The sequence below is a fragment of the Pseudarthrobacter arbutini genome (assembly GCF_054510915.1).
The window spans coordinates 55,310-167,044 of record NZ_JBTNDQ010000011.1 but is presented as its reverse complement, the minus strand read 5'-3'; the positions used below and the strand labels follow the sequence as shown (position 1 = coordinate 167,044).

Here is a 111,735-nt window from a genome sequence, read left to right as displayed (position 1 = left end):
GAGGTCGTTGAAGGTGTAGACATGGAACCCGGCAAAGAGGGGATCGCCCGCCAACTCCTGGTGGACTTCGCGGATCAGGCGTCCGCTGTCGTAGCTCAGGAAGTCGTCCCGCCGCCAGAGGGCCCCCGCCATTCCTGTCCCGCGGGCGAGCTTGAGGGAGCGGCCGACTCCGAGGCGTGCTCCCAGGGAGACCAGTTTCCTGATGGAGACCGGGCCGGGGACTCCAATCCACACGGGTAGCTGTATGTCGCCCTTGCGGATTGTCCGGAGGTACCGGCTGATCGCCTCGCCGGAAAAGCACATCTGGGTGACCATGGAGGACGCCAGTGGCGCTTTGATCTCGAGGCTGCTGCTGAGTTGTTCCTGGCTGAGCTGCGGGTGGCCTTCCGGGTAGCCGGCGATGCCTATGGAGAAGTCGGGTGAGTACGCAGTGACCGCCTCAAGGAGTTGTCCGCTCCAGGCGTAGGGACCTGCAGGCGTGCGCCGGTCACCGGCAACGAGAAACAGCTCCGAGACGCCGGCCTCCTGCAGCTGCAGCAGCAGCGAATGGAGTTCTGCCTCACCCGTGATGCTGCGGGCTGCGAGATGGGGAACGGTGTGGTAACCCAGGCGCGCCAGGTTTACGGACGCCTCCACGGTCCGTGCAGGCCCGTGGTGCGGGAGGCACGTCACGCTGACGGATCCCGTGGTGTCAAAGGCCGCTGGGAGTTGCGTGAGCAGATCGGCAGACGGAACCACTTCCAGCCGTATCCTTGCAACAGCCTCTGTGCTCATTGCTCTCCGTTAGGGTTGACATTTTTTTGATGGGATATTGATATATCAGTTCTAGGAATACTATGTACAGGAGGCCTTCGCGTCAAGGCTCAGCCGTGCATCGGGAGGAGACTTGAAAATGGTAAGCGGTGGAGAACTACGTTCGGATGTTGGGGGGTCCTTAATGCCAACGAGGCAGGTGGACGAGTCCTTCGCCGACTTCGCCTACAGGGTGCTCTGTGATGAACTGATCGTTTTGGACATCAAGCCTGGTGAACCATTGAATGACGAAGTGATTTCCAGGCGGCTCGGGGTGGGGAGGACACCCATCCGGGAGGCCATGAAGCGCCTTGAGGGCGACCATCTGGTGGTGGCGTATCCCCGCCGGGGAACATTCGCCGCAGGGGTGGACATCACGGATCTGGCTGAAATCTCCGAAATCCGGCAGCTTTTGGAGCCTGCGGCCGCAGCACGGGCTGCCCGGATGGCATCGCCGCAGCTCCGGCAAGAGATCAAGGAATTTGCCAGGGAAGTCGGGGAGCTCCTGCCGGTAATGCACTCCCAGCGGGACCTGATGCGCCTGGACATGCGGGTACACCGGATGATCTACCGGGCCACAGGGAGCCGGCATCTTGAGGATGTCCTGATCCGGTACGACAACCTGGCGACGCGGATCTGGAGCCTGGTGCTGGAGAAACTTCCTCCGGTATCCGAGCACATTGCCCAGCACATTGAGCTGCTCGAGTGCATCGCGGAAGGGGATTCCGAAGCTGCTGCGCGGCTGACCACCAAGCATGTGACGGACTTTGAGAACCTCATCAAGGCCGTCCTGTAGCCCGGTGGCAGGACACGGCCTTTGCGCCCGTGAAGATCGCATGGATCTGCACGGGCGCGGAGACAACAACTGGGCCTAATCGAAGCAGGGGTACCTGCCGTGGGTCATACGGCTGTTCCCCGGACCAAGGCATGCGACTGTTCCCGCGCGGCCTCGGTGGTGTGAAGGAGCAGCAGGGACGTGGTGACTGAGCCGACGCCACCCGGAACGGGTGTCAGCGCCCCGGCGATGCCCCGGACGCTGGCTTCGTCCACATCCCCCACGAGGGATCCGTCGGATAGGACGTTGGTGCCGACGTCGATCACAACAGCCCCGGAGGAAATGTGGCCGCCGTTCAGCAGGCCGGTACGCCCGGCGGCGACCACCACGACGTCGGCCGCCTTGGTGTATTTCTCCAGCGCCCCTGACCTGGAGTGGCAGACGGTGACGGTGGCGTCGCGTTCCAGCAGCAGCAGGGACAGCGGTTTTCCGACGACGGCTGAGCGTCCAATCACGACGACGTTCCGGCCCGCAACAGGGATGTCGAAGTGGTCCAGGATCTCGGTGACGGCCCGTGCAGTGGCAGGGGCGAACGAGGGCTGGCCCACGGCCAGCCGGCCAAGGCTCAGAGGGTTCGCGCCGTCGATGTCCTTCTCGGGGGCGATGTGCCCAACCAGCGCATCTGCGTCAACGCCGGGAGGCAATGGCGTCTGCAGGATGATGCCGTTGACGGACGGCTCGGCGCTGAGGTCCTTCAGGACTGAGGCCAGAACCTGTCCTGTTGCGTCGTGGCCCAGGTCCACGATCCGGCAATTGATGCCCGCGCTTTCTGCAGCCCGTTCGATGGACCGCACATACCAGAGCGTGGAGCCGTCGTCGGTGGCCACAACCACTGCAAGGGTGGGGCGCAGGCCGTCAGTTTCGAGGTTCCGGGCTTCGTCGTGGGCCTTCTGCTGAATGAGCTTTGCCAGGTTTCGTCCAGAGAGGAGTGTGGTGCTCAACCGAGAATCCTTTCGCGCACGCGCTTCACTAGCGAGTCGGCTGCCAGGACGACCTTTTCCTCAAGGCCGTCCGTCTGTTCAGCCAGCCGGGAACGCGCTTCGGTGTCCTTGATGGCCACCACATTGATGTCGATGTTCACCCGTGCAGTGGTGGCGGCTGCCCGGGCTGCGTCGACGGCGGCGGCGACGTCACTGATCACGTTGACGTTGGCCACCTCGAACAGTTCCGTGGCAAGATCCACGATGGCGCCGGCAAGCAGGATCAGTTGTGCCGGTGTTTTCGCCGCCTGGACGAGCGCGTCCTGGATGGATGCTGTCCGTTCGGCCTTGAGGTCGTCAGTACCGGCGGGGAGCTTGTAGGCATCGATGACGCCTTGGAACGCGTGCTGGTCGGCGTCCGCGAGGCGCAGGGCCTGGGCCACCAGTCCGTCGGCGCTGCTGATGATCCTGGTGACGAGTTCGGCGTGCTGTTCGTATTTCGTGCCGGTGGTGTACCTGGCCACCATGGCGACAAGTGCCGCCCCCTGGGCGGCGTGGAGTGCCGCGGCTGCGCCGCCGCCTGGGGTGGGTTCGCGCGAGGCAAGCCTGGCGAGGTAGTCGTTTATTGTTTCTGAACTGATCATGTGTCTTCCTGGGCTGAGGCTCTAGTCGACTGGCCTGGGCATGGGACGGGCCATGGAAAAGCAGCGGCCCGGACTCTGGTTGCGAGGAAATGAGTCCGGGCCGCGTGCCCTTGAATGGCCCTGCGGCTGTTAGCCGCGGAGCCGGGTCATCGTGGGGTCGTACAGCGGATCCGCCGTGACCGTGGCCTGGATGCGCCGGCCAAAGTACTCGATTTCAACCGAGTCACCCACGGAGACGGCGGCGGGCAGGTACGCGTAGGCAATTGGCTTGGCCACGGTATAGCCATAAGCGGCGCTCGTGACGTAGCCAACTGCCTGGTCCTTGTAGAAGACAGGTTCCTTGCCCAGCACGATGCTGCGGCCGTCGTCGACCGTCAGGCAGCGAAGGCGGCGGGCGGAGTTTTCCTCGGTCCGGCCTTCCAGTGCTGCCTTGCCGACGAAGTTTTCCTTGGTCATCTTCACGGCGAAACCGAGTCCCGCTTCCAGTGGGTCGTGCTCGGTGGTCATGTCGGTGCCCCACGAGCGGTAGCCCTTTTCCAGGCGCAGCGAGCTGAACGCGGCGCGGCCGGCAGCGATCACGCCGAACGGCTGCCCTGCCTTCCACAGGGCGTCCCACAGGCGCTGCCCGTTGTCCGCGCTGGTGTACAGTTCCCAGCCCAGCTCGCCGACGTAGGACAGCCGCATTGCGGTGACGGTGACGCCGCCGATGACAACCTTCTTCGCCCGGAAGTAGCGCAGGCCGTCGTTGGAGAAGTCGTCGCTGCTGACGGTGGTGATCAGGTCCCGGGCGAGGGGTCCCCACAAGCCGATGCAGCAGGTCCCGCCGGTGGTATCGCGCACCTGGACCCAGTCGCTGGCGGTTCCGTTTTCCGTCTGGTGGCGTGCGGCCCGCTCAAAGTAAGCGGTGTCGATGTTTCCATTGGCGCCGAGCTGGAAGGTGTCTTCGCTCAGGCGGGCCACGGTGATGTCGCTGCGGATCCCGCCGGCGTGGTCCAGCAGGAGCGTGTAGGTGACCGCCCCCGGCTTCTTGGTCATGTCGGCGGTAGTCAGCTGCTGCAGCAGCTTCAGGGCTCCGGGGCCGGAGACCTCAAGGCGCTTGAGCGGGGTCATGTCGTACATGGCCACCGCGGTGCGGGTCTTCCAGGCTTCGGCGGCGGCGATGGGCGAGCTGAACATCCCGGCCCAGGCGTCACGTGCGGGCGGCTGCCATTCGTCAGGCATCTCCTTGAGTAGTTCGGCGTTGGCTTCGAACCAGTAGGGGCGCTCCCATCCGCCGCCCTCCAGGAAGAAGCCGCCCAGCTGCTTGTGGCGGGCGTGGAACGGGCTGACGCGCAGGTTCCGCGGAGAGAGCTTTGGCTGCAGCGGGTGCAGGACGTCGTAGATTTCCACGAAGTTCTGCTGGGACGTTTCGCTGACGTATTCGGGAGTCAGCTGGACCTCTTCGAAGCGGTGGATGTCGCATTCTCCAAGGTCGATCTGCGACTTTCCGGTGGTCAGGAGCTCCGCGACAGCGCGGGCGATGCCGGCCGAGTGGGTGACCCACACGGCTTCGGCGACGAAGAAACCATCGAGCTCCTTGGACTCACCCACCAGGGGTCCGCCGTCCGGGGTGAAGGAGAAGATGCCGTTGAAGCCGTCCTCGATTTCACTTTCGCGCAGGGCCGGCAGCAGCTGCTTGGTGGCTTCCCATGCCGGGAGGAAGTCCTCCAGGGTGAAGTCGAGCCGGGAGGGCATGTTGTGTTCACTGATGCTGTTGGGGTCGTAGGAGCCCAGCTCATCAACATCCACGGGCATGGGACGGTGCGCGTAGGAACCGATGCCGTAACGGTCACCGTGCTCGCGGTAGTAGAGGTCCTGGTCCTGGTGCCGCAGGATCGGCAGGGAGGCGCCGTTGGGCAGTTCGTTGCGGCCCTTCTGCGCCGGGACCGGAGTGGTCTTCACGTACTGGTGGGCCAACGGCAGGAGCGGGACTGACATCCCGATCATCTCGCCGATCTTGGCGCCCCAGAAACCGGCGCAGGAGACCACTATATCGGCAGGGATGGTGCCTTCGGAGGTCTGGACACCGGTGACCCGGCGGCCGGACTGTTCGATGCCCGTCACCGTGGTGTTGCCCAGGTACTTGACGCCTGCGGCTTCCGTCCGCTTGATCAGCAGCTGGACTGCACGGGCAGCACGGGCGAGGCCGTCGCTGGGAACGTGGAGACCGCCGAGGATGTCTTCCTCGTTCAGGAGCGGGTAAAGCTCCTTGCACTCGGCGCGGGTAAGGATCTTGCCGTCGATACCCCACGCGGCGGCATAGCCGAGCTTCCGCTTCAGGTCCGCGAGGCGGGTCTCGGTGGTGGCAACTTCCAAACCGCCGACCTGGTTGAAGCAGCTGACGCCGTCTTCGCTCAGGGACAGGAGCTTCTCAACCGTGTACTTGGCGAAGGCAGCCATGGTCTTTGACGGGTTCGTCTGGAAAACGAGGCCCGGGGCGTGGGACGTGGAGCCTCCAGGCATATTCAGGGGTCCCTGGTCCAGGACGGTGATGTTGTTCCAACCCCGCGCGACCAGTTCGTCGGCCAGGTTCGTGCCGACGATTCCCGCTCCAATAATGACAATGCTTGGCGTCGAAGCCATGTGGTTTCTCCTGCTGATTTTCGTGTGTTGTCTTTGCTGATGTGGTGGTCGTGCTTACCGGAACACGACAGTGCTGGTTTGGTCCAGCAACACACGGTGCTCGCAGTGCCACCGCACGGCGCGGGACAGTGCAAGCGCTTCCGCATCCTGCCCGACTGTTGACAGTGCGGTGGGACCGTAGCTGTGGTCCACCCGGATGACTTCCTGTTCGATGATTGGCCCTTCATCGAGTTCAGCCGTCACGTAGTGGGCAGTGGCACCTACCAGTTTGACGCCACGGTCGTACGCCTGGTGGTACGGGCGCGCACCCTTGAAGCCAGGAAGGAAGGAGTGGTGGATGTTGATGGCCCGGCCCTCAAGGGAGCGGCAGAGGTCATCGGAGAGCACCTGCATGTACCGGGCGAGCACAACGAGGTCGATGTTGTGCTCGTCGACGAGGTCCAGCAGTCGCTGTTCGGCGACTGCCTTCGTCTCCGGGGTCACGGGGAGGTAGATAAAGGGCAGGCCGGCGGCTTCGGCCATGGCCCGGTGGGTTTCATGATTGGACACCACGAGGACGATGTCGCCGCCGAGGCTGCCGCCGCGCCAGCGGAAGATCAGGTCATTCAGGCAGTGGCCGAACTTGGACACCATGACCAGAACGCGCTGTTTGGTCTGGTCATGGAAGCTGAACTTCATCTCGAAGCGGTCCGCGATGGCATTGAACTCCTCCTGGAGCCGCTCCGGCGTGTACTCGGGGGAACCCGAGAATGCGGTGCGCAGGTGCAGCGTCTCGCGGAGCCCGTCGTCGAACTGTTGGTGCTCGTCGATGTTGAAGCCACGTTCGAAGAGAAAAGTGGTGACTGCTTGGACAATGCCGGCACGTTCGACGCACGACAGTGTGAGTACGAATTTGTGGGCCTTGTCCTTCACGCGGGGGTCGTTCTGAGTCAGCGTGCTGGTTGATGAGTCTGTTGCCACTAGGGTCATGTCTCCTCCTTTTAGGTATCTTCCCGCTAGATATATTCTCAAAACATAAACTGATATATTAGGGTTGGGAATCAGCGTATACTGGTCAGTGGGCGAGGTCAATAGCCTGTTTGGCTTGAATGGAAAAGGGGTCCAGGTTATGGCAGTTGAAGCGTCGGCGATCGCGGCAGATGCGGTCAAGAAGTCGTTGGCGGACGTGGCGTACGAGCGTATCCGCGACCGGCTGCTGATGCTTGACATCAAACCCGGCGATCTTCTTAACGACGACCACCTCGCCAGGGACCTCGGCATGGGGCGGACTCCAGTGCGGGAAGCTTTGAAGCGGCTTGAGCTCGACCGTCTGGTGGTGTCGTATCCGCGCAGGGGCACCTTTGCCACCCGTGTAGAGGTGACAGACCTTGCTTTCATTTCAGAAATCCGGACGCAGCTTGAACCGCTCGCAGCGTCCCGTGCCGCCCGGGTGGCCACGGAACTGCAGCGGGAGCGGTTGCGGGCTGTGATGCGGGCTGTTGAATCCTTCGATACCCATGCGGCCTCCGTCGTCGAAACCCTTCGCCTTGATGCCCGCGTCCATCAAGGCATCTACGCGGCTGCGGCCAACCCCCACCTCGAGGACGTCCTGATCCGGTACGACAATCTCGCCACCCGCATCTGGTGCATGGTTCTGGATCGCCTTCCCGATCTTTCCCGCCACGTGCATGAGCACCTGGACCTGCTCGGCGCAGTGATTGACGGCGATGAGGCACGGGCCGCTGACCTGGCGAGGAGCCACGTCAGTGGCTTCGAGGATGCCGTCCGCAAGGCGCTCTTCACCTGATCCAGGCCCCACCTCTCAAACGTTCTACCAGAAGCGCGGCCCTTCCAGCCGCGCTTCTGGCGCCTCTGGGACGGCTAGAAAAATCTGTTGACACCCACCTGGCTGAATAGCATACTTGAGTCACGAAACTAATATATCAACAGGATATTAGATAGCAGAGGAGAAAAGATGGTCGACGTTCTGACCCGTACGCTCGCAGAGACCGATCCTGCGATCCACGCAGCCGTTCAGCAGGAGCTTCTGCGCCAGCAGGGCACGCTGGAGATGATCGCCTCTGAAAACTTTGCGCCGACTGCCGTCATGGAGGCGCAGGGATCCGTCCTGACCAACAAGTACGCCGAAGGCTACCCTGGCAAGCGCTACTACGGCGGCTGCGAACACGTTGACGTGGTCGAGCAGCTGGCCATCGACCGTCTTAAGTCATTGTTCGGCTCCGAATTCGCCAATGTGCAGCCCCACTCAGGCGCCCAGGCCAACGCGGCGGCGATGTTCGCCCTGATCCAGCCCGGCGACACCATCCTGGGGTTGAACCTCGCACACGGTGGCCACTTGACGCATGGGATGCGAATCAACTTCTCCGGCAAGCTCTACAAAGTGGTCCCGTACGGAGTCGGCGAAGACACCATGCTGATTGACATGGCTGAAGTCGAGCGCCTGGCGGTTGAGAACAAGCCGAAGCTGATCGTGGCCGGCTGGTCCGCCTACTCCCGGCAGCTGGACTTCGCCGAATTCCGACGTATCGCGGACCTGATAGGCGCCTACCTGATGGTGGACATGGCCCACTTCGCAGGCCTGGTGGCCGCGGGGCTTCACCCCAGCCCCGTGCCTCACGCCCACATCGTCACGAGCACCACCCACAAGACCCTTGGCGGCCCGCGCGGTGGTGTGATCCTGACCAATGACGCCGACATTGCCAAGAAGGTCAACTCCGCGGTGTTCCCCGGACAGCAGGGTGGCCCGCTGGAGCACGTCATTGCCGCGAAGGCTGTGGCGTTCAAGCTCGCTGCTGAGCCGGCGTTCCGCGACCGCCAGGAACGCACCCTGGAAGGCGCCCGCATCATCGCAGAACGCATGCTGTCTGCCGACGTTGCAGAGTCCGGCGTGACCGTCGTCAGCGGTGGCACCGACGTGCACCTGGTCCTGGTGGATCTGCGCAATTCGGAACTGGACGGCCAGCAGGGCGAAGACCGCCTGCACCGGATCGGCATCACGGTCAACCGCAACGCCGTGCCGTTCGACCCGCGACCGCCCATGATCTCTTCCGGTCTTCGTATCGGCACGCCGGCACTGGCCACGCGTGGGTTCGGGAAGACGGAGTTCACCGAGGTCGCGGACATTATCGCCGCAGCACTCAAGCGCGAGTTCAGCGACGAGACCGTGGCGGAACTGCGGCAGCGGGTTGAAATCCTGGCCGGAAAGTTCCCGCTCTACCCCAACCTCTCCTCTGACGCGAACGAGGTGGCATAATGGCCGATCTGCTTCCGGAGCACCCGGAATTCCTTTGGCACAACCCGGACCCGAAGCCTTCCTACGACGCAGTCATCGTTGGTGGCGGCGGGCACGGCCTGGCCACCGCCTACTTCCTGGCCAAAAACCACGGCATGACCAACATCGCCGTCCTCGAAAAGGGCTGGCTGGCTGGCGGCAACATGGCCCGGAACACCACCATCATCCGGTCCAACTACCTCTGGGACGAGAGCGCGGCTATCTACGAGCACGCCCTCAAGCTCTGGGAAGTCCTGCCGGAGGAGCTTGAATACGACTTCCTCTTCAGTCAGCGCGGTGTGATGAACCTCGCCCACACCCTGGGTGATGTGCGTGAAAGCATGCGGCGCGTGGGCGCGAACAAACTCAACGGAGTTGACGCCGAGTGGCTGGACCCGCAGCAGGTCAAGGAACTCTGCCCCATCCTGAACATCAACGACAACATCCGCTACCCCGTCATGGGCGCCACGTACCAGCCGCGCGCCGGCATCGCCAAGCATGACCACGTGGCCTGGGCCTTCGCCCGCAAGTGCGACGAACTGGGCGTGGACATCATCCAGAACTGCGAAGTCACCGGCTTCGTCAAGGACGGCAACCGCGTGGTGGGCGTCAAGACCAACCGCGGAACCATCAACACCGAAAAGGTGGGCCTGTGCGCCGCCGGGCACAGCTCGGTCCTGGCCGAAATGGCTGGCTTCCGGCTCCCCATCCAGTCCCACCCGCTGCAGGCTCTGGTTTCCGAACTGCACGAACCGGTCCACCCCACAGTGGTCATGTCCAACCACGTGCACGTCTACGTTTCCCAGGCCCACAAGGGCGAGCTGGTCATGGGCGCCGGAGTGGACTCCTACAACGGTTACGGCCAGCGCGGCTCGTTCCATGTGATCGAGCACCAGATGGCGGCCGCCGTCGAACTCTTCCCGATCTTTGCCCGTGCGCACGTACTCAGGACCTGGGGCGGCATCGTTGATACGACGCTGGACGCCTCCCCGATCGTGGGCACCACTCCGGTGGACAACATGTTCGTGAACTGTGGCTGGGGCACGGGCGGCTTCAAGGGCACGCCGGCCGCCGGCCTCACCTTTGCCCACACCATCGCCACGGGAACGCCGCACGAACTGAACAAGCCGTTTGCGCTGGAGCGGTTCGAAACCGGCGCCCTGATCGACGAACACGGCGCAGCCGCCGTGGCCCACTAGAAGAGAGTCCGGACATGCTCCTCATTTCATGCCCCAACTGCGGCTCCCGCGACGAGACCGAGTTCCACTACGGCGGCCAGGCCCACGTGGCCTATCCGGAGAACCCGAACGAACTGAACGACCGCGAATGGGCCGAGTTCCTGTTCTACCGTGACAACACCAAGGGCGCCTTCGCCGAACGCTGGCTCCACAGCACCGGCTGCCGCCAGTGGTTCAACATGCTCCGCGACACGGTCACCTACGAGATTCAGGCGATCTACCCCATGGGCGCGCCCCGGCCTGACGCAGCCGCCCCGGCACGTGAGTCCGGCACTGCCAGCCTCGCCGCTGACAGCACCACCACCGGCACCGCTGCGCCGAGCACCGCCGCGACAAGCATCGCCGCCAGCACCTCACCCGCCAGCACCACCGCCCCGGAAGGAGCAACCAAGTGACTTCCCAGAACGCCCGCCTCGCCGCCGGCGGACGCATCGACCGCACCATCTCCTGGCGATTCACCGTGGACGGCGAGGAATTCACCGGCCACCCCGGCGACACACTCGCTTCGGCACTGCTCGCCAACGGCCGGATCGCCGCCGGCAACTCGCTGTACGAGGACCGCCCCCGGGGCATCATGTCCGCCGGCGTGGAGGAATCCAACGCACTGGTTCGCGTTGAAGCCCGGTTCCCGGGCCACGTGGCCGAGTCCATGCTTCCCGCCACCACCGTCACCCTGGTGGACGGCCTCGCGGCCAGCATGCTGAACGGTTTGGGCAAGCTGGACCCGGAAGATGACCGTGCGGAGTACGACAAGAAGTACGTCCACGCCGACGTCCTGATCATCGGCGGTGGCCCTGCCGGCCTGGCCGCGGCCCGTGAAGCGGTCCGCACCGGCGCCCGGGTGATCCTGATGGACGACCAGCCCGAACTGGGCGGCTCCCTCCTGTCCGGGTCTACGGCCCCCGGCCTCGCCGAGACCATCGAAGGCAAGCCGGCCCTGGAGTGGGTGGCGGACGTGGAAGCTGAACTGGTTTCCGGGGCCGAAAGCACGGTCCTGAACCGCACCACGGCCTTCGGCGCCTACGATGCCAACTACGTCATCGCGGTTCAGAACCGCACCGACCACCTGTCCAGCCCGGCAGCGCCGGGCGTCTCCCGGCAGCGGATTTGGCACGTGCGTGCTAATCAGGTGGTGCTGGCCCCCGGCGCCCACGAGCGCCCCCTGGTCTTCGAGAACAACGACCGCCCCGGCATTATGCTGGCCTCCGCCGCCCGCAGCTACCTTAACCGTTACGCCGTCGCCGCCGGCCAGCGCGTTGTCATCAGCACCACCAACGACAGCGCCTACGCCCTCGCCGCGGACCTGCGGGCCGCCGGCGTCAAGTTGGCAGCCGTCGTCGACGCCCGCCCCGCCCTCACCCAGGTGGCAGCCGCCGCCGTCGAAGCCGGCACCCGGGTGCTGATCGGCGGCGCCGTGGCCAACACGGCAGCCGGCGACGACGGCCGGCTGTTCGCAGTCACCGTCCGCAGCATCAACGACGACGGCGAGCTCACCTCCGGCGTCGAAGAGATCGCCTGCGACCTGCTGGCAGTCTCCGGCGGCTGGAGCCCGCTGGTGCACCTCCACTCCCAGCGGCAGGGCAAGCTGCGCTGGGACGATGACCTGGCAGCGTTCGTGCCGAGCACCGTGGTCCCCAACCAGCAGACTATCGGCTCCGGCCGCGGCAGCTTCGAACTCGCCGACGTGCTTGCCGAGGGCATTTCCGCCGGCGCCGTCGCGGCCATCGCCGCAGGGTTCACTTCAGAAACCAAGCCAGCAGTCCTCGGCGAGCCGAAGGCGTCCGCCCCCACCCGCCAGCTCTGGCTGGTACCTGGCCAGGCCGGCACCCCGGATGGCTGGCACCACCACTTCGTGGACTTCCAGCGCGACCAGTCAGTGGCTGACGTGCTGCGGTCCACCGGTGCCGGCATGCGGTCCGTGGAGCACATCAAGCGGTACACCTCCATCAGCACCGCCAACGACCAGGGCAAGACCTCCGGCGTCAACGCGATCGGCGTCATCGCCGCCGCGCTCCGGACCGCGGGCGAAGCGTCCCGCGGCATCGGCGACATCGGCACCACCACGTACCGCGCACCGTTCACTCCAGTGGCGTTCGCAGCACTGGCCGGACGCCAGCGCGGCGAGCTGTTCGACCCCGCCCGCGTCACGTCGATCAACCCGTGGCACGTTGCCCAGGGCGCACTGTTCGAGGACGTAGGGCAGTGGAAACGCCCCTGGTACTACCCGCAGGCCGGGGAAGACATGGACGCAGCCGTGCTGCGCGAATGCGCTGCAGTCCGCGAATCTGCCGGGTTCATGGACGCCACCACCCTCGGCAAGATCGAAATCCGAGGCAAGGACGCCGGTGAATTCCTCAACCGGATCTACACCAACGCGTTCAAGAAACTCGCCCCGGGTTCCGCCCGCTACGGCGTGATGTGCCTGGCGGACGGCATGATCTTCGACGACGGTGTGACCCTGCGCCTGGACGAGGACCGGTACTTCATGACCACCACCACCGGCGGCGCCGCGAAGGTGCTGGACTGGCTGGAGGAATGGCTGCAGACCGAATGGCCCGAACTCGACGTGCACTGCACATCGGTGACCGAACAGTGGAGCACCATTGCCGTCGTCGGGCCCAAATCCCGCGCGATCCTGGCAAAGGTGGCCCCCGAACTCGCCAAGGACGGCGGGCTGGAAGCCGAAGCCTTCCCGTTCATGACCTTCCGCGAAACCACCCTCGCCTCAGGCGTGCAGGCCAGGGTCTGCCGGATCTCCTTCTCCGGCGAACTGGCCTACGAGATCAACGTACCGTCCTGGTACGGGCTGAACACCTGGGAAGCCGTGGCCGCGGCAGGCGCCGAATTCAACATCACCCCCTACGGCACCGAAACCATGCACGTGCTCCGCGCCGAAAAGGGCTACCCGATCGTCGGGCAGGACACCGACGGCACCGTCACCCCGCAGGATGCGGGCATGGAATGGGTGGTGTCCAAGGCCAAGGACTTCATCGGCAAGCGCTCCTACGCCCGGGCCGATGCCCGGCGCGAGGACCGCAAGCACCTGGTCAGCGTGCTGCCCGTGGACGGCACCATCCGGCTGCCGGAAGGCACCCAGCTCGTGGAAAAGGGCATCACCACCAGCCCCGCCTACGGCCCGGTCCCCATGCAGGGCTTCGTGACCTCGAGCTACCACAGCGCCGCCCTGGGCCGCTCGTTTGGGCTGGCACTGATCAAGAATGGCCGCAACCGCATCGGCGAGACCCTGCTGGCCGCAGCCGGCGACCAGCTAGTTGAGGTTGTTGTCGCAGAAACCGTACTTTTTGACCCCGAAGGGACCCGCAAAGATGGCTAATTCAGCAGCACTCGAAGGCATCAATGGACTCCGGGACATCCGCCGCAGCCCCGCCTCCCACCTGGCCCCGGCACTGGTGGCAGGCTCCATCCAGGGCAAGGTTGTCCTGGCCGAGGGCCCCTTCCAGACCATGGCAGGAATCCGCGTAGACCCCAAGTCTGAAGAGGGTGCACGGATCGCTGCGGCCACCGGCGGCCTGCCGGCACGCTGCGGCGACGTGGGCGGCGCTGACGGCGTCAGCGTCCTCTGGCTGGGACCGGCGGAGTTCCTGGTGGTTGCACCTGAAGAGGCCCACGACTCCCTGGGCGGCGACCTCATCAGTTCCCTCACCGAAGCGCTGGGCGACGCCCCCGGCCAGGTGGTGGACCTGTCCGCCAACCGCACCACGTTTGAACTGTCCGGTCCCCGTGCCCGCGCCGTCCTGGAAAAAGGCTGCGCCCTTGACCTGCACCCGCGCAGCTTCACCCCGGGAGCCGCATTGAACACCGAGGTGGGCAACATCCCGGTGGTCCTGCAGAAGACCGGGGAGGAAAGCTTCCGGCTTTTCCCCCGCGCCTCCTTCGCGGACTTCCTGGGCCGCTGGCTCCTCGATGCCATGCGGGAATACGCCTCGCCAGAGGTCCCCTAAATGGCACTCAGCGTCCTGGACCTGTTCTCCGTTGGCATCGGGCCCTCGTCGTCACACACGGTGGGCCCGATGCGGGCGGCGAAGCTATTCGCCGACGGACTCAAGGGCGACGGCCACCTGAGCGCCACCAGGCGCGTGCAGGCTGAGCTGTTCGGTTCGCTGGGTGCCACCGGGCGGGGCCACGGCTCGGATAAGGCCGTGGTCCTCGGCTTCAAAGGACTGGACCCGGAAACCGTGGACACGGCCACGGCGGACGACCAAGTGGCTGCCGCGGCCCTCGACGCCGAACTCCTGGTCGGTGGCCACCACCGGGTGGACTTCAACTGGGACGAGGACGTGGTGCTGCACCGGCGCAAGTCCCTCCCGGCCCACCCCAACGGCATGACCTTCCGCGCCCTGGACCACGCCGGGGCGGTGCTGAGCGAACGGAGTTTCTACTCGATCGGCGGCGGCTTTGTAGTGGACGGCGATGCCGGCGCCGAAGACAGGGTGGTGGCGGACTCCACTGTCCTCCCCTACCCCTTCGCCACCGCCGACGAACTCCTGGAGATCTGCAAGCGCGAGGGCATGTCCATCTCCGACGTGATGCTCGCCAATGAACTCACATGGCGCAGCGAAGCGGAACTCCGGGAAAAACTGCTTGCACTCTGGGCGGTCATGCGCGAATGCGTGGACAACGGCTGCGCCGCGGAAGGGATTCTTCCAGGCGGCCTTAACGTCAGGCGACGGGCGCCGTCGTTATTCCAGACCCTGACGGCAGACACCGGAGTGACCGACCCGCTCCGGGCGATGGAGTGGGTGAACCTGTTCGCTCTGGCCGTCAACGAGGAAAATGCCGCTGGCGGCCGGATCGTCACCGCACCCACGAACGGCGCGGCCGGCATCGTCCCCGCGGTGTTGCATTACTACGTGAAGTTCGTGCCCGGCGCCAACGACGACGGTGTGGTCCGTTTCCTGCTGGCTGCGGCCGCCGTCGGAATTCTGTTCAAGATCAACGCCTCCATCTCCGGAGCGGAGGTGGGGTGCCAGGGCGAGGTGGGCTCGGCCTGCTCCATGGCGGCCGCGGGCTTGTGCGAGGTCCTCGGCGGAACGCCCGAGCAGGTGGAGAACGCCGCCGAAGTTGGGATCGAACACAACCTCGGCCTGACCTGCGACCCCGTGGGCGGCCTGGTGCAGATCCCCTGCATCGAACGCAACGCCATCGCCAGTGTCAAAGCCATCAACGCCGCGCGACTATCCCTCCACGGGGACGGCAGCCACAAAGTATCCCTGGACAAAGCGATCAAGACCATGCGGGAAACCGGCGCCGACATGAAAAGCAAATATAAGGAGACGTCCCGGGGCGGCCTCGCGGTAAACGTCATCGAATGCTGACTCGGTGAAGTACGTGTAGCCCCGGGTGTGCACATACACCCGGGGCCAGTCCCTTAACTCGAATGCCTGGCTTCGCAGGCGCCCCGTCCCCTTGGAGCAAGAAGTGACCCTAAAACGACTCCCCTACGAACATATCGCTGTCACGGGCAGCAGCCGCGTCAAGCGCGGCATGGCCGAGATGCTCAAGGGCGGCGTCATCATGGACGTCGTCAACGTTGAACAGGCCCGCATCGCCGAAGACGCCGGTGCCGTTGCAGTCATGGCGCTGGAACGTGTTCCGGCCGATATCCGTGCCCAGGGCGGCGTGTCGCGCATGTCCGATCCGGACATGATCGACCAGATCATCGACGCCGTCTCCGTCCCGGTCATGGCCAAGGCCCGGATCGGCCACTTCGTAGAGGCCCAGGTCCTGCAGTCCCTCGGCGTGGACTACATTGACGAGTCCGAGGTCCTGACCCCCGCGGACTACGTCCACCACATCGACAAGTGGAACTTCACCGTTCCCTTCGTCTGTGGCGCCACCAACCTTGGTGAGGCCCTGCGCCGCATCAACGAGGGCGCGGCCATGATCCGTTCCAAGGGTGAAGCCGGCACCGGCGACGTCTCCAACGCCACCGGGCACATGCGCCAGATCCGCGCCGAGATCGCCAAGCTGGCCGCGCTGCCCGAAGACGAGCTCTACGTCGCGGCCAAGGAACTGCAGGCCCCGTACGAACTGGTCAAGGAAATCGCAACCACCGGCAAGCTCCCCGTGGTGCTGTTCACCGCCGGCGGCATCGCCACCCCTGCAGACGCCGCCATGATGATGCAGCTCGGCGCCGACGGGGTGTTTGTCGGTTCCGGCATCTTCAAGGCCGGCAATCCGGCCCAGCGTGCCGCCGCCGTCGTCAGGGCTACTGCCTATTACGACGACCCAGACGTCATCGCCCAGGTCTCGCGCGGCCTCGGCGAAGCCATGGTTGGCATCAACGTGGACGAGATCCCGCAGCCCCACCGCCTCGCCGAGCGCGGTTGGTAAAAAGGGGCGGCTGTGACGGGAAACCAACTAGAAAAGGCTGCCAGCGGACGTGGGTTGCGCACAGACTGGGCACGCCTCACGGGCCATACGGTTGAGGTCTGGTGCATGGACGAATACATTGTGACGGGCGTTGTTGACCAGGCCTCAGCAGACGACTCCGTGCTCTGGATTGCCGCAGCCGGAAACGACAGGCGACGGCTTTTCGACAAGCGGAGTGGATTTCAGGTCCGGGCCTAGGCCGCAGTGCCTTGGGAGTTGTTTCCTCGGCTCTTTGGCCGTACCCATGGTTGCCGCGGGCCGGAACGGGTACAACTGAGTGATGACGACTTCCCTGGTGCTTGGTCCCATGATGCGGTATGTGGACGAGACTTCTGCCAGCATCTGGGTGGAGACCCGAGGCGATTCCCGCGTCTCCGTCCGGGCCGGTGACCGCAGCTGGGAGGCCCGAACCTTTGCCGTGCACGGCCACCACTATGCCCTGGTGGAGGCGGACGGGATGGAGCCGGGATCTGTGCTGCCCTACACGCTGGACATCGATGGCGAACAGGTCTGGCCGGCTCCGGATTCCGGGTTTCCGCCGCCGGTGATCGCGACGCTGAAGCCCGGCAAGCCGCTGCGCCTGGCCTACGGCTCCTGCCGGACCAGTGTCCCGCACGACGCGACCGGCAATCGGACCCACGGCGTCGATTCGCTCCGCGCCTACGCGCTGGCGATGGCGTCCGACGCTGACCTGCCGTGGCCGGACCTCGTGGCCTTCCTCGGAGACCAGGTCTACGCCGACCTGACCAGCGAACAGATGCAGCAATTCATCCGCGCCCGCCGCGACATCGACGAACCGCCCGGCGAGGAGCTCAAAGACTACGAAGAATATGCCCACCTCTACAATCTCGCCTGGTCCGACCCGGCGAACAGGTGGCTGCTGTCCACCCTGCCCAGCGCGATGATCTTCGACGACCACGACATCCGCGACGACTGGAACGCCTCGCTGAGCTGGAAAAGGGAGATGGAAGCCACCACTTGGTGGCACGGGCGGATTGTCTCGGGGCTTGCCTCCTACTGGGTTTACCAGCATCTGGGCAACCTCTCGCCACAGGACCGGCTTACCGATGCCATCTGGCAGCGGATCGCCCGGCACCGGAGCGAGGCTGAACTCGACCTCAGCGCGGAACTGGACAGCTTCGCTGAACGCGCAGACCGGGACCCGGAATCCTACAGGTGGAGCTTCTGCCGGGACTTCGGGGACACACGGTTGATAGTGGTTGACTCCCGAGCCGCCAGGAAGCTGGTGCCGGAAGCCCGCGCCCTGCTTGATGATGAGGAGATGGCCTGGCTCGACGGCCGGATGCGAGGCGGATTCCGGCACTTGCTCGTGGCCACATCCCTGCCTTTCCTGCTGCCGATGGGCCTGCACCACGTTGAGTCGTGGAATGAGGCCATATCGGAAGGCGCGTGGGGGAAGTTCCCCGCCCGGGCTGGCGAGAAGCTGCGCCAGGCGGTGGACCTGGAACACTGGGGCGCCTTCCAAAAAAGCTTCCAGGACGTGGCTGCCATGGCGGCCGAGGTCGCCGATGGCAAGCGTGGCCCGTCACCCGAGACAGTGACCTTCCTGTCCGGGGACGTCCATTTCTCCTACGTCGTGGAGGTGGAACGCTCCTCGGGCAGCCGGATCATCCAGGCAGTCTGTTCCCCGATCCGCAACCCCCTTCCCCGGCTGATGAGGTACTTCGGGGCCGTCATGGCCTACGGCCTGGCTTCACCGGTAGGTGCCATGGTGGCCCGCTCGGCGCGGGTGCCGGATCCGCCCTTCCGCTGGAAACGCGTCGAGGGACCCTGGTTCAACAACAACCTGGCCAGCCTGGAGGTTGTCCCGGAGGGGCTGAAGCTGTGGTGGCAGACAGGCGTGGTGGAAGACGGCGACGAACTTCACCCACGGCTCGAGACTGTGGCATCCGTTATTGTGGCGTCCCGGGAGGAAGGCGGAAGCCCACGTGTCGGGCGGGGTTTGGACAGGCTCACCCACCGGCGCGCGGAACGAACCTAGCTGGCCAGGACCTAGCCGGCCAGGTGCACAATACCTTCGAGGTACCGCACGCACGTGCCGGAGAGCAGGGTGCGCTCCCCTTCCACACGGCAGAGCACGGTCCCACCACGTTCCGAGAGCTGGCGGCCAGCCAGCACCGTGCTGCCCAACCGGCCCGCCCAGAGCGGTGCCAGCTGGGAGTGCGCCGACCCGGTCACCGGGTCCTCGTCGATGCCGGCCCGGGCACCGAAGAACCGTGAGACGAAGTCGTGGCCGGTACCGCCACCCGCAGCGGTAACAACGACGCCGCGAACCGGCAGCTTCGCAAGCGCCCCGAAATCGGGGGTCAGGGTGCGCACAGCCTCTGCATCCTTGACGACATGGATGAGGTCGGTTGCCAGGAAAGCCTCGAGTGCCGGAACGCCGAGGGCTTCGGTGACCGAGGGGTCCACGGCCACCGGTTCGGGCATCTCGGACGGGAAGTCCAGGATGAAGCCGTCACCGTCGCGCTCCACAAAAAGCCAGCCGCTGCGGCTCCAGAACTGCAGCCGGTTGGCGTCAGGATGGACGTCCGTGAAGAGGTAGGAGGCCGTTGCCAGCGTGGCGTGACCGCAGAGGTCCACTTCAATTGCCGGTGTGAACCAGCGGAGGTGGTAGGCCGGCTGTGCCAGGTCGAAGGGTGGGGCCTCGGCGGGGATATGCGCCACAACGAATGCCGTCTCGGAGAGGTTGTTCTCCCCTGCGAGCTGCTGGAGGACACTATCTTCCAGCCAGCCGTCCAGTGGCATCACGGCTGCTGGATTGCCTTCGAAAGGCTTGGTGGCGAAGGCATCGATCTGGATCAGGGGTATGTGCATGCCTCCCACCGTAGCGGCGAACTGGACTGGAAAAATAGAGCCAGTTTGAGAAAGTGGATTGCCCCGAAGAACTCGGCCGCTTTCCGGTGCGTGGCCGATTCCGGCCAGGCACAGCCCGGGCAGTCAAAACCGCCCTGCCGATTTAGCCGCAGCAGGGACTACGCCGTCCGCGTCACACCGGCCTGGGCCACGGCGGGCTCCAGGGCAACCATGACTGCTTTCACTGGATCACACGCGTGTTGGTGGGATGGTCTCACTGGGCCAGCTGTGCCAGGGTCTTCCGCTCGGCCCCGATGCTGGTGTTGTCGCCATGGCCGGTGCGGACCACGGTTTCGGCCGGCAGTGGCAGCAGCCGTTCCCTGATGGCGCTCGTAGGCTGCACTGGCCCGCAGCCCGAGTGGGGACGCGGGCGCCTGCCTCCATTGCAACATGGCTTCATCCTACGCAACTACTTGCAGGACCTCCATTGCGTCGCGTCACGGGAAAGGTGGCTATCGACCTCGAAAAAAGCGGCGTGACGTGAATCGCAAAGAGGCATTGACTGTGCTGCTTATCACGCTTAGTCTGTTGCAACAGCGTTGCGCTGAATGCAACCCCAAGCAACTTGGTGGATACATGAGTAACGAAACTTCCTCCCTGGCTCCTCACCGGACAACGGCCAGTCAGGGCGCCGCGCCTGCTGACGACGTCGTCAGCAGGGAAACCCGCCGCAGGGTCATCGCGGCCAGCTTCATCGGCAACTTCGTTGAATGGTTCGACTACGCCGTCTACGGCTACCTTGCCGTCACGATCGCCACAGTGTTCTTTCCTGAATCAGATCCCCAGACCGGGCTCCTGCTGACCTTCGCCCTGTTCGCGATTTCATTCCTGGTACGCCCGCTCGGCGGGTTCGTCTGGGGCCACATCGGTGACAGGGTGGGCCGGCGGACTGCACTTTCGCTGTCCATCCTGATCATGTCAGGAGCAACCTTCTGCATAGCCCTCATTCCGGGCTATGCCACGATCGGCATCTGGGCTCCCATCCTGCTTCTGGTCATCCGGGTAGCGCAGGGCTTCTCCGCCTCTGGTGAATACGCTGGAGCGTCGGCCTTCCTGGTCGAGTACGCTCCGGCCAACAAGCGCGGCCTATACGCCGCGGTTGTTCCCGCCAGTACCGCGGCCGGCCTGCTCCTCGGCTCCTTGATCGCAGGCCTGTTGACAGTCCTTCTGAGTTCCGATGCCATGCAAAGCTGGGGTTGGCGCCTGCCGTTCCTGCTCGCAGCCCCGATGGGCCTGATCGGACGCTACATCCGGACCAAGCTCGAAGACACCCCGGTGTTCCGCGAGCTGGCAGCGGAGGACGAGGCAATCAAGGCGCCCGTGTCCAGCCTGTTCCGGAACCACTGGCGGCAGCTGCTGCAGGCCGTCGGAGCCGTGCTGCTCAACGCCGTCGGGTTCTACGTCATCCTCAGCTACATGCCCACCTATTTGTCCTCGGAACTGGGCCTTGGCGAAACCGAATCGTTCCTTGCGACGACCATCGCGCTGGTCACGTACATCGGGTTCATCTTCCTCACGGGGATGCTCTCGGACCGCTACGGACGCAAGAAGGTGCTGATCAGTGCATCCATCGCCTTTATTGTGCTGACCGTGCCCGCCTTCGCACTGCTGGGAACCGGGAACTTCCTGGTCATCGTGCTTGTGCAGATCCTGCTGGGCGCGATGCTCAAGCTCAACGACGGAACACTTCCCAGCTTCCTGGCCGAAATGTTCCCCACGCGCGTCCGCTACAGCGGCTTCGCGGTCAGCTTCAACCTCTCCAACGCCCTCTTCGGCGGCACCGCCCCGTTCATGGCCACGCTCCTGATCGCGGCCACGGCCAACGACCTCGCGCCGGCGTGGTACCTCGTCGCTGCGGCGGCCATCTCGCTGGTCGCCGTCGCCCTTTCCAGAGAAACCTGCAAAGAGCCATTGCGCCACGACTAACCGACTTCTTCTTCCCACCTCAAGTAACTGCACCACAGAAAGGCACCACCATGACCACCACAACATCCGAGAACGCAACGTCCGTCGCCGAACTGGAGCGGCTCAAGGTACTGAAGAACGGCGAGAAAGTCAGCCTCACCTTCTCTGACGCCGAGTTCGAGCGCCGTCTCGCCGGCCTCCGACGCATCATGGCAGAGAAGGAACTGGACGCCGTCGTCCTCACCAGCTACCACTCCATCAAGTACTACTCCGACTTCCTGTTCACCACGTTCGGCCGCCCCTACGCCATGGTGGTCACCAAGGATGACAACGTCACTGTTACCGCCAATATCGACGCCGGCATGCCCTGGCGCCGCAGCTTCGGCGACAACATCATCTACACGGACTGGCGCCGGGACAACTACATCTTCGCCATCCAGGAAGTCCTGCGGACGCGCGGGATCAACCCGCGCCGGCTCGGCGTGGAAGACGACTCGCTGCCGCTGGACAACTGCAACAAGATCCAGGCCGCCTTCTCCGGCGCCACGCTCGTGGACGTGGCCCAGGCTGCGATGCGCCAGCGCATGATCAAGTCAGCGGAGGAAATCGAGGTCATCAAGCACGGTGCCCGGATCGGCGACCTCGGCGGCGAAGCCATCCGCAACGCCATCACCGCCGGCATCATGGAATACGAGGTGGCCCTGATCGGCACCGAGGCCATGGTCCACGAGATCGCCCGGACGTTCCCCAACTCCGAAATCCGGGACACCTGGGTCTGGTTCCAGTCCGGCATCAACACCGACGGCGCCCACAACTGGGCCACCACGCGCAAGATCAAGGAACACGACATCCTGTCCCTGAACTGCTTCCCCATGACCTCCGGCTACTACACGGCACTGGAACGGACGCTCTTCTACGGCGAACCAGATGCCCGCTCGCTGGAACTGTGGAACATCAACGTGGAGGTCCACAAGCGCGGCCTTGAGCTGATCAAGCCCGGCGCCGTGTGCAAGGACATCGCCGCGGAGCTCAACGAGATCTACGTGGGCCACGGGCTCCTCGCCAACCGGACGTTCGGCTACGGACACTCCTTCGGTGTCCTCAGCCACTATTACGGCCGCGAAGCCGGTCTGGAGCTTCGCGAGGACATCGACACGGTGCTGGAACCGGGCATGGTGGTCTCCATGGAACCCATGATTACCGTCCTGGATGGCCAGCCGGGCGCCGGCGGCTACCGCGAGCACGACATCCTGGTGGTGGGCGAAGACGGCGCCGAGAACATCACCAAGTTCCCGTTCGGCCCCGAGTACAACATCATCGGAGCCTAAGTCCTCCAACCAGGGAGCGGCGCCGTGTCTGACGCGGCGCCGCTTTCCGCTGACTATGCGCAATGATAGTGAGCATCATGACCACACCAGATTCCATTGATACCCACGGCAGCGACACCAACGGCAAGGGCGACACCAAGGGCGCCTCAGTCATCGTCAACGCCATCGCCGTCCTCCGATCATTCACGGCCGACGAGCCGTTACTTGGCGTGACGGAGATCGCCGGCCGGGTGGGCCTGCACAAGAGCACCGTGTCAAGGATCCTGGCAACCTTCGAACAGGAAAACCTCGTGGAACGCGATGCGGACACGCGCCGTTTCCGCCTCGGACTGGGCCTGATCGCCGTCGCCGGTCCGTTGCTGGCCGAACTGGAGGAGCGGCGGGTCGCCTATCCGGTCCTGCGCGAACTCACGGAACTGACCGGTGAAACCAGTGCCCTGATGATGTGGGAGGGCAACGAGTCGATCTGCGTGGAGCAGATTGCCAGCCGCCACCAGATCAAGCACACTGCGCCGCTGGGGGCCCGCTACAGCGACGCGTTGAGTTCCTCGGTTCAGGTTTTCCTTGGAGTCCAACCGGAGGAGAGGGTGCGTGCCCTCCTGCGCAGCGGAGCCATTACCTACCCCGGGCTGGACGAGGCCTCCCTTGAGGACTATCTGCTCCGCCTTAAAGACGACTCCCGCCGCGGGTGGGCCATCAACTACGGCGAGTCCTCCTTGGATGAAGTCGGCGTCGCCGCCCCCGTCTACGATCACCGCGGCGACCTTGTGGCAGCAGTCCTCATCCCGGCCCCGCGTTTCCGCGTCTCCAAGGAGCGCCTGGAGAGCCTCGGCGAATCCTGCAAGGCAGCGGCGGACAAAGTCACCGCACGGCTGGGCGGCAACGCACCCGGCGCCATCAAACGCTCTCTCACTTAACGCAGGAAAGTCACCAACGCTCTCTCACTTGCCTCACTTCATACTCACCCACAGATCCGGCGATGCCGAAGTAGTAAAGCCACAGGTCACCCGTGCTGACTTGTGCTGCTGCCAATGCTGCTTGGAGCCTGCGGCGATGCTCCGGTTCGTTGTTATCGAAGCCCATCACTACTGCCTCTGCGCGGGTCGGAGGCCACGCCAGCCAGGACAATGGTGCTGACTTCCTTAAGCGTGCTGCGTGTCGCACGGGCCTGCCGCATCAGCTGCTGCAGGGCGGCGTCCTCGGTGACGGTGTGGCGCTCCATGAGTATTCCGCAGCCCCGGTTAATCAGGAGGCAAAAAGCTCCATGAGGGCGGCGGTGGCATCTTCGAAAGCGCCGGGGGAGGCCGCGTAGATCTTCATTGCACCTATAGCCTGCCCGTCGGCGATCAGCGGGGTGCTGATCACTGAGCGGATTGGCATGTCAACGACGGCGGCGCTCCAGTTTGGCCAGCGGGCTTCAGTTGCAACGTCATGGATGAGGATGCTCTGTTGGGTGGCCCAGGCTGTCAGGCAGGGCCCCTGGACCAGTTCATACTGAAGGGCGTCGGCGCGTTCAACGATGCTGTCGGTAGACCCGGAACTGACCGGGCGGGCATGGGGGGATGGAATCCCTAACGGCGCGGGAGAGGTGCTGGACGGCGTGGTCCACTTTTTCTTCCGTGAGGAGCAGCCCCATGATCCTGCCCAAGGCAGTGGATAGTTCATCCAGGGGAAACTTCTTGATCATGGTTTTGCCTCCGGCCATTCTGCGTGACCGGCCTGCGGCGGGCCGGATGAGCCTGTTTGTGACCGTTCAGCGCTTCAGGTAAATCCTAGCGTGCGTGGTGGGCTGCGGGCCCGGACCTGCACGGATTCAGGCTGTTTGGCTATTCATCGTAGGTGGTGGGAAAGTCCCGTTCGCCGCCAATTCCGGAAATGATGCCGGCGGCCACCTCCTTTAGCTTGATATTGCGGTAACTGGAGGCCTTGACCAATATCTGGAATGCCGCATCGCGGTTGCACCGGTTCTGCGCCATGATGGCCCCAATGGCCGTGTCAATGACAGTGCGGGATTTCAGGGCGGCGGCGAGGTCGTCACGCGCGTCGCGCAACTGTGCGATGTTCAGGGCAAGGTCCAGCGCCTTGGCGGCGATGCCCGCCAGGCCAACAGCCGCATCAATCCCGTACTGCGGGAAGCCATCCGTGTTGGGGGAGTAGAGGTTGATCACCGCCTGCGCAGGAGCCTGCAGATGCATTGGTACTGCCAGGATGGAGCCGATGCCCGTCTGGCGGGCAGCCTCGTTGTATTTCGGCCAACGGGCATCGGCGTCCAGATCCGGGACGTGGACCATCGACTCTGTCCGAAGGGCTGTCAGGCAGGGTCCATGGCCGATGCTGTTTTGCAGTTCGTCCAGATTCCACGCACGCATGTCACTGCTGGCAGCAGCGACCGGCCGCTTCTGCCGGACTACCGTGATCCCGCAGGACAAGTGGTTCCCTGGCTGCGACAGCTGGGTGGCAAAAATCGCGGCGGTGTCCGTCAGGAATTCACGGACGTCGGAGCTTGCCAGGACGAGGTCCTGCAGGTGGAGCACAAACTCGTGCAGGTGGGCGCCGGCGCGTCCAACGTTGCCGGATTCGGGTTCTCGGATATCAAAGTCCTGGGACATGTGCACTTCCCGGTCCGTCCGCCGTGATCTCCTTGATGGCGGCCTGGATGAGATCCATCTGCAGTGGGGCCAACTCCACCAGCTCGTGCAGATAGGCGTCCACCCCGAGCTGATCGACGTTTCCGCCGATCCCGTAGTAGTAGGTCCATAGCCCGGGGAGACTGATGTTCCCGCTCTGGAACTGGGCGGCCGCAAGCTTGCGCTGGTCCGCCTCGAAGGCAGGCTGGGGGGTGCCCAATCCGCCGTCGTCCATCATTTCTCTCCGCCTCCGGTGATGACGGGGATATCCGAGGCGTGGTGCAGGATGTCCTCGGCGATGTCATGCAGCCGGCGGTTGCTGCTGCGGGAAGCCAGGTGCAGGAGCTTGACGGCGGTTTCATGGCTGCAGCGGTTCTGCACCATGATCAGGGCAACGGCCGAGTCCACAACGGCCCGGGACCGCAGCGCCGACCTCAAATGCTCCGGGTAGGGGTCCGAAGGGTGCACACGGATTGCCAGCCGCAGAATCCGGGAAAGCGATGCAGCGTGCTCCTCAATGGCGGTCACCGTGTCCGGGGCAAACGTATTCAGCTGGGTTGAGTAGCAGTTAAGGGCGGAGCGGGAACCGTTGTCGGTGGGGATGGGGACGGCCAGGATTGTCCGGATGCCTTCGTCTGCGACCGCCCCGGCATACCAGGCCCAACTCTCGTCCGCCTGAAGATCACGGATGAGGACTGTGCGCTGCTCCCGCAGCGCCGTCAGGCAGGGGCCGTCGTCGAAGGCGTACTGGCGTTCGTCCAGGCTCCGGGCCGTCTCCGTGCTGCTGGCTACCGTCGCTGGCCCGGTCTCCCGTTCCACCGTGATGGCACAGAGCAGGGGCGTGTCCCCGCCCAGCAAGGACGCGGAGATCGCGGTCAGTCCCAGGAGGAATTCGGTGAAACCCGGACTCTCAAGAAGCAGGTCCTGTAATTGCTTCGCCGTCGGCAGGGCGTCATTCTCGGCCATGCGGCCTCAATTCCAAGCATCGCCGGGGTCACACGACCCGGCTGGCGGCTGTGCGCTCTCTTCGCGCGCGGCCCGTATATTCAACCCCGGACCTACATATGCCACCCCGAAATCTCCTACTACCGACACTACGCCCTTCCAGGGCAGCCGCCGGTGGGCCCGGTGAAGTATTAGCAGCCGGGAGTGGCACGGCGCCAATGTATTCAGTGCGCGTCCGCCACGGCGGCGAGCTGCGGACCCAGCCGTGCAGCCATCAGCCGGTAGCCCGTATTGTCGGGGTGGAGCGTATCCGGCATCAGTTCGGCGGCTTCGCCGGGAGTGAAGACGGCGGCGCCGTCCAGGCAGTGGAACCCGTGGTCGCCGCGTTCCCGCAGGACACGCACGACGGCGGCTGTTGCGTTCCGGTAGTCCCTTAAGGTCATCCCGACGGCGTTGGGCAGTTCCTCCCGGGGCAGCGACGGCATGGGGGTGATGACGGCAACCGGCGCCAGGGGATGGGCTTTGCGGATGTTTGCCAGGAATCCCAGGACCTGGCTGGCGTAGCTGCGTTCGGAGAAAACGGCTGCGTTGTAGGAGTTGATGGAATCCACGGCACAGATTTACCGGTTTCCTGCTCGGCGACTTTGCCGGGAGGCACCACGCTGTAGGCTCGGCACATGGCTGATCTGCGGCGTCGGACGTTTGTCTTTCGCGCGCTGGTTGGTGCGGCGGCCGCGGCGGCCGTTGGCACTCTCGGCGCCGCGTGTTCGCCCGGCGCCGAGCGGGACGGTACCGCCGGTGGCGGTGCCAAGGGGGATGCAGTGAAGCGGCACAAGTACCAGTACGGCGAGGACGCCAGCCAGTGGGGCGAGCTTTTCCTGCCGGAGCTGCCGGCCGGCGCCGAGCACCGCGGCGTGGTGGTGGTGATCCATGGCGGCTACTGGCGCTCGCAGTACGGCGCAGAGCTGGGGGAGCCCATCGCCAAGGACCTGGCCGCCCATGGCATGGCCGCCTGGAACCTTGAATACCGCCGGGCCGGAAACGGCGGCGGCTGGCCAAACACCTTCATTGACGTGCTGGCCGGTATCGACAAGCTGGGTGACCTCGCGGCAAAGCATGCCCTGAACCTGGGTCCGGTGGTGGCGCTGGGCCATTCAGCCGGCGGGCATCTGGCCGCCTGGGCTGCCGGCCGGGGCAAGCTTGCCCAGCTGGGAATGCCGGATGCTGACCGCCAGGTGCCCCGCACCTCAGATGCCTCCGCGGTGCACCTCACCGGAGTGGTCAGCCAGTCTGGCCTGCTCAACCTGGCCGAGGCGGAGAAGCTGAACCTCAGCAACGGTGCGGTGAGCAACCTCCTGGGCGGGTCGTCGTCGAAATATCCGCACCGCTACAAATACGCCGACCCCATGACCGCCCTTCCGCTGGCCGTGCCGGTGATCGCTGTCCATGGATCCGGGGACACCACGGTTCCCCTGGGTCAGTCCGAGTCCTATGTGAACGCCGGAACCACAGCAAACATGGAGACGCGGCTGGTGAGGGTTCCCGGGGACCATTACGCCCTGATCGACCCCAAAACGCCTGGTTACCGGGCGTGCCGCGAGCTTGTTCGGTCCCTTTTGGGTTAGATTCGGCGCTCCTGGGTTAGATTCGGTCCCTCAGGGTTGGAACTGCTCAAAAAATACGTTCCCAATATCTAGACATTGGACGTCCCATCTCCTGTACCCTTGAGATGTAGGACAAGTCGCGACCCTTAAGCGCGGCAAGGAGGAGACCCACGTGGCCATCGCATCGCAAGAAGTATCGCCCGCCCGTTTCAGTGCGCAGCTCCGTTCGCATGCCCTGCAGACGCGGATCATGGACCTCATTCTGGACCGCGGCCTTGACGTCGGTGACGCGCTGCCCACCGAAAGTGAGCTCTCCGCCGAGCTCGGCGTGGGCCGCAACACCGTCCGCGAGTCCCTGAAAGTACTGCAGGCACTGGGCGTCATCGAGATCCGGCATGGCTTTGGCATGTTCGTTGCACCCAACAACTTCAGCGCCCTGGTGTCCGGCCTGACGTTCCGCGGCCGGCTGTCCCTCCGCCACAAGGGCGAGGAAGCCATGGAGCTCATCGATGTGCGCCAGGCCCTTGAGTCCGGGCTGATCGGACCGGCCATTGACCTGCTCACCGACGAGCACGTGGCTGACCTGCGCTCCACCATGGAAGCCATGGAGGACGCGGCCATGAAGGGGGAGCCGCTGCATGAGCACGACGCCGAATTCCACCGCCGCCTGTACGCCCCCCTGAACAATGAGCTGCTCATCAACCTCATGGATGTGTTCTGGCAGGTTTACCGCAAGATCCACCTGGCCATCGGTACCGGTCCGGTCAACCTCGAGCAGCAGACGCAGGACCACTGGGACATCTTCGAGGCCGTGTCCAACAAGGACAAGGCACTTGCGTCCGAACGCCTGCAGCGCCACTTTGACGGCATCCGCCTGAAACTCAAGGACGTCGCGGCCGCCTAGCCTCTTTTCCCTCCGCCGCCCGCGCCCCGGGCGGACTTAACCCTGCCCTTTTCGTAGAGAGTGCCCTTGTTGTGGAAATTTTCGTTGTGCCTACCGCCTCAGCCACCGGTTCCGTAGCCGCCGGGATCCTCGCTGCCGTCATTCGCAGCAAGCCCGACGCCGTCCTGGGCGTGGCCACGGGCGGATCGCCGCTGCCCATCTACGCGGCGCTCGCCAACCACCGGCTCGACATGTCCTCCGTCCGTGCCTTCGCCCTCGACGAGTACGTGGGCCTGCCCGCCGGACATCCCGAAAGCTACGCCGAAGTTGTCCGGCGCGAAGTGACTGGGCGGCTGCATCTGGATCCTGCCAACGTTGCCGTGCCGGACGGAAGCGCCGCGGACCCCGAGGCCGCAGCCGCTGACTACGACGCCGCCATTGCCGGCGTTGGCGGCGTCGACGTGCAGATCCTCGGCATCGGCCACAACGGCCACCTGGCCTTCAACGAGCCCGGCTCCGCCCTGGACTCCCGGACCCGCGTGGAAGTCCTCACGGAACGCACCCGCGAGGCGAACGCCCGCTACTTCAGCACCCCGGAAGAAGTGCCGCTCCGCTGCATCACGCAGGGTCTGGGCACCATCTTGGAAGCCCGCCACCTCCTGCTGGTGGTCAACGGCGCGGACAAGGCCGGCATCCTGGCCGCCGCCCTCAACGGGCCCGTCACCGCTGACTGCCCGGGGTCGGTCCTGCAGCTGCACCCGCACGTGACGGTGGTGGCTGACGAAGCCGCAGCGTCGCAGTTGGCGCCGGGGAGTGGACAGGTTGCCGTGCGCGTGTCCGGGGCGGCCGCCAGCGTCTAGGGCTTGTTGGTTTGCCCTTGCGGCTGAACCTCGTAGCTGTCCGTCTTGGCCACCATTTGCCGGCCGTGGTTGCCGTTGCACTTCAGCCACATCACTGACGAGTCCCCTGCAACGGCCTCAACTTCGCCGGTACGGACAACGCTCCCCCCAGAGCGCAGTTCCACCCAGCTGCCAATGAGCTGATCCCAGTCTCCGGTGGCTTCGTCCACGATTCCGCCAGCCTTCAGCAAACCAGTTCGCGGGTCATCCCGAAAGGAACCTGGTCTGACAGTGTTGCGGTGTAGCGGCCAGGAGCAACCCGGGTCACCAGGATGCCGTGCGTGCCTGTCAGGAGGGCGACTTCCTGAAGGCGCCGGACGGCGGCATCCAGCTCTTCGTCCAGAAGGCGCCGGCTGGCGACATCTATCTCAATGCGGTCCATGGGGGTAGACATATCGGTTCCTTGTTAATTGTTGCGGTAAGTTTCTTGGTTACTCAGGCTTGGCTGCGGAAACGGGGACCGGGCGATCCTTCGACGGGTCCGTCGTCCCTGCGGGTGCCAGGGATTCCGTGGTGGCCGGCGGGGACGTCCTGAACTTGAACCGCTTCCCGATAGTGCTGCCGCCGCCACCGCTGCGGTTCTTGTTGAAGATGTCGAAGCCGACGGCCAGCAGGAGGACCAGCCCCTTGATGAGCTGCTGGTAGTCGGTGCCCAGGCCCAGAATGGACATGCCGTTGTTCAGCACGCCCATGATCAGGCCACCGATCATGGCGCCGGCCACCGTGCCGATGCCGCCCTGGACTGCGGCGCCGCCGATGAATGCAGCGGCGATGGAGTCCAGTTCGAAGCCGGTGCCGCCGGCTGGCTGTGCCGAGTTGAGCCTTGCCGTGAACACCAGGCCTGCCAGTGCCGCCAGGACGCCCATGTTGACGAAGAGCCGGAAGGTGACGGCTTTGGTCTTGACCCCGGACAGCTCTGCTGCGTGCAGGTTGCCGCCGATCGCGTAGGTGTGGCGGCCGAAGACGCTGTTGTTCATCAGCGCCGTGTACACGATCACCAGGACTGCCAGCACGATCAGGACGATCGGGGTGCCCCGGTAGCTTGCGAGGAGGAACGTGATGATCAGCATGAGCAGGGCAACGAAGGTGGTCTTGGTCGCGAACCAGGCCATGGGTTCGTTTTCGAGGTCGAACTTTTTGCGGATCCGGCGTTCCTTGAGCGCCTGGATGAGCAGCGCAACAGTGGCGCCCACGCCCAGGATGACGGTCAGCCATTCCAGCACTGACGTGCCCCCGGAGATGTCCGGGAGGAAGCCGCCGCCCAGGGCCCGGAGTTCGGAGGGGAACGGGGTGATCTGCTGGTTCTTCAGGGTGATCAGGGTCAGGCCGCGGAAGATCAGCATGCCGGCGAGCGTGACGATGAACGCCGGGATGCCGACGTAGGCGATCCAGTATCCCTGCCACGCCCCGACGAGCGCTCCCACCAGGAGGCAGGCCGGGATGGCCAGCCACCAGGCCCAGCCCCAGTGGACCATCATGACGCCGGCAACGGCGCCGATGAAGCCGGCGATCGATCCCACCGAGAGGTCGATGTGGCCGGCAATAATCACCATGACCATGCCGATGGCGAGGATGAGGATGTAGCTGTTCTGGACCACCAGGTTGGTGACGTTCTGCGGCTCCAGGAGGATGCCGTTGGTCAGTATCTGGAACAGCAGGACGATCAGGATCAGGGCAACGAAGATGCCAACCTGCCGGAGGCGGCTTGTCAGGAAGCCGAGGGATTCTCGTAGGGCGGACATGGTCCTATTCCTTCTCTTTGGTCATGTAGTGCATGAGGGTTTCCTGGGATGCTTCGGCGATGGGCACCTCGCCGGTGATATGGCCGGCCGACAGGGTGTAGATCCTGTCGCAGATGCCGAGGAGTTCGGGCAGTTCCGAGGAGATGACAATGACAGCTTTTCCCTCCGCCGCGAGCCTGGCGATGATCGTGTAGATCTCGAATTTGGCGCCGACGTCGATCCCGCGGGTGGGCTCATCGAGGATCAGCACGTCCGGGTCCGAGAACATCCACTTGCTTAGCACCACCTTCTGCTGGTTTCCGCCGGACAGTTTGCCGGTGATGGCAGCAACTGAGGGCGCCTTGATGTTCATGCTCTTGCGGTAGCCGTTGGCCACCACCGTTTCCCGGTTCTTGTCCACCCAGCCGCCCTTGACCAGCTTGCGGAGCGCGGCCATGGAGATGTTCCGCTGGATATCCTCAATGAGGTTCAGGCCGTAGTGCTTCCGGTCTTCGGTGGCATACGCGATCCCGTGCCCGATCGCCTGAGACACCGTGGAGGTGTTGATTTCCTTGCCGTACTTGTACACCTTCCCGGACACCGCCGTGCCGTAAGTGCGTCCGAAAACGCTCATGGCCAGCTCGGTCCGGCCCGCTCCCATCAGGCCTGCGAGGCCCACCACTTCGCCCTTGCGGACGTTGAGGCTGGCGTTGTGCACCACCATGCGTGTGTGGTCCTGGGGGTGCCTGACGGACCAGTCCTCGATCCGCAGGACTTCCTCCCCGATCTTCGGGTCCCGGTCCGGGTAGAGGCTTTCCAGGTCCCGGCCCACCATGCCGCGGATAATCCGTTCCTGCGTGATCTGGCCTTCATCGAGCCGGAGCGTCTCGATGGTTTTGCCGTCGCGGATGATGGTGACGGCGTCTGCGACTCTGCGGATTTCGTTGAGTTTGTGGCTGATGATGATGCTGGTGATGCCCTGGCCCTTCAGATGCAGGATCAGGTCCAGGAGGTGGCCGGAGTCCTCGTCGTTGAGCGCGGCGGTGGGCTCGTCCAGGATGAGGAGCTTGACTTCCTTCGAGAGCGCCTTGGCGATTTCCACCAACTGCTGCTTGCCCACGCTGATGTGCTGGACCGGTGTGATGGGGTTTTCGCTCAGGCCCACCCTGGCCAGCAGTTTGGCGGCCTCCAGGTTGGTCTTCCGCCAGTCCACCCAGCCGTTCTTGGCCTGCTCGTTTCCGAGGTAGATGTTTTCGGCGATCGAGAGGTAGGGGCTCAGGGCGAGCTCCTGGTGGATGATGACGATGCCGCGTTTCTCGCTGTCGTTGATGCTGGAGAAGTTGCAGGGCTCGTTTTCGAAAAGGATGTCCCCGTCGAAGGAGTTGTGCGGGTAGACCCCGGACAGGACTTTCATCAGGGTGGACTTGCCCGCCCCGTTCTCTCCGCAAATGGCGTGGACCTCGCCACGGTTCACGTCAAGGGTGACATCCTGCAGGGCCTTCACGCCCGGAAAGGTTTTGGTGATTCCTCGCATTTGAAGAATGGGTGTGTTCATCGTCAATTCCCACTGACTGGTTGGAAAACTGGACCGGCCTGCGGCTGCAGGGGTCTACGGGAAGGGGTTGCGGCCAGGCCGTGCGGCCGGCCGCAACCCCGCAAGATGGTTACTTGACGTCGGCGTCGGTGTAGTAGCCGGAGTCGATGAGTTCCTTCTTGTAGTTTTCCGCAGTGATGATCACGGACTTGAGCAGGTAGGCCGGAACCACCTTGACCTTGTTGTTGTAGGTCTTGGTGTCGTTGACCTCCGGCTCCTGGCCCTTCAGCAGGGCGTCGACCATCTTCACGGCCTGGGAACCCAGCTGGCGGGTGTCCTTGAAGATGGTGGAGTACTGCTCACCGGCGATGATGGACTTCACGGAGCCCTTCTCAGCGTCCTGGCCCGTGACGACCGGCAGGTCACCCTTGACGTAGCCGCCGGTGCTGGTCAGGGCCGAGATGATGCCGATGGAGAGGCCGTCATAGGGGGAGAGCACACCGTCGAGCTTGGTCCCGGAGCTGTAGGCCGCGGTGAGGATGTCCTCCATCCGCTTCTGGGCAACGGGGGCCTGCCAGCGCAGGATGGCTGCCTGCTCGAACTTGGTCTGGCCGCTGGGGACCTTGAGGTTTCCGGCGTCCAGGTACGGCTTCAGCGTGTCCATGGCGCCGGTCCAGAAGAAGTTGGCGTTGTTGTCATCCGGGCTGCCGGCGAAAAGCTCAACGTTGAACGGGCCCTTGCCCTCCACCTTCTTGCCGCTGGCATCAACCAGGCCCAGCCCGGTCAGCAGCGACGTTGCCTGCTGCACACCCACCGTGTAGTTATCGAACGTGGTGTAGAAATCAACGTTCGGCGTGCCGTTGATGAGGCGGTCGTAGGCGATGACCTTGACGTTCTGCTCCTTCGCCTTGGCCAGCACATCGGTCAGGGTGGTGCCGTCGATGGCGGCGACAATGAGCGCCTTGGCACCCTTGGTCAGCATGTTCTCGATCTGCGATACCTGCGTGGGGATATCGTCGTTGGCGAACTGCAGGTCAGTCTTGTAACCAAGTCCCTTCAAGGACTTTTCCACGTTTCCGCCATCGGCGATCCAACGCTCGGACGTCTGGGTGGGCATCGAAATACCCACCAGGGATTCACTGGGATTCGCAGTGGCGTCCGGGGTGGATGCGCCACCCCGGCTTCCGCACCCCGTGGCACCCACAGTGACTGCGAGGACGACGGCGACGGCGCCCAGGAATTTCCTAATTCTCACGATTTCTCCTCCCGCGGAAGCTTGTCCGCGAAGTGGTGCTGGGTCGGCAGGCGTCTGCGCTTGCCGGTGGAGCGGTACTGCTTTGGTGTGCAGGGCCCGAGCCCTAGACACCTGAAGAGCTACCAACACAGGCGCGGAGTTCAATGTGCCGGAAGCCTTGTTCCGTCTCCTTGTTGTTAGCGCTAACAACAAGGTTATTGCAGAGTTGGATGTGAGTCAAATCACTTTTATTGGTGAGCGGAAACGCCGGGCGTCTCCACTCGGAACTCCGAGCGCCAGTGGCGGATTCCGTCGATCCGGCGCGGGCCGTCAGCGCGGAGAGAGCGTTCGCCTCGATCCCGAGCCGGGATGCGATTTCCCCCGGGCGCAGACCCATCACGACCAAAGCTAGCGCAACGCCCGTTGCGGCAGCGGCTCCAATGCACCGTATGAGGTTCCCCTTGTCAGTCACGCCATGATGAATTGCAGCAAGGTCGGTCACTCGTCTTCTGGTCGAGCTCGATCGAGCCAGTCGCCGAACAACGCTGCGAGTAGTTCGGGCCGCTCGTGCATGAGCGCATGGCCGGCGTCCTCGATGACAGCCAGGGTGGCGTGCGGGTAGCGTTCGAGCAATGCGGCCGCGTCGGCATACCCGACGACCGAATCGCATCGTCCCGCCACGACCAAGGTCGGCGCAGAGAACCCGGTCGACCCGACGTCGACCGTCCACCCGGCGAAGATGCGCCCCAGCGCAGCCTCGTCCACAAGCGCCGTACTCGGCGCAACGCGGTCGCGGTACCGGCGAGCCGTGGCCTGTGTTCGCAAGGCAAAGTAGTCCTCGAACCCCGCCCGCTGTGCAGGGTCGAGTTCGTCGTACGCGTCGGCGTCCTGGCGGACCACCTCGTGGCCAGGCACGCTACCCGACCGCTCGGCGACGGGGCACAACAACGCCAGACCGAGCACGGTGTCTGGTCGCCGTGCGGCCACTCCACGAGCCAGATAGGCGCCGTAGGAGTGCCCGAGCAGCATCACCGGTCCCGCGCCCAGGTGATCGATGAAATCGCCGAGCAGCGTCACGACATCGTCGTTGCAGGTCAGGCCGTCGGCCGTCGAGAGGCCCATCCCCGGCAGATCCGGATAGATCCGCCGGTATCGCGTGTCGGGAACGATGGCCTCGATCGCCGCCTCGATCTCGCGATGATCAACACCGGCGCCGTGCAACGCCACGAGCGGCACGCCGACGCCATGCTCGACGTAATGGACCAGGGCTTCGTTGATCCGGCACTCCATACCGACACCCTAATCGATGCCGACGACGCGAACCACGCGAGGAAAAGCCGGTTGAGGATCCCTTTCGTGCACTCGAGCTTGTCCGTTCCGGGTTCCTCTATCGGGACTCCACAGCATATCCAGCGATTGAGGCCGATTAGTTAGGGCGAACTTGGAGTCCTGCGTGTCTCCCCGTCGAGGCAACAACGGCTGCCACGGCGGCGGCTAGGGCTGGGACGTAGAACCAGCCGATGCTTGCGGAGCCGATGACTACGAAGACAACAAGAGCGACAGTAGTCGCGACCGACACAGGAGTCCGCGCACGCCCTCGTAGCAGGAGAGGAAGCGCGGTCAGTGCCACGGGGATGAGCAACGACACGAAGATAGACGGCCCTACTGTCTCAAGCAGGGTCGGATGACTAACCTGCTCCGGCCCACCAGACGCTAGTTTTACCTGGGTGTACATGGGAATCAGTAAGAGAACCAAGGACGCAACTATCGCGAGTGAGACAGCAAGGACCTGGCGAACATTCCAAGAATCCAGATGACGTTTCATATGACTCCCCAGCTGTAGCTGTGTAGGTCAACGAAAGCACCGTTGGGGTGATTCCACTAGATGACGGTTGGGATCGAACAGAACGTCCCGGAAGCCCCGACTGCGGCTCACCCGCTTCGCCCATAGTGCTTGCAATCTACTACCGCCAGCTAATACCGTCTCGAGAAGGGGTTGCAAACCACAGGCGGAAGGCAATTCATGCTGAAGGAAGTCGCTGAGGGCGTTCTGGTTCACGAGAGCGAGTTCATCCAGAGCAATTCCGTTGTCGTACAGGGCCGGGACGGTGTGTTGCTCATCGACCCGGGCATAACCGGCGACGAAATGGCGGCCCTCGCGGACGACCTTCGCGAGCTGGGGCAGCCCGTCGTGGCAGGATTCTCCACGCATCCGGATTGGGACCACGTGCTGTGGCACGCGAACTTCGGCGATGCGCCCCGTTACGGTACCGCCCGCTGCGCGGCCTCCATCCGGGATCTGCTGTCGAACGCGGACTGGAGGGACCGCGTCGCCGAGGGGCTGCCGCCGGAGTACGCCGAGGACATCCCGATGGATCTGCTCGGTCTCATTACCGGTCTGCCCGCCGATACTGCGCAGATTCCTTGGGATGGCCCCACAGTCCGGATCATTGAGCATCAGGCCCATGCCCCAGGCCATGCGGCGCTGTTGATCGAGGAGCGCGGCGTCCTCGTCGCCGGCGACATGCTTTCTGACATCCTGATGCCGTTCCTCGACCTCGAGGTCGCGGATCCGCTCGGGGACTACCTCGCCGCGTTGCGGCTGTTTGACAGCGTGGCCGACGACGTTGATGCCGTCATCCCCGGTCACGGCTCAGTCGGCGGAGCTGAGCAGCTACGAGCACGTATCAAACAGGATCGCGCGTACGTGCAGGCCCTGCGAGACGGTGGTGTTACTGACGACGCGCGGGTCGGTCCATCGGCCACGTTGGATTGGCTGCCCGACGTGCATAGATGGCAACTCCAGCGGCTCGCCCAAAGAGAACAGAACGAGACGCCCGAATAGCGGTCGCATTCCGGGCCTTGCGGGGTGTCCCGACGACGGCCCGCCACCTGAGCTGGCCTGACCGAATGTCGCCGAATCCGTCTAGGCCACAACGAAGAGTCGACTGGCTCGCTGCGCATCGATGGCGGATCCGTCAGCCATCTCGAAGAAGTAATTACACTGCCACTGCTGGGATTTTTTCGCCTGCCGATTCGTCGTAGCTGACCACGGCGGATACACGCGGAACCCTCGCTTGCCTCCGGCGCCGCCCACGGACACGACGCCATGCTTGACGAGCGCCGCCTTCGGAAAAGCGAATGCTCCGACTCGGGAATCCTCCCGCACGCAGATCACCAGCACGTCGCTGTACTCCTCCGCAGGCAGAGGTTCGGTCGACCCATCGAGAGAGCGCCGCCACACTGTCACGAACAAGCCCACCTTCGTCGGGGTCAGCTTTCCGACCCTGAAGCGAACCGGAGACCGACCGATTGCCGAGATCGCGGCACCGTACTCAGCGTTGTCGACCTCGACTTTGGCGGAGGAACAGACGAGGCCGAGGTCGCCGAGAACCCTCATCACCATGGCGACATCCGGATGGACCTGAACACCAGACATAGCACTCCCATCGAAACGAATCCCCGACAGGAGCGACGGGGCTGTGCGCGAAGAGCTCACCCCTCACTACCCCGACGATATCCTCACGTGCAAGTCTCACGTGCACGTCCTCTAAACGGGACATTCTACGGAACGCCATGATGGTCTTTGCGGCACGTTGAACGCGCTCGGAATTCGCGCTATGTGAGCTCCACCAGCCCAAGGCATTCGATCACAACGTGTTCAGGCTGCCGGGGATCGTCACCCCAAATACGAACCGGAAGTTCCCCTGTGAGGGTCCTGATGCCGGCGATGCGGTCCAAATAAACAGTCTCGATCTCAACAAGCCTGCGGCTCGTCGGAAGGATGCCATCGAAAAGCAGGATCATTTTGGACGAAGAGGGGGCTTCGTGAGTGATTCGGAGTTCAACGGCACCGTCTACGTCGTGTTGGACGGCAAGGGCGAGCATGCTCTCACTTTGCCAAATGTTGGCTATTCCGTCGATGTCCGGAACGTTGGGGTCGTCTTCGCTTATCAAGAGCATTTCCGTTGTCTCTTTGCGTATTACTCCTAGGGGTCCGCGACTTATCTAATTCGACTCCGAATAGACAATCTCGATTGTGGTTGCTTTCTCGGCCGGCTGTCCGTAAATCAGTGCGTAACGCGAGTACGGCTCCGGCCGTCCGTCTCTCGTGAAATGGTCCTCCCAGCGAAGGAAAACCCTCGAATGGGTGGCCGTCTCCGTTCTTCGCCGCCCAGCCCGGGGCACAATAAGCCTGGTCAGGCCTCGGCCTGCGGCAGCACCAGCAGGTAGCCCGCCGGCAGATCGCTGCTCCAGCGTCGCGGCTCGCGGACGACGAACTGCGTCGCCAGCTGCTCGGGGTTGAGCAGGCTGTTGGGCGCAGGCGATGGACCCCACTGCCCGCTGCCGTGCGGATAGAGCGGATCCTGGACGCGGACGCCGGTGACCGAGAACTCCGGGAACTGGCCGGGATCGCCGAGAGACTCAAACCCGCTCATCACCCACGCGTGGCGACCGCTCCACATGACCAGCCCGACCGGCCGGCCCGTTTCGGTGATGGCACGCGCCGCCGTTTGCAGTGCGTCCTCGTAGTCGGCGATGCTGACAACGGCGTATGGCCCCATCCCGACGTCGGTCAGCACCTCTGCCCAACCGAGCGGATTTGCACCGTTGAACGAGTTGGACGAACGTGCCCGGGCCCTCTCCCACAGGTCGCCCTGCTGAGCGCGATCGGCCCACGTGCCGCCCCCCGTGTCATCGATGAGGTTGTGCGCGATCTGGATGCTCGCCGCAACACACCAGTCGAAGGTGTACTGCGGCACGAAGTCCCCCTCCTGGTAGAGGTTCAGGGCAAACGCCTGGGGCACCGCCGTTGGCGTGGGAACCGGCGTCGGGGTGGGGGCCGGAGTCCGGCGTGGAGCGGGGGCGACGTCGCCAGCGGCTGGCCGGGCCGAGGACGTCGCTATCGGTCGATCAGTGGCGGTCTCGTCAAAGCCGATCGCGGGCGCGCACGCCGTGAGGAGCATCGTCAGGGCGACGAGCCTGGCCAGAAGACGGGCAGGGGCACCGGTCATAATCGAAAGTCTAGCGCGATGTGGCCACGGCCATTTTCCTCCTGGCTTGGATGGGGGTGGCCATGTCCTGCCCGGGACTATAGGCGCCGTTCGCAGGGCGACTGTTGCCCGCCGTCGTTCACCTGGGACGCCTCCTGAAGGAGAAACGCCCGACGGCGGTGGCCGGGCGGGGTGCCTTGCGCCAGGCCCGGCGGTCCAGCGCCACAGTGGCCAGAACCGCGAGGACGACGACCACGAAGTAGATCAGCTCTGCGCGGCCGGCGTCGGCGCCGGTGAAGCCGAAGGAACCCGTCGTGAAGGTGCCCTGGCTGTTGTGGAACAGGAGCGTCAGCAGGACGCTGCCGCCTGTGCGGTTGAAAAGCCACACGTAGAGGAAGGTGATGGCGAACGTCGTCGGCAGGCCGATCAGGCTTAGCCCGCCAAAGAGGACCAGCGGCAGGTGCCACAGGGCCACGAGGACGCCGAGAATGGCTGCGGACAGCAGCGGCGGACGGGATGCCTGAAGCAGCGGGAGTGCGTAGCCGCGGAACCCGGGTTCTTCGCCCAGTGGTCCGTCCATCGGATTGACCAGCCGGACGGCGAAGACGGTCAGCAGCCCGCTCCACGTCAGCTGCGCGAGGCCCGGAGCGGAGGCCCCGAGCGCCATGGTGATGAGCCCCGTGACCAGGACAAGGACGGCGGGGAGGAGAAGCGCGACGGCGTACCAGACCCACCCGACGCGCCACCGGATGAGTCGCCGTCCCCAGGCGAGGAAGCCAGGGCGGCCCTCGGCCAGGGCGATGACGATAATGGCCGCAGCCAGCGGGCCTATCGGCAGGAATTCCATGCGGGGAATCAGCCCTGACGCGTAAGCGGGCCACGAAGCCCAGGAAATCGCGTAAGTCAGGACAAAGAATGCCAAAAGCCTGTGGTGTCTTAGCCAGCCAGTGGAACGGCGCATGATGGCTCCAAACAGTCACTGCGAGGTGCTCCAATTGTCCGCCCCCTGCCCGCGTGCGCGCCAGTGCTGGAGGCCGGCCTTGACGGCGGATCCCGCAGCCCAGTGCCGGAGCTAGACCCCGACGGCGGGGCGGCCCAGGGTGCGCCCCTCGCGCAGGACCAGGACGCGGCGGAAGTTGGGGTCCACCACTACGACGTCGGCCCGCAGCCCCGCGCGGAGGCTTCCGAATTCCTGCGGCTGGCCGATGATGGCCGCCGGAACGGCGGTGGCTGACAGAACAGCGGCGGCCGGCTCCACCCCGGCGTTAATGGTCCGCCGCACAACATCCAGCAGGGTGGCCGTCCCGCCGGCGAGGGTGCCGTTGCTGAGCCGGGCCACCGCTCCGCTGACGGAGACGGCTGCGGGGCCAAGCTCGTAGTCGCCGTCGGGCAGTCCGGTGGCGGCCATGGAGTCGGTCACCAGCACCACGTTTTCGGCCCCCACCAGCTCGAAGACCATCCGGACCGTTTCGGGGTCCAGGTGCGCACCGTCGGCGATGAGTTCCACGGCAATCGTGCCGGCCCCGGCCAGCCGGAGGCACGCGGCGACGGGTCCGGGGCTGCGGTGGTGCAGCGGCGGCATGCCGTTAAAGAGGTGTGTGATGGTGGGGCGCGATACGGTCCCCAGGCCTGATGCCGCCAGCAGCTCCGCCGCTTCGGTGAGGGAGGCCGCCGTCGTCCGCGCGTCCGCGTCTGTGTGGCCCAGCGACGGCGTGACGCCGTGCTCGGCGAGCATCCGCACCACGGCGTCGGCGCCGGGAAGTTCGGGCGCGTACGTCATGGTCCGCAGGTGGCCGCCGGCCGCGGCCAGCAGTTCGCCCAGCAGGGGGAGGTCCGGTTCGCGCAGGTACCGCGGATCCTGGGCGCCGCATCGCGCGTGGGACAGGAACGGCCCCTCGGCGTGGATACCCGCGATGAGGCCTTCATCGGCGAGCAACCGCAGGGTTTCCAGGCTACGCAGCAGGTCGTCGCGGGACGCGGTCACCGTGCTTGCCAGCAGCGTGGTGGTGCCGCTGCGGTGCAGGAAGTCCACGGCGGTCCTGGCAGCCGCGCTGTCGCCGCTGGGGAAGTCGCCGCCCACGGCCCCGTGGCAGTGCAGGTCCACGAGTCCGGGCAGAATCATGCTGCCCGGCGGCAGTTCGAGTTCTTCACAATCCGTCAGCGACTCGTCCAAGCCGGCCCGCGGGCCCACATATGCGATGCGGCCGTCCGCGACGGCCACCACTGCGTCGTCCTGGATCGAACCGTCGGTCAGGACCGTGCCGGCCAGCAGGTAGTTCCCGGGCTCAGCGCCGGTGGGCTGTGTTTGTTCCGGCTGTACTCGTTCCGGCGGCGGGTTCACTTCAGGGCCTCGGCGAACCAGCCGGTGATGGTGGCCGGGTGCGTGATCGCGGTACCGACGACGACGGCGAACGCGCCGGCGTCGAGGCACTGCCGGGCCTGGGCGGGGGAGTGGAGGCGGCCTTCGGCGATGAGCGGCAGGCCGAAGCCGGCCGCGGCGATCTGCTTCAGCAGCTCCAGGTCGGGGCCGTGCGTCTTGGGGCGCTCGCCGGAATAACCGGACAAGGTGGTGCCGATCAGGTCGGCTCCGGCCTCGACCGCCGCGGCAGCGTCGTCGAACGAGCCGCAGTCTGCCATCACCAGCGCGTGGGAATCCTGGTGGATGCCCGCCACCGTCTGGGCCAGGGTCAGCCCGTCCGGACGCTCCCGGCGCGTGCCGTCGATGGCCACCACGTGGGCGCCCGCGTTGGCCACCGCCAAAGCGTGCCGGAGTGTGGGAGTGATGAAGACGCCGTCGTGACCGTCCTTCCAGAGCCCGATCACCGGAACCTCCACCGCTGCACGGGTGAACTGCACATCGGCCAGGCCCTGGACACGGACAGCAGCGGCGCCGCCGATCACTGCGGAAGCGGCCATCTGCGCCGTGGTGCGCGGGTCCCGCAGGGGCTCGCCCGGATACGCCTGGCAGGAGACGATGAGTTGCCCGCGCAGGGCTTCGAGGGCTTCGGGGGTCAGGATCACGGTCGGTTCCTCTGGAAGGTTGGCGGAGCGGGCTGAAGATCAGGGTGGGGCGTGGTGCTTGGGACGACGGTGTCAGGACGGAGTGGTGGTGAGGACCAGTCGCGCGGCGCCCACCATTGCTGCTGCGTTGCCGAGTTTAGCGGGAAGGACGGGGAGGCCGAGCAGCGCGGGCAGGAGTTCGGCGCGCAGGGCGCGTTCCATGGGACGCCACCAGGGCGCGCCAGCGTCGGAGAGCCCGCCGGAAACCACCACCACTTCGGGGTCCAGGATGTTGGCGAGTCCGCCCACGGCCTGGCCGGCGGCAGAGGCGCCCATGCCCACCGCCTGGATGGCTAGGGCATCGCTGTCGCCGGCGAGGGCAAAGACACCGCGGGCGTCCAGCGCCGGTTCCTTGCCGCCGAGCCGCACGTACGCCTCGTGGATGGCGGGCCGGAGGCGATGGCCTCAACATGCCCGGCGCCGCCGCAGACGCAGCGAATAGCCTGGCCCTCGTGGAACGCATACGGGGAAGCGAAGTGGCCCACGTGTCCGCCCGCGTAGCGGTGACCCAGGACCGGGTGCCCGGCCAGGACAAAACTGCCGCCGACGCCGGCAGGGTGCCCTGCCGCGAGACCGCGAGGGCGGGGATCCTGTATTGCCGGTAGCCGCCGGTAGCCGCCGGTGCCGCGGACCGCCAGGACGTGTTCGACGTCGGGCATGGCAGCCGTCATTGGCTGGATGACATGGGATGTCATATCTCCATGGTAGGCGACGCGTAACACGCCTGTGTAGGCGGGCGCATCTCTGGCAGAGTATGACCATGCTCACAGTTATAGGCGAGGGCCTTGTTGACGTTGTCCAGCGCGCCTCCGGAATCGAAGCCCACGTGGGCGGCAGTCCCCTTAATGTCGCGGTGGGCCTGGCCCGCCTCGACCATCCCGTGCAGTTCGTCGGCCGTTACGGCCGCGACGCCTACGGGGATTCGGTGGCGGCGCACCTGCGCTCCAGCTCCGTTATGCTGCCGCTGGGCCCCGACGAGCTGCCAACCAGCGTGGCCACCGCCGTAATTGACGACGACGGCGCCGCCACCTACACGTTCGACCTCGCCTGGGAGCTTCCCGGCCTGGCGGACCGCCTCGCCTTTATGCTGCAGGGAACCACCCTGCTGCACACCGGCTCCATCGCCACGATGCTGGCGCCGGGCGCCGCAGCGGTGCTCGCCGCCGTCGAGCACGCCCACCCCGCCGCCACGATCAGTTTCGATCCCAACTGCCGGCCCAGCATCATCACCGACGTGGATTATGCGCGGCGGCAGGCGGAGAAATTTGTCACCCTTTCGGACGTGGTCAAGGCGTCGGACGAGGACCTGGAGTGGCTGTACCCGGGCGTGGACGTGCTGGAATCAGCGCGCCGCTGGCTGTCGTTGGGCGGTTCCGAGGGGCCTGCCCTGGTGGTGGTCACGCGCGGCGCGGCCGGTCCGTGGGGGATTACGGCCGCCGGTGAAGCCGCGATTGACGCGCCTCGCGTGGAAGTGGCCGACACTGTGGGCGCCGGTGATTCCTTTATGGCCGCGCTGCTTTCGGGGATCGTGGATCGAGGCCTGGACGGTGCGCAGAACCGGAAGGACCTGCGCGAGCTTCCGGCCGAGGGCCTGGCCGAACTCCTGGCCCACGCTGCCCGCGCCGCGGCCGTCACGGTTTCCCGCCCGGGCGCCAACCCGCCCACGCGCGCCGAACTGAACGCGGTTCCGGCGGAGTAGGAGAGCCTTCCTCATCGATTGCTCCGTACACGCCGTTTTGAGGGGCCAAAAGGGCGTCTACGGAGCAACCGATGAGCGCAGATGCTCCTGGCAGCCCACCGCGTAGGCCTCGCGGAGCCAGGCGGCAAGTTCGCCGTCGACGTCGGATGCCTCGGTCACGCGCACCGTGTACAGATGTGTGTACGGAGACAGCGTTTCGATCCGTCGGAATCTGGGCGACTCAACCCGGCGCGTGAGCCAGAACTCCACATCGAGCCACTTGTTCGCGGGTTTGACCCCGGCGAACCGGACCCGAACCATAAAGGCGACACGGTCCCGGTACGGAACAAGCGTTACCGGGCCGATCGCCTCAACCGTCCGGCGAACCACCTCGAACAGCCGGTGGATGCTGGCTGGCCTGCCGCGGAACGGCTCGTCGAGGGTGTGCTGTGAGCAGGAATGGTTCATGTTCCGCGTGACAAACTGCCGTCCGCAAGAGGGGCAGGTCCACAAGGCGCGGCCAGTGCGCCGGCCCGGTGGCGGGACGTCCGCGCCCAGCACCTGGGCCACGAGCTGTTCAACCCGGCGCGCCCGCGTCGACGGGGTCCGCGCGTCCTCGAGGAAACGCATCAGCTCCCGCCGCTGCGAAACGGGCAGCTGCCCCCAGTTGCCAGCCGCTCCCACGGCCGCGTCCAGGGCGGCAGCCAAATCTCCGGGCGGGATGACCTCGTCGGAGCCGAGCGCGTGAACGTCCACTGTGACCGTTTCCCCGACGCGCACGCCCGTTGCCGTCCGCAGGCCGCCGGAAAGATACAGGACGTGCTGGCCGGACCTGCCCGGCATCACCGTGGCGTTGAACTCCGCACCCTTGAGCGTGCCGGTCACCCTGATCCGGCCATGCTCCGCAAGCGGCAGCAGCTCAGCCACAGCTGCCGCCGGGACGTCCACGAATGGGTTGGAGCCCCGCAGCTGAACGTCGGCGGTGAAGCGAACCATAGGGTCATTATCGACCCGGCCGGTCGGCTCGAAAAGGAACCCTGAGGGATCGCGAAAATTCCGCCCACTGTCTGCAATCCGGAGAAGTTGCAGGCAAGCGGGCGGGTTGAACGCGGGCTATTCCTTGCCGAGTCCGGCGGCTGACGTCTTCTGCCCGGTCACCTCGTTCAGGGCCGTCAGGTCAAAGATGCCGTTGATGTCCGCCTGCTTGGTGGTGCCGGCTTCCACACCGTCCTTGAGCAGCTTGGGGTAGGTTCCGGCGAGCGGATCCACAGTGAAGACGATGTTCTTCAGGGACCGCTCGATCACGTCGGCCTTCAGTTCGGCACCGGCCGCTTCCTTGAGGGCAGCGTTGATGACGCTGGCCTTCTCGGCGGCAGCAGCGCTGTTCAGCCAGTCAACGGACTTGGCGTGGCCCTTAAGGAGCGCCTTTACGGTGTCCGGGTGCTCGGCGGCGAACTTCTTGTTCACAATCAGGATGGTGGTGGGGAACTCGCCGGCCTTGCCGGAGAGTGAGCCGTCCCAGAGGTCCTTTTCGTCCACCAGGACCTTGGCCCCGGCGGTGAGCACGAGGCGGGAGGCCCAGGGCTCAGGCAGCCACGCGCCGTCGAGCTTTCCGTCCTGGAACAGTTTCAGCGTCTGGGCGTTTTCGGTGGGGTTGATGGCCACGTCGCCGCTGCCGTCCACGTTGGTTTTGTAGCCCTGGGCGGCGAGCCAGGCGCGGAGCGCCACGTCCTGCGTGCCGCCAAGCTGCGGCGAGGCGAGCGTCTTGCCCTTCAGGTCCGCGGCGGAGGTGATTTCCGGCTTGACCACCAGCTGTGCGCCGCCTGCAGCCGCGCCGGCAATGATGCTGATGGACTCCCCGCCGCTCTTGACGAACGAGTTGATGGCCGGGTTGGGGCCGATGTAGGTGGCGTCGATGGCGCCGGCGTTCAGTGCTTCGATCGCGGCGGGCCCGGCGTTGAAGACCTGCGTGCTGAGCTTGGTATCGCCCAGTTCTTTGGCGATGTGGCCCTGGCTGACACCCACCAATGCGGGTGCGTGCGTTACGTTGCCGAAGTAGCCGAGTTTGAGCTCTGCTGCCGGGTTGCCGGCCGGTGCGGCAGAGGTCGCTGCGGAGGTGTCGGCGTTGTTGCCGGAGACGGCCGAGGCCACGGCCACGCCGCCGCCGACCAGCGCCAGAATGCCGGCCACGATGCCGATCTTCAGGCCCAGCGGACGCTTGGGAGCGGAAGCCTGGCCGGCCACGATGCGGGTGGCGGCCGGTTGGTTTTGCGGAGTGTTATCCGGGGGAGTTGTCACGGTATTTCCTTTGCTTGCGGAGATGTTGAAGATGAGGTTACGGACGGCCCCCACGCCCCACAACGGCACCGGACACGGACGTTCACGCAACGACGTGCAGGCTCAACAGAACGTAGCGCGGCGTCAAAAAACGTCGTCGGGCGACTCCAAGAGGCCAGCCCCAGGGAGGAGGCTTCACGGCCCGGGAAGCCCGCCGCTCCACGTAGACTGGCAGGATGCGGCTGGTAGCAAGTGATATTGACGGAACGATTCTTGGGCACGACGGAAAGATCAGCGACCGCACCGTCCGGGCCTTCCACGCCTGCCGGGACGCCGGTATCGAGCTCGTTTTTGTCACCGGCCGCCCGCCGCGCTGGCTCCACCCGCTGGAGGAACAGCTTGGCCACACCGGCACGGTCATCTGCTCCAACGGCGCCGTGGTGTGGGACCTCGAAGCGGACCGGCTGGTTTCCGCCCGGACGCTGGGCATGGACGCTGTGCTGGAACTGCGGCGGATCATCAAGGAACTGCGCCCGGCCGCTCTCTTCGCCGCGGAAACGCTGAGCGGATTCCATCTCGAGCCCGGTTTCATCGAGAACGGTTCCAGCGAGCTGCTGGCCGAATTTACCCCCGCCCCGCTGGCCGAAACGCTCACCCCGGACGACGCCGTCGTGAAGTTCCTGGCGATTGTCAGGGATGGCACCGCGGACGACTTCCTGGCCGCGGTGCGGCCCGCCGTCGCCCATCTGGCGTCCGCCACGCACTCCGCGCCCACCGTGGCGATGCTGGAACTGTCCCTCCCCGGCGTCAACAAGGCCGTCACCCTGGCCGAATACGCCAACTCCCTGTCCATTGACGCGGCCGACGTCGTGGCGTTCGGGGACATGCCCAACGACGTCGAGATGCTGCGCTGGGCAGGCCACGGGTACGCCATGGCCAGCGGCCATCCGGACGCCATCAGCGCCGCCGGGCAGCAGGCACCCCACTTTGACGACGACGGCGTTGCCCAGATCCTCGAGGCCAGGCTCGCTGCGCTGGGGGTAGAGCTGTCCTGATCCCGGCGCCATAGCCGGAATTCACAGCTTCCGCTCACCTTCCGTTCACGTTTGCCACCTACCGTGGGCTACGGATACACATCCGCGGCTAAAGGGGAAGTCATGGCAAGGAACGGCAATCAACGCGCGGCCGAAGCGCCGCTGCGCCCGGCAGAGCCGGCTGCGCACTGGAAGGCACTGAAAGAGGGCGACCGCGTGCGCGTCCGCCGCGCCCCGGGATACGAAACGAGCGGGTTCGTGGACGCCATCACGTGGGACCACACCGCTGTGTGGGTGGATCTCGACGACGGCCATGGCCGCACGCTGCTGCACTGTAGTGACGGCGTGGAGATTGTGCCGCAGGACGCTTAGCCCAGGTGCTCCGGTACGCTCACAAGCGTGACTGAGCCGTTTTTTGATGCTTCCGGCGGTGCTGCCCGTCCTTCGCATCCCATCGCCATGGCCCACCGTGGATTCTCGCGGGAGGGGCTGGAGAACTCGATGGCCGCCTTCCGGGCCGCCGCCCAACTTGGCTATGAGTACCTCGAGACGGATGTGCACACGACCTCCGACGGCGTGCTGCTGCTCTTCCACGACGACACCCTGGACCGGGTCACTGACGGCCGTGGCCGGATTTCCGAGCTAACCGCCGCCGAGGTTTCCACCGCGCGGATCGGCGGGCGCGAGCCCGTGCCGCTCTTCGATGACCTGCTGATGGCCTTCCCGGCCGCCCGGCTGAACCTGGACGTCAAAGACTGGAACTCCGTGCAAAGCCTGGCCGCCGGCATCGAACGGCACGCCGCACATGACCGTGTCCTGGTGGCAAGTTTTTCGGACCGACGACGCCGGGCGGTGCTGAGGCTGCTGAGCCGTCCGGTGGCGTCGTCGGCAGGGATGGTGACGAACGCGCTGTTCGTCCTGCTGGGGCCGGTACTCCCGGCCGCGTGGCTGCGCTTTGTGCTGCGGGGTCCGTTGCGGGATGTCCAGGCCCTGCAGGTTCCGGTCCGGTACGGGGCGATCCGCGTGGTGACGCCCGCCTATGTGCGGCGGGCGCACGCCCTGGGCCTGGTGGTCCATGTGTGGACCATCAACAACCCTGCCGAGATGCACCGGTTGCTTGACCTGGGCGTGGACGGGATCGTGACGGACCGCGCGGATCTGCTGAAGCAGGTCCTGCAGGAGCGAGGCGAGTGGCAGGGCAGCTGACCCGGTTTGGAGCGTGCCGTTGTCGAGCCTGCCGTTGTCGAGGGTACCGTTTTCGAACGTGCCGGCACCCGCTGTGCCGCCGCGCGGTCCCCGTCAGTCAGCGCCGCCGGGACCGTGGGGGTGATCGGCTGCGGCGGCGAGGCGGCGGAGCCCGTCGGGGTCAAGCGGCGTATTCCATGCCGCCCAATCCTTCGGCTGCACCGAGGGCCGGCCCAGCAGGTAGCCCTGGCCGGCGCTGAAGCCCAACTCGGTGAGGACCATCAGTTCCTCGGTGGTTTCAACACCTTCGGCCACCAGAATACTGCCGATCTGCTCCGCGAAGTCCACCAGGCAAGCGGCCAGGGCGTGCTGGGACGTATCCGTGTCCACGCCGCTGATCACGTTCCTGCCCAGCTTGATGAAGTCGGGCCGCAGATGGAGCATCCGGCTGAGGGCGCCCGCGCCGGGGTGTGAATCATCGATTGCAATGCGCAGCCCGCGTTCCCGGAGCGGCGTAATTGCGGAAACGAAATGCGAGTATTCCTCGTCCGGAATTCCGTCCGTCAATTCGAGCACAATGCGGTCTATTGGCAGCTCGATGTGGTCGAACAATTCGGGCAGCCGGGGATCCAGACATGACGTGGGGGAGATGTTCAGGGCGACATAGACGTGCGGGGGGAGTTTTGCGGCTGCGGCGGCTGCGGACGCGAGTGCCGAGAATTCCAGGTTGGCGCCCAATCCAACGGCGGCCGCCTCGGCGAACCAGAGTTCCGCGCTGGCGCCGTCGTCGCTGACAAAGCGCGACAACGCCTCTACGCCCACAACGGCCTTGGACTCGAGGCCGTAGATGGGCTGGAACGCGGTCATCAGCATCTGGTTTTCCAGTAGCGCGCTGATCCGCGACAGGCTGCGCAGGGAATCCAGCTGCTCGGCCACCTGTGGCGGCATGGCGCTGGGAGGCTGCGGGAAGCGCGCGGTGTCGGGCGTATCCGCGTCTGTGGTGTCCTGTTGCCGGCGTTCCAGAAGATATTCCAGCAGGGCCCGTTCCGGCATGCCGGGGTTTTCCCCCAAGCGGTTGCTAAGGCGCTGACGTATTGCCGCGCCGGCAGGATCGGAATCCGCCAAAACCGCCGCAATAACTCCCCAAGCTTGTACGCGAACCGTCATTAGCAACGCCCCCAGTTGACGAAGTAATGGCTCCTTGGCCCCTTTATTTTCAAATTTCCAGTTGCCTTCGGAATGCGCTACTTCTGATTAATGCCGATCTTCCTGGCCTCGAAGAATCGGATACCGCAACTTGATGGTATATCGGGATGATCCAAAAGCGCAGCCCTTAATCGATCAACCTCTATTACTTTCGGAAGAAGTTTTGGCCAGCAGCGCAGGAATCCGTTCGGGCGGGACGGGTTTGCTGAAGAAATAGCCCTGTGCGCTGAGGCACCCGAGGTTCCGGAGGTGCTCGGCCTGTTCCGCCGTTTCCACGCCTTCCCACACGGCTTCGAGCCCGCAGGCGCGCACCAACTGCAGGACTGCAGCCACCAGTGCCGGCTGGCTGGGGTCTGTGCCCAGGCCCTCGATCAGGGACCGGTCCACTTTGACCCGGTCCACGGGGAGCCGGCGCAGGTAGCTGATGGAGGAGTATCCGGTACCGAAGTCGTCGATCTCGATCCCGACCCCCAGCCCGCGCAGCCCGCCCAGGGAATACCGGTCCAGGTCGTTGCCCCTGACGATGGCCGCTTCGGTCAGCTCCAGGACAACCTGCTCGGGACGGACGCCTGTCTCCTTGAGCACGGCGCGGACGTCCTCGATGAACTGCAGGCTCTGCAGATCCGTCGCGGAGATGTTGATCCGGACGGAAAACCGGCTGTCCACCAGGTCGGCATCAACCCAGGTGCGTAGCTGGCCTACAGCCGTGTTGAGCACCCACAGGCCCAGTTCGGAGATCAGGCCGGCATCTTCTGCCAGCGGGATGAACTCGTCCGGCATGATGCGGCCGCGGGTGGGGTGGTCCCAGCGGATCAGGGCTTCCACCCCTTCAATGCGCCCGGTGCCCAGTTCAACCACGGGCTGGTAGTGCAGCACCAGGCCGTTGCCCTTGATGGCGGCCCGGAGATCCTCAAGGAGTTGGCTGCGGAGCCTCCGGATGAGCAGGAGCCCGGGTTCGAAGACGTGGAGCCGGTTCTGGCCCTCGGCTTTGGAGGCGTACATGGCCACATCGGCCTCCATCAGCAGGTCCTCGGCCCTCCGCCCGGCCGCCCCGACGCTGAGTCCTACGCTCGCCCCGCAGCGGACGGTCCGGTCAGGCAGGTCAATGGGTTCTTTGATGGCGGCCAGGATGCGCTGGCCTACGACGGAGGCCTGGTCGGCGCCCGTGGCCGGCATAACGATGGCGAACTCGTCCCCGCCCAGCCGGGCAACCACGTCGCTGGTACGGACGGCGCTGCGGATGCGTTGCGCCACAGTGATCAGGACCTGATCGCCGGCAGTGTGGCCGAGGGTGTCGTTGATGGATTTGAAGGCGTCAAGGTCAAGGAGGAGGATGACGGGCTGGCTGAGGGGATCGCCGTCGTGGTCCTGGGCGGACTTCAGCGCGGACAGAAGCGCTGAGCGGTTCGCGAGGCCGGTGAGGGGATCCTGCATGGCCATCATCTGCATTTCGCGGTGGGCTTCGTGCAGCAGCTGAGTGCGGACCTCAACACGCTGCTCAAGCTCTTCGTAGATGATCTGCAGGTCCTCGGCCAGGAGGTTGGTGCCCATGATGATGGCGTCGAGCTCGTCCCGGGCCGGCGATACTTCTATCCGCGACTGGAGGTCTCCGGAGGCGAGCCTGACGATGCCATCGAGCAGCTGGGAGAGCCTGGGGTCATCGTCAGCGAACATCTGGTGCCTCCTTTCCGGGTTCAGGTTCCGTGGGACGCGTGGGCTCCAAGGCGGAGGTTCACGGTGACAGTGGTGCCAACGCCCAGCTCCGAGGTTACGTCAATGCGGCCGCCGTGGCGTTGGACGATGTCCTGCGTGATGGCGAGCCCAAGTCCGGTGCCCGGAACCGCCCCGGACATCGCGTTCGAGGCGCGGTAGAAGCGGGTGAAGATATGGGCTATCTCGTCGCTGGAGATCCCTATCCCGCTGTCCGAGACGCTGACCGTCGCCCAGCGGGTGCCGTCTGCATCTGCCCGCGTCAGGCTGACGACATCGATCTGTCCGCCGCCGGGGGTGAACTTGATGGCATTGGAGACCAGATTCGTGAAAACCTGCTGCAGCTGAACCTCATCGGCAAGGATTTCCTGATCCTCCGAGGCTTGGGCCATCACAATGGCGACGTTCTGCACTTTCGCGAGCGGCCTGAGCGCAGCGGTGACGATCTCCAGAGTCCGAGCCAGCCGGACAGGGGTCAGGTGCAGCGGGCTTTGTTCATGCCCGTTGCGGGAAACGCTCAGCATGTCTTCGATCAGCAACCGCAGCCGTTCAGTGTTCCTGACCACAATGTCCAGCATCTGGTGGACCTCGCTGGACACGGGATCGGACGTATTCTCCTGGATCATGTCCAGGTACGCCATGATCGATGTCAGCGGCGTGCGGAGCTCATGGTTGACGGTGGCCAGGAAGTCGGTTTTGGCTTTGTCCAGCTGCTGGAGCTGCTTGACCACCTGCTGCTGGCTGGTGATCAGGTGGCTTTGGATCAGGCCGTGGGCGGTATTGCCGGCCACGTGCTGGATCAGTGCCAGCTCGGCCCGCGACCATTCCCTGGGCGAGTTAAGCAGGGCGATCCAAATAATTCCCAGGGACGTGCTGCCGTCCCCCATCGGGACGGCCACGGATGCGGCGGCGCGTAGTTTCGCGAGTTCGGCCGGCAGTTGGACGTCGCCGGTGCCCAGCGGTGCGGACGCTCCGTCCGCCGTCAGTGCCTCAGCCCGCGACCACAGTACGTCGGCCGTCCTGCGCACCGGGCCTTCGTCCGTGAACAATCCTTCGGGCAGCGGAGCCAGGCCGGGCCGCTGCCACTGGGCGGTGATGGGTGGCACCCTGTCGTCGTCGAATGTGGTCAGCCAGACGCGGTCCGCGCCGAACGTCTCGCCGAACCCCCTGACCACAAAGTCGGCGATCTGTTGCGGATGGTTGGTTCCGCGGACCGCCGCGGATACCTGCCGCAGCCTTTCGCGGAGCGTCTCCGCTTCCTGCCGCGCTTCATTCCGGCGGGAGACCAGGTTGATAAGGGCTGTGGCGCGGTGGACGAGTTCCTTGGCAGCAGGCGGCTTGGCGATCGAGTCCCGTACGCCGGCATGCTCCACTGACTTGACCTCTGCCGGACTGTCGAGATCCACGAGGACCAGCACAGGGGCGGTCGCGTCGACGTCGGAGAGTGAACTGTCCAGGATCAGGACGGAGGGCTCGCGCTCGTCCAGAAGCGCCGACAGGCTGGCCGCGTCGCCGCCAGTTTTGACCGTGAAGCCCGCCGCCTCCAGGGCCGCCGTGGTGAATTCCCGGCGCCCGGCGTCGGGGTCCGCAACGACAGCCAGGTATGGCACGGTTGCGAAATGTGGTGTGACCGCTGGCAAACCTGCCCCCTTCGCTCCTGAGTGAGCACCTGCTTGCTCCTGACTGAGTACATTGTAGGGTGACGGAGCACACCTGTTCCTATAAGAATGCGCGGAGGGTAATCGTGACAAGTCAGCCTGAAGAAGCAGCCAAGGCGGACCTGACGCTGGATGAACAGGGTGTTATCCAGCTGAAGTGGCCGCGGGGTGTGTCCATCTCGGAATCCGACGCCCAGGCCGCCATGCAAAACGTGAATGACCTGTGCGGGACCCGTCGCCATCCCATGCTGGTGGATATGGCCACCACGGCCCAGGTCAGCCGGGGAGCCCGTGCCGTTTTTAGCCGCCCCTGCCAGGCCTCCCGCATTGCGCTGCTGGGGGCGTCGCCGGTTGACAAAGTACTGGCCAACTTCATCCTGGGCATCAACAAAGTGCCCTGCCCCACGCGGTTCTTTACGTCCCGCGACGACGCCATGGCCTGGCTACTGAAGGAGCCGGCGGCCACAGCCTGAACGGACCAGCCCGGCCAAACCGCCGCAGCCTGTTTGACGTCCTATATTTGTACGGTGTCCTCCCCAGCGAAACCGGTGCTCGCCGCCTTGCGGAAGTACTTGATCCTGCCCAAACTGATCAGGCTGTCCTGGTCGGCTCCGAAAAACAGGACCATGGCCTGGGACAGGTATTGGGCCGGAATCGCCAGGACGGGCGCCCGGAGTGACGTGCTGTGGGACTCCGGCACGGATCATGAGCTGCTGGGCTACCGGGACGTCCTGCAGCGGCACTTCGATCCCAGCCTTCCCGTGGTGGATGTGGGGTGCGGGCACGGCGCCTTCAGCCGCGCGCTGACAGCGTTTTCACCCCAGGTCCTGGGTGTTGACGTCTCTGCGAACGCGGTGGCCCGTGCCCGTGACGAATCGGCGGGCGTTGAGGGTGTCAGCTACCTGGCGCGTGACATGACCGAGCCAGGGGCGGCTTCCGGGCTGGTGGGATCAACGGATGCCAACGTCTTTGTCCGCGGTGTGCTGCACGTCCTGACCCCGGCCGATCAGGCCGCGCTGATGGAAAATCTGAGGCAGCTGGTGGGCGCCCGCGGCACACTCTTCCTGGCGGAGACGAACTTCCAGGGCAACCCGGTGGAGTACGTCGCGCACCTGGGTGCGTCACTGCGGAGCATCCCCGCCCCGCTGGAGCTGGCGATCCGGAAACTGCCCATGCCGGGCCGCTTCGGACCGGAGGAGCTCGCCCGTGTGATGCCCAAGGACCGGTGGACGCTGGTGGAGGACGGTGCCGCGACCATCGAGACCAACCCGCTGATGGACGCCGGGGGGAACAGCCGCATACCGGGCTACTTTGCGGTGCTCAAGGCCAAGGATCCCGACGCCGGCCGGTAGGGGGCGTCCCGTGCTGTCCGCATGCCGGATTGGGCAAGCGCTTTCCTGGACATGGCTGGCATGATGGACCGCATGCGCATTCTCATCGCTCCGGACAAGTTCAAGGGCTCGCTCACCGCCGCGGAGGCCGCCGCCGCCATCGCCGAAGGTGCGCTGCGCGTCTACCCGGACGCCGTCGCCAACCAGTTTCCAATCGCCGACGGCGGTGAAGGAACCCTGGAGGCTGCCGTTTCGGCCGGCTACGAGGAGCGGCTCAACGCCGTCGTGGGTCCCATCCTCGCCCCCGTGGGCGCCGCCTGGGCCATCCGGAAGAACGCCGGCGGCGGTGCTACCGCCGTCATCGAGACGGCGCAGGCCTCCGGCCTGGCCGAGATGGAGCCCACCCCCGCCAACGCCCTGCGGGCCCACAGCTACGGCTGCGGACAGCTGATCGCCGCGGCCCTCGACGCCGGAGCCACGGAGATTGTGCTGGGCCTGGGCGGATCGGCCATGACCGACGGCGGCAGCGGCGCCCTGCGTGCGCTGGGCCTCAAGCCGCTGGACAACACCGGCAACGTTGTTCCGCTGGGCGGCGGATCACTCGCCGACGTTGCAGCCCTCGACACCACCGGACTGGACCCGCGCCTGTCCGCCGCCTCATTCAGGATCGCCGTGGACGTCCAGAACCCTCTCTATGGCGCCACAGGCGCGGCCCACGTCTTCGGGGCCCAGAAGGGCGCCGACGACGAGGCAATGGAACGGCTCGACGCCGGTCTCCGCAACTGGGCGTCCGTACTCCGGGAGGCCACTGGCCGGGACGTCAACATCCCGGGAGCCGGGGCGGCGGGCGGCTTCCCGGCGTCGTTCCTTGCCTTCACCAATGCCCGGCTGGAAGGCGGGTTCGCGCTCGTCGCCGGGCTCACCGGCCTCGCAAGCCAGCTGGACAACGCCGACCTGGTGATCACCGGCGAGGGTTCCATGGACTCGCAGTCGCTGACCGGCAAGGCCCCCATCGCGCTCGCCGACGCAGCCCGGGAACGCGGGATCCCGGTGATCGTGGTGGCGGGGCGGATCCTGGTGACGCCCGAGGACCTCGCGGCGCACGGCGTGGTAGCCGCCGCGCAGCTGCTGGATGTCGCGGCCAGCCCGGAAGACGCCGTCGCCAACGCGGCAAAATACGTGGCCTGGGCTACCAGTCAGGTTCTGGAAGGCGCCTGAAGCGCGCCGCCGGCGGCAAGCGCCCCCGGCGGCGCTGGGCATACTGCTTGGGCTGCGGCTGCCTGGACGCGCGCCGCTCATGCCCCGGTCTCGTAATGCGGCTCGGCCACCGGCTTGGACTCGGGTGAGCCCTTTTCGCGGAGGTAGACGGAGGCGCCCACCAGGACCGCCACGGCGAGGAATTCGCTTTGCCAGTTCTGGAAGGACTCGAACCAGAACCGGCTGGTGGCCAAGTACTGGAACAGGGTGACGGTGGGCTGGCCGTGGGTTTGCTGCTCCTCGTTGTAGGCCGACGTTCCGCCGGCGGCGTGCAGGCTGAACGAGGCAACAAACAGCAGCAGCAGGAGTATGGACAGGGAGTGCTCATACAGCTTCAGCACCAGGCCGCCGCGCTTCACCGGCCACGGCGTGGCCTTGCTGATGGTGGCATCGCGCGGATCCTGGTCCTGCGGCGCAGCCTTGCCCACGGGCTTGGATTCGGAGGACCCCTTCTGGAAAAGGAACACGGTCAGGATCACGTACATGGCCATCTGCAGGAACTCGGATTCCCAGTTTTCAAACGTGGCCTCCACAAAATTGCCCGTAGACAGGTACTCCAGAACCGTGACTCCCGGCTGCCCGTGGGCCGCCTGGTCCTCGCTGTACGCGGCAGCTCCGGAGAGGATCATGCCAGCAAAAAACGCCAGGAAAAGTCCGGCGTTGGCGAGCAGAAGCCCGTGTTCCTTGGCCCACGTGCGCATGTGCCCTCCTTCGAATGGACCCCCCGCAGCTTGCTGGCCTGGCTATTGTTCGGCTGCGCGTTTATTGAGCCGCAGCGGGACGTAGACCAGCAGCACCACAAGGACCGCCAGCAGGATTCCGCCGGCGGTCAGGCCGGCGGTGCGGCCCGCTGTCACGTCAAAGACCAGGGCGGCTGTCCCGACACTGAGCATCCCCACGCCGGCCAGGGCAATTTTGGTAATGGTGTCTGCGCTGGAGACCAGGGTTTCCTTGAGCCTTTGGCGGAAGAGCCGGCGGTGGACGCTGACGGGCAGCAGGATAAAGGCGGTGGTCAGCGCCGCGATCACCACGTTGACGAGGTAGAGGCCCACCTGGAAAACGTCCAGGTCCTCGAACCGCTGCTGGAACGGCAGCGTCAGCAGAAAACCGGCCAGGATCTGGACCCCGGTCTGCAGCACCCGGAGTTCCTGCAGCAACTCAGCCCAGTTCCGGTCAAGCTGCTCCTCGCGGGTTTCATTCCGGCCGGTGCTGCTGGTGAAGTCCTCCCCATCCGACATGTTTCTCCTTGCTCCGGGGCTAGGCGTGTGCTCCAAAACTAGGCTGAAGTTGCGCCGAGGGCAACGTTTGATAAGTTTACTGATTACTTCCTCCGGCCGGTGGACTTGCTCCTCCGGGCGGGATAGTTTCGTAGAGCCGGTGCCGACCGGAGCCCTTCGAAAACCGATTCAATGAAGAGGTGGACTATGAGCGATACGCAGAAACGGACAGACCCACCCACAGACCCCCGGGACTATTACTCGGGGCCCTTCCCGAAGCAGGAACAGAAGCAGCCTGGACTCACCGCGCCCATGGATCCCAAGCCGGACCATGGCGAATTCAGCTACGAAGGGCGCGGCGCGCTGCAGGGTAAGGCCGCGCTCATCACCGGCGGCGACTCCGGGATCGGCAAGGCGGCGGCCATCGCGTTCGCCCGCGAGGGGGCCGACGTCGCAATTTCCTACCTTCCGGAAGAAGAGGAAGATGCCCAGGACACGGCCGCCTGGATCCGCAAAGCGGGCCAGCGCGCGCTGCTGCTGGCCGGGGACGGACGGGAGGAGGACTTCAGCACCCGGATCGTCGCTGATGCCGTGGCTGAATTCGGCGGTCTGGATGTCTTGGTGCTCAACGCCGCCTACCAGAAGAACCGCGAGAGTTTCGAGTCCCTTCCTACCGAGGAATTCGACCGCGGCTTCAAGACCAATCTCTATTCCTTGATCTGGACGGCCCGGGCCGCGGTTCCGCACCTGAAAGCCGGCGCCTCGATCATTACTACGGCTTCCATCCAGGCCTTTAATCCGTCGCCGGGGCTGATCGACTACGCCATGACCAAGGCGGCGCAGGTTGCCTTCACCAAGGCACTTGCCCAGGAACTCGGACCAAAGGGAATCCGCGTCAACGCCGTGGCCCCCGGTCCCATCTGGACCCCGCTGATCCCCGCCACGGAATGGCCGGACAAGCTGCCCACCTTCGGGCAGGACACGCCGTTGCAGCGCGCGGGTCAGCCGGCGGAACTCGCCGCGGCTTATGTGCTGCTCGCGTCCGATCAGGGATCCTACATCTCGGGAGCAGTGCTGCCGGTGACCGGCGGCAAGGGCCTGTAGCGAAGTTTGCACGTCAGATTCACATCCACAACAGGAGGAACCATGAGTCAGGACAACCAGCGCACGGAACCGGACGAGGAAGTGGGCGGCTACGGCACGCCGACGGCGGAACAGGAGGCGGGCGGCGCGGAGGACAAGCAGTTCGCCCAGCCCCGCGACGAAGAGGATTTCGACGCCGCCGGCCTGAACCAGAACAGCCCCGACGGTGAAACATTCGCCACGGGCACGCCCAATCTCAGCCACTTTGATGAGGAGGACAAGGACAGTGCCGGCGAGCCGGGTGCCGGCCGTTTCGGCGGGACCGATGACCAGCACCATGCCGAAAGTGACACGAACGATCCCGGGTTCGAGCCGGGCGAACCGCCCGTCCCGCGCGACGCCGACGTGCCCTCCGCCGAGGCGGAGATCAACGACGCCAACGCCGATTCGCAGGGTTCTGGACCCTTCTCGTCGGAATCCGGACAGGATGCTGCCGGCCTGCCGGACGGCAGCGGAACCGACCGCACCAAGAACAAATCACCGAACGACGACGGCGACGAAAGTTTCGACGCCGGGTAAGCACTGTTCTGTGCCCGGACTGCGGTTTTTATGTGGCTGGACCACGCCCTGGGGGCCTTCGCCGGACGTATCCTAGAAGCAGGTTTTGCAGTGGGCCACGCGTTTCGAACCTAGGCGTGGAACATGGCCGCGGAGACACCGGGGGAGCCGGGCTGGGAATCGCTTCCCGACCCCCAGGATGTGGTGTTCGACAGCACGGATGTTGAAGACTTCCTTGCTGCGGTTACCCGCGAGTTCATGCGCGACATCGATGGCGATTCCCGCGGGATCAGCTGGGCTGTCACCTTCTTCCGCCCCGGATCGGCCCGAACCGCCGCCGCCGGCACTCCCGCGGCCCGCGCTGCAGACGAAGAACAGTGCTCGTTTGCAGACGGACCCGTGCTTGAGGCCGTGCGCACGGGGGATTTTGTGCACCTGGCCGACGTCGCCCGCGACCGGCGATGGCCGGGCTATGCCAGTGCTGCCGCGGACCACGGCGTCAGGTCGCTGCTGTCAATGCCGATTGCGGCCGCCGCCGGTTGGAGCGCCGCGCTGAGCCTCTACGCTTCCACTCCCCACGCCTTCACCAGCGAGGACATCATCAGGACGCGCCGGTATGCGCGGCAGGTAGCCCGGTCGCTGTGGATGGTGGTGCGTGTGGCGGAGCGGGCCGAAGCCGGTGCGCAACTGGCGGTAGCCCAGAGTTCAATGGTGCTTATGGACCTGGCAGTGAGCACCCTCAAATCCGATTACGGGCTCGGCCATGAGGCGGCCCTGCAGTACCTCCGGACCGTCGCGCGGCACACCCGCCAGGGGCTTCGTGAGACCGCCTTGAATATTGTGGCTGCCTCGCGCCCGGACCCGGCCGGACGTGACCAGGAAAACGCCCCTTTCCGGGGACTCGCTGGAATTGAAACCTCCTCCCTCAGCGAGGGACCCTACAAAACAGGGAGCACGGCATGAACGTCTGGAAACAGGACATTGCAGCCAAGAACACCGCTGTGGAACCGGCGCCCCACCCGTGGCACCGCCTCGTGGCACTGGGCGATTCCTTTACCGAGGGCATCGGAGATCCCGAGCCGCGCAGCGAGGGTGGTTTTCGCGGCTGGGCGGACCGTGTGGCCGAGGAGCTCAGTGCGAACCAGCCTGATTTCGCCTACGCCAACCTTGCCGTCCGGGGCCTGCTGGTACAGCAGATCCTCGACCACCAACTTGCCGCGGCGGTCGCCCTGAAACCTGACCTGGTCACGCTCTCCGCCGGCGGTAACGACATTGTTTTCCGGCGCAGCGATCCTGACCGGCTCGCAGAAAAAATCGATGACGGTGTGGCACAACTGGCAAGGTCCGGCGCCACCGTGGTCCTCTTTGCCGGGCCGGACTGGGGTGCGACGCCGGTCTTCAGCCAGATCCGCGGCAAAGTGGCGATCTTCAATGAGAACCTCCACGCGGTGGCGGCCCGCCATGACGCGGTCATGGTTGACCTGTGGTTCCTGCGCGAACTGTCGAACCCGGGCATGTGGGATCCGGACCGGCTGCACTTCTCACCACTGGGGCACCACACCATCGCCGCGGCCGTGCTGAAGGCCCTGGGTGTCCCGCACACGCTGGAGCCCCTGGCGCCCAAGCCGCCGTTGCCCCGCGGCTGGAAGGAAGCCAGGACCGAGGACCTCATCTGGGCACGGGAATACCTGGTTCCGTGGGTGATCCGGCAACTGAAGCACCCCGCAGCAGGGGAGCTGACCGCCAAGCGTCCCGAGCCGCGGCCGGTCTTCGGCATCGGAACCCCGCCCGGACCATTCATCAGCGGCGGTCACGCGGCCTGACGCAACAGCCGGACGCAGGTGCGGACGGGTCAGCGCTTCTTCTGCGCGCGTTTCGCTGCTGCGTTGACGGCTGCCTTGACGGCGGGAGGCAGGCCCGCCTGCTCCGCTTCCGGTTCAGCCACCGAGCCGCGGACCGTCGCGATGGCTTTCATGCCGTGGTAAATCACCAGGGCGGCGGCCGAGCCGAGGGCGATGCCCGTGAATGTCAGTTCCCCGATGGTCCACGTGTAGTCGGCAATGCCGATGATCAGGGCGACGGCGGCGGTGGTCAGGTTCACGGGGTTGGAGAAGTTCACCTTGTTCTGCACCCAGATCTTGACACCCAGGATGCCGATCATGCCGTAGAGCATGGTGGCCGCTCCGCCCAGCACGCCCGGCGGGACCGTGGCAATGAGTTCGCCGAATTTCGGCGAGAAGCTCAGCACAATGGCGAAGACGCCGGCAACCCAGTACGCCGCCGTCGAATACACCTTGGTGGCCGCCATAACGCCGATGTTCTCCGCGTACGTGGTGGTGCCGGAGCCGCCGCCGATGCCGGCGAGGACCGTGGCGGCACCGTCGGCCATCAGCGCGCGGCCGGAGACGCCGTCGAGGTTCTGGCCGGTCATGGCCGCCACGGACTTCACGTGCCCGATGTTTTCGGCCACGAGGACAAGTACCACCGGGACAAAGAGGCCAAGCACGCCCACGTGGAACTCGGGGGTCTGGAAGTGCGGGAGGCCGATCCAGGCGGCGGCTTCCATTTTTTCGTAGCTCACTTCGCCGCGCAGCATGGCCACGAGGTAGCCCACCACCACGCCCACGAGGATGCTGAGCCGGCCGACGATTCCGCGGAAGAGAACGCTGACCAGGATGATGGTGGCCAGCGTAATGACGGCGGTGACGGGGGCGGCGTCGAAGTTCATTTTCGCCGCGGGGGCCAGGTTCAGGCCGATCAGTGCCACGATGGCGCCTGTGACGATGGGCGGCATCAGCCGGTTGATCCAGCCCGCGCCGAACTTTTGCACGATCGCGCCGATCAGGGCGAGTGCGACGCCGGCGAGCACCACTCCGCCCAGCGCGCCGGGCACGCCGAACTGCTGCTGGGACGCCATGATTGGCGCGATGAACGCGAAGCTGGAGCCGAGGTAGCTGGGAACGCGGCCCTTGGTGATCACCAGGAACAGCAGCGTTCCGATGCCGGAGAAGAAGAGGGTGGTAGCCGGCGGCATGCCGGTGATGATGGGCACCAGGAAGGTAGCTCCGAACATGGCTACGACATGCTGCATGCCCACGCCGATGGTCAGGGGCCAGGCCAGCCGCTCATCCGGAGCAACCACGTGGCCGGGCTTAATCGATTTGCCGGTGCCGTGGAGCTTCCATTTCATTCCGAGCATGCTCATGGTCGGGGCCTTTCAAGGGGGCTGCCGCTGGGGCTGGGATCTTCCGGTGCAACAATACCGCGCGGCCCGGTCCTGGTTCAGCAAGTGCTGTCGAGTGCCTTCCGCGCGATCCTCAATACTTCCCAGGCCAGCTCATTGCTGGGCGCGTACGGGGTGAGGTTTAGCGGTCCAGGTGGATACGCCAGATTAATGGTCAACTGGCGCCTGGCGTCCGGGGTTGTCAGGGCCATCGTTCCGTATCCTGCCGTGTCGCCCGGGTGGCCGTAGTAGAAGCCGCCTTCGCAGGCGTCGCCCCACCGCTCGAGGCTCAGCCCGTAGCCCCCGGGCGCCAGCAGCATCTCTTTGACGGTGGCCGGCTTCAGGAGCCGCCCGTCCATGAGCGCCGCGTAGAACGTGTTCAGGTCGCCAACGGTCGAGACCAGGCCGGCCGCGGTGTCGCCGATGAGCCCGGCCAGGTACGTCGTGTCGACGCGAACGCCGTCGATGGTGATGTAGCCGTGGACCATGGTTGCGGGTGCCGGGCCGGGTCCCGTCAGGTGCGTGCCGGTCAGCTTGAGGGGATCGATAATGTCTGACCGGAAGATCTGGGCGATGGGCTGGCCGCGCAGGCGCTGCAACATGAGGCCAAGGGCAATGTAGTTCGCGTTGGCGTACAGCATGCGGTCGCCGGGCGTCAGCACCCAGGGCACGCTGGCTGTCAGGGCAAGAATTTCTTCAGCCGTGATGGGCTGCGTCAGCGCCTGCTGCAGCGTGCTCGACGTCAACTGCGGGTCGTGATAGTTGGGCATGCCGCTCGTGTGCCGCAGGAGATGCTCCACCGTGACAGGGCCTGGCGGCTTCATCAGGCTGTCGAATTCGGGGAGGTGCCTCCCCACCGGATCCTGGAGCTGGATGATGCCTTCCTCCACCAGTTTCAGGACCGAAACGGCCACCATGGATTTGGTGACGCTGGCGACGTGGACCGGGTCGGTGACCTCGGCCGGCGCCGACGTTTCAAGGCTGCGGACGCCGCCTGCCGACGAAAATGTCTCGCCGTCGATCCGCGCCTCGATCAGGACTGCCGTGGCTCCGAGGTCCAGCATCCTTTTGCTGAATTCCGCCAGGATGGTCCGGTATGTCACGGTCGCTCGGGTGACCTGCACAGGCGCCGGCGGCGCCGCTGTGCAGCCCGTCAGCACTACCGCCACGATGGCGGCCAGAACGGCGGAGAACCGGACCGGTGATGGGCGCGTCCGAGGCTCCGACATGTCTTCACGTCCCTGCTGGGGTCGGGCGGCGCAGGGAGCACGATCAGGCAGGCTGCGCCTTTACCGCCCATGTTCCTCAGGCTTTCTGGAGGGGTCAAGCCGCAATCCCGGCTCCGCTGTGCTGAACGTCACCTGCCGTATTGGGAAGAGGTCCGGCCTGCTTGAAGTTACAACTATGGAAAGCAGACCGCCGGCCCATCGTCTGCGATGGGCTGGCCCAGCGAAAGGTACGCCATGACTATTGCCCACGAAGAAGCGGTTATCGATTCGGCCGCCGTCGACGCCATTTTTGCCGAGGCCCGCACGGCCAACTCCTTCACCGGCGAGGTGACCGAGGACCAGGCCCGCGCCATCTATGAGCTCACCAAGTTCGGCCCCACGGCTTTCAACTCCCAGCCCCTCCGCGTGACCTACGTCCGATCGGACGAGGCCCGCGCCACGCTGGTCGACGCCCTGATGCCCGGCAACAAGGCCAAGACCGCCTCCGCGCCGCTGGTTGCAGTCCTCAGCTACGACACCGCCTGGGCCGAGCAGTGGGACAACTTCCTCCCCGAATACAACGCTCCGAAGGCCATGTACGACGCCGCACCGGACCTGGCAGCGTCCACCGGCAACAACAACGCCCACCTGCAGGCCGGCTACTTCATCCTGGCCGTCCGGTCCCTCGGCCTCGCCGCGGGCCCGATGACCGGAGCCGACTTCGGCGCCATTGACGCCGCGTTCTTCCCGGCCGGCGACCAGAAGAGCTTCCTGGTGGTCAACATCGGCCAGGCCGCCGCAGACGCCTGGGGCGCAGCGAAGCCCAAGTTCAGCTACGAGGACGTTGTCCGCACCGTCTAACGCTCTCCCGCACTTAATGCGGCTTTTAACACCGACGCTCTCTCACTTTCTTGAGGAAAGTGAGAGAGCGTCGGTCATTTAAGCGCATCTAGTGAGAGAGCGTTCGTGTTTCCTGGCAGGCTAGGCGATGACGCCGTCCACCAGCGCCTTGGCTTCCGCCTGGACCTGCTTGAGGTGCTCCTCGCCCTTGAAGGACTCGGCGTAGATCTTGTAGACGTCCTCAGTCCCGGACGGGCGCGCGGCGAACCAGGCGTTCTCCGTGACCACCTTGAGCCCGCCGATCGACGCGCCGTTGCCGGGCGCCTCGGTCAGCTTGGCGGTGATGGTTTCGCCGGCCAGTTCAGTTGCGGTGACGTCCGACGGCGAGAGCTTGCCGAGTGCCGCCTTCTGCTCCCGCGTGGCTGCTGCATCAATGCGCGCGTAGACGGGGGCGCCGAACTGGTCGGTCAGGCCCTTGTACAGCTGTGACGGGGACTTGCCCGTGACGGCGGTGATTTCCGAGGCCAGCAGCGCAAGCAGGATGCCGTCCTTGTCCGTGGTCCAGACGCTGCCGTCCAGCTTGTTGAAGGAGGCGCCGGCAGATTCCTCGCCGCCGAACGCGCCTTCGCCGGACAGCAGTCCCGGCACAAACCACTTGAAGCCCACAGGGACCTCAACCAGTTTGCGGCCCAGGCTTTCCGCCACACGGTCGATGATGGAGGACGAAACCAGGGTCTTGCCCACCACCGAGTCGGGGTTCCAGCCGCTGCGGTTGCGGTAGAGGTAATCGATGGCGACGGCGAGGTAATGGTTCGGGTTCATCAGGCCACCGTCGGGGGTCACTATGCCGTGCCGGTCGGCGTCGGCGTCGTTTCCGGTGGCGACGTCGAACGCGGCTGAACTGCCGCCGTCGGACATCCTGTTGATCAGGGAAGCCATAGCGAACGGTGAGGAGCAGTCCATCCGGATCTTCTCGTCCCAGTCCAGGGTCATGAACGCCCACTGGGGATCCACGGTTGGGTTCACCACGGTCAGGTCCAGGTGGTGGCGCTCGCCGATCTCGCCCCAGTAATCCACTGCAGCCCCGCCCATGGGGTCGGCGCCGATGCGGACACCGGCCTCGCGGATGGCGTTCAGGTTCAACACGGACGGGAGGTCGTCAACGTAGCTGCTGAGGAAGTCGAACTTGCCGGTGCTGTCCGCGGCGAGGGCGTCGGAGACGGGAATGCGCTTCACGCCCCGCAGGTCGTTTTCGAGGAGTTCGTTGGCGCGGTTGGCGATCCAGCCCGTGGCGTCGGAATCGGCCGGGCCGCCGTGCGGAGGGTTGTACTTGAAGCCGCCGTCTCCGGGCGGGTTGTGGCTGGGCGTGACCACAATGCCGTCCGCTTCCGGAGTGCCGGGCTGGCGGTTGTTGTTGTAGGTGAGGATGGCGTGGCTCAGTGCCGGTGTGGGGGTGTAGCCGTGCCGCGCGTCGATCAGCACGTGTACGCCGTTGGCTGCGAGAACCTCCAGGGCGGAGTTCTGCGCCGGCTCGCTGAGGGCGTGGGTGTCCTTCGCCAGGAAAAGCGGGCCGGTGATGCCCTGCCCGGCGCGGTATTCCACGATTGCCTGCGTGATCGCGACGATATGTTTTTCGTTGAACGACGCCTTGAGGCTCGAGCCGCGGTGCCCGGAAGTGCCGAACGCCACGCGCTGGCCGGGATCACCCAGATCCGGCGTGATGTCGTAATACGCGTCGAGGAGCGCAGTGATGTCAACAAGGTCCTGGGGTTGGGCAACTGTGCCCGCGCGGCTAGCCATGGCACCAGCATGCCAGACGTGGGCGGGGGTCAAAACGCGCGGTCCATAATCCGGTCCCTATGACGCGGAAAAACTTCCCGCCGGACGCTTGGCAGCAAGTAGTTAAAGCAAGTACTGGCCCCAAAAGTACCTATATACCGGCTCCCCGCGGCGCTGCTACGTTCAGAAAAACTCAGGAAAGAATGCCCGACGGCGGGGAGCGCCGCCGTCGGGCTCTGCAGTAAGTGTCTGGCACTGCAGTAAGTCGCACACTGCAGTGAGTTGGCATGCGGGAGCCAGGGGTAGGTCATGGGGGCAGGAGACGGCGCGGCCGAGCAGTCGAGGCTTGCTGCAGAACGGGTGCAGCGGCTGAAACGCCAACTCGATCAGGCCGAACGGGCCACGAAGTCGTGGGATGCCGGTGCTGTGGGCGAACAGCTCATAGCGGACAGGCTGAGCCGACTCATTCCGCACGGCTGGTACCTGCTGAACGATGTCCGCTGGCCCGGGCGGCCCAAAGCCATCCTTGACCATGTGCTGGTGGGTCCCGGCGGAGTGGTGGTGGTCGATGCCAAGAACTGGACCGGGGAGGTCCGGGTCTCCGCCGGTGTCCTGTGGCAGGGCCGTTTTGCCAGGACGCAGTCCGTGGACGGGGCACTGGCGCAGTGCGCCGCCGTTGCGTCCGTGCTGGCGCCGCCCCACCGGCGGTTCGTCCGCCCGTTGATCTGCCTCACCGGGCAGCCGGACCTCTTCGGCATCACCAATTCAGACGTCGCCGTGGCAGGGGCAGACCGCGTGGTTGCTGCCGTCCTGGCGCTGCCCCCGGTGCTGGACCAGCAGACGGTGGTGGGCCTGTATGCGCACCTCGGCGAGCAGCTCACGCAGGAATCTGCGGCGGAAAGTCCTGCGGTGAACTCGCTGTCCGTGAAGCCGCTGTCCGTGAAGCCGCTGACCGTGAAGTCACCGACCGTAGAGCCGGCGGGCGGAGGGCCGCCGGTGGCTGGGCCGCCGCGGTCCGGGCAGACCGGGGGCCGGAGCGGGCCCCGGCAGCCCGCCTATGGCACCCGCCGTGGGGCGGGCAGCGGCGGCTCGGGACGCGCCAGGAAGTCGAAGGCGCAGCACGACGCGGCCAGTGGAATGACCCGGTTGATGTTCCTGGCTGCCTTTGTGGTTTTTGCTGTCTACGTGCTGCCGTATTGGGGGCGGTAGGACTGGATGAGGGCGGCTGTAGGCCTGTAATGCAGGCGGCGGTAGGCTGGGAAGCGAAGACTTCGAATGGGGAAAATCATGACTGACCAGCCAACTCCGCGCCCTGATTCTCAAGGGTCCGGTGCGGGACCCGGCGATTCGCCGGCAGGCTACGAGCCGCCGCAGTTTGTGCCGCCCCAGGGCCCAAGCATTCCGGCGCCGCCGCCGTATGCCCAGAACCCGTACGGCCAGAATCAGTTTGGCCAGGACCAGTACAGCCAGAACCAGTACGGCCAGCCAGGCCAGTACAACCAACCGGGCGCCTACAGCCAGCCTGGCAATCCGTACGGCGCGACGTATGGCCAGCCTGCAAGCCCTTACGGCCAGGGTGCCAGCCCTTATGGCCAGCCGGCGCACGGGCAGCCCGCCTACTACGGCATGCCCGCCCAGCAGCCACAGGGCCTGAGCATCGCCAGCATGGTCCTCGGGATTTCCTCGGTCATCCTTGGCTGGCTCATGATTCCGCAGATCGCCGCAATCATCACCGGCCATCTGGCCCTCCGCCGTGAACCCTCCGGCAAAGGCATGTCCATCACCGGGCTGGTCCTGGGCTACCTTTGCCTGCTGGGTTACGGGGCGTTCTGGCTGCTCCTCATCATCGGGCTGACGTACAGCTCCACCTACGGCTACTGAGCCCCCGGTCGCAGCTGACCCCGGCTAAGAGACGCCGGGCAGCGGAAAGGCCCCCGTCAGGGGGCCTTTCTTCAGGTGAGACTGACTCGCAAAATCAGACTCTCTCGCGCCTGCGCTCAGCGGCCGGTTCCTGGGCTTCGTGGGTCCTCCGGCGACGCGGGAAGGCCCAGAAGGTGAAGTCCTGGGCCGTGTAATGCGGCTCCGGACGGTCCGGCGGTGTTTCCTGGCGCGCTTCGGGTTTCCGGTCGGCTTCCTTCTTGGCACGCCACCCGAAATCCTCCATCGATGAATAGCACATCACAGACCTCCTCATAATGACTGCCCCTTAATCGTCCTCCGGATCGGCCCCCGAGTCGACACCCTGGAGCAGTTCAAACGGCCATCAGAAGCCGAGCTGGGCCGCCACCTGGAGCAGGAGCAGTTCCGATCCCGCCGGCCCCACGAGCTGGATCCCCATCGGCAGGCCATGCGCCGGGTGCCCGCCGGTCCAGTGCACGGGAATGGTGATGGCAGGCAGGCCGCAGACATTCACCATGGAGGACCACGGGGCGAATTCGCACTGCCGGCGGTAGTCGCCGTCGGCGTCCCCGGGCCATTCTGCTGCCGGCCACGGTTCGTCGCCGTGCGTGGCGCCGGTAAACCAGCCCACGGGGCGCGGCGTCTGCGCCAGGGCCGGCATCAGCATCAGGTCCCAGCCGCCGTACTGCGTGATCGTGTCGCGTTCGAATTGCCGCAGGAACGCCAGCGATTCATTGAGTTTTGCGGCGCTGCGCTGCTGGGCCCGGCGCCTGAACGTACGGGTCAGCGGGGCCAGAAGCGCTTCGCGGTGCGGACTGATCCGGGCGGTTCCGACGGCGGCGGTCCACGCGGTGGTGAAGGCGTCCGGGTAGCGGTTGTCGTAGCGGATGGCGGCTTCGCTGACGGCGTGCCCGGCATGCTCCAGCATTTCGGTGCCCGCCTGCAGCGCGGCCAAGGCTTCGGGTTCGGGCGTGAACGGAAACGTGGCGAACCAGGGGCTGTCCAGGGTCAGGCCTATGCGCAGCGGGCGCGGTTCGTGTGCCACAGCGTCGAGATAACTGCTGTCACGGGACGGTGCCAGAGCATCCATCAGCAGGGCCGCGTCGGCTGCGCTGCGGGCCAGGGGCCCCGCAACCACCAGGCGGGCGGGGTCGCCTGAACTCTCGCCCGACGGCACCACTCCGCGGCCGGGTTTGAGTCCCACGAGGCCGCAAGCGGCGGCCGGGATGCGGACGGAACCGCCGCCGTCGGTCCCTGGCGCGAACGGAAGCAGGCCAGCGGACACCGCGGCAGCGCTGCCCCCCGAGGATCCGCCGGAACTCCGGCTCGGGGCATGCGGATTGCGCGACGGCGGTGCGATGCGGTTTTCGCTGTACGCCGTCAGTCCAAACTCCGGAACCTGCGTCTTGCCCAGTGAGACAACGCCTGCGGCCTTGAGGACTGCGGCTAACGCGCCATCGGTGGGTGCCGGTTTGTGGTCAAGTGCAGCGCTTCCGTGGGTGGTCACCACGCCGGCGACGTCGGTCAGGTCCTTGAATGCCACCGGCATGCCGTGCAGGAGCGGCAGGCCGTCCGCGCTGCCTCCGGAGTCCCGCGCGGAGTCGTTCCCGGAGTCTTTTCGGAGCTGGACGAACCGGGCATCGGCGGCGGCTGCGTCGGCCATCGCCTGATCTGCCGTGACCGTGACAAAGGCGCCCAGCAACGGGTTCTGCTCCGCGATCCGGGCCAGGAAATGGGCTGTGGCTTCCCGCGCTGAAAGCTCTCCCGCACGGAGCGCATCCCGGAGCCGAACAGCCGGCAGGTCGTGGATGTCAGCCAAGGAAGCGAGGCTCCAGGCGTCTCTCGGAAGCGGTGGTTCCATTCGCTCCACCGGCTTCCGCGGTGACGATGTAAGAGCCCTTGCCCCGTACCTCGGCAACCGCTTCCACAAGTTCCGTGCCGTGGTAGACCAGCCCCACGCCGTCGTCCGTGCAGTGCGTTTCCCCCAGTATTCCGTCAGCCACGAGCCGGTGCACCAGCGGGCGCCGCCTTTCCTCTGAGTCGTAATGGACGCCATTGGCGTACGGGAGGAAAGCCAAGCCATTGGTCACTGCACGCAGCTCCGGCCCAAACGAATCAGTGGTGCCGCCCTGGTACCAGCAGATTGATCCGGCCGAAACCCCCGCCAGCACAACTCCATGCTGCCACACGCGGTGGAGAATGCCGTCCAGCCCGTGTGCACGCCAGACGGCAAGCAGGTTCACCACGGAGCCGCCGTTCACCCACACCACGTCCTGTTCCAGCAAATGCGCCTCCGGGTCTGCGTGGTTTGGCATGGTGAAGAGGTTGAGGTGGCTGAAGTCGAAGCCCGCCAGCCGCGCGGCCTCATCCATTTCCGCATTGAACCCGCGCTGATCCCCGGCGGCCGTACCCACGTGGGTGACCCGCGGCGGCCGTCCGCTGGCTCCGGAAAGCTCGACGGCGTAGTGCAGCAGGCGGTCAAACTCCAAGCGTGTTCGAACACCTTGCCTGTAGCCTCCAGACGTGGCCAAAATGGTGGGCTGCTCAGCGGGCAAGGATCCTCCTACGGGTCTTCAACAGCGTAACTTGTCCCTGGTTTCGGGAGCGGCGCGATCGGCTGACGCTAGGCTGGAAGGAGACCCGTGATTCTCCGAAAGAGGACTCCTATGAGCGATTTTGATACCGTGCCCGTCAACGACGTCCCAGCCGACGCCGTGATTCTGGATGTCCGCGAAGACTACGAATGGGTTGCCGGACACGCTGAGGACGCTGTGCACATTCCCCTGGACCAGCTTCCGGCGCGGCTTGACGAACTGGACCCGGACCAGGACGTCTATGTCATCTGCCGCACTGGCGGACGGTCCTTCCGCGCCGCGCAATGGCTCACCGGACACGGCTATACAGCCATCAACGTGGCCGGCGGAATGGACCAGTGGCTCGAGTCCGGCAAGCCACTCGTGTCCGACAACGGCCTCAAGCCGCTCATTCTGTAGTTCAGCCCGAATCTGCGTCCCGTCACCACAGAGGAATCCATGCCCGCGACACCTGTTACGTACACCTTTCTCGGGCCTGAGGGCACGTTCACCGAGGCGGCACTTATGCAGGTTCCGGATGCCGGAGGGGCCACCCGCATCCCGGCCTCCAACGTCAACGCTGCGCTGGACATGGTCCGCGATGGCTCTGCGGACGCAGCGATGGTCCCCATTGAGAACTCGGTGGAAGGTGGGGTCACGGCCACGCTGGACGCCATTGCCGGCGGGCAGGAACTCCGAATTATCCGCGAAGTCCTGGTCCCCATCAGCTTTGTCCTGGTGGCCCGACCCGGTGTGCGAATTGATGACATCCGCCGCATTTCCACTCACGGCCATGCCTGGGCACAGTGCCGTCTCTGGGTGGATGCGAATATTCCAGGTACAGAATATGTTGCCGGCTCCTCCACGGCGGCGGCAGCGATGGGCCTCCTGGACGGCGACGCCCACTACGACGACGCCGCGATCTGTGCGCCCATTGTGGCCCAGGAGCAGCCAGGGCTGACAGTCCTGGCGGAGAACATCGGCGACAACCCGGGTGCAGTGACGCGGTTCATCCTGGTGAGCAGGCCGGGCGCACTGCCCGAACGGACCGGTGCGGACAAGACCACGGTGGTAGTCCCGCTTCCGGAAGACCGCCCGGGTGCGCTGATGGAAATTCTGGACCAGTTCGCCACGAGGGGCGTAAACCTCAGCCGGATCGAATCCCGGCCTACGGGTCAGTACCTGGGACACTATTTCTTCAGCATCGACGCGGACGGGCACATCGCGGACGCCCGTGTGGCTGATGCACTGGCTGGGCTTCACCGCATCAGCCCGGCCACCCGCTTCCTTGGCTCCTATGGACGGGCTGACGCCCAAAGCTCCAGCGTCGCGCAACACACATCTGACGAGGCATTCCGGGCGGCGCATGAATGGGTTGAGCAGATTCTGCAGGGGGAATGAACGCAGCTTGACGCCGCCCGAGGCTTCGCCCACAGCGTAGGCCAAGGTACTTCCGCGGGATAGTTACTGTGCGTATGCTTGCTTGATCCACTTGGGGGATGGCCCCTAATGAAGGGAACAGGTCATGAGTACCAGCAGCACAGACAACGACGGCCAGGGCATGATCGTCAATCCGAAGCCCACAGCCGACAACCAGGACTGGGACGGGGATGACGCTGACCGCGCCGACCGCCTGCGCTTCGAAGAGGAGCAGGCCATGATCCGTGAGCAGTCCGAGGCACGTGCCGCGAAAGCTGCTGCAGAGGCTGGAGCTGCCAAGAAGGCAACTGCCTGAGGCGGGACCGGCTCAGGCCGGTTGGCCCTTGACCCTTATCAGGAGCGAGCGCGGTTCCACGCGGACCGTGAGCTTGGTGGCCAGCCCGGACGTGTCGCCGTCGATTTGTGTGGGCATGGGCTCCGGGCACTTAATGACGATTCGGCCGGCCCGGTACATCGTCATGATGGGCAGGTTGCCCTTGTGTTTGAAGAGGATTTTCGCGTACATGGCCAGCCAGCCGATGGCGCTGCGGGGGCTCATGACAACCACATCCAGCATGCCGTCATCGATCATGGCTTCCGGGATGAAATCGATCCCGCCCGGGACCAGCCCACAGTTGGCAAAGAGGACGCTGCGGATGTTCCGGACCTGCTCAGGCTTGTCATCCAGCGCGACTGAGACCTTCCTTCGCCGGCCCGGCAGGTGACGCATTCCGGCTTCGGTATAAGCGAGCCAACCTACGGCTTTCTTTAGGCCGGCATTGGTATCAGCGAGTATTTCGGCGTCCATGCCGATCCCGGCGATCACCAGGAAAGCGTGCTCGGAAGAGTGTCCCGTGCGGGAATTCTCGATGCCCATCCGCGCGGTATCGATGTAGCGCTGGTGGCCGAAAAGCGCTGTATGCACGTTTGCGTGAAGGTCGTTGACATCCAGATCCACGTTTCGCGCCAGGAGGTTTCCCGTCCCCAGCGGAATCAGGCCCATGGCCACATCCGTGTGTGCGAGGGACTCTGCCACCACCCGCACGGTGCCGTCGCCACCGCCCACCAGAACGACGTCGGCCTTGTAGTCCAGCGCCGACCGGGCCTGGGAGTATCCCGGGTCCTCGGCGGTGGTCTCCAGGAAGAGGGGTTCGTCCCACCCAGCTGTCAAGCAGGCGCGCTGGATGGCTTCCTTCGCTTCGGGGGCACGTGCCTTGACGGGGTTGAGGATGACGACCACGCGTTGCTGGGTGAGTCCCGTTTCGTGCGCGTCTTCATGGACCGCGCTGCGGATGTGCAGGGCCTTGAGCTTCCGGACGCCCCACCAGCTGGAGACGGCGAAAGCCAGCGCCGCCGCGCTCAGGACGTAGAGAAGCCAGTCGTTCATGGTGCTTCAACAGTATCCCGGCCGCGGCGCCGCGATTCCCCCCGTCCGGCCGGGCAGTGTTGGTCCCGCCGGATTCGATACTCTTGTCTGGTGATCGACGTAAAAGACCTCAGCGAAAACCCGGACAAGTTCCGAGCCAGCCAGCGCGCCCGCGGCGCAGACGAATCAGTGGTGGACGCGATCATGGCCGCAGACTCCGCCAGGCGTGCCGCCCTGATCCGGTTTGAAAACCTCCGGGCCGAGCAGAACGTCTTCGGCAAGAAGGTGGCGCAGGCCAAGGGCGATGAGAAGAAAGCCCTGCTCGCCGAAGTCAAGGAACTGGCCAACACTGTGAAGGCCGCATCGGCCGAAGCAGACGCTGCCCAGGCCAAGCAGGACGAACTGCTGCGCAGTATCCCGAACCTTATTGAGGGCGGCGTCCCCGAGGGCGGCGAGGACGACTATGTGGTGGTCAAAACCGTTGGAACGCCTCGCGAGTTCCCCGATTTCGAGCCGAAGGACCACCTGGAAATCGGTGAGCTGATCGGCGCCATCGACATGGAGCGCGGCGCGAAAGTTTCGGGCTCACGCTTCTACTTCCTGCGCGGCGTGGGTGCACGCCTGGAGATGGCGTTGCTGCAGATGGCCATGGACCAGGCCATCGAGGCCGGCTTCGTTCCCATGATCACGCCTACCTTGGTCCGCCCCGAAACCATGCAGGGAACAGGCTTTGATGTAAAGCACGACGCCGAGATCTACCGTCTCGCCGAGGACGACCTTTACCTCGTGGGCACCTCCGAGGTTGCCTTGGCCGGCTACCACGCGGACGAGATCCTGGACCTGACGGCCGGCCCGATCCGGTTCGCCGGGCAGAGCTCCTGCTACCGCCGTGAGGCCGGCTCGCACGGCAAGGACACCCGCGGCATCATCCGTGTCCACCAGTTCAACAAGGTGGAGATGTTCGTTTACACCACGGTGGAGAAGGCCGCAGCCGAACACGAACGGCTCCTGGCGTGGGAAGAGGAGATGCTGGCCAAGTGCGAGCTCCCGTACCGCGTCATTGACACCGCCGCCGGCGACCTCGGCATGTCCGCGGCCCGCAAGTTCGACTGCGAAGCGTGGGTTCCGACGCAGGGCGCCTACCGTGAGCTGACCTCCACCTCGAACTGCACGACTTTCCAGGCCCGCCGCCTGAACATCCGCGAGCGTGTGGTCAACGACGAAGGCGTTGCCAAGGGCACCCGTGCCGTAGCCACCCTCAACGGCACGCTGGCCACCACCCGCTGGATCGTGGCCATCCTGGAGCACCATCAGAACGCCGACGGCTCGGTCAACGTCCCGGCCGCACTGCAGAAGTACCTCGGCGGCATGGAAGTTTTCCCCGTCCTCTAGATTTGGCTGATTCGCGGACAAATCCCCGTCACGTGGTCCATTCCCCCGGTAACGCGCGGGGGCATGGACCACGCGGCGGGGATTTTTGCGTACTGACTCCGGCACCTTCGAGTTTCCGCCGCAACACCTCCGGGTCGGTAACGGCTTTCCAGTCCCAACGGGCAACGGTGTAGCCGAACGCCCGCAGCCGATCCTCGCGCTTTTTCTCCGCCAGAAGCGTCTCCCGCGCGCTCCGGCGGTAGGCGCGACTCAAGCCACGGCTGCTGCCCGTGAGGGCGCGTCTGCGGCTGGCGAGGATCAGGGCTGGAGGGACGGATTCCATGGTCCGATGCTCAACTGGCAGCGAGAGCTCGGCCAGCCCCGCCTGCTCGCATGTGGATAAGTCGCAGCAGTTCCCCTCCGGGTGGGCTTTTCCCCGTGACATGCTGCCGGGGTATTGACCGCGCGGCGGGGAATCTAGGGCCAGCCAGCGGGAACGGCGTCCCGAAGGTTAACACTCACACCGGGGATAACCCTGTGAGTATTAACCGGTTGTTCATGCGCGCTGTGGCCTGCGTCCTAGCCGGTTTCAGGGGGTCTCTGGTCTACTGGATGTATGACTACATTGACTGAAACCACAGTCGCTGGCATCGATGACCAGCGGATCGCAAGCGAAAACAGCACCACCAAGTTCATGGTTGCCCTGGACGTGGACGGAACCCTGGTGGACCACGACGGCCACATGTCCGTGCCTGTCCGTGAGGCCGCCCAGGCCGTTGTCGCCGCAGGGCACGATGTCCTCATCGCCACCGGCCGCTCCCTGAACGCCACGCTGCCCATCATCGAGCAGATCGGCATCGACCGCGGCTACGCCGTCTGCTGCAACGGCGGCGTGACCCTCCGGCTGGATCCGGACCTGACCGACGGATATGAAATCATCCACAAGGCCACCTTCGATCCGGCCCCGGCGCTCCGGGCATTGCAGCAGAAGCTGCCCACTGCGAAGTATGCGCTGGAGGACGAGGATGGCAATTTCCTGTCCACGGAACGATTCCAGGACGCCAGCTTCGGCGTCGAGGCCATCGGCGTCGACTTCCAGACTCTGCTCGAAGCCACCGCCGTCCGCCTTGTGGTGTTCAGCACCGAAAACACCCCGGAAGAATTCACCGCAACCATCCAGGAGATCGGACTGGCCGGCGTCACCTATTCCGTCGGCTGGACCGCGTGGCTGGACATCGCCGCCGCCGGTGTCACAAAGGCCAGCGCGCTGGAACGGCTCCGCGGCCAGTTGGGGGCTGAACCCCACCGGACCGTGGCCATTGGCGACGGCCGGAACGACATCGAAATGCTGGGCTGGGCCGGGCGCGGAGTCGCTATGGGCCAGGCCCCGGAGGAAGTTATCGCCGCCGCGGATGAGGTCACGCTTTCGGTGCTCGACGACGGCGCCGCGCACGTGCTGCGCAGCCTCATTTAGAGCGTGGCCAGCTGCTCTGGAGCGGCAATCCTAGACTGGGACTGTGCACTTCGAGGAGTGCCCGGCGCCGCCCGGGCTGCAGCCGTTCGTCACGGGCTTCTGGTTCATCCGGGCCAGCCCCGCGGCACGCTATGAAAAGATCCTGCCCGGACCCTCGGCCCACCTGGTCCTGAACCTCTCGGATCCGTACCGGCTGATCGACCCCGCCGGTTCCGAGGGGCCGGCGCAAGAAGTCGCCGCCGGGTTTTACTCGGGACTCCAGCGCACGTACCTCATCAGTGAAAACCCCGCGCAAATTTTCAACGTGGGAGCCGTTCTCGCGCCCTTCGGCGTGGCCGCATTCACGGAGCAGCCGCCGTCGGCCCTGACCGGACGGGTACTGGATGCGGACCGGATCTTCCCTGGATTCGGCCATCTTCGTGACTCGCTGAGCCGAGGAACGGAAAGCCCGACGCCGGAGCGCGCCTTCGCGGCGCTGGAATCGTTCCTCACGGCGAGGCTCCGTCCCGGTTACCGGTGCGACGGAAGGGCGGCAGCCGCCGTCGGCCTCCTTGCCCGGGACGATATTCCGGTGGCGGACCTTTCGAGGCGACTGGGACTCAGTGCGTCCACGTTGGATCGGATCATAATGCGGGACTGCGGAACGACGCCGAAGGGGTTCTCCGACGTGTGCCGCTTCCACCGTTTCGTCACTGCGGCGGCAGCTTTGCCGCCCGGAGCGGCAGCGGGGCGGCAGCTCCTGGCCCTGGCCGATTACTACGACCAGCCCCACCTGATCCGCACTTTCCGGCGCTTCAGCGGCTTCACGCCGTCGGAATATCTGAGGATTGTCCGCGAACACGGCGCCGACTACGCCACGTTCGTGCCGGTGGAGGCACTGCCCGGCCTGAGGACCTGACACTGCGGCATTTTTACAAGACCATACGGATTTCCGCCGCTAGCATCGGGCTATCACCCCTTGAAAGGCGGATGCCCCCCATGGCCATCAACATCAACTGGCTGGCCGTGCTGCTGGCCGCCCTGGCGAGCTTCATCGTGGGAGGGCTCTGGTACTCGGTGCTCTTCGCTAAGGTATGGCAGCGCGAGGCCGGCGTGACGGATGAGCAGCTGAAGCACCGAACCGTGCGGGTATTTGTGGGATCGTTCCTGCTCGCAGCGGTGATGGCCGTGGTGCTCGCGGCGTTTATCGGCGACGGCGGTGCCGGATTCGGTGCCCTAGCCGGGTTGGCTACGGGCGCGGCCTGGGTTGCGGCTGCCCTGGGCGTCAACTACCTCTTTGAACGCCGCAGCCTCATGCTGTTCGCCATCAACGCCAGCTACAACATCGTGACGTTCACGGCGATGGGGGCGATCATCGGCGCCATGCAGTAACGGCGAGATGAAGGGATCGTTCAGCGCACCTCAAGGATGAGAGCAAGCAACCGTGCAGCAGCGGGGCGGGCAGCGTGTTCCTCGTTCCATTGGGACCGGGCCACTGCCTTGCTGACGGCCTGGGTGGTGATGTTGAGTTCCTGGGCCACCGCTTTCTGCTGTCCGCGGACGCCGGGGGTCATGAGGTCCAGCACGCGCCATTCAGCCCCGGATCTGTCCCGCACTATATGGCCCAAAAGCCGCAGCACGGCCTCGGCTTCGTGGGCGATGTCCGCCAGCGGTCCTTCCACGGCGACCGGGATGCGTTCTTTGCTGTTCCGGAGCCGGTCGACAGCGCGCCGGGCATAGATCAGGCCGTGGCCGGAGGCATCCTTGATCTGGTTGGGAAGCGGCTCGTTGACCGGCCCGACGCCCAGCCCCACGTACCAGGAGCCGCAGCGCAGGGCGATCAGGGCAGCCTCCACGGCCTGATGCGGGCAGTCCACAATGCCCTGGACTTCATCCTCCACAGACCGGTCGAAATCCAGGCGCGCGGGTATGTGCCGCAGGTCCTTCAGCAGCTGAGGGACGCGGTCGCCGTCGCGCCGGCTGTCGGTCTGGTTGATGGTCAACGTGAACATGTGAAACACAGACTACCCGCTGGCAGCTGGCTCAAGGCAAGTGGGCGACGGGTCTCCAGCACCGCCACCCCCGGGCCGGAGAGCGGGCCCTAGAAACGGATGGCGTCTATGACCTTGACGCGCACAGCCACCAGGGCCGGAATCGCTCCGGCCAGCGCTCCCACCAGCACTGCGGCACCCAGGCCAAGGAGCGCGGCCTCCACCGGGAAGGGCGGGAACTCGGTAAGCCCCGACCCAACCCTGGCCTCGATCCACGGATTCTTGACCACGGCAACGGCAATCATCACACCCACAATGCCCGCCACCGCCGTCGCCACAACAGACTCCATCATCACGCCCACAAAGATGCGTTGCGATGTTGCCCCGAAGCTGCGCCGGATGCCAATCTCCCGCACCCGGTACCTCACGGTGACCATGGAGATGTTCAGCATCCCCACGGCGCCAAGGAGCATCACCAACCCGGCAACGCCCGCCACCCCCAGCTGGACCATCGCGAAGGGATCGCCATGGCTGGCATAGTCCCTCCGCTCCACGTGGGCCTCCATGCCCGGGAATTGCTCCCGGAGGTCCGCGGAGATGGCTGCCTTGAGTGAATCGGCCTGAGTGTCCTGCACCCAGATCTCAAACTGGCTGGGGCCGCCCATGGACACCACCCCGGCACGGGCGGCGGCGTCGGTCAACATATAGGCCGACGGCGGCATCTGCGGATAGAGATCGGGAACCACCCCGATGATCACCGCAGTGGTTTTCTGCGGACCGGCCAGCGTAGCCGCCGGCTGGGTGGTGAGGTTGGGCCGTCCGGCGGCGGTGTAGAAAGCCTCGGAGACCACAAGTGCAGGGGCAAACCGTTGCTCGTCCGTGTCCGCAAACCATGATCCCTGGGACAGGTCCACACGATGGATCACGCCGTAGTCGGGGTCGACCACCTGGATCTGGGCCGACTGGACGCCTCGCGGAAACTGGAAGTCATGCTGGGTCTGCGACACGTTTGTGGAGTAGGTGATGCCGTAACGCTCGCCAATGCCGCGGTACGCCTGGCTGAGCTTTTCCGGGTCCGGCAGCGTCTGGCCGTAGACCCCGAGGGCAAGGGTCGCGGTGCGGCCGCCGCTGCGTTCCGAGGTGGCCTTGTAGCCTTCGCGGACCAGGTTGCCCATGCCCACCACCGAGGTCAGCGCAGCGACGGAGAGCGCCACACCTATCAGGGCCAGCAGGATCCGGGTCTTGTTGATGCGAAGTTCCTGCCAGGCCTCAACAATGGCCGACACGAGGCCGCTCATGACGCCACCCCGGCTGATGCTGCTGCGGAAAATCCCGCTGGAACAGTCGGGGCCATGCCCTCGGGATCCGGGTGGGCCGGGATCTCGGCGCCGGTCAGAACGCCGGATTCCAGCCGGTAGCAGGCGCTGGCAAGCGCGGCCACGTTGACGTCGTGCGTGATGGTGATCAGGGCCGAGCCGGATTCGGTCGCGACGGTATCCAGGAGCGCCATCACCGTCTGGCCGGTTTCGACGTCGAGGGCTCCGGTTGGTTCGTCCGCAAGGATAAGCCGGGGCTTCCGGACCAGGGCCCGGGCGATCGCCACGCGCTGCTGTTCGCCGCCGGAGAGCATGTTCGGCATAACGTCCGCCCGGGCACTGAGGCCCACCCGGTCCAGCATTTCCATCGCGAGCTCGCGGCGGCGCCAGAAGGCAGTACCGCGGGCATACAGCAGGGGGGTGATCACGTTGTCCAGGGCGCTGCGGCCGGGCAGCAGGTTGAACTGCTGGAACACAAATCCCACGGAAGAGCCGCGAAGCCGGGCCCTGGCGTTGCTGCTCAGGTGGGCCACAGGTTCGCCCAGGAAGCGGACCTCGCCGCTTGAGGGCAGGTCCAGCAGGCCGATCAGGTTCAGCAGGGTTGATTTTCCGCCGCCGGACCGCCCGATGATGGCGGTGTGGTCGCCGGCATGTACGGCAAGGTCCACCCCCTTGAGAATGTGCAGTTCCTGGTCGTCAGGAAGCCTGACGGTCCGGGTGACGCCCGTCAGCGAAACCAGTTCCTCCACGGTCAGCCTCCCGCAGGGTAGGCCATGCCGGGCTGGAGCCCAGGCTGTACCTGCGCCGGCGCGCCCGGGATGAATTCGAGGACAAATTCGCCCTCGGCCAGCCCGGAAACTACCTCAACCCGGGAACCGTCATTGAGGCCCAGCTGGACTTTCCGCTCTTCCGGAGGGCCCGAGGCCACTGCTCCGCCTGGAACGCCAGGGCCGGCAGGGCCTGAAGCGGCGCTACCTTCGCCCGGCGCTGACTGGCCTGGTCCGCCTACCGCTGCGCCGCCGTCGGACGGTGAACCATCGGGAGCGGGACCTCCCGGTGCCGGACCTCCGGCGGAGACCCATACAGTGCCGTCCGTAACGGTGCCCCGGACCGCGGTGAGCGGAACGGTAACAACATCCGCCGACTGGCCAGCCGTGACGGTCATGGTGGCGCCGAGCCCGGCAAAGACCTCGACTCCGCTCGGGACAGAGCAACTGATGGTGCCGGTGGGGGTGCCGCCCTCGGCCGGAGTCCCGCCGAGAGGGCCGGCGGCAGCGAACGGAACTCCCCGGCTGGCGCCGCCGGCCCCGCCGGCAGTGCCGCCCGAAGTACTTGCCAGGCTCTTCAACGTCACGGCGGGACAGGTGAAGGGAGCCGGGCCGCCCACCACCGAGATCACCGCTGAACCCGGCTTGGCCAGGAGCCGGTACTGCTGGGCGGCGTCGATTGAACCGCTGACCGTGAACGTACCGGGATTCACCGTTGCTGTCGTTTCCCCTACGCTGACCTGCTGATCGATCAGGATAGTGAGTGATTCCACCGTCCCTGAGACCGGAGCGTAAACGTCTGTATAGGTGTAAACCGGTGCGCTTCGGACAGGTGCTGCCGGTGCTCCGCCTTCGGACTCTCCGGAAACCCGGGCTGTAGCGGCCGGATCCGGCTGAACCTCGGTGCGGACCTGGTAGAGCGGGGCCTGTGTACGAACCTCCTGGCCCGGCGAAACGAACAGGAAGCTGACCGTGCCCGCCGTGGTGTTCTTCACGGCAACGGCGGCGTCACTGTCCACAGTGGCTTGCACTTCAACCGTGTTCGTCACGGTGGCCCGGGTTGCCTGGACCACCGGGATTGAGACCTCCGCTGACGGTCCCATGAGGCCTTGCTGCGGCTTCATCCCGTCCACGAAAGCGATCTTCACCAGTGCCACGGCGATGACGGCAAAAACTGCCAGCCACGCCACCGGCAACACAATGCGCCTAAAAATCCTCATTACTGCCCCCATCAGTAACTCCCCGCAGACCAGTTTCCGCGGAAAGTGTGCTGCCCACACCCTATACTGAGTACGTAGCCAATCCGCGCAACCCGGGCTCCTACATCGAGCGGTACTCGAGCGCTCCGGGAATCCCGCCCGTCTCACCCAATCCGTCGCCGCGGGCAAATCCGGCCCACAGCCGGCGCATCTCACGGCCAACGGCGTCGATCTCATCCCAGGTTGCGCCCTTGAGGAGCCCGGCAGCGGCCCAGGTCTGTTGGTTTCCGAAGAGCAGCGGCAAATCAACGGTGTGTGCGGCGCGGTAGGAGTTTCCCGGCGCGCCCCAGGACAGCAGGTAGCTGTAGGCCTTGCCCCCGGCACGGGCGTGACGGCGGGCAAACTTACGGGCGGATCTGCCGTAGACCGCCTCCGTCACCGCCCAATTAATCGCCTGCACGGCAACGCCGCCCAGCCCAGGAATCTTGCCCAACCGGCTGACCACGGGACTGCGGGGCAGGAACAGTCGGGCCTCGTCGGACGTGTGCCCGATCAGCACTTCGATGCCAGGGGCCGTGGCGTTCCAGGCGGCCGCGACGCGTGATTCCGGCGGCAGCGGCGCGTGCCCGTACTGGGTGCCGAACGGCATGGCCGCCATCAGGCCAAACTTCCGGGCCACCTGAGACACGTGGTCTTCGATGGCCACAACGTCCAGCATCGGGGTGTCCTCCGTGACGGCTTCGGCGGCGATGCCCATGGCACGGCTCATCTTGTGCCGGCCGCGGGTGATGCCCAACGGTCCACTTTGGATGATGGCCCGCTGGAACAGGGACGGCGCCTCGGGCGTCGCCATGAGGTGGGCTACGGAGTCGCCGCCTGCGGACTGCCCGAATGCGGTGACGCGCCCCGGATCCCCACCGAAGGCCGCAATGTTGCGCTGTACCCACCGGAACGCTTCCAACTGGTCCAGCAGGCCGAGGTTCGCGGGCCGGCCGGTGCCGGTGGCCAAATATCCGAACAGGCCCAGGCGGTAGGTCACCGAAACGACGATGACCCGGTTCTCGGACACCAGCGACGTGGCATCAAAGATCGCCAGGTCGCCGGAACCGGACGTGTAGGAACCGCCGTGCAGCCACACCATAACGGGGACCTGTTCGCCGTCGGCAAGCCCGGACGGAACCGTGATCGACAGGCGCTGGCAGTCCTCACTTCCGGGGAGTTCGCCGTACCGAGTACCCAGGACGTCGTCCAGGAACGGAACGGGGCCCTGCGGGCAGGCCGGCGCGAGCGTGGTGGCGGCATAGCTGGCGGTCCAGTCGGCCGCTGCCACCGGCGGCTGAAAGCGGCCCGCGGTGGCGTAGGGGATGCCGGTGGCGCGAACCACCATACCGTCCCGCCACCCTGTGATGGGCCCGCACAGCGGTTCAAAATACGGCGGCTCAAAATACGGGGGATTCGAAGGCTCGGAACTCACAGGGCAACGATTCCACAGTTTCCTGAGACTTCGCTCTCGCCGACCCCCCACGCGCGAACGGACACTTGAGGCCCCCAGATTCCAAGGGCCTCAAGTGTCCGTTCGGGCCCGGGAGCTGATTAAACAACGACGGCGGGTGCCGGGCTCTCGCGAACCCGGCACCCGCCGTCGGACTGGCGCTAGTGCGCTGCCGGCACGTAACGCTTGATGGAGGCTTCCAGCTCGGCCTCGGCGGCGGCGCGGTCGCCCCAGCCCTCAGCCTTGACCCACTTGCCCGGCTCCAGGTCCTTGTAACGGGTGAAGAAGTGCTCGATTTCCTTGATCAGGAATTCGCTGACATCGCTGATCTCCTGGATGTGGTCAAAGCGGGCGTCAACCGGGACGCACAGGACCTTGGCGTCGCCGCCGCCGTCGTCGGTCATGTTGAAAACGCCGATGGGACGGGACTCAACGATGACACCGGGGTGCAGATCGAAGTCCTGCAGGAGCACCAGTGCGTCCAGCGGGTCGCCGTCTTCGCCCAGGGTGTTCTCGAAGAAACCGTAGTGCGTGGGGTACTGCATGGAGGTGAAGAGGACGCGGTCCAGGCGGACGCGGCCGGTCTCGTGGTCAACTTCGTACTTGACGCGAGATCCCTTGGGGATCTCGATGGTCACGTCATGCTTCATGGAATGCTCCTCGGCAATTGCAGGGGGTTCGCGGCACAGGAGACGAACAACAAAAAGGAGTGTCGGTGCCGCCGACTACTATTGAGGATATAGCGAGAGGCCCAGGTTTCAGGAACTTGCGGGGAAATTTCAGGACTTGAGGACCAACAGCAGCATGAAGGAAACATCGCGTCCCGCAGGGATAAGGGCGGCATTCCGGCACACCCTCCGGCGCGGGCTGCGAGCCTGGCCCACCGCGCTGCTCCTGGCCGTGATCGTTATGCTGGCCCTCCCCGCCGCATGGCTGGTTGCCCCTGCTTTCGTCAGCCCGCCTCCTGCGGCGACACCCGAAGTGCCCGCCTGGCAGCAGGCCCCCACCGCGCTTTCCGCAAGAATGGGCCTTTCTCCGCTCACGGAGTCGGCGCCCGTGCCGCTGCCCTCCGCAGTCGCCGCTCAATTGGACGGATTGTTAAAGCCCGACGGCGACGGCAGCTTCACAGGGCTGGTCCAGGATGCGCTCACTGGCCAGGTCCTGTTTGACCGCGGCGGTTCGGAGAGCCGGATCCCCGCCTCCAATATGAAGCTGCTCACTGCCGTGGCCGCCCTCCGGGCAATCGGGCCGGACCACCGTTTCAGCACCAAGGTCCTGGCCGGGCCCGCTGCCAATCAGGTGGTGCTCACCGGCGGCGGCGACGTCCTCATGGGTGCCGGGGAATCCGCGCCCAACCAGGTGATGGGCCACGCCGGACTCGCCACCCTCGCCACCGCCACCGTGAACGCGCTCCAAACCGCAGGAACAACCGGCGAGCTGACGGTCCTGGTGGACGACTCCCTGTTCACCGGCCCAACGCTGAACCCCGCCTGGGCAGACGGGGACGTTGCCGCGGGCGAGGTTGCCCCGCTGTACCCGCTGGCGCTGAATTCGGCGCGCTTTGACCCGGCCGTGACCACCGGCCCCCGCCCGCAGGACTCGGCAATCACCGCCGCCGAGGCGTTTGCCGCGCAGCTCAAGACGGCAGGTGCCGCTGCGGGACTCACGGTAGCGGCCGGCCTCGGACGTTACACCGCGCCTTCGGGCGATGCGCCCCCGGCAGAAGAGCCGGCGGTCCTTGCCGAGGTCCGGTCCGCCACGGTCGGCCAGCAGGTGGACCTTATGCTGCAGACCTCGGACAACTACCTGGCGGAGGTCCTGGGCCGGATGGCCTCGGCGGCTGCGGGCGAGCCCGCCAGCCACGACGGCGCCACCGGAGCAGTCCGCGCACAGCTCGCGGATTTGGGCATCCCTACGGACACCATGCGGCTGGCGGACGTGTCCGGGCTGGCGCTGGCCAACCAGGTCTCTGCCCGCCAGTTCGCGGAAGTGGTGCGTGCCATCACCAGCGGGACCGACACCCGTTTGCGGGCCGCGCTGGATGGATTTCCGGTCGCGGGGCTGACCGGAACACTGGACACCCGCTACGTCGATGGCTCCACGGCCCGCGGCGCCGGCCTGGTGCGGGCCAAGACCGGGACCCTGAACTCGGTCATCGCCCTCAGCGGCTACGTGGTGGACGCAGACGGCCGGCTCCTGGTCTTCTCCTTCATCGGCAACGACCTGAAGCCTGGCGCGGCCGGGAACCGGGAAGCCCTGGACCGGGCCGCCACGGCGCTCGCCGCCTGCGGCTGCCGCTGACCTGCTCCTACCGCAACCGGGTTCCTACCGTTACCGCTGCCCTGCGCCGCAATAGCGGTGCCGGGCAACACCGTTCGTGCGGGTCCTGACCGCTGTTATGCGGGCCTGCTCTTTTGGGAGCAAGTACTTGCGGCGCCGCGGGCGGAAAAACAAGTACCGGCTACTCGTGACACCTGACGGAGGCCAGCCCTAGGCTCAACCACACGCGGACTCCGTGTGTTCGGCTACGCAAAGGACATCCGCCATGGAAACGTCATGAAGGGGGAGGCTGGTGTCCATTTCCGATCAAATTCCGTGATGCCGCCCCCACCCACTCCCGCCAGGACGCGGAACGGCATGACCTTGTGCTCGAAGCCGCGCGTTCGGCGGCTCGCCGCGCCCCATAGAAGGCGTCTTCGGATCGCCTCAGACCCGGCGCGGTTCCGACAGCGCTGCCCCTCGGTGAGCTCCAAAACGGGGCGCCCGTGGCAGTTGCTGAAAGCAATGAATTCCGACAGTGAAGGCCACAATCATGTTCCAGCCAAGTAGGCGACTATTAGCCCTCAGTTCCGCTTTCACGCTCCTCCTGACGATGTCGACTGTGGCGTCGTGCGCGGCGCCGGATGCCGGGCAGGCGCAGCCCAACTCCACCGGCACTTCGGAGCCGGCATCACCGACAGCGACAGCGACGTCGCAGGCGCCAGAGCTGTGCGGGCCAGGGTCTGCGGTCAACTTCGACAAGACCGCCTTCCAAGGCTCTCCGACGATCGACAACAAGTGGTTTCCGCTAAAGCCAGGCACAACGTACACCACCACCGGTACGGTAGCCGCTGAAGATGGCACCACCGACCGGACGGTTACACACACCGTAACCGGCCTGACCAAGGTCATTGACGGTGTGAAAACCTTGGTGATGTGGGACCGCGATTACCAGGACGGGGCTCTGGTTGAATCGGAGTTGGCCTTCTTTGCCCAGGATAACGCTGGAGCGGTTTGGCTCTTCGGTGAGTATCCCGAGGAGTTCGAAAACGATAAATTTATTGGGGCGCCGAATACTTTCATCCACGGGATTTCGGGGAGCCAAGCCGGTATTGCAATGCAAGCGCAGCCACGGACCGGCACGCCGGAATATGTTCAGGCTCACGCGGCTTCAGTGGGTTTCCTCGATTGCGCGCGTGCCTACGAGGACAACGTAGCGCTATGCGTCCCCACCGACTGCTACGGAGGCGTGCTGGTGATTGATGAGCACAATCCGCTGGAACCGGATGTAGGCCACCAGCGTAAGTTCTATTCAGCCGGCACTGGGCTGGTAAGGGTGACAGCCGAGGGTGGCGTGAAACAGGAAACCCTGGACCTCGAAAAAATCGAACTGCTCTCCGACGCCCAACTGGCCGACGTCAATAAACAAGCACTTGAGCTCGACCAGCACGGATATGAGGTCAGTAAGGACGTCTACGCCAAGACGGCTCCTGCCGAAGTTGCCACCAAGACTCCGTGACGCGAGTGAAGGACAGCGCAACCGGCCGATTTCTGAAACGGACCACAGGCGCAGCCCCGAGCCGTTCGCCGGTCAGCGAACTTAAGGACCATCCGCCGTCCGCTGTGATGTGATGGGGACTATGGAGTCCACTGCGCGTGATTCGTCAGCCCCGGCATCATCCAGCCCGGCCCAGGCCCTGATCAACTGGGACCTGGCCGCGTCCACGGCCGCCCGGCTGGCCTCGGCGGGGCCAACCCTCAACTCGGCGGAAATCGGCGAAGCCGTGGACAGCCTGCGCCGCCTCGCGGACGCCTCCGTCCCGCACGTCCACGAAATCACGGGCCTCGAAGCTGCACGGGACCTCCGCGACTCCTCTGTCCTGGTGGTGGACCGGGCCAGCTGGGCCAAGGCAAACACACAGAGCTTCGCCGTGATGCTCAAACCCGCCATGGACAAAATGCTCGAAAGCCGCCACGGCAACGTCAGCCCGGCGGCGGCCAGCGTCAGCGGCGCCATCACGGGCAGCCAGCTCGGCGCTGTCTTGGCGTTCCTGTCCAGCAAGGTCCTGGGCCAGTACGATCCCTTCGCCGCGCTCGCCGAAGGTTCCAAAGCGCCCGCCGCCGGCCGCCTGCTGCTTGTGGCGCCCAACATCGTGGCTGTGGAGCGCGAGCTCAACGTCGCGCCGGACGATTTCAGGCTCTGGGTCTGCCTGCACGAACAGACTCACCGGGTGCAGTTCGCGGCTGCGCCCTGGCTCCGCCACCACATGCTTTCCGAGATCGACAACCTCAGCGGGCACCTGCTGGGCAACGTTGATTCGCTGATGGAGCGTGCCTCCGCCGCCGCGCGTTCCCTCAAGGACCGGACCGCCACCGGCAATACTCCCGGCCGCGGCGCCATCTTGGACCTGTTGCAGAACCCCGAGGAAAAGGCGTCACTGTCCCACCTGACGGCCGTGATGAGCCTGCTGGAGGGCCACGCCAACGTTGTGATGGACGCCGTCGACGCCAGCATCGTCCCTTCCGTCAGGACCATCCGGCAGCGCTTCACCGACCGCGGCAAGGACCGCGGCGTGATGGAGAAATTCATCCGCAGCCTCCTGGGCCTGGACGCCAAGATGCGCCAGTATTCCGACGGCGCCAAGTTTGTCCGTGCCGTGGTGGACGTGGCCGGCATGGAGGGCTTTAACCGGGTGTGGGAATCCGCGGACAACCTTCCCACTGAGCCGGAAATCCACGACGCCAAGCTGTGGGTCGACCGGATGGGCTTGTAGGTGCCGCACTCCCCAAACGTGCCGGACGCCCCAAAAGTGCCGGAAGCCCGCACGGCTTCAAGCGGACGACGACGGCCTGGCCGGCTCGCGCCCGTCGTCGGCAAGGCGCGCAAAATGGTCCAGAACGCCTTGGCGGACGCCGGCTATCCGGCCCACGTGCTCGTGGCCTGCAGCGGTGGCCCGGATTCGCTGGCCCTCGCAGCGGTGGCGGCCTATTTCGGCCGCCGCGGCCACGTTGACGGGCACCCACTGACGGTCGGCGCCGTCGTGGTTGACCACCAGCTGCAGGAGGGCTCGGCCCAGGTGGCTGCCGCCGCTGTCCACGCGCTGAAGGAACTGGGTCTTTCCCCGGTGGACCTCCGGTCCGTCACCGTCGCCAGCACCGGGATGGGCCCGGAGGCCGCCGCCCGGGATGCCCGCCATGCAGCGTTGGAGGCGGCAGCCCAGGAGCACGGAGCCGCGGCGATCCTGCTCGGCCACACGCTGGACGACCAGGCCGAACAGGTCCTGCTGGGTCTTGCCCGCGGCTCCGGCACGCGCTCGCTGGCCGGCATGCGGCCTGCCCGCGGCCTCTTGCTGCGGCCGTTCCTTGGCCTGCGCCGCGCAGACACCCTGGAGATCTGCGATGTCGAAGACCTCGAGGCCTGGCACGATCCCAGCAATGCGGACCCGTCGTTTGCCCGCTCCCGGACACGGGTGGAAGTACTGCCGATGCTCGAGGAAAAACTCGGGCCCGGCGTGGCTGAATCTCTGGCCCGGACAGCGTCCATCCTGCAGCTGGATGCCGACTATCTGGAGGACGTGGCAGATCGCACATTTGCAGCCTTGGCCGAGCGTTCCGGACCGGAGGTCAGCCTCCCGGAGGAGGCTTTGGGGGAACTTTCCCCGGCCATCAGGTTCCGGGTCATCGCCAAGGCAGCGGCCGACGTCGGGGGTCAACAGCCCAGCTACCAGCGCCTTCTGGCGGCAGAAGCGCTGCTGCGCCGGCAGGGTTCCGCCGGTCCCGTGGAGCTGCCTGGCGGGGTGAGCGTGTACCGGCTGTCCCTCGCCGAGCTGGCCCAGCGGGACGCTGCGGAAACGCGGCCCGACGGTCCCGACGGCGGCGCCCCCGTTCCCCGTGAAGCGGCCCGCTGTGGGAAGCTAGTATTCCGGCCTCAAAAACCGCCCCAAGAATAGTCGCACCCCGCATCTACACAGGAGCCATTGGTGGATTCAAACGACGTCCAGGCAGACCTCAAGCACGTTCTCTACACCAAGGAACAGATCCAACAGCGGATCGCTGAGCTCGCTGCGCAGATCGACAAGGACTACGAAGGCCGCGAAATCCTTCTGGTCGGTGTACTCAAGGGCGCTGTGATGGTTATGGCCGACCTCGCCCGCGCGCTCCACAGCCACGTTTCGATGGACTGGATGGCAGTGTCCTCCTACGGCTCCGGCACCCAGTCCTCGGGTGTTGTCCGGATCCTCAAGGACCTGGACACGGACCTGATGGGCAAGGACGTCCTGATCGTCGAAGACATCATTGACTCCGGCCTGACCCTGTCCTGGCTCAAGACCAACCTGGAATCCCGCGGCACCGCTTCCGTGGAGATCTGCACCGCCTTCCGCAAGCCCACGGCCGCCAAGGTGGAGATCGACGTCAAGTACGTCGGCTACGACATCCCCAACGAGTTCGTGGTGGGCTACGGCCTGGACTACGCCGAGAAGTACCGCAACCTGGACTTCGTGGGCACGCTCGCCCCGCACGTTTACGAGTAGCCGCTCTCGCCGAGATGGCAATTCACGGCAGTCGCACCAACGGACACTGCCGTGAAATGCCATCTCGCTGCATTTAAGCGGTCGGGGGAGAGAAGTTGAGCAACAAGAACATTGGCATCAAGGACGTAGCAGTCGCCGCCGGAGTGTCCGTCACCACCGTCTCGCACGTGCTGAATGATGTCTCGTACGCGCGGATCAGCAGCGAGACCCGGGCGAGAGTGAAGTCTGCAGCGGCGCAGCTCGGCTACGGCCCCAACCGCCTGGCCCAGGCGCTCCGTACGCGGCGCACGGGGTTACTTGGACTGGTCAGTGAGGACATCGCCACCACGCCCCATGCAGGCAGGATCATTCTTGGCGCAGACGACGCGGCGCGTGCCCGCGGCTACAACCTCATGATCGTCAACACTTCCATTTCGGCCAGCCCTGGATCCCGAAATGCAGACGTTGAGGCGCTTCTGGAGCGGCGGGTGGACGGCATCCTGTACGCCACTATGTACCACCGAATTCTGGATGTTCCAGGGAACCTCGGCACGGTCCCAGCGGTCCTGGTGGACGCGGTCAGCAGCGGGCCAACCATCGCCGCCGTTGTCCCCGACGAAGAAGGCGGGGCCAAAACGGCGGTCACAGCCCTGCTGGCCGCCGGGCACACACGCATCGGCTTTCTTAACAGCACCGATGACGTGCCTTCCAGCCACGGCCGCCTCCGCGGATTCGCGGACACCTTATCGGAGGCAGGGCTCGACGGCGCTGCCGCCCCCGTTCAAACCGGACCATCCGAGGTGCAGGGCGGCTACGAGGCAGCACTACGGATGCTGCAGCTCAGCAAACCTCCCACCGGCATCTTTTGCTATAACGACCGAATGGCCATGGGCGCCTACCGGGCCGCGGCCGAGCTGGGGGCTTTCCGTCCCCGCTGACCTGTCCATTGTGGGCTTCGATGATCAGGAGCTCATCGCCGGCAACCTCCATCCGGGCCTCACTACGGTGGCCCTGCCGCACTACGAAATGGGTGCCTGGGCCACAGGCACACTGATTGACGCCATCGAAGGCAAAGTCGATCTGGCCGGACTTGCGCTGCATCCCACGGTTCTGGACTGCCCCTTGGTGACCCGGGGATCTGTGGGACCGCCGCCGGATCCCGCTACGCCCAGAGGGAACTTTTGCGCGGCACCGTGCGTGAATTACTCCGAACGGTGTATAGCTAGTAGCTGATGCAGCACCACACGCGCGTAGACTCACTCGCCGTGCAGCACTACCAGGAGGGACGGGGCCAGCCCCCGAACAGATGAAAGCTAAGAGTTTCTTCAAGGGCCCGGGCATCTGGATCGTTGTTGTGATCGCCATGCTTCTCGTGGCTTTTGCAACACTGGCTCCCGGTGGTGCGGCACGGATCGATACGGACAAGGGCCTTGAGCTCCTCGCCGACAGCGGCAAGGTTGAGCAGGCAAAGATCTTCGACGGCGAAAACCGCGTTGACCTGACCCTCAAGGACAACCTGGATGTCAACGGGCAGGACAAGGGCAAGAGTGTCCAGTTCTTCTTCGTCGACGCCCGCGCCATCGACGTGGTCAAAGCAGTCACCGCTGCCAACCCCGCGAACGGCTACACGGACCAGCCGATCGAAAGCAACTGGTTCTCCGGCCTGCTCTCGCTGCTCATCCCTGTCATCCTGCTCGGAGCACTGTTCTGGTTCCTGATGACCCGGATGCAGGGCGGCGGCTCGAAGATCATGCAGTTCGGCAAGTCCAAGGCAAAGATGGTCAACAAGGACATGCCGCAGGTGACCTTCGTTGACGTAGCCGGCGCGGACGAGGCTGTGGAGGAGCTCCAGGAAATCAAGGAGTTCCTGCAGGAACCGGCCAAGTTCCAGGCCGTAGGCGCCAAGATCCCCAAGGGCGTGCTGCTGTACGGTGCTCCGGGAACCGGCAAGACCCTCCTGGCCCGTGCCGTCGCCGGTGAGGCCGGCGTGCCGTTCTTCTCCATCTCCGGCTCGGACTTCGTGGAAATGTTTGTCGGCGTGGGCGCGTCCCGTGTCCGCGACCTTTTTGAGCAGGCCAAGGCCAACTCTCCGGCCATTATCTTTGTCGACGAGATCGACGCCGTCGGCCGGCACCGCGGTGCCGGCATCGGCGGCGGCAATGACGAACGCGAGCAGACCCTCAACCAGTTGCTGGTTGAAATGGACGGCTTCGACGTTAAAACCAACGTCATCCTTATCGCTGCCACCAACCGCCCCGACGTCCTGGACCCGGCACTGCTCCGTCCGGGCCGTTTTGACCGCCAGATCTCGGTGGACGCCCCGGACCTGATCGGCCGCGACCAGATCCTGCAGGTGCACGCCAAGGGCAAGCCGATGGCCCCGGGCGTTGACCTCAAGGCCGTGGCGAAGAAGACCCCGGGCTACACCGGTGCGGATCTCGCGAATGTCCTGAACGAGGCAGCCCTGCTGACCGCGCGCTCCAACGCCAACCTCATCGATGACCGCGCCCTGGACGAGGCCATCGACCGCGTTATGGCCGGCCCGCAGAAGCGCAGCCGCGTGATGAAAGAACACGAGCGCAAAATCACCGCGTACCATGAGGGCGGACACGCACTGGTGGCGGCCGCGCTGCGGAATTCCGCGCCGGTCACCAAGATCACCATCCTGCCCCGCGGCCGTGCCCTGGGCTACACCATGGTGGTCCCGGAGAATGACAAGTACTCCATCACCCGCAACGAACTGCTGGACCAGATGGCCTACGCGATGGGCGGCCGCGTGGCGGAGGAGATCGTCTTCCACGATCCGTCCACTGGAGCCTCCAATGACATCGAAAAGGCCACCTCCACGGCCCGCAAGATGGTCACCGAGTACGGTATGAGCGAGCGAGTCGGCGCAGTACGCCTGGGCCAGGGCGGCGGCGAACCCTTCCTGGGCCGCGACGCCGGCCACGAGCGCAACTACTCCGACCAGATCGCCTACGTGGTGGATGAGGAAGTGCGCCGCCTGATCGACCAGGCGCATGACGAGGCCTACGCCATCCTCACCGACAACCGGGACGTCCTGGACCAGCTGGCCCTGGAACTCCTGGAACGGGAAACCCTCAACCAGGCCGAAATCGCCCACATCTTCACGGACATCCGCAAGCGTGACTTCCGCGAGGTGTGGCTGTCCAAGGAGACCCGTCCGGTCCAGAAGGCCGGCCCTGTGGAATCCCGCCTTGAGAAATCTGAGCGCGAAGCCCAGGAGGAAGCCAAGCACGCCCGCCTCGAGGAACCGCTGGACGCGCAGCCGCTGCACCCGCAGGGTGTCCCGGATGACGCCGCATTCCAGGGCGGCATCCCCGACTCGGGGCCTGACGCCACGCACGGCTAAGCTTTCTCCTGTGACTCACTTCGACGACGACGACGCTCCCGCCTCCGCCGGACACCCGGCGGAGGACGGCTCCCACCACAAAAAGCACGAGAAGGTGGACCGGCCCCGAATTGAGGCGGCCGTCCGTGAAATCCTCCTGGCCATCGGCGAGGACCCGGACCGCGGCGGCCTCGTAGACACCCCCAGGCGGGTGGCCAAGGCCTACGCCGAGGTGTTCTCAGGGTTGCACCTTGACCCGGCGGACGTCCTCTCCACCAAATTCGACCTGGACCACGAAGAACTGGTCCTGGTCAAGGACATCCCGTTCTACTCCACATGTGAGCACCACCTCGTGCCGTTCCACGGGGTTGCCCACGTCGGCTACATTCCCTCCCATGACGGCAAAGTGACCGGGCTCAGCAAGCTGGCACGCCTCGTGGACATCTACGCCCGGCGCCCCCAGGTGCAGGAGCGGCTCACCACCCAGATCGTCGAAGCAATGGTCAGCCACCTCAAGCCGCGTGGCGCGATTGTCGTTGTCGAATGCGAACACATGTGCATGTCCATGCGCGGTGTCCGTAAGCCCGGAGCAAAGACCGTCACCAGCGCGGTCCGCGGGCAGCTTCATGACCCGGCCACCCGTGCCGAAGCCATGAGCCTCATCCTCGGAAGGTAAGTATCAGACCATGGACTCACTCGCTGCAGCCCCGGGAACCGGGCCCGCAACATCTCCGCTGCCCATCCTGCGCAAACCGCGCCCGGCCGCGAAATTCGCGGACCTGCCCACCGGCCGCACCCTGGTCATGGGCATCCTGAATGTCACCCCGGACTCCTTCAGCGACGGCGGAAAGCACCCGACGGCGGACACTGCCATCGCGGCGGGCCTGCGGATGTTCTACGCCGGAGCGGACATCATCGACGTCGGCGGCGAATCGACGCGCCCCGGCGCGGAGGAGGTCAGCCCGGAGGAAGAACAGCGCCGGGTGATCCCCGTCATCGAGGCCCTGGTCAAGGCGGGAGCCCTGGTCAGCATCGACACCACCCACGCCGCCACGGCCGCCGCTGCCCTGAAGGCCGGCGCCGCTATCATCAACGATGTTTCCGGGCTGACCATCGAACCTGAGATGGCCGAGCTCGTGGCCGCGTCCAAGGTCCCCTATGTGCTCACGCACCGCCGCGGCGACGCCCGCACCATGGACTCCCTGGCCCAATACCAGGACGTGGCCGGCGAAGTGGTGGCTGAACTGGCAGGCGTCCGCGACAAGCTCTACGCAGCCGGGGTGAGCAAAGAGCAGATCATCATTGACCCGGGCCTGGGGTTCGCCAAGAACGACGCCCAGAACTGGGAGCTCCTGCAGCACCTGGACCAGCTGGACAGTCTGGGGCACAAGGTTCTGGTGGCCGCTTCCCGCAAGCGTTTCCTGGGCACACTCCTCACGGTCGCCGGCAAGTCCGCCGCCCCCGAGGAGCGCGGCGCCGCCACGGCCGCCATCACCGCGATCAGCGCATTCCGGGGGGCCTGGGCCGTCCGTGTGCACGACGTCGCTCCAAGCCTTGACGCCGTCAAGGTGGCCGCGCGGATGGCCGCCGCCCCTACCACCACCTAGGCCGGGCACCCATGGACAGGATCACGCTGAGCGGTGTCACCGCCGTCGGCCATCACGGAGTCTTCGATTTCGAGCGCCGTGAGGGCCAGCCGTTTGTGGTGGACGCCGTGCTGCACCTGGACTTCGCCAAGGCCGCAGTATCTGACGACGTCCGGGACACTGCCCACTACGGCGAAGTGGCTGAGCGGATCAAGGACTGGATCACGGGGGAGCCGCTGAACCTGATCGAGGCACTGGCCGTCCGGATCGCCGATGGCCTGCTCGCCGAATTCACCATCCAGGCCGTGGACATCACCGTCCACAAGCCCAAGGCACCCATCGAGGTGCCCTTCGGGGATGTGGCTGTCAGCGTGCACCGGGAGCGGCCATGAGCGGCGGGTACACCAAAGCCGTCCTGGCCCTCGGCAGCAACCTGGGCGAGCGGAACGACACCCTGTCCGAGGCCGTTGCCGACCTGGTGGACCCGCCGGAGGTCCGGCTGCAGGCCGTTTCCCCGGTGGTGCAGACCAAAGCCGTGGGCGGCCCGGCCGGCCAGCCCGACTTCCTGAACATGATCATCACCGTGGAAACCACGCTGTCCCCGGCGGAACTGCTGAAGCACTGCCAGGCCGTGGAAAACAAGCACCTCCGCGTGCGTGAAGTGCGCTGGGGGGCGCGGACGCTCGACGTCGACATCATCACCTACGGCGACCTCACCAGTGACGACCCGGTGCTGACCCTGCCGCACCCGCGCGCGGCCGGACGCGCCTTTGTGCTGTATCCGTGGTCGCTGATCGAGCCGGCGGCCACCCTGGGCGGGGAACGCATCAGCGAGCTGGCTGCCCGTGCCCCCGACTTTGACGACCTTGCCCCGTTCGACGGTTTCGGCGATTACGACGGCGTCCCCACAGCCGGGGCGGTCGAGTAACCGGTGAAGCCCATCAACCCTGTCCGCCTGCTGCTGATCGGCCTGGTCCTGACCGTGGCCGGCTGGTCCGCCACCGTGGTGACCACACGCTACAGCATGGCCACACCGGTTCTTCCGGCTACCGCGCTGGCCACCATGGGCGTGATTGTCGCCATCACCCTGGTGCTCGGCATCCGTGTGCTCCGGTGGCGCAACAGCACCAAACGCAAAAAGGCATTGGACCCGATCCTGGCCGCAAGGACCCTGGTGCTGGCCCAGGCGTGCGCTTACGCGGGCACCGTCCTGCTGGGCTGGCATGTTGGAATCTTCCTGGACCAGCTGCGGATCTGGAACCTGCGCAGCGACCAGGGCATCACCTGGGTGGCAGTCGCGATCGCTGCCGGCGGACTAGTGATGATCGTCGTCGGCCTGCTGGTGGAGCGGTTCTGCAAGATCCCGCCCGAAGACACCGATGCAACGCCCGGTGAGGGGAAACCCGGCCGCGGGGTACGCGGCGAAGCCGCAGGGGAAGGCGAATATGCGTACAGAGGCGATTGATCCGCCGGGCATTACCTGGCAGCGGGTATCCCCGAAATACGTCACGGTGCGGCTGGTGCAGTGGGCCATCGGTAACCTGGTCACGGTGATCGTCCTGAGCCTGCCACTCATCTTGGTCCTGCTCGGCTGGTGGCGGTGGCCGCCCCTGTGGCTGGCCATCACAGTCCCGGCAGTGACTCTGGTTCTGGCCATCTGGCGGCTGCTGCTGATTCCGCGCCAGGTGCGCGCCATCGGTTACGCCGAGCGCGACGATGACCTGCTGATCCGCGGCGGCATTTTCTTCCAACGGACCATGACGGTTCCCTACGGCCGCATGCAATACGTGGACATCGGCGTGGGCCCGGTGGAACGCGGGCTGGGACTCTGCACGCTCAAACTCCACACCGCCTCGCCCGGAACCAACGCCACCATCCCCGGCCTGCCCGCTGCGGAAGGGGCACGCCTGCGCGAGCAACTCGCTGCCCGCGGTGAAGCGAGGCTGGCAGGGCTGTGACGGCAAACGTTCCGGAGGCCGGCGCACCGACTGCGGTTCCGGTGGCGCCCGACGGCGAGTGGCTGCGTGTGCACCCGGCGTCCCCATTTGTGCGCGGCTGGGTGGCCCTGGCGGCCATTGGTTTCTTCTTCGGGCGGGACTTTTTCGAACGGTTGCTGCAAGGCCGTCCTCTGTTCGAGGAGGACTTCGCCGGCCGGGCACCCTGGCTGGTGGCCGGCGGCGGCATCATCCTCGTGATGACCGTGCTGGGCTTCATCCTGACCTGGTACTTCACCAAGTACCAGGTCGCCGAAGGGTACGTCCGGGTCAACTCCGGCTTCATCTTCCGCCAGCAGCGCCAGGCCCGGCTGGACCGCGTCCAGGCCATCGATATCGTCCAGCCCCTGCTTGCCAGGATCTTCGGCCTGGCCGAACTCAAGTTCGAGGTGGCCGACGCCGGTGAATCGGCCGTCAAACTGGCCTACCTGCGGATGGACGACGCCCGCCAGCTCCGGGCCACCATCCTGGCGCGGGCCGCAGGCGTGATCCCGGACCCGGCCCGGCCGCAGGAGGCCGCGCCGGAGGCGCCCGAATATCCGGTCCTGTCCGTGCCGCCGTCGCGCCTTATCGGTTCCCTGCTGCTCAGTGAGCAGAGCTTTTTTGTGGTGGTGGGCGGCATCGCCGCCGTGATCCTGTCCGCCGTGACGGACAACCGCGGCTTCTTCTTCTACCTGATCCCGGCGGTGCTGGGCCTTGCCGCCAGCTACTGGGGCTTCTTTAACAAGGGCTACAACTTCACGGCCGCCATTTCGCCGGACGGGATCCGGCTCCGCTACGGGCTGCTGGACACGCAGGCGCAGACGCTGCCCCCGGGCAGGGTCCAGGCGCTGAAAGTGGCCCAGTCCCCGCTGTGGCGGATCTTCGGCTGGTACCGGATCCAGGTCAACGTGGCCGGGTACGGCGCGATTGGTGGCAACGGCGAGACGTCGTCCCGGACCACCTTGCTGCCCGTGGGCAAGCTGGCCGACGTGATGAGCATGCTCGCACTCGTGCTGCCGGATCCCGGTACGCCTGAACCCGGACGCATCTTCGCTGCCGGGCTCTCGGGGCTGGATTCCGACGGCGGTTTCGTCACCACGCCGCGCCGCGGCAGGTTCCTCGCGCCGCTGGGCTGGCGCCGCAACGGCTTCGCCACCACTGACACTGCCCTGCTGATCCGCTCGGGCCGGTGGTGGCGGGAACTGGTGGTGGTCCCGCACCAGCGCACCCAGTCCATGGCACTGCACCAGGGTCCGCTCGCGCGGCGGTTCCGTGTGGCGGACCTCGTACTGCACACCACGGCGGGACCGGTCTCGCCGCGGCTCACCCAGGCCGGGCTTGACGAGGCCCGGGCGCTCTTTGATGCCCAGTCTGCCCGCGCCCGGCTCGCCCGCAAGCGGCAGACCAGTGAACAATGGCTGGCAACGGTGGCGCCCGCTCCGGTGGTTGAGCCTGGGGCCACGACCGCAGGGTTCCCTGACCGAGCTCGCGAGGTTAGGGAGCGGGTGGGGAGCGAAACCGCTAGTCCGGTGGTTGAGCCCGCTCCGGTGGTTGAGCCTGTCGAAACCAGTCCCCAACAGGAAGGCACGCAACGTGGCTAAGCCCGGGCGCCTTGGCGTCGGAATCATCGGTGCCGGGAAAGTTGGCGCCGTCCTTGGCGCGGCGTTGCGCTCGGCCGAGCACGCCGTCGTCGGGGTTTCCGCGGTGTCAGAGGCCAGCCGTGAGCGGGCGGAGACGCTCCTGCCGGGCGTGCCCATCCTGGAGATCCAGGAGATTGTGGAACGGTCCGAACTGGTGCTCCTCGCTGTGCCCGACGATGCCCTCGCCGGGCTGGTGGACGGCCTCGCCAAACTCGGGGCGTGGCAGCCCGGACAGATCGTGGCGCACACCTCAGGAAGGTTCGGCGTGGGGGTGCTTCGCCCGGTGCGCGCCGCCGGAGCCATCCCTCTTGCACTGCACCCCGCCATGACGTTCACGGGCATGAGCCTGGACCTGACCCGCCTCCTGGACTGCACCTTCGGCGTGACCGCAGATGCCGCGATGCTGCCCATTGCGCAGGCGCTGGTAGTGGAGATGGGTGCCGAACCCGTGGCCATCGCCGAGGGGGACCGGACGCTTTACCACACGGCCCTCGCCCATGGCTCGAACCATATGGTCACCCTGGTGGCGCAGGCTTCGCAGCTACTCCGCGACGTTGGCGTCGACGCGCCGGAGCGGATGCTGGGGCCTTTGCTGCGGGCCACGCTGGAGAACGCGCTCGCCTCAGGCGAATCGGCGCTGACCGGGCCGGTGGCCCGCGGCGATGTGGGGACAGTGGCGGCCCACGCCGAGGCGTTAAGGGAGTACGACGCCGGTGCGCACGGCGATGTGCTGGAGGCTTACCTCGCCATGGCCCGCGCCACGGCACGGCGGGCCAGCAGCCGGGGGCTGCTCAAAGAGGATCAAGTGGGGGCCCTCCGCGCGGCCCTGGAAGAGGGAAACTGACATGGCCACGCAACTGGTGACAACTGCCGCAGAGCTCAGGGAGGCGAGTGCCCGGCTGCTCGCGCAGAAGGCGGGCAGGTCGCAGGGCCTGGTGCCCACCATGGGCGCGCTGCACGAAGGCCACGCCCGGCTGGCGCGCACCGCCGTCGAACAGAACGACGTAGTGGTGGCGTCCATCTTTGTGAACCCGCTCCAGTTCGGCGATGCGGTGGATCTGGACCGGTACCCGCGCACGCTCGACGCCGATCTTGCCCTGCTTGGGGAACAGGGCGTGGACCTCGTGTTTGCGCCTCCGGTGGAAGAGGTCTATCCCGGCGGCGAGCCGCTGGTCCGCGTGACCGCCGGCTCCCTGGGGGAAAAGTGGGAAGGCTCCTCACGGCCGGGCCATTTCGACGGCGCCCTCACCGTGGTTGCCAAGCTGCTGCACTACTGCATCCCCGGCTCAGGGCTTCCGCCGGCCGGTGCGTTTGCCTCCGGCGTCGGGGGACTGCCGGCCTACCGGGCCTATTTCGGGCAAAAGGACGCCCAGCAACTGGCGCTGGTGCGCCGCATGGTGGCGGACCTGAATTTCCCCGTCGAAATTGTCGCCGTGCCCACCGTCCGGTCCGCGGACGGGCTCGCCCTGTCCAGCCGCAACCGGTTCCTCTCCGCAGAGGAGCGCGAGGCCGCCCTGGTGTTGTCACGGGCGCTGCGGCTCCTGGCGGAGCGGGCAACTGCCCACCAGCCGCTTGATCTGGAATCGGCCCGGGCCATGGTTGAATCGCAGTCGTTGGTGGGACTGGACTACTTCGACGTCGTGGATCCGCTCACCCTTGAGCCGCTGGCCGAGAACTGCCGGAAAGTCCCGTTCCGCGGCGAAGGCCTGGCTCTCATCGCCGCCAAGGTGGGGCCTGTCCGGCTGATCGACAACGTGCCGCTCAGCAGCTGATAAGTAGGGTCCGCTTCCGGGGGCACGCAAGGCCTCGGATCCCTGTCCGTCTGTCTCGGCATCGGCTATGCTGACATTGTTGCCCCAGACCCTGGCATCGCCCTATTTGGCGTACCCCAGGAGGACAAATTTCACGCAGGGCACCCCATACTTCTTCCGCAGTCATCCTCGGCCTTTTGTGCTGCCCGGCTCCTGTCTGCCCGGCGCAGCCGCATACACGGCAAGCGGGACGCTCGCGTGCATTCCCCATCCCCGTGGCCTACCGGCCACGCTCAAGTCAGGAGCGAATCCAATGATCCGCACAATCGATGACGGGCTGTCCTATCTCGTCAAAGTGAATCACGCGTCCGTCCTGGACGACTATTTGAATTCGGCCGTTGACATGGCCCGCCAGTATGCCTCCAGCACTGGCCTGTGCGGGATTCTGGTAACCCGCCACGCGCACGACACCTATACCGTCGCGGTCAGCGAGGCCGTACCTTTCGGAGAGACCCGTGAGCGCCACGATCCCTAAGGTGGAGGAGGCGATGGCCAACCACATCGCCGCTGACGGATTCACGCCGATCGGATGGCAGGCTTACGAAATTATCTACTCGATCTTGGAGGACCCGGCACCGGATCTGGCTGACGTCAAATGGCGCCTTCGCAGGTGTGTGGCCGCCCACCCGGGCGCACCGGAACGGGCGTTGCGTGACCACCTGATGGTCACCGCAGAGATGGCCAATGCCAACGGCCAGGAAGGTCCGGACTGAGGCCCGGTCGGCGACGACGGGCGGGTTCGCCGCAATCTGTATCCTTGAAGTGACAACTCCGCCGCTCCGGTTCAGCCTGCAGCCGGATCTTTCACCGCGGGATGATTCAGGGATCAGAGGCTCACCATGGACATTGCACCCGATATGGTTGCCGGTGACCAGAACGTGTGTGCTCCATATCTGGAGAAGCTGCCCATAACGGGTGCCGCGGTGTCCCTCTTCGGCGGCTCTGCCGCGGAGACCCTGGTCTCCGCCAGCGACGAACTCGCCGCCCGCCTGGACGAACTGCAGTTCAGCCTCGGCGAAGGCCCGCGGTGGCGGGCCCACAAGACCCGCTTGCCCGTGCTGATCCCCGACGCACAGTCCACCGCCGACGACGAATGGCCCATGTTCCGGCAGGCGATCGCCGGGACGGACGCAGCCGCGCTGTTCGTTTTTCCACTCACAGTAGGCGCGATGGACCTCGGTGTTGTTGAGCTGTATCACGCCGTTCGTGGAAACCTGAACCGGTCGGACCAGTCGATGGCGGCCGTACTTGCCGGGCAGACTTCCTGGTACCTCCTGCGCAAGATCCTGAGCCTCAGCTCACCGGATACGGATCCAGCCCTGGAGCCGGCGCTTATGTCGCGCCGCGAGATTCACCAGGCCACCGGGATGGTCCTGGCGCAGTCCGGTGCTACGGCAGCGGAATCCTTGCTTTTGTTGCGTGCCTACGCTTTTGCCAATGACCTCACGTTGGGGGAGACAGCCGCCGCTGTGCTCGCAAGAAGGCTCAGCTTCAACACCGACAAGGGTGGGGCCAGCGGACCTGCCCTGCAGTAAAATAGGGCCATGGTAACCAGTACCCGCGCCGAGCGCGCCAGTGCGGCGTTCGTCAAGCTCACTGACACGCTGGTGGCCGACTACGACGTCGTGGATCTTCTGCATATCCTGGTGGAGGAATCCGTGGGTCTCCTTGACGTCGCAGCCGCGGGTCTGTTGCTTGCCGATCCCAGCGGAGAGCTGCAGGTTGTCGCATCCACCAGCGAGCAGAGCCAACTCGTCGAGGTGCTCCAGCTTCAAGCCGGAGCCGGTCCCTGCGTTGAGTGCTACATGACCGGGTCGGCAGTCTCAGTGGACGACATTGCCGGGCTTACCAAGTGGCTGGGCTTCCGCCAAGCCGCGCTGTCGCAGGGCTTCCGCTCCGTGCATGCTGTGCCCATGCGCGTTCACGGCAGGATTATCGGGGCCATGGGCCTGTTCGGCGCCCGGGAGGGTTTCCTGACTGCAGAGGATGCCGCGATCGGCCAGGCGCTTGCCGACGTCGCCACCATCAGCCTTATGCAGGAACGCACCATCCGGGAAGCGGTACTGGTCAACGAGCAGCTGCAGCTGGCCTTGAACACCCGGGTGCTGATTGAGCAGGCCAAGGGCGTCATTGCGCACACTGCCGGAGTGGATATGGACGCAGCATTCAACCTGCTCCGGACCCATGCCCGCGCCAACAGCCAGAGCCTGCATGTGACCGCCGGGCGCATCGTGGACCGCAGCCTCACGTTTTAAGGCCAGCCGTTACTGCGTTGATTCACCCTGCGGGTCGCGGTTGAGCATCAGCTGCTGAAGCAGGGCACGTTCGGGCTTGCCGGGGTTCTGGGCGACGCAGCGGCGCAACCGGGCCCGGGACAACTCCTGGCCGGGAACTGTTCCGCGGAGCACCTCATCAATGATTTCCTGCGCCTGCCACCGCAAGGATTCCCGGGCGAAGTGCCGGACCTCGGCGGACGCAGCGGCACTCTCCATCCACGGGTCAGTGTCATCGCACTGGATAAAATCGTAGGTTCGCTCTGCTGACATCGGGGCCTCCTTGCACCAAGCCGACGGGGCCTTTACGGGGTCCCATCGGCGTCATAGCACTGCGTCTGGGAAAACATTACAACGGGTAAGACCGGTCTGTCTGCACCTTGGAGTAAACTATTCCTACGATGATTTCCGATGCAGACCACACTGCAGAACCCGCGCTGTCTCCGGCGGATTTACCCGCCGAGGCGGCAGTTCTGCCTGCCGATTCCCGGAGCCGGATCCTGGCTGTGGCTTATGAACTCTTTTCCCGCCGCGGTGTGCGGGATGTGGGTGTTAACGAACTGATCGAACGTTCCGGCGTGGCCAAGGCAACTTTTTACCGGCACTTCCCGTCCAAGGACGCGCTGGTTCTGGCGTTCCTGGAGCAGCGGGACCAGGTATGGACAGTTGATGCCATCGTTGGCCAGGCCAAACTGCGCGGCACTACCCCCACTGAACAGCTCCTTGCCATCTTCGACGTCTTCGGCGACTGGTTCCTGCGCGACGACTTCGAGGCCTGCTCCTTCATCAACATCCTGCTGGAAATGGGCCCGGACCATCCCCTGGGCCAGGCCAGCATCAACTACCTGGCCAGGATCAGGGGCCATGTGCAGGACCTCGCGGAGCAGGCAGGGTTGGACCGCCCCGAGGATTTCGCCCGCTCCTGGCACATCCTGATGAAGGGGTCCATCGTCTCAGCCACCGAAGGGGACACCCAGGCGGCCAAGCGGGCCCAGCAGATGGCCGGCTGGCTGATCGAGCACCACCGCAGCTGACCACCCGGCGCGAACGGATCACTTAAGCCCCCTGCCCGCGAATGCTCCGTTCCCTCGATGCCGAGCGCCGGATTGCATGGAGTCAGCAGGAGCTCGGTTAACCCGCGGGAAAGAGCGTCGCGACGACTGCCCGCGTCAGATCGTGGATCATTTCAGTGCGTTCGGCCTCGTCGGTGCTATCGGCGCCTTCCGTGAAGATCACCAGCGCATACGTTGTCCCGCCATGTTCCAAAAGGGCTGCGTCATGGAGGTTTCCTGCAAGCTGGCCGTATTTGTGATAGACGGTAATGCCCGGCCCCGAGGCGGCGGGGATAAGTTCCTCGTTGTTGGTTTCCTGCATGTACCCCAGCAACTGCGCGGTGTCATTGGGGTTAAGCAGCTGTCCGGCATAAAGCTTCGTCAGGACTTGGGCCACTTCCGCGGGAGTCAGCCGGTTGTCTTCGGGATCGTAGGCGATGCCAATCGAGGCTGCGTACTGGATCAGCCGCTGGTAGCCGATCCTGCCCATCAACAGGAGCCAGGAATCATTGTTGCTGTTGTTGATCATGGACTTGAGCTGGAAAGCGGCAGTGTAGTTCCCCAGCGTCTCATCGAGTCGCGCTTCACCGGCCGCCACAAGCCTGAGATAGGCCGCTGCGGTCACGAGCTTGGCAGTGCTGGCCGCAGTATAGGCCGCCGTGTCGCCAAAAGTGCGGACCGGTCCGCCCGCTGTATCCGCGACGGCCACGCCAACGCGGAAGCCGGAGACCCTGCTGATAATCCTCGCGACGCTTCCGTCCTCGGCGCCTGCACCAACCGCGGCCATGGCGCCAACCTCGGCGCCCGCACCAACCGCGGCCATGGCGCCAACCGGCCCGGTCCCGGCGAAAGCCGCATTCACGGTTCCGGTGACGCCCTCAGAACGGACCACGGCCGAAGTGACGGCAGCCAGCAAAACCATCAAAGCGGCAGCCACCGAAAGAACCAGGGACAACGGGCTTCGGCCATCGCCGTGGTAGTGGCGCCCTGCCGGATATGCGGGGGAGTACGCGTCCACCTGGGGCTCCTGCCTGACCGCTTGCGCGGTCGAACATCACTAGAGGCCCCAGCCCCGACTCATACTCAGTGCGCTGATTAAACCACACCGGCCAGCCAAAACGACCGATCAGAAAAAACCCGAGCCGAAGAAAAATCCTGTTCGCCGGAATTACTCCGGCCGGTAGAGTGTTTGAAACTGCAGCGACGATGCTCGCGAGCCACTTCATTCTTACTCCCTGGGGGAACACCCATGTCTACAGAAGTCTCTTCGAACGCCTCCGGGCGGCCCGGGCCGGTTGCGGCGCCGAAGTCCTCCGTGCCGGAGAAGATGTCCCGCGAATCGGTGACCATCATCGCCACCTTGCTCGTGGCGACCTTTGTGGTGATCCTGAACGAGACCATCATGAATGTTGCCCTGCAGCGGCTGATGGTTGACCTTGGCGTGGACGCGCCCACCGTTCAGTGGCTCTCCACCGGCTTTATGCTCACCATGGCCGTGGTCATCCCCACTACCGGGTTCATCCTCCAAAGCCTGTCCACGCGGGCCGTCTTTATGCTGGCCATGGGACTTTTCGCCGGCGGCACCGCCCTGGCCGCAGTGGCTCCCGGTTTTGAGATCCTGCTCCTGGCCCGCATCGTCCAGGCCGGCGGCACGGCCATCATGCTTCCGTTGCTGATGACCACCATCCTCACCCTCGTCCCGCTGGCCAAGCGCGGCGCTGTGATGGGCAACGTCAGTATCGCCATCTCCGTGGCACCGGCCATGGGGCCGACTGTCTCCGGGCTGATCCTGGAGCACTTCACCTGGCGCTTTATGTTCGTCTTTGTCCTCCCGGTCGCCCTGGCCGCGCTGGCCATCGGCGCCAAGTACCTGACGAACGTGGGCGAAACCGAAAAGACCAAGCTCGACTTCCTCTCCGTACTGCTTACAGTTCCTGCCTTCGGTGGCCTGGTGTACGGTCTCAGCCAGATCGGCGGCGGCCAAAGCGGTCCGAGCGTCGTGGCCATCGCCGCGCTGGTTATCGGTGTCGCCAGCCTGACGGTCTTTGTGCTCCGCCAGCTCCGGCTGCAGAAGGCCGAAGCCCCGCTGCTGGACCTCCGCGCCTTCAACTTCAGGATGTTCACGGTCTCCGTCCTGCTGATGGTGGTGGCCATGATGGCGCTCTTTGGCGGCGTGATCCTGCTGCCGCTCTACCTGCAGGAAATCCGCGGCCTGGGGTCGCTGGAGACCGGGCTCGCGCTGCTTCCCGGCGGCCTGGCGATGGGCTTGCTGGGCCCGTTCATCGGCCGGCTGTTCGACAAAGTGGGCCCGCGGCCGCTCACCGTCACTGGTTCCGTGCTAATGGTGCTGGCCCTGTGGCAGTTCTCAACGCTCGACGCCGGCACTCCGGTCTGGTGGATCGTCACCCTCCACGTGGGGCTGAGTTTCGGCCTGGCGCTGCTGTTCACTCCGGCATTTACCACCGGCCTGAACCCGCTGCCGCCGCATCTTTACTCGCACGGCTCGGCGATCATGAGCACCACCCAGCAGGTAGCCGGTGCCGCCGGCACGGCGCTGCTGGTATCCATTTTCGCCGTCGTCTCGGCCGCGTCCGGGCTCGTTGCCGGCATGAGCGCAGCGTTCCTGACGGCGACCGTCATAGCCCTCGCCGCCGTCGTGCTTTCCGCGATGATGCGCAAAACAGAAGGTGCCGCCCCGGGCCACGCCGCCCACTAGCGGGCACCTCCAATCCAACGCGGGGTCACATTGCGCCCTTCCGGACCGCCGGATGGGGCGATAAGTGACCCCGCGTTGCAATGATGGAGGCTAGCCGGCGAAGAAGTCGCTCAGTTCGGTGATGAGCTTGTCCGGGGCGCGGAGGACGCCGTCGTGGCCTGCCCCCTGCAGGATGGTGTAGCTGGAGCCGGTCAGGATGTCGTGGATCTGGCCGCAGGCAACACCGAAGTACGCGGGGCTCTTCTCGCCCACAATAATCAGCGTTTCCAGGGGCAGCTCCATGAACGGCTCGGCCGGCATGTCCGCTGCGATGATGGCCTTGATTTCCCGGACGCCGGTGCGCATCAGTTCACGCATCTGCTTGCCCACGTGGGTGCCGGCGGTGAGCTTGTTGGCGATGGTGAGCATGGACAGCGGCATCCGTGAGAAGGCGCCGGTCTCCAGGCCCTTGGTGAGCACGGCCAGGGCGCGGTCGTCGTCCCCGGCAGCCGTGGCGCGTTCGTATTCAGTGGTCCAGTCGGCCTTCACGCTGTGGTTCACGGACACGGCGGGGTCATACACGGCGAGCCGCTCCACCGGAAGGGTCCGGGCCGCGTGCAGGGCCACCGCGCCGCCGAAGCTGTGGCCGAAGACGTCGGTGCTGGACGTGTGTTTCATAACGGCGTCCAGGTCCCGGATGTCCGCGTCCAGGGTGTAATCCTCGGCCTGCGGCGACGAAGAACCCCGGCCCCTGCGGTTGAACGTGTGCACCGGGCGACCCAAGGCGGCGCTGAGTTTCTGGGCGAACTTTGTGTAGTCGGCGGCGGTCACCATGGAGGCCGGGACCACAACCACGCCGGAGCCGGCGGAGGCCAGTTCAGCACCCGTGGAGTAGAGCTCCAGCGTGCCGCCGTCGGGGGTCTTGATGTTCTCGCTCGTCATGATCCGAGCCTAGCCGAGCAACCTGCGGAAAGCCTTAGCCCTTGAAGTATTCGGCGATGTCCGTGACAAGTTCCTTCACCGCGGCCGGAATGGAGCCGTGGAAGCCCTTGGGCGAGAGCTCGAACGTGCTCCCCGGGACGGCCGCATGAAGGCGCTGGGCCGTGACCTTGTAGTAGCTCGGGCTCTTGCCGCCCACCATAAAGTGCGTGTTGGCGGGCAGGACGGCGAAGTTCCTGACATTCTCGGCTTCGTCGTACGCGGCGCGCAGCTCGCCCACGCCCGTGGGCATCAGCTCCTTGAGCATCCTGTTCACCTTCGTGCGGGACACCACGGCCATCAGCCCTGCCAGGACCGGCTCGGGGACCTTTGACAGCGCGGTGCCGGGCTGCATGCCCTTTTTCATCCGGGCCATGGCATGCCCCACCTTGCCGGCGTTCACCGCCGCCTCGAAATCGTCCAGCCACGACATGTCGATGCTGCCGTCGATGTTGACCGCAGCATCGTAGACCGCCAGCTTGTCCGGTTCGTAGGGGGTGCCCGCGAACTCCTGGACGGCGTTCAGCGCCACCGACCCGCCCAGGCTGTGGCCCAGGACGTTGCGGGCGCCCGTCGCATCCATGACCGTACGGACATCGGCAATCTCCGTGGCCATGGAATAGTCGGCCGGCTGCTCGGTGGAGTTGCCCCTGCCGCGCCGGTCATAGACATCCACGGCCCACCCGTCGCCCAGCCCGTCGGCCAATGCCATCGAGAACGGCCGGTAGATCAGTGCGGTGAGGAACGCCCCGCCGATGACCATCACCCGGCGCTCGCCCGGCGCATCCTCGGTTCCGTAGCTGTACAAAGCCAGCCTGCCGCCGTCGTGCGTGGGGACTTCCTGCTCTTTCACGCTCCCCATCCTAGGCGCGCCCCCAGGCACCCCACCGGCAAAGCGACCTACCGGCGCCTCCCCAGCTTCCGGACCTGGCCGTCGCTGCCGCTGATGAACCGGGCCATCCGCACGGCCAGCCCCTTGCCCGGGCGGATGGGTCCCTCGTGCAGCTGGCCCGGGACCACCTGGAAGCTGATGGATGGCACGGCGGCCGCCAGTTGCCTCCCCGTCTCGGCAAAATACGCCGGACTCCAGCCGCCGCTGAGCATCAGGATGGGCGTGGTGAGGGCGGTGAAATTGTCCAGTTCGGCTTCGGCGTCGAGTACGGCACGCATTTCGGTGACGGCCGTGGGCAGCAGCTGACGCATCTCCGCGCCAACGTTGGTCCTGGCCGAGAGGATGCTCAGCATCCGCAGCGCGCCGAGCGGGAGGTAGGACAGCGGACCGGCCGTGGCCAGGCCCTGGACCAAGTGCGCCCAGGCGTGGTTGAGCTGGCCCGCAGCGACGGCATCCTCAAGCTCCGGACGCCAGCGGTGGCTCAGGTTTCCGGACACCGACACCGCGGCGTCATAGGTCACCAGCCGGCCGATCGGCAGGGTCCGGGCCGCCTGCAGCGCCACGAAGCCACCGTAGCTGTGGGCCACCACGTCCGTGGAACCGGTCTCGCGCATGACCGCCGCAAGGTCACTGACCTCCGTCTGCACCGAATAGTCCTCCGGCTGCGGGGCTGACCCCGCCCTGCCGCGCCGGTTGTAGCAGTGCACCGGCCGGCCCAGCAGGACGCTGAGCTTCCGGGCAAAAGGCCGGTAGAGGGCGTCGGTGACCAAAGTGCCGTGGATGAGTACGACGCCGGGAGGTCCCGCCGTCGTCGGGTCCAGTCCCGCGGGGGTGCGGAAGGAGTGCACGTCGAGGCGCCCGCCGTCCTCCGCTTCAACCTTCCACGTCTCCACAGCCCGAGTCTATGCCTGGGCGTCGGCCGGGAGCCGGTGGCGCGAACTCCCGGTAAACTTGGGGATTGTGACTTCCCAAAACACCCCCACCCCAAAAAATGCCCCAGAACCGCTCGACGCCAGCGAGCAGATGCGCATCCGCATGGACAAGCGCGCCAAGCTGATCGAGCGCGGCACCGAGGCATATCCGGTGGGTGTGGAACGCACGCATTCCCTCACGGAGATCCGCGAAAAGTACGCGCACCTTGAGGCTGACGACACCACCGGCGACGTTGTGGGCGTCACCGGCCGCGTGGTGTTTGTGCGCAACACCGGCAAGCTCTGCTTCGCCACGCTGCAGGAAGGCGGCGTTGACGGCAAGGGCACCCGGCTCCAGGCGATGCTCAGCCTGGCCAACGTGGGCGAGGAAGCGCTCGCGGACTGGAAGGCGCTGGTGGACCTCGGCGACCACGTGTTCATCAAGGGCGAAGTGATTTCCTCCCGCCGCGGCGAGCTGTCCGTGATGGCCGAGTCCTGGTCCATGGCCTCCAAAGCACTCCGTCCGTTGCCGGTGCTGCACGCGGAACTGAACGAGGAAACCCGCGTCCGCCAGCGCTACGTGGACCTGATGGTGCGCGACGAAGCCCGGGAAATGGTCTACACCCGCGCCGCGATTACCCGTTCCATCCGCGAGAGCCTGCACCGCCACAGCTACGTCGAAGTGGAAACCCCCATCCTGCAGCTGGTCCACGGCGGCGCCCTGGCCCGCCCGTTCGAGACGCACATGAACGCGTTCGACCAGAAAATGACCCTTCGCATTGCCACCGAGCTTTACCTCAAGCGTGCCGTTGTGGGCGGGATCGACCGGGTCTACGACATGGGCCGCGTCTTCCGCAACGAGGGCGTGGACTCCACCCACAGCCCTGAATTCACCACCCTTGAGTGCTACGAAGCCTGGGCGGACCAGTTCGTCATGGCCGAGCGCATCAAGGAGATCATCCTCGACGCCGCTGACGCCGTGGGGGTGGGCCGCACCCTCCAGACCGAAGCCGGCGAGATCAACCTCGACGGCGACTGGGCCTGGGTTTCGGTCTACCCCGGACTGTCCGACGCCGTTGGCCAGGACGTCACGCCGGACACTTCGCTTGAGGTGCTGCGCCAAATCGCAGAAAAGCACGAGGTCAAGGTGGACCCGAAGTGGGACACCGAGAAGCTGGCCGTGGAGCTGTTCGGTGAAATTGTGGAACCCACGCTCCTGAACCCCACGTTTGTGTACGACTACCCGCCGTCTGCCCAGCCGCTGGCCCGCCCGCACCGTGAGGACGGCCGGCTGATCGAAGCCTGGGACCTCATCATCGGCGGCATGGAACGCGGCACGGCCTTCTCCGAGCTGATCGACCCCGTCATCCAGCGTGAGCGGCTGACGGAACAGTCGCGGCACGCTGCCGCGGGCGATGTCGAGGCCATGCAGCTGGACGAGGACTTCCTGCGGGCCCTCGAATACGGCGCGCCGCCCATGGGCGGCATCGGCTTGGGTATTGACCGGCTGGTGATGTTGTTCACCGGAGCCGGAATCCGCGAAACCATCCTTTTCCCGCTTCTGAAGCCCGAAGGCCACTAATCATGGAATATGTAGCCGTACTCTTGCCCTCGCTGGTGGTTGGCCTGCTTTTTTGGTTTGCCATGAAATCCATCTTCAATGCCGATAAGTCCGAGCGTAAGGCCGAAGCCCGGGCCAAGGCCGAGGCGGAATCGCGTTCCGCAGCGCCATTGAACGAACAGAACCCGGAAACGGACAAATAGCTCGAAGGAGCTTTCTGCGGGTTCCTGTGGATTTCCACAGGAACCATCCGACGCTTTGACGCGTTGCCATTAAGAGGTTCATACTTTTAATAGGAACATCCTCATTTCTGACAACCGAACCTTTCCAAGAGGAAGACATATTTAATGGCACAGAAAGTAAACATCATCCTCGTCGATGATCTGGATGGGGGATCTGCGGACGAGAACGTCCGTTTTGGTCTCGATGGGGTCAGCTACGAAATCGATCTGTCCTCGGCCAACGCGGCCGAGCTTCGTTCTGCCCTGGAGCGCTTTGTTGCCGCCGGGCGCAAGACCTCGGCCGGCAGAGCAACCCGCACCAAAGCGGTGGTAGGCCCCCGTACCAACGACTCCGCGCAGATCCGTCAATGGGCGCGGGATAACGGCTACACGGTTAACAGCCGCGGCCGAATTCAGGCTGAAATCCAGGAAGCCTACCAAAAGGCAAATTCCTGACCTGCGCCTCTCTGACGGCGTATTAGGCCCTGTCTTCACCTTCGGGTGGGGGCAGGGTTTTTTGATGCCAATTTTGAATGCGCAAGACGGACTTGGGTATGCGCAAAATCCTTGCTGACTAACAGCCTCCGGGCGTACCGTTGGGCTAATCGTCGCGCAATTTCCTTGGGATGAGCCGGCGATTCGGTTTGAGCCTTCGGTCTGGGACGCCCGCTCGAATTCGCCCACTTGAATCTTTGCGTGGCGGGAGCCTGGAATGTCTGGAATTAGCGGGTCTCGGCGATTTACGGCAGTCCTGGCGGCACTCCTATTGTAATTGGCGGCACCGCTCGGTGCTCCGGCCTACGCGGACCCGAGCCGCGTGTCAGTCAGCGTCCTCCTGGATTCCCCGGAAGTCATGGTCCTAATCAACGACAGTTCGGCCTCTGTCACGCCAACCGGACATTGTGTATGAAGTGTTTGATGCGACCGGTGACGGCCAAGAGCCGGTGGACACCCAGACGGCTCCCCCTTGCCTACGCCTTCTTCCTCGACACTCCTGCGGCTGTGGGTCCGTTGCACGTCCTGACCCTCGCGGGTGAACCTGCCGTTGGCGCCACACTGACAGCGTCGACCGACTACGTTGAGGTTGGTTGGGGTCTTGAGGGTTGCCTGCACCGGTACAGCTGGTACGTCGGCGGCCAGCTGGTCGGAGGCGCGTTCGGACCCACGTTTGTGGTGCCTCTTGCGGCGGGCGGGAAGTCCGTGACCGCGCGCCTGGACATCGCCGGCGTCGGATGCTCCTACACTGCCTTTGCGAGCCCTCCGCTGTACTACGACATCGAAACCACCGCAGTCTTCAGCTCAGCGCTTGGGGTCCTGGTCTGCATCACGTTCGACACCTTTGGCATGTCAGATGACCAGGCCGCGGGCCAGCATCTCTACCACTACGTGGGTGGGGCGTGGGCTGACATCACTGATACCGCACTCAGCGGAACTGGCAAAGTGTGCGGCCGGACCACTTCCTTCTCACCATTCGCCGTAGGCCAGCCGCGTTGGCCGTTCCGCGGCTTCCTGCAGCCGGTGGATAACGGCGGCACCCTGAACGCCATGAAGGCCGGCGCTGCCGTGCCCATCAAGTTCGGGGTCGGCGGGAACCGGGGGCT

115 protein-coding genes and 2 pseudogenes (2 of these 117 only partly in view) are annotated in these 111,735 nt (G+C 65.5%); 65 read left to right on the top strand and 52 right to left on the bottom strand.

All coding sequences use genetic code 11. The annotated features are described in order from the left end of the window. Positions 1-774, bottom strand: the 5' portion of a protein-coding gene (locus ACX80V_RS14295; RefSeq protein WP_485843701.1) for a methylenetetrahydrofolate reductase. 102 nt of this gene lie to the left of the window's left edge; 774 of the gene's 876 nt are visible here — the first part of the coding sequence; the start codon lies at positions 772-774; its stop codon lies off the left edge, out of view. Between the two features lie 163 nt (positions 775-937). Here ACX80V_RS14295 and ACX80V_RS14290 point away from each other — a divergent pair, with 163 nt between their 5' ends. Further along, positions 938-1,588: a GntR family transcriptional regulator gene (locus ACX80V_RS14290; protein WP_485843700.1), complete on the top strand. Its 651-nt coding sequence runs from the start codon at positions 938-940 to the stop codon at positions 1,586-1,588. 104 nt (positions 1,589-1,692) lie between these two features. Here the strand turns inward: ACX80V_RS14290 and ACX80V_RS14285 are convergent, their stop codons facing one another. From ACX80V_RS14285 to purU, 4 genes are all read right to left on the bottom strand, one after another. Next, a complete protein-coding gene (locus tag ACX80V_RS14285) occupies positions 1,693-2,568 on the bottom strand; it encodes a bifunctional 5,10-methylenetetrahydrofolate dehydrogenase/5,10-methenyltetrahydrofolate cyclohydrolase (RefSeq protein ID WP_485843699.1) in 876 nt (291 codons plus the stop codon). Beyond that, entirely contained in the window at positions 2,565-3,191 is a 627-nt protein-coding gene (locus ACX80V_RS14280) for a cyclodeaminase/cyclohydrolase family protein (protein WP_485843698.1), read from the bottom strand. The genes ACX80V_RS14285 and ACX80V_RS14280 overlap by 4 nt, the downstream gene beginning before the upstream one ends. Positions 3,192-3,320: 129 nt before the next feature. Beyond that, positions 3,321-5,813 (bottom strand): GcvT family protein, encoded by a 2,493-nt coding sequence (locus ACX80V_RS14275; protein ID WP_485843697.1) that lies wholly within the window; start codon positions 5,811-5,813, stop codon positions 3,321-3,323. A gap of 54 nt (positions 5,814-5,867) precedes the next feature. Next, entirely contained in the window at positions 5,868-6,782 is a 915-nt protein-coding gene (gene purU, locus ACX80V_RS14270; protein WP_485843696.1) for a formyltetrahydrofolate deformylase, read from the bottom strand. Between the two features lie 139 nt (positions 6,783-6,921). On the opposite strand from purU, the gene ACX80V_RS14265 reads away from it, so the two are divergent. The 10 genes from ACX80V_RS14265 to ACX80V_RS14220 all read left to right on the top strand — a co-directional run bounded on the left by ACX80V_RS14265 (position 6,922) and on the right by ACX80V_RS14220 (position 18,717). After that, a complete protein-coding gene (locus tag ACX80V_RS14265) occupies positions 6,922-7,599 on the top strand; it encodes a GntR family transcriptional regulator (protein WP_485843695.1) in 678 nt (225 codons plus the stop codon). A gap of 168 nt (positions 7,600-7,767) precedes the next feature. Continuing rightward, positions 7,768-9,066: a serine hydroxymethyltransferase gene (gene glyA, locus ACX80V_RS14260; protein WP_485843694.1), complete on the top strand. Its 1,299-nt coding sequence runs from the start codon at positions 7,768-7,770 to the stop codon at positions 9,064-9,066. Continuing rightward, the gene (locus ACX80V_RS14255; RefSeq protein ID WP_058930484.1) at positions 9,066-10,283 is read left to right on the top strand and encodes a sarcosine oxidase subunit beta family protein; all 1,218 of its coding nucleotides are present in this window, start codon (positions 9,066-9,068) and stop codon (positions 10,281-10,283) included. Before glyA ends, ACX80V_RS14255 begins: the two co-directional genes overlap by 1 nt. A 14-nt stretch (positions 10,284-10,297) precedes the next feature. After that, positions 10,298-10,717, top strand: coding sequence for a sarcosine oxidase subunit delta (locus ACX80V_RS14250; protein ID WP_485843693.1), 420 nt, complete (start codon positions 10,298-10,300; stop codon positions 10,715-10,717). Beyond that, positions 10,714-13,656, top strand: coding sequence for a sarcosine oxidase subunit alpha family protein (locus ACX80V_RS14245; protein ID WP_485843692.1), 2,943 nt, complete (start codon positions 10,714-10,716; stop codon positions 13,654-13,656). Before ACX80V_RS14250 ends, ACX80V_RS14245 begins: the two co-directional genes overlap by 4 nt. Then, the gene (locus tag ACX80V_RS14240) at positions 13,649-14,284 is read left to right on the top strand and encodes a sarcosine oxidase subunit gamma (protein WP_485843691.1); all 636 of its coding nucleotides are present in this window, start codon (positions 13,649-13,651) and stop codon (positions 14,282-14,284) included. Before ACX80V_RS14245 ends, ACX80V_RS14240 begins: the two co-directional genes overlap by 8 nt. Then, the gene (locus ACX80V_RS14235; protein ID WP_485843690.1) at positions 14,285-15,658 is read left to right on the top strand and encodes an L-serine ammonia-lyase; all 1,374 of its coding nucleotides are present in this window, start codon (positions 14,285-14,287) and stop codon (positions 15,656-15,658) included. A 103-nt stretch (positions 15,659-15,761) separates the two neighbouring features. Next, positions 15,762-16,676, top strand: coding sequence for a pyridoxal 5'-phosphate synthase lyase subunit PdxS (pdxS, locus tag ACX80V_RS14230; RefSeq protein ID WP_058930479.1), 915 nt, complete (start codon positions 15,762-15,764; stop codon positions 16,674-16,676). A gap of 105 nt (positions 16,677-16,781) precedes the next feature. Beyond that, a complete protein-coding gene (locus tag ACX80V_RS14225; RefSeq protein WP_256370770.1) occupies positions 16,782-16,913 on the top strand; it encodes a hypothetical protein in 132 nt (43 codons plus the stop codon). Between the two features lie 82 nt (positions 16,914-16,995). Next, on the top strand, positions 16,996-18,717 hold the full coding sequence (locus ACX80V_RS14220; RefSeq protein WP_485843689.1) for an alkaline phosphatase D family protein: 1,722 nt from the start codon (positions 16,996-16,998) through the stop codon (positions 18,715-18,717). Between the two features lie 11 nt (positions 18,718-18,728). Here ACX80V_RS14220 and ACX80V_RS14215 read toward each other — a convergent pair whose 3' ends face one another. After that, positions 18,729-19,553 (bottom strand): PhzF family phenazine biosynthesis protein, encoded by an 825-nt coding sequence (locus ACX80V_RS14215; protein WP_485843688.1) that lies wholly within the window; start codon positions 19,551-19,553, stop codon positions 18,729-18,731. Between the two features lie 253 nt (positions 19,554-19,806). Continuing rightward, positions 19,807-19,923 (bottom strand): annotated as a pseudogene (locus ACX80V_RS14210) (MBL fold metallo-hydrolase); the annotation flags it as partial. Positions 19,924-20,168: 245 nt separating this feature from the next. Between ACX80V_RS14210 and ACX80V_RS14205 the strand changes: the two are divergent. The 3 genes from ACX80V_RS14205 (at position 20,169) to ACX80V_RS14195 (ending at position 23,742) form a co-directional block, all read left to right on the top strand. Next, entirely contained in the window at positions 20,169-21,518 is a 1,350-nt protein-coding gene (locus tag ACX80V_RS14205) for an MFS transporter (protein WP_485843687.1), read from the top strand. Between the two features lie 50 nt (positions 21,519-21,568). Continuing rightward, positions 21,569-22,825 carry an aminopeptidase P family protein gene (locus tag ACX80V_RS14200; protein WP_485843686.1) on the top strand — a complete coding sequence of 419 codons (1,257 nt, stop codon included), beginning with the start codon at positions 21,569-21,571 and terminating at the stop codon, positions 22,823-22,825. 77 nt (positions 22,826-22,902) lie between these two features. Continuing rightward, positions 22,903-23,742, top strand: coding sequence for an IclR family transcriptional regulator (locus tag ACX80V_RS14195; protein ID WP_485843685.1), 840 nt, complete (start codon positions 22,903-22,905; stop codon positions 23,740-23,742). A 152-nt stretch (positions 23,743-23,894) separates the two neighbouring features. Here the strand turns inward: ACX80V_RS14195 and ACX80V_RS14190 are convergent, their stop codons facing one another. From ACX80V_RS14190 to ACX80V_RS14165, 6 genes are all read right to left on the bottom strand, one after another. Beyond that, positions 23,895-24,047, bottom strand: a complete 153-nt coding sequence (locus ACX80V_RS14190; RefSeq protein ID WP_485843684.1) for a hypothetical protein — start codon at positions 24,045-24,047, stop codon at positions 23,895-23,897. Positions 24,048-24,070: 23 nt separating this feature from the next. Further along, positions 24,071-24,490: a GAF domain-containing protein gene (locus ACX80V_RS14185; protein ID WP_485843683.1), complete on the bottom strand. Its 420-nt coding sequence runs from the start codon at positions 24,488-24,490 to the stop codon at positions 24,071-24,073. A gap of 161 nt (positions 24,491-24,651) precedes the next feature. Beyond that, positions 24,652-25,434, bottom strand: a complete 783-nt coding sequence (locus ACX80V_RS14180; protein ID WP_485843682.1) for an ANTAR domain-containing protein — start codon at positions 25,432-25,434, stop codon at positions 24,652-24,654. Then, positions 25,418-25,690, bottom strand: coding sequence for a hypothetical protein (locus ACX80V_RS14175; RefSeq protein WP_485843681.1), 273 nt, complete (start codon positions 25,688-25,690; stop codon positions 25,418-25,420). The genes ACX80V_RS14180 and ACX80V_RS14175 overlap by 17 nt, the downstream gene beginning before the upstream one ends. Further along, positions 25,687-26,418, bottom strand: coding sequence for a GAF and ANTAR domain-containing protein (locus tag ACX80V_RS14170; protein ID WP_485843680.1), 732 nt, complete (start codon positions 26,416-26,418; stop codon positions 25,687-25,689). The genes ACX80V_RS14175 and ACX80V_RS14170 overlap by 4 nt, the downstream gene beginning before the upstream one ends. A 203-nt stretch (positions 26,419-26,621) precedes the next feature. Then, positions 26,622-27,008 carry an SGNH/GDSL hydrolase family protein gene (locus ACX80V_RS14165; protein WP_485843679.1) on the bottom strand — a complete coding sequence of 129 codons (387 nt, stop codon included), beginning with the start codon at positions 27,006-27,008 and terminating at the stop codon, positions 26,622-26,624. A 66-nt stretch (positions 27,009-27,074) separates the two neighbouring features. Here ACX80V_RS14165 and ACX80V_RS14160 point away from each other — a divergent pair, with 66 nt between their 5' ends. The 3 genes from ACX80V_RS14160 (at position 27,075) to ACX80V_RS14150 (ending at position 29,744) form a co-directional block, all read left to right on the top strand. After that, positions 27,075-28,022: an alpha/beta hydrolase gene (locus ACX80V_RS14160; RefSeq protein WP_485843678.1), complete on the top strand. Its 948-nt coding sequence runs from the start codon at positions 27,075-27,077 to the stop codon at positions 28,020-28,022. 157 nt (positions 28,023-28,179) lie between these two features. Next, on the top strand, positions 28,180-28,905 hold the full coding sequence (locus ACX80V_RS14155; RefSeq protein ID WP_485843709.1) for a FadR/GntR family transcriptional regulator: 726 nt from the start codon (positions 28,180-28,182) through the stop codon (positions 28,903-28,905). Between the two features lie 71 nt (positions 28,906-28,976). Next, positions 28,977-29,744 carry a glucosamine-6-phosphate deaminase gene (locus tag ACX80V_RS14150; RefSeq protein ID WP_485843677.1) on the top strand — a complete coding sequence of 256 codons (768 nt, stop codon included), beginning with the start codon at positions 28,977-28,979 and terminating at the stop codon, positions 29,742-29,744. Here ACX80V_RS14150 and ACX80V_RS14145 read toward each other — a convergent pair. The 6 genes from ACX80V_RS14145 to ACX80V_RS14120 form a co-directional block, all read right to left on the bottom strand. Further along, positions 29,741-29,953 carry a hypothetical protein gene (locus tag ACX80V_RS14145; protein WP_485843676.1) on the bottom strand — a complete coding sequence of 71 codons (213 nt, stop codon included), beginning with the start codon at positions 29,951-29,953 and terminating at the stop codon, positions 29,741-29,743. The two genes, ACX80V_RS14150 and ACX80V_RS14145, sit on opposite strands and share 4 nt — an antisense overlap. A gap of 14 nt (positions 29,954-29,967) precedes the next feature. Beyond that, entirely contained in the window at positions 29,968-30,177 is a 210-nt protein-coding gene (locus ACX80V_RS14140) for a hypothetical protein (RefSeq protein WP_485843675.1), read from the bottom strand. Between the two features lie 37 nt (positions 30,178-30,214). Next, positions 30,215-31,525, bottom strand: a complete 1,311-nt coding sequence (gene mmsB / locus ACX80V_RS14135) for a multiple monosaccharide ABC transporter permease (protein ID WP_485843674.1) — start codon at positions 31,523-31,525, stop codon at positions 30,215-30,217. 4 nt (positions 31,526-31,529) lie between these two features. Further along, on the bottom strand, positions 31,530-33,059 hold the full coding sequence (mmsA, locus tag ACX80V_RS14130; RefSeq protein WP_485843673.1) for a multiple monosaccharide ABC transporter ATP-binding protein: 1,530 nt from the start codon (positions 33,057-33,059) through the stop codon (positions 31,530-31,532). Between the two features lie 109 nt (positions 33,060-33,168). Beyond that, positions 33,169-34,293 (bottom strand): multiple monosaccharide ABC transporter substrate-binding protein, encoded by a 1,125-nt coding sequence (chvE, locus tag ACX80V_RS14125; RefSeq protein WP_485843672.1) that lies wholly within the window; start codon positions 34,291-34,293, stop codon positions 33,169-33,171. 477 nt (positions 34,294-34,770) lie between these two features. Beyond that, on the bottom strand, positions 34,771-35,562 hold the full coding sequence (locus ACX80V_RS14120) for an alpha/beta fold hydrolase (protein WP_485843671.1): 792 nt from the start codon (positions 35,560-35,562) through the stop codon (positions 34,771-34,773). Between the two features lie 733 nt (positions 35,563-36,295). Here ACX80V_RS14120 and ACX80V_RS14115 point away from each other — a divergent pair. Beyond that, on the top strand, positions 36,296-37,117 hold the full coding sequence (locus tag ACX80V_RS14115; RefSeq protein WP_485843670.1) for an MBL fold metallo-hydrolase: 822 nt from the start codon (positions 36,296-36,298) through the stop codon (positions 37,115-37,117). A gap of 81 nt (positions 37,118-37,198) precedes the next feature. On the opposite strand, the gene ACX80V_RS14110 is transcribed toward ACX80V_RS14115, so the two are convergent. The 8 genes from ACX80V_RS14110 to ACX80V_RS14075 form a co-directional block, all read right to left on the bottom strand. After that, positions 37,199-37,711, bottom strand: a complete 513-nt coding sequence (locus ACX80V_RS14110) for a MepB family protein (RefSeq protein WP_485843669.1) — start codon at positions 37,709-37,711, stop codon at positions 37,199-37,201. A gap of 179 nt (positions 37,712-37,890) precedes the next feature. Then, the gene (locus ACX80V_RS14105; protein WP_485843668.1) at positions 37,891-38,235 is read right to left on the bottom strand and encodes a hypothetical protein; all 345 of its coding nucleotides are present in this window, start codon (positions 38,233-38,235) and stop codon (positions 37,891-37,893) included. Between the two features lie 236 nt (positions 38,236-38,471). Continuing rightward, entirely contained in the window at positions 38,472-39,287 is an 816-nt protein-coding gene (locus tag ACX80V_RS14100; RefSeq protein ID WP_485843667.1) for a hypothetical protein, read from the bottom strand. Between the two features lie 118 nt (positions 39,288-39,405). Next, positions 39,406-40,227: a CPBP family intramembrane glutamic endopeptidase gene (locus tag ACX80V_RS14095; RefSeq protein WP_485843666.1), complete on the bottom strand. Its 822-nt coding sequence runs from the start codon at positions 40,225-40,227 to the stop codon at positions 39,406-39,408. A 111-nt stretch (positions 40,228-40,338) separates the two neighbouring features. Further along, positions 40,339-41,607, bottom strand: a complete 1,269-nt coding sequence (gene nagA / locus ACX80V_RS14090; RefSeq protein WP_485843665.1) for an N-acetylglucosamine-6-phosphate deacetylase — start codon at positions 41,605-41,607, stop codon at positions 40,339-40,341. Next, positions 41,604-42,287 carry an N-acetylmannosamine-6-phosphate 2-epimerase gene (locus ACX80V_RS14085; RefSeq protein ID WP_485843664.1) on the bottom strand — a complete coding sequence of 228 codons (684 nt, stop codon included), beginning with the start codon at positions 42,285-42,287 and terminating at the stop codon, positions 41,604-41,606. Before ACX80V_RS14085 ends, nagA begins: the two co-directional genes overlap by 4 nt. Before the next feature lie 72 nt (positions 42,288-42,359). After that, positions 42,360-42,695: an ROK family protein gene (locus tag ACX80V_RS14080; RefSeq protein WP_485843663.1), complete on the bottom strand. Its 336-nt coding sequence runs from the start codon at positions 42,693-42,695 to the stop codon at positions 42,360-42,362. Next, positions 42,620-43,021 (bottom strand): hypothetical protein, encoded by a 402-nt coding sequence (locus tag ACX80V_RS14075; RefSeq protein ID WP_485843712.1) that lies wholly within the window; start codon positions 43,019-43,021, stop codon positions 42,620-42,622. The genes ACX80V_RS14080 and ACX80V_RS14075 overlap by 76 nt, the downstream gene beginning before the upstream one ends. Before the next feature lie 65 nt (positions 43,022-43,086). On the opposite strand from ACX80V_RS14075, the gene ACX80V_RS14070 reads away from it, so the two are divergent. Next, the gene (locus ACX80V_RS14070) at positions 43,087-44,025 is read left to right on the top strand and encodes a PfkB family carbohydrate kinase (RefSeq protein ID WP_485843662.1); all 939 of its coding nucleotides are present in this window, start codon (positions 43,087-43,089) and stop codon (positions 44,023-44,025) included. A gap of 57 nt (positions 44,026-44,082) precedes the next feature. Here ACX80V_RS14070 and ACX80V_RS14065 read toward each other — a convergent pair whose 3' ends face one another. Together ACX80V_RS14065 and ACX80V_RS14060 are read right to left on the bottom strand one after the other, a co-directional pair. After that, a complete protein-coding gene (locus tag ACX80V_RS14065) occupies positions 44,083-45,000 on the bottom strand; it encodes a DUF1905 domain-containing protein (protein ID WP_485843661.1) in 918 nt (305 codons plus the stop codon). Between the two features lie 117 nt (positions 45,001-45,117). After that, positions 45,118-46,302, bottom strand: a complete 1,185-nt coding sequence (locus tag ACX80V_RS14060; protein ID WP_485843660.1) for an ABC transporter substrate-binding protein — start codon at positions 46,300-46,302, stop codon at positions 45,118-45,120. A 215-nt stretch (positions 46,303-46,517) separates the two neighbouring features. Here ACX80V_RS14060 and ACX80V_RS14055 point away from each other — a divergent pair, with 215 nt between their 5' ends. The 3 genes from ACX80V_RS14055 (at position 46,518) to ACX80V_RS14045 (ending at position 48,521) form a co-directional block, all read left to right on the top strand. After that, a complete protein-coding gene (locus ACX80V_RS14055) occupies positions 46,518-47,336 on the top strand; it encodes a Cof-type HAD-IIB family hydrolase (RefSeq protein ID WP_058930441.1) in 819 nt (272 codons plus the stop codon). Between the two features lie 102 nt (positions 47,337-47,438). Beyond that, a complete protein-coding gene (locus ACX80V_RS14050) occupies positions 47,439-47,687 on the top strand; it encodes a hypothetical protein (protein WP_056347627.1) in 249 nt (82 codons plus the stop codon). Positions 47,688-47,714: 27 nt separating this feature from the next. After that, positions 47,715-48,521, top strand: coding sequence for a glycerophosphodiester phosphodiesterase family protein (locus ACX80V_RS14045; RefSeq protein WP_485843659.1), 807 nt, complete (start codon positions 47,715-47,717; stop codon positions 48,519-48,521). 93 nt (positions 48,522-48,614) lie between these two features. On the opposite strand, the gene ACX80V_RS14040 is transcribed toward ACX80V_RS14045, so the two are convergent. The 3 genes from ACX80V_RS14040 to ACX80V_RS14030 all read right to left on the bottom strand — a co-directional run bounded on the left by ACX80V_RS14040 (position 48,615) and on the right by ACX80V_RS14030 (position 53,026). After that, positions 48,615-49,553, bottom strand: a complete 939-nt coding sequence (locus ACX80V_RS14040; protein ID WP_485843658.1) for an EAL domain-containing protein — start codon at positions 49,551-49,553, stop codon at positions 48,615-48,617. A 288-nt stretch (positions 49,554-49,841) separates the two neighbouring features. Further along, a complete protein-coding gene (locus tag ACX80V_RS14035) occupies positions 49,842-51,380 on the bottom strand; it encodes a putative bifunctional diguanylate cyclase/phosphodiesterase (protein ID WP_485843657.1) in 1,539 nt (512 codons plus the stop codon). A 20-nt stretch (positions 51,381-51,400) separates the two neighbouring features. Beyond that, positions 51,401-53,026 (bottom strand): ATP-binding protein, encoded by a 1,626-nt coding sequence (locus ACX80V_RS14030; protein ID WP_485843656.1) that lies wholly within the window; start codon positions 53,024-53,026, stop codon positions 51,401-51,403. A 134-nt stretch (positions 53,027-53,160) separates the two neighbouring features. Here ACX80V_RS14030 and ACX80V_RS14025 point away from each other — a divergent pair, with 134 nt between their 5' ends. The 3 genes from ACX80V_RS14025 (at position 53,161) to ACX80V_RS14015 (ending at position 55,623) form a co-directional block, all read left to right on the top strand. Beyond that, positions 53,161-53,547: a DUF7793 family protein gene (locus ACX80V_RS14025; RefSeq protein ID WP_485843655.1), complete on the top strand. Its 387-nt coding sequence runs from the start codon at positions 53,161-53,163 to the stop codon at positions 53,545-53,547. Positions 53,548-53,622: 75 nt separating this feature from the next. Further along, positions 53,623-54,426 (top strand): class I SAM-dependent methyltransferase, encoded by an 804-nt coding sequence (locus ACX80V_RS14020; RefSeq protein ID WP_485843708.1) that lies wholly within the window; start codon positions 53,623-53,625, stop codon positions 54,424-54,426. A gap of 72 nt (positions 54,427-54,498) precedes the next feature. After that, a complete protein-coding gene (locus ACX80V_RS14015; RefSeq protein WP_485843654.1) occupies positions 54,499-55,623 on the top strand; it encodes a glycerate kinase in 1,125 nt (374 codons plus the stop codon). A gap of 77 nt (positions 55,624-55,700) precedes the next feature. Here the strand turns inward: ACX80V_RS14015 and ACX80V_RS14010 are convergent, their stop codons facing one another. Further along, on the bottom strand, positions 55,701-56,363 hold the full coding sequence (locus ACX80V_RS14010; RefSeq protein ID WP_485843653.1) for a DUF6766 family protein: 663 nt from the start codon (positions 56,361-56,363) through the stop codon (positions 55,701-55,703). Between the two features lie 42 nt (positions 56,364-56,405). Further along, positions 56,406-56,900 carry a DUF6328 family protein gene (locus ACX80V_RS14005; RefSeq protein WP_485843652.1) on the bottom strand — a complete coding sequence of 165 codons (495 nt, stop codon included), beginning with the start codon at positions 56,898-56,900 and terminating at the stop codon, positions 56,406-56,408. A gap of 186 nt (positions 56,901-57,086) precedes the next feature. On the opposite strand from ACX80V_RS14005, the gene ACX80V_RS14000 reads away from it, so the two are divergent. The 4 genes from ACX80V_RS14000 (at position 57,087) to ACX80V_RS13985 (ending at position 60,343) form a co-directional block, all read left to right on the top strand. Beyond that, a complete protein-coding gene (locus ACX80V_RS14000) occupies positions 57,087-57,983 on the top strand; it encodes an SDR family oxidoreductase (protein WP_485843651.1) in 897 nt (298 codons plus the stop codon). Positions 57,984-58,025: 42 nt separating this feature from the next. Next, positions 58,026-58,541 carry a hypothetical protein gene (locus ACX80V_RS13995; protein ID WP_485843650.1) on the top strand — a complete coding sequence of 172 codons (516 nt, stop codon included), beginning with the start codon at positions 58,026-58,028 and terminating at the stop codon, positions 58,539-58,541. A gap of 123 nt (positions 58,542-58,664) precedes the next feature. Continuing rightward, positions 58,665-59,483: a GAF domain-containing protein gene (locus ACX80V_RS13990; RefSeq protein ID WP_485843649.1), complete on the top strand. Its 819-nt coding sequence runs from the start codon at positions 58,665-58,667 to the stop codon at positions 59,481-59,483. Next, positions 59,480-60,343, top strand: coding sequence for an SGNH/GDSL hydrolase family protein (locus tag ACX80V_RS13985; RefSeq protein ID WP_485843648.1), 864 nt, complete (start codon positions 59,480-59,482; stop codon positions 60,341-60,343). Before ACX80V_RS13990 ends, ACX80V_RS13985 begins: the two co-directional genes overlap by 4 nt. Positions 60,344-60,372: 29 nt before the next feature. On the opposite strand, the gene ACX80V_RS13980 is transcribed toward ACX80V_RS13985, so the two are convergent. After that, entirely contained in the window at positions 60,373-61,725 is a 1,353-nt protein-coding gene (locus tag ACX80V_RS13980; protein WP_485843647.1) for a uracil-xanthine permease family protein, read from the bottom strand. 77 nt (positions 61,726-61,802) lie between these two features. Then, on the bottom strand, positions 61,803-62,972 hold the full coding sequence (locus tag ACX80V_RS13975; RefSeq protein WP_485843646.1) for a serine hydrolase domain-containing protein: 1,170 nt from the start codon (positions 62,970-62,972) through the stop codon (positions 61,803-61,805). A 234-nt stretch (positions 62,973-63,206) separates the two neighbouring features. Between ACX80V_RS13975 and ACX80V_RS13970 the strand changes: the two genes are divergently transcribed. After that, positions 63,207-63,812, top strand: coding sequence for a malonic semialdehyde reductase (locus tag ACX80V_RS13970; protein ID WP_485843645.1), 606 nt, complete (start codon positions 63,207-63,209; stop codon positions 63,810-63,812). 120 nt (positions 63,813-63,932) lie between these two features. Here ACX80V_RS13970 and pgm read toward each other — a convergent pair whose 3' ends face one another. Next, the gene (gene pgm / locus ACX80V_RS13965) at positions 63,933-65,591 is read right to left on the bottom strand and encodes a phosphoglucomutase (alpha-D-glucose-1,6-bisphosphate-dependent) (protein ID WP_485843644.1); all 1,659 of its coding nucleotides are present in this window, start codon (positions 65,589-65,591) and stop codon (positions 63,933-63,935) included. Positions 65,592-65,879: 288 nt separating this feature from the next. Between pgm and ACX80V_RS13960 the strand changes: the two genes are divergently transcribed. Continuing rightward, entirely contained in the window at positions 65,880-66,779 is a 900-nt protein-coding gene (locus ACX80V_RS13960) for a nuclease-related domain-containing protein (protein ID WP_485843643.1), read from the top strand. Positions 66,780-66,857: 78 nt separating this feature from the next. Next, positions 66,858-67,451, top strand: coding sequence for a DUF4190 domain-containing protein (locus ACX80V_RS13955; protein ID WP_485843642.1), 594 nt, complete (start codon positions 66,858-66,860; stop codon positions 67,449-67,451). Positions 67,452-67,545: 94 nt separating this feature from the next. On the opposite strand, the gene ACX80V_RS13950 is transcribed toward ACX80V_RS13955, so the two are convergent. The 3 genes from ACX80V_RS13950 to ACX80V_RS13940 all read right to left on the bottom strand — a co-directional run bounded on the left by ACX80V_RS13950 (position 67,546) and on the right by ACX80V_RS13940 (position 70,024). Next, on the bottom strand, positions 67,546-67,749 hold the full coding sequence (locus ACX80V_RS13950) for a hypothetical protein (protein ID WP_485843641.1): 204 nt from the start codon (positions 67,747-67,749) through the stop codon (positions 67,546-67,548). A gap of 84 nt (positions 67,750-67,833) precedes the next feature. Continuing rightward, a complete protein-coding gene (locus ACX80V_RS13945) occupies positions 67,834-69,288 on the bottom strand; it encodes an amidase (protein WP_485843640.1) in 1,455 nt (484 codons plus the stop codon). Beyond that, positions 69,281-70,024, bottom strand: a complete 744-nt coding sequence (locus ACX80V_RS13940; protein WP_485843639.1) for a Type 1 glutamine amidotransferase-like domain-containing protein — start codon at positions 70,022-70,024, stop codon at positions 69,281-69,283. Before ACX80V_RS13940 ends, ACX80V_RS13945 begins: the two co-directional genes overlap by 8 nt. A 111-nt stretch (positions 70,025-70,135) precedes the next feature. Here ACX80V_RS13940 and ACX80V_RS13935 point away from each other — a divergent pair, with 111 nt between their 5' ends. From ACX80V_RS13935 to ACX80V_RS13925, 3 genes are all read left to right on the top strand, one after another. Further along, positions 70,136-70,462 carry a rhodanese-like domain-containing protein gene (locus ACX80V_RS13935; protein WP_485843638.1) on the top strand — a complete coding sequence of 109 codons (327 nt, stop codon included), beginning with the start codon at positions 70,136-70,138 and terminating at the stop codon, positions 70,460-70,462. A 39-nt stretch (positions 70,463-70,501) separates the two neighbouring features. Then, the gene (pheA, locus tag ACX80V_RS13930) at positions 70,502-71,443 is read left to right on the top strand and encodes a prephenate dehydratase (RefSeq protein WP_485843637.1); all 942 of its coding nucleotides are present in this window, start codon (positions 70,502-70,504) and stop codon (positions 71,441-71,443) included. A 124-nt stretch (positions 71,444-71,567) separates the two neighbouring features. Continuing rightward, positions 71,568-71,777 carry a hypothetical protein gene (locus ACX80V_RS13925; protein WP_056347667.1) on the top strand — a complete coding sequence of 70 codons (210 nt, stop codon included), beginning with the start codon at positions 71,568-71,570 and terminating at the stop codon, positions 71,775-71,777. A gap of 12 nt (positions 71,778-71,789) precedes the next feature. Here ACX80V_RS13925 and ACX80V_RS13920 read toward each other — a convergent pair whose 3' ends face one another. Further along, a complete protein-coding gene (locus ACX80V_RS13920; RefSeq protein WP_058930421.1) occupies positions 71,790-72,848 on the bottom strand; it encodes a diacylglycerol/lipid kinase family protein in 1,059 nt (352 codons plus the stop codon). 90 nt (positions 72,849-72,938) lie between these two features. On the opposite strand from ACX80V_RS13920, the gene serS reads away from it, so the two are divergent. The 4 genes from serS to ACX80V_RS13900 all read left to right on the top strand — a co-directional run bounded on the left by serS (position 72,939) and on the right by ACX80V_RS13900 (position 77,043). Beyond that, complete coding sequence (gene serS, locus ACX80V_RS13915; protein WP_485843636.1) at positions 72,939-74,219, top strand: serine--tRNA ligase; 1,281 nt, start codon at positions 72,939-72,941, stop codon at positions 74,217-74,219. A gap of 595 nt (positions 74,220-74,814) precedes the next feature. Continuing rightward, positions 74,815-75,672, top strand: coding sequence for an HAD family hydrolase (locus tag ACX80V_RS13910; RefSeq protein WP_485843635.1), 858 nt, complete (start codon positions 74,815-74,817; stop codon positions 75,670-75,672). A 43-nt stretch (positions 75,673-75,715) separates the two neighbouring features. Continuing rightward, entirely contained in the window at positions 75,716-76,570 is an 855-nt protein-coding gene (locus tag ACX80V_RS13905) for a DUF6597 domain-containing transcriptional factor (RefSeq protein ID WP_485843634.1), read from the top strand. Positions 76,571-76,650: 80 nt separating this feature from the next. After that, entirely contained in the window at positions 76,651-77,043 is a 393-nt protein-coding gene (locus ACX80V_RS13900; RefSeq protein WP_485843633.1) for a DUF1761 domain-containing protein, read from the top strand. A gap of 20 nt (positions 77,044-77,063) precedes the next feature. On the opposite strand, the gene ACX80V_RS13895 is transcribed toward ACX80V_RS13900, so the two are convergent. The 6 genes from ACX80V_RS13895 to ACX80V_RS13870 form a co-directional block, all read right to left on the bottom strand. Beyond that, positions 77,064-77,663: a hypothetical protein gene (locus ACX80V_RS13895; protein WP_485843632.1), complete on the bottom strand. Its 600-nt coding sequence runs from the start codon at positions 77,661-77,663 to the stop codon at positions 77,064-77,066. Between the two features lie 89 nt (positions 77,664-77,752). Then, on the bottom strand, positions 77,753-78,940 hold the full coding sequence (locus tag ACX80V_RS13890) for an ABC transporter permease (RefSeq protein WP_485843631.1): 1,188 nt from the start codon (positions 78,938-78,940) through the stop codon (positions 77,753-77,755). Beyond that, a complete protein-coding gene (locus tag ACX80V_RS13885; RefSeq protein ID WP_485843630.1) occupies positions 78,937-79,707 on the bottom strand; it encodes an ABC transporter ATP-binding protein in 771 nt (256 codons plus the stop codon). Before ACX80V_RS13885 ends, ACX80V_RS13890 begins: the two co-directional genes overlap by 4 nt. A 2-nt stretch (positions 79,708-79,709) precedes the next feature. Further along, positions 79,710-80,945: an efflux RND transporter periplasmic adaptor subunit gene (locus tag ACX80V_RS13880; protein ID WP_485843629.1), complete on the bottom strand. Its 1,236-nt coding sequence runs from the start codon at positions 80,943-80,945 to the stop codon at positions 79,710-79,712. Positions 80,946-81,045: 100 nt separating this feature from the next. Then, on the bottom strand, positions 81,046-82,311 hold the full coding sequence (locus ACX80V_RS13875) for a carboxylesterase family protein (protein WP_485843707.1): 1,266 nt from the start codon (positions 82,309-82,311) through the stop codon (positions 81,046-81,048). A 266-nt stretch (positions 82,312-82,577) separates the two neighbouring features. After that, positions 82,578-83,066, bottom strand: coding sequence for an inorganic diphosphatase (locus tag ACX80V_RS13870; protein WP_056347687.1), 489 nt, complete (start codon positions 83,064-83,066; stop codon positions 82,578-82,580). Positions 83,067-83,220: 154 nt separating this feature from the next. Here ACX80V_RS13870 and dacB point away from each other — a divergent pair, with 154 nt between their 5' ends. The 20 genes and pseudogenes from dacB (at position 83,221) to ACX80V_RS13770 (ending at position 101,806) form a co-directional block, all read left to right on the top strand. Then, a complete protein-coding gene (dacB, locus tag ACX80V_RS13865) occupies positions 83,221-84,717 on the top strand; it encodes a D-alanyl-D-alanine carboxypeptidase/D-alanyl-D-alanine endopeptidase (protein ID WP_485843628.1) in 1,497 nt (498 codons plus the stop codon). A gap of 496 nt (positions 84,718-85,213) precedes the next feature. After that, positions 85,214-86,194 (top strand): hypothetical protein, encoded by a 981-nt coding sequence (locus tag ACX80V_RS13860; RefSeq protein WP_485843627.1) that lies wholly within the window; start codon positions 85,214-85,216, stop codon positions 86,192-86,194. A gap of 121 nt (positions 86,195-86,315) precedes the next feature. Next, a complete protein-coding gene (locus tag ACX80V_RS13855; RefSeq protein ID WP_485843626.1) occupies positions 86,316-87,449 on the top strand; it encodes a zinc-dependent metalloprotease in 1,134 nt (377 codons plus the stop codon). 114 nt (positions 87,450-87,563) lie between these two features. Beyond that, entirely contained in the window at positions 87,564-88,625 is a 1,062-nt protein-coding gene (gene tilS / locus ACX80V_RS13850) for a tRNA lysidine(34) synthetase TilS (RefSeq protein ID WP_485843625.1), read from the top strand. Between the two features lie 30 nt (positions 88,626-88,655). Then, complete coding sequence (hpt, locus tag ACX80V_RS13845) at positions 88,656-89,207, top strand: hypoxanthine phosphoribosyltransferase (RefSeq protein ID WP_056347981.1); 552 nt, start codon at positions 88,656-88,658, stop codon at positions 89,205-89,207. Positions 89,208-89,302: 95 nt separating this feature from the next. Then, positions 89,303-90,419 (top strand): annotated as a pseudogene (locus ACX80V_RS13840) (LacI family DNA-binding transcriptional regulator). Positions 90,420-90,492: 73 nt separating this feature from the next. Continuing rightward, positions 90,493-92,559: an ATP-dependent zinc metalloprotease FtsH gene (gene ftsH / locus ACX80V_RS13835; protein ID WP_485843624.1), complete on the top strand. Its 2,067-nt coding sequence runs from the start codon at positions 90,493-90,495 to the stop codon at positions 92,557-92,559. A 10-nt stretch (positions 92,560-92,569) separates the two neighbouring features. Continuing rightward, entirely contained in the window at positions 92,570-93,214 is a 645-nt protein-coding gene (gene folE / locus ACX80V_RS13830) for a GTP cyclohydrolase I FolE (RefSeq protein WP_485843623.1), read from the top strand. 10 nt (positions 93,215-93,224) lie between these two features. Next, positions 93,225-94,145: a dihydropteroate synthase gene (gene folP / locus ACX80V_RS13825; RefSeq protein ID WP_485843622.1), complete on the top strand. Its 921-nt coding sequence runs from the start codon at positions 93,225-93,227 to the stop codon at positions 94,143-94,145. 11 nt (positions 94,146-94,156) lie between these two features. After that, entirely contained in the window at positions 94,157-94,516 is a 360-nt protein-coding gene (gene folB, locus ACX80V_RS13820) for a dihydroneopterin aldolase (RefSeq protein ID WP_058930401.1), read from the top strand. Then, positions 94,513-95,052, top strand: a complete 540-nt coding sequence (folK, locus tag ACX80V_RS13815; protein ID WP_058930400.1) for a 2-amino-4-hydroxy-6-hydroxymethyldihydropteridine diphosphokinase — start codon at positions 94,513-94,515, stop codon at positions 95,050-95,052. The genes folB and folK overlap by 4 nt, the downstream gene beginning before the upstream one ends. A 3-nt stretch (positions 95,053-95,055) precedes the next feature. Next, complete coding sequence (locus tag ACX80V_RS13810) at positions 95,056-95,589, top strand: DUF3180 domain-containing protein (RefSeq protein WP_058930399.1); 534 nt, start codon at positions 95,056-95,058, stop codon at positions 95,587-95,589. Then, positions 95,570-96,082, top strand: coding sequence for a PH domain-containing protein (locus ACX80V_RS13805; RefSeq protein ID WP_485843621.1), 513 nt, complete (start codon positions 95,570-95,572; stop codon positions 96,080-96,082). The genes ACX80V_RS13810 and ACX80V_RS13805 overlap by 20 nt, the downstream gene beginning before the upstream one ends. Then, positions 96,079-97,701, top strand: a complete 1,623-nt coding sequence (locus ACX80V_RS13800) for a PH domain-containing protein (protein ID WP_485843620.1) — start codon at positions 96,079-96,081, stop codon at positions 97,699-97,701. The genes ACX80V_RS13805 and ACX80V_RS13800 overlap by 4 nt, the downstream gene beginning before the upstream one ends. Beyond that, positions 97,694-98,584, top strand: a complete 891-nt coding sequence (locus tag ACX80V_RS13795) for a Rossmann-like and DUF2520 domain-containing protein (protein ID WP_485837899.1) — start codon at positions 97,694-97,696, stop codon at positions 98,582-98,584. Before ACX80V_RS13800 ends, ACX80V_RS13795 begins: the two co-directional genes overlap by 8 nt. Position 98,585: 1 nt before the next feature. Continuing rightward, a complete protein-coding gene (locus ACX80V_RS13790) occupies positions 98,586-99,512 on the top strand; it encodes a 4-phosphopantoate--beta-alanine ligase (protein ID WP_485843619.1) in 927 nt (308 codons plus the stop codon). 292 nt (positions 99,513-99,804) lie between these two features. After that, on the top strand, positions 99,805-100,026 hold the full coding sequence (locus tag ACX80V_RS13785) for a hypothetical protein (RefSeq protein ID WP_485843618.1): 222 nt from the start codon (positions 99,805-99,807) through the stop codon (positions 100,024-100,026). Further along, positions 100,007-100,264 (top strand): hypothetical protein, encoded by a 258-nt coding sequence (locus tag ACX80V_RS13780; RefSeq protein WP_485843617.1) that lies wholly within the window; start codon positions 100,007-100,009, stop codon positions 100,262-100,264. Before ACX80V_RS13785 ends, ACX80V_RS13780 begins: the two co-directional genes overlap by 20 nt. Positions 100,265-100,390: 126 nt before the next feature. After that, positions 100,391-101,086, top strand: coding sequence for a GAF and ANTAR domain-containing protein (locus ACX80V_RS13775; protein ID WP_485843616.1), 696 nt, complete (start codon positions 100,391-100,393; stop codon positions 101,084-101,086). 9 nt (positions 101,087-101,095) lie between these two features. Next, positions 101,096-101,806: a GAF and ANTAR domain-containing protein gene (locus ACX80V_RS13770; protein WP_485843615.1), complete on the top strand. Its 711-nt coding sequence runs from the start codon at positions 101,096-101,098 to the stop codon at positions 101,804-101,806. A gap of 9 nt (positions 101,807-101,815) precedes the next feature. Here ACX80V_RS13770 and ACX80V_RS13765 read toward each other — a convergent pair whose 3' ends face one another. Continuing rightward, complete coding sequence (locus ACX80V_RS13765) at positions 101,816-102,097, bottom strand: hypothetical protein (RefSeq protein ID WP_485843614.1); 282 nt, start codon at positions 102,095-102,097, stop codon at positions 101,816-101,818. 128 nt (positions 102,098-102,225) lie between these two features. Between ACX80V_RS13765 and ACX80V_RS13760 the strand changes: the two genes are divergently transcribed. After that, the gene (locus tag ACX80V_RS13760) at positions 102,226-102,858 is read left to right on the top strand and encodes a TetR/AcrR family transcriptional regulator (protein ID WP_485843613.1); all 633 of its coding nucleotides are present in this window, start codon (positions 102,226-102,228) and stop codon (positions 102,856-102,858) included. Between the two features lie 97 nt (positions 102,859-102,955). On the opposite strand, the gene ACX80V_RS13755 is transcribed toward ACX80V_RS13760, so the two are convergent. Further along, a complete protein-coding gene (locus tag ACX80V_RS13755; RefSeq protein ID WP_485843612.1) occupies positions 102,956-103,894 on the bottom strand; it encodes a serine hydrolase in 939 nt (312 codons plus the stop codon). Positions 103,895-104,125: 231 nt separating this feature from the next. On the opposite strand from ACX80V_RS13755, the gene ACX80V_RS13750 reads away from it, so the two are divergent. Further along, entirely contained in the window at positions 104,126-105,592 is a 1,467-nt protein-coding gene (locus ACX80V_RS13750; protein ID WP_485843611.1) for a DHA2 family efflux MFS transporter permease subunit, read from the top strand. Positions 105,593-105,682: 90 nt separating this feature from the next. On the opposite strand, the gene ACX80V_RS13745 is transcribed toward ACX80V_RS13750, so the two are convergent. The 3 genes from ACX80V_RS13745 to ACX80V_RS13735 are packed head-to-tail and all read right to left on the bottom strand — an operon-like array spanning position 105,683 to position 108,334. Then, positions 105,683-106,513: an alpha/beta fold hydrolase gene (locus tag ACX80V_RS13745; protein WP_485843610.1), complete on the bottom strand. Its 831-nt coding sequence runs from the start codon at positions 106,511-106,513 to the stop codon at positions 105,683-105,685. 34 nt (positions 106,514-106,547) lie between these two features. Beyond that, positions 106,548-107,411 carry an alpha/beta fold hydrolase gene (locus ACX80V_RS13740; protein ID WP_485843609.1) on the bottom strand — a complete coding sequence of 288 codons (864 nt, stop codon included), beginning with the start codon at positions 107,409-107,411 and terminating at the stop codon, positions 106,548-106,550. A gap of 38 nt (positions 107,412-107,449) precedes the next feature. After that, on the bottom strand, positions 107,450-108,334 hold the full coding sequence (locus ACX80V_RS13735) for an alpha/beta fold hydrolase (RefSeq protein ID WP_485843608.1): 885 nt from the start codon (positions 108,332-108,334) through the stop codon (positions 107,450-107,452). A 67-nt stretch (positions 108,335-108,401) separates the two neighbouring features. Between ACX80V_RS13735 and lysS the strand changes: the two genes are divergently transcribed. The 4 genes from lysS to ACX80V_RS13715 form a co-directional block, all read left to right on the top strand. Continuing rightward, on the top strand, positions 108,402-109,934 hold the full coding sequence (lysS, locus tag ACX80V_RS13730; protein ID WP_485843607.1) for a lysine--tRNA ligase: 1,533 nt from the start codon (positions 108,402-108,404) through the stop codon (positions 109,932-109,934). A gap of 2 nt (positions 109,935-109,936) precedes the next feature. Next, a complete protein-coding gene (locus tag ACX80V_RS13725; protein ID WP_141139155.1) occupies positions 109,937-110,116 on the top strand; it encodes a hypothetical protein in 180 nt (59 codons plus the stop codon). A gap of 144 nt (positions 110,117-110,260) precedes the next feature. Next, on the top strand, positions 110,261-110,590 hold the full coding sequence (locus ACX80V_RS13720) for a histone-like nucleoid-structuring protein Lsr2 (RefSeq protein ID WP_104060154.1): 330 nt from the start codon (positions 110,261-110,263) through the stop codon (positions 110,588-110,590). 462 nt (positions 110,591-111,052) lie between these two features. Continuing rightward, a protein-coding gene (locus ACX80V_RS13715; RefSeq protein ID WP_485843606.1) for a PxKF domain-containing protein crosses the window boundary here: on the top strand, positions 111,053-111,735 show its 5' portion. The gene runs 241 nt beyond the window's last position; only the first 683 of its 924 coding nucleotides appear in the window; it begins with the start codon at positions 111,053-111,055; the stop codon falls past the right edge of the window.

What these genes read in the sequence shown, in the direction of transcription:
- ACX80V_RS14290 (WP_485843700.1), top strand. Translation starts at nt 938, where the DNA reads ATGCCAACGAGGCAGGTGGACGAGTCCTTCGCCGACTTCGCCTACAGG.
- ACX80V_RS14280 (WP_485843698.1), bottom strand. Translation starts at nt 3,191, where the DNA reads ATGATCAGTTCAGAAACAATAAACGACTACCTCGCCAGGCTTGCCTCG.
- ACX80V_RS14275 (WP_485843697.1), bottom strand. Translation starts at nt 5,813, where the DNA reads ATGGCTTCGACGCCAAGCATTGTCATTATTGGAGCGGGAATCGTCGGC.
- purU (WP_485843696.1), bottom strand. Translation starts at nt 6,782, where the DNA reads ATGACCCTAGTGGCAACAGACTCATCAACCAGCACGCTGACTCAGAAC.
- ACX80V_RS14265 (WP_485843695.1), top strand. Translation starts at nt 6,922, where the DNA reads ATGGCAGTTGAAGCGTCGGCGATCGCGGCAGATGCGGTCAAGAAGTCG.
- glyA (WP_485843694.1), top strand. Translation starts at nt 7,768, where the DNA reads ATGGTCGACGTTCTGACCCGTACGCTCGCAGAGACCGATCCTGCGATC.
- ACX80V_RS14255 (WP_058930484.1), top strand. Translation starts at nt 9,066, where the DNA reads ATGGCCGATCTGCTTCCGGAGCACCCGGAATTCCTTTGGCACAACCCG.
- ACX80V_RS14250 (WP_485843693.1), top strand. Translation starts at nt 10,298, where the DNA reads ATGCTCCTCATTTCATGCCCCAACTGCGGCTCCCGCGACGAGACCGAG.
- ACX80V_RS14240 (WP_485843691.1), top strand. Translation starts at nt 13,649, where the DNA reads ATGGCTAATTCAGCAGCACTCGAAGGCATCAATGGACTCCGGGACATC.
- ACX80V_RS14235 (WP_485843690.1), top strand. Translation starts at nt 14,285, where the DNA reads ATGGCACTCAGCGTCCTGGACCTGTTCTCCGTTGGCATCGGGCCCTCG.
- ACX80V_RS14225 (WP_256370770.1), top strand. Translation starts at nt 16,782, where the DNA reads ATGGACGAATACATTGTGACGGGCGTTGTTGACCAGGCCTCAGCAGAC.
- ACX80V_RS14220 (WP_485843689.1), top strand. Translation starts at nt 16,996, where the DNA reads ATGACGACTTCCCTGGTGCTTGGTCCCATGATGCGGTATGTGGACGAG.
- ACX80V_RS14215 (WP_485843688.1), bottom strand. Translation starts at nt 19,553, where the DNA reads ATGCACATACCCCTGATCCAGATCGATGCCTTCGCCACCAAGCCTTTC.
- ACX80V_RS14205 (WP_485843687.1), top strand. Translation starts at nt 20,169, where the DNA reads ATGAGTAACGAAACTTCCTCCCTGGCTCCTCACCGGACAACGGCCAGT.
- ACX80V_RS14200 (WP_485843686.1), top strand. Translation starts at nt 21,569, where the DNA reads ATGACCACCACAACATCCGAGAACGCAACGTCCGTCGCCGAACTGGAG.
- ACX80V_RS14195 (WP_485843685.1), top strand. Translation starts at nt 22,903, where the DNA reads ATGACCACACCAGATTCCATTGATACCCACGGCAGCGACACCAACGGC.
- ACX80V_RS14190 (WP_485843684.1), bottom strand. Translation starts at nt 24,047, where the DNA reads ATGGAGCGCCACACCGTCACCGAGGACGCCGCCCTGCAGCAGCTGATG.
- ACX80V_RS14185 (WP_485843683.1), bottom strand. Translation starts at nt 24,490, where the DNA reads ATGAACTATCCACTGCCTTGGGCAGGATCATGGGGCTGCTCCTCACGG.
- ACX80V_RS14180 (WP_485843682.1), bottom strand. Translation starts at nt 25,434, where the DNA reads ATGTCCCAGGACTTTGATATCCGAGAACCCGAATCCGGCAACGTTGGA.
- ACX80V_RS14175 (WP_485843681.1), bottom strand. Translation starts at nt 25,690, where the DNA reads ATGATGGACGACGGCGGATTGGGCACCCCCCAGCCTGCCTTCGAGGCG.
- ACX80V_RS14170 (WP_485843680.1), bottom strand. Translation starts at nt 26,418, where the DNA reads ATGGCCGAGAATGACGCCCTGCCGACGGCGAAGCAATTACAGGACCTG.
- ACX80V_RS14160 (WP_485843678.1), top strand. Translation starts at nt 27,075, where the DNA reads ATGGCTGATCTGCGGCGTCGGACGTTTGTCTTTCGCGCGCTGGTTGGT.
- ACX80V_RS14140 (WP_485843675.1), bottom strand. Translation starts at nt 30,177, where the DNA reads ATGTCTACCCCCATGGACCGCATTGAGATAGATGTCGCCAGCCGGCGC.
- mmsB (WP_485843674.1), bottom strand. Translation starts at nt 31,525, where the DNA reads ATGTCCGCCCTACGAGAATCCCTCGGCTTCCTGACAAGCCGCCTCCGG.
- mmsA (WP_485843673.1), bottom strand. Translation starts at nt 33,059, where the DNA reads ATGAACACACCCATTCTTCAAATGCGAGGAATCACCAAAACCTTTCCG.
- ACX80V_RS14120 (WP_485843671.1), bottom strand. Translation starts at nt 35,562, where the DNA reads ATGGAGTGCCGGATCAACGAAGCCCTGGTCCATTACGTCGAGCATGGC.
- ACX80V_RS14115 (WP_485843670.1), top strand. Translation starts at nt 36,296, where the DNA reads ATGCTGAAGGAAGTCGCTGAGGGCGTTCTGGTTCACGAGAGCGAGTTC.
- ACX80V_RS14110 (WP_485843669.1), bottom strand. Translation starts at nt 37,711, where the DNA reads ATGTCTGGTGTTCAGGTCCATCCGGATGTCGCCATGGTGATGAGGGTT.
- ACX80V_RS14105 (WP_485843668.1), bottom strand. Translation starts at nt 38,235, where the DNA reads ATGCTCTTGATAAGCGAAGACGACCCCAACGTTCCGGACATCGACGGA.
- ACX80V_RS14100 (WP_485843667.1), bottom strand. Translation starts at nt 39,287, where the DNA reads ATGACCGGTGCCCCTGCCCGTCTTCTGGCCAGGCTCGTCGCCCTGACG.
- ACX80V_RS14095 (WP_485843666.1), bottom strand. Translation starts at nt 40,227, where the DNA reads ATGCGCCGTTCCACTGGCTGGCTAAGACACCACAGGCTTTTGGCATTC.
- ACX80V_RS14075 (WP_485843712.1), bottom strand. Translation starts at nt 43,021, where the DNA reads ATGACATCCCATGTCATCCAGCCAATGACGGCTGCCATGCCCGACGTC.
- ACX80V_RS14070 (WP_485843662.1), top strand. Translation starts at nt 43,087, where the DNA reads ATGCTCACAGTTATAGGCGAGGGCCTTGTTGACGTTGTCCAGCGCGCC.
- ACX80V_RS14065 (WP_485843661.1), bottom strand. Translation starts at nt 45,000, where the DNA reads ATGGTTCGCTTCACCGCCGACGTTCAGCTGCGGGGCTCCAACCCATTC.
- ACX80V_RS14055 (WP_058930441.1), top strand. Translation starts at nt 46,518, where the DNA reads ATGCGGCTGGTAGCAAGTGATATTGACGGAACGATTCTTGGGCACGAC.
- ACX80V_RS14050 (WP_056347627.1), top strand. Translation starts at nt 47,439, where the DNA reads ATGGCAAGGAACGGCAATCAACGCGCGGCCGAAGCGCCGCTGCGCCCG.
- ACX80V_RS14040 (WP_485843658.1), bottom strand. Translation starts at nt 49,553, where the DNA reads ATGCCGGAACGGGCCCTGCTGGAATATCTTCTGGAACGCCGGCAACAG.
- ACX80V_RS14035 (WP_485843657.1), bottom strand. Translation starts at nt 51,380, where the DNA reads ATGTTCGCTGACGATGACCCCAGGCTCTCCCAGCTGCTCGATGGCATC.
- ACX80V_RS14015 (WP_485843654.1), top strand. Translation starts at nt 54,499, where the DNA reads ATGCGCATTCTCATCGCTCCGGACAAGTTCAAGGGCTCGCTCACCGCC.
- ACX80V_RS14010 (WP_485843653.1), bottom strand. Translation starts at nt 56,363, where the DNA reads ATGCGCACGTGGGCCAAGGAACACGGGCTTCTGCTCGCCAACGCCGGA.
- ACX80V_RS14005 (WP_485843652.1), bottom strand. Translation starts at nt 56,900, where the DNA reads ATGTCGGATGGGGAGGACTTCACCAGCAGCACCGGCCGGAATGAAACC.
- ACX80V_RS14000 (WP_485843651.1), top strand. Translation starts at nt 57,087, where the DNA reads ATGAGCGATACGCAGAAACGGACAGACCCACCCACAGACCCCCGGGAC.
- ACX80V_RS13995 (WP_485843650.1), top strand. Translation starts at nt 58,026, where the DNA reads ATGAGTCAGGACAACCAGCGCACGGAACCGGACGAGGAAGTGGGCGGC.
- ACX80V_RS13990 (WP_485843649.1), top strand. Translation starts at nt 58,665, where the DNA reads ATGGCCGCGGAGACACCGGGGGAGCCGGGCTGGGAATCGCTTCCCGAC.
- ACX80V_RS13985 (WP_485843648.1), top strand. Translation starts at nt 59,480, where the DNA reads ATGAACGTCTGGAAACAGGACATTGCAGCCAAGAACACCGCTGTGGAA.
- ACX80V_RS13980 (WP_485843647.1), bottom strand. Translation starts at nt 61,725, where the DNA reads ATGAGCATGCTCGGAATGAAATGGAAGCTCCACGGCACCGGCAAATCG.
- ACX80V_RS13975 (WP_485843646.1), bottom strand. Translation starts at nt 62,972, where the DNA reads ATGTCGGAGCCTCGGACGCGCCCATCACCGGTCCGGTTCTCCGCCGTT.
- ACX80V_RS13970 (WP_485843645.1), top strand. Translation starts at nt 63,207, where the DNA reads ATGACTATTGCCCACGAAGAAGCGGTTATCGATTCGGCCGCCGTCGAC.
- pgm (WP_485843644.1), bottom strand. Translation starts at nt 65,591, where the DNA reads ATGGCTAGCCGCGCGGGCACAGTTGCCCAACCCCAGGACCTTGTTGAC.
- ACX80V_RS13960 (WP_485843643.1), top strand. Translation starts at nt 65,880, where the DNA reads ATGGGGGCAGGAGACGGCGCGGCCGAGCAGTCGAGGCTTGCTGCAGAA.
- ACX80V_RS13955 (WP_485843642.1), top strand. Translation starts at nt 66,858, where the DNA reads ATGACTGACCAGCCAACTCCGCGCCCTGATTCTCAAGGGTCCGGTGCG.
- ACX80V_RS13950 (WP_485843641.1), bottom strand. Translation starts at nt 67,749, where the DNA reads ATGTGCTATTCATCGATGGAGGATTTCGGGTGGCGTGCCAAGAAGGAA.
- ACX80V_RS13935 (WP_485843638.1), top strand. Translation starts at nt 70,136, where the DNA reads ATGAGCGATTTTGATACCGTGCCCGTCAACGACGTCCCAGCCGACGCC.
- pheA (WP_485843637.1), top strand. Translation starts at nt 70,502, where the DNA reads ATGCCCGCGACACCTGTTACGTACACCTTTCTCGGGCCTGAGGGCACG.
- ACX80V_RS13925 (WP_056347667.1), top strand. Translation starts at nt 71,568, where the DNA reads ATGAGTACCAGCAGCACAGACAACGACGGCCAGGGCATGATCGTCAAT.
- ACX80V_RS13920 (WP_058930421.1), bottom strand. Translation starts at nt 72,848, where the DNA reads ATGAACGACTGGCTTCTCTACGTCCTGAGCGCGGCGGCGCTGGCTTTC.
- ACX80V_RS13910 (WP_485843635.1), top strand. Translation starts at nt 74,815, where the DNA reads ATGACTACATTGACTGAAACCACAGTCGCTGGCATCGATGACCAGCGG.
- ACX80V_RS13900 (WP_485843633.1), top strand. Translation starts at nt 76,651, where the DNA reads ATGGCCATCAACATCAACTGGCTGGCCGTGCTGCTGGCCGCCCTGGCG.
- ACX80V_RS13895 (WP_485843632.1), bottom strand. Translation starts at nt 77,663, where the DNA reads ATGTTCACGTTGACCATCAACCAGACCGACAGCCGGCGCGACGGCGAC.
- ACX80V_RS13890 (WP_485843631.1), bottom strand. Translation starts at nt 78,940, where the DNA reads ATGAGCGGCCTCGTGTCGGCCATTGTTGAGGCCTGGCAGGAACTTCGC.
- ACX80V_RS13880 (WP_485843629.1), bottom strand. Translation starts at nt 80,945, where the DNA reads ATGAGGATTTTTAGGCGCATTGTGTTGCCGGTGGCGTGGCTGGCAGTT.
- ACX80V_RS13875 (WP_485843707.1), bottom strand. Translation starts at nt 82,311, where the DNA reads ATGGTGGTTCGCGCCACCGGCATCCCCTACGCCACCGCGGGCCGCTTT.
- ACX80V_RS13870 (WP_056347687.1), bottom strand. Translation starts at nt 83,066, where the DNA reads ATGAAGCATGACGTGACCATCGAGATCCCCAAGGGATCTCGCGTCAAG.
- dacB (WP_485843628.1), top strand. Translation starts at nt 83,221, where the DNA reads ATGAAGGAAACATCGCGTCCCGCAGGGATAAGGGCGGCATTCCGGCAC.
- ACX80V_RS13855 (WP_485843626.1), top strand. Translation starts at nt 86,316, where the DNA reads ATGGAGTCCACTGCGCGTGATTCGTCAGCCCCGGCATCATCCAGCCCG.
- tilS (WP_485843625.1), top strand. Translation starts at nt 87,564, where the DNA reads ATGGTCCAGAACGCCTTGGCGGACGCCGGCTATCCGGCCCACGTGCTC.
- ftsH (WP_485843624.1), top strand. Translation starts at nt 90,493, where the DNA reads ATGAAAGCTAAGAGTTTCTTCAAGGGCCCGGGCATCTGGATCGTTGTT.
- folP (WP_485843622.1), top strand. Translation starts at nt 93,225, where the DNA reads ATGGACTCACTCGCTGCAGCCCCGGGAACCGGGCCCGCAACATCTCCG.
- folB (WP_058930401.1), top strand. Translation starts at nt 94,157, where the DNA reads ATGGACAGGATCACGCTGAGCGGTGTCACCGCCGTCGGCCATCACGGA.
- folK (WP_058930400.1), top strand. Translation starts at nt 94,513, where the DNA reads ATGAGCGGCGGGTACACCAAAGCCGTCCTGGCCCTCGGCAGCAACCTG.
- ACX80V_RS13805 (WP_485843621.1), top strand. Translation starts at nt 95,570, where the DNA reads ATGCGTACAGAGGCGATTGATCCGCCGGGCATTACCTGGCAGCGGGTA.
- ACX80V_RS13790 (WP_485843619.1), top strand. Translation starts at nt 98,586, where the DNA reads ATGGCCACGCAACTGGTGACAACTGCCGCAGAGCTCAGGGAGGCGAGT.
- ACX80V_RS13785 (WP_485843618.1), top strand. Translation starts at nt 99,805, where the DNA reads ATGATCCGCACAATCGATGACGGGCTGTCCTATCTCGTCAAAGTGAAT.
- ACX80V_RS13775 (WP_485843616.1), top strand. Translation starts at nt 100,391, where the DNA reads ATGGACATTGCACCCGATATGGTTGCCGGTGACCAGAACGTGTGTGCT.
- ACX80V_RS13770 (WP_485843615.1), top strand. Translation starts at nt 101,096, where the DNA reads ATGGTAACCAGTACCCGCGCCGAGCGCGCCAGTGCGGCGTTCGTCAAG.
- ACX80V_RS13765 (WP_485843614.1), bottom strand. Translation starts at nt 102,097, where the DNA reads ATGTCAGCAGAGCGAACCTACGATTTTATCCAGTGCGATGACACTGAC.
- ACX80V_RS13760 (WP_485843613.1), top strand. Translation starts at nt 102,226, where the DNA reads ATGATTTCCGATGCAGACCACACTGCAGAACCCGCGCTGTCTCCGGCG.
- ACX80V_RS13750 (WP_485843611.1), top strand. Translation starts at nt 104,126, where the DNA reads ATGTCTACAGAAGTCTCTTCGAACGCCTCCGGGCGGCCCGGGCCGGTT.
- ACX80V_RS13745 (WP_485843610.1), bottom strand. Translation starts at nt 106,513, where the DNA reads ATGACGAGCGAGAACATCAAGACCCCCGACGGCGGCACGCTGGAGCTC.
- ACX80V_RS13740 (WP_485843609.1), bottom strand. Translation starts at nt 107,411, where the DNA reads ATGGGGAGCGTGAAAGAGCAGGAAGTCCCCACGCACGACGGCGGCAGG.
- ACX80V_RS13725 (WP_141139155.1), top strand. Translation starts at nt 109,937, where the DNA reads ATGGAATATGTAGCCGTACTCTTGCCCTCGCTGGTGGTTGGCCTGCTT.
- ACX80V_RS13720 (WP_104060154.1), top strand. Translation starts at nt 110,261, where the DNA reads ATGGCACAGAAAGTAAACATCATCCTCGTCGATGATCTGGATGGGGGA.